Source organism: Salmonella sp. 741265116_PST, assembly GCF_046567715.1.
GTDB lineage: Bacteria > Pseudomonadota > Gammaproteobacteria > Enterobacterales > Enterobacteriaceae > Salmonella > Salmonella enterica.
In genome coordinates, this window is record NZ_JBKFPH010000002.1 from 115,344 (window position 1) to 229,095 (window position 113,752).

General features: G+C 51.0%; 118 protein-coding genes and 2 tRNA genes (2 of these 120 only partly in view). 59 read left to right on the forward strand and 61 right to left on the reverse strand.

Going from position 1 to position 113,752, the window contains the following annotated elements; translation table 11 throughout:
• The 3 genes in view from ttrA to ttrB are tightly spaced (each overlapping or abutting the next) and all read right to left on the reverse strand, a layout consistent with a single transcriptional unit that may run on beyond the window.
• A protein-coding gene (ttrA, locus tag ACLD11_RS01880) for a tetrathionate reductase subunit TtrA (protein ID WP_411014468.1) crosses the window boundary here: on the reverse strand, positions 1–1,283 show its start. The gene continues 1,780 nt to the left of window position 1, outside the view; only the first 1,283 of its 3,063 coding nucleotides appear in the window; the start codon lies at positions 1,281–1,283; the stop codon falls past the left edge of the window.
• On the reverse strand, positions 1,276–2,298 hold the full coding sequence (gene ttrC / locus ACLD11_RS01885) for a tetrathionate reductase subunit TtrC (RefSeq protein WP_000149766.1): 1,023 nt from the start codon (positions 2,296–2,298) through the stop codon (positions 1,276–1,278). The genes ttrA and ttrC overlap by 8 nt, the downstream gene beginning before the upstream one ends.
• On the reverse strand, positions 2,299–3,033 hold the full coding sequence (gene ttrB / locus ACLD11_RS01890; RefSeq protein WP_411011193.1) for a tetrathionate reductase subunit TtrB: 735 nt from the start codon (positions 3,031–3,033) through the stop codon (positions 2,299–2,301).
• Positions 3,034–3,214: 181 nt separating this feature from the next.
• On the opposite strand from ttrB, the gene ttrS reads away from it, so the two are divergent.
• The 3 genes from ttrS to fumD all read left to right on the forward strand — a co-directional run bounded on the left by ttrS (position 3,215) and on the right by fumD (position 5,898).
• Positions 3,215–4,993 (forward strand): tetrathionate respiration histidine kinase TtrS, encoded by a 1,779-nt coding sequence (gene ttrS, locus ACLD11_RS01895; protein WP_411011194.1) that lies wholly within the window; start codon positions 3,215–3,217, stop codon positions 4,991–4,993.
• The gene (gene ttrR, locus ACLD11_RS01900; protein ID WP_411011195.1) at positions 4,968–5,588 is read left to right on the forward strand and encodes a tetrathionate respiration response regulator TtrR; all 621 of its coding nucleotides are present in this window, start codon (positions 4,968–4,970) and stop codon (positions 5,586–5,588) included. The genes ttrS and ttrR overlap by 26 nt, the downstream gene beginning before the upstream one ends.
• A 97-nt stretch (positions 5,589–5,685) precedes the next feature.
• Entirely contained in the window at positions 5,686–5,898 is a 213-nt protein-coding gene (gene fumD / locus ACLD11_RS01905) for a fumarate hydratase FumD (RefSeq protein WP_000165779.1), read from the forward strand.
• Between the two features lie 95 nt (positions 5,899–5,993).
• Here fumD and mlrB read toward each other — a convergent pair whose 3' ends face one another.
• The 4 genes from mlrB to ACLD11_RS01925 form a co-directional block, all read right to left on the reverse strand.
• Positions 5,994–6,953, reverse strand: coding sequence for a transcriptional regulator MlrB (gene mlrB, locus ACLD11_RS01910; RefSeq protein WP_411014469.1), 960 nt, complete (start codon positions 6,951–6,953; stop codon positions 5,994–5,996).
• A gap of 171 nt (positions 6,954–7,124) precedes the next feature.
• Positions 7,125–7,853 carry a MerR family transcriptional regulator gene (locus ACLD11_RS01915; protein WP_411011197.1) on the reverse strand — a complete coding sequence of 243 codons (729 nt, stop codon included), beginning with the start codon at positions 7,851–7,853 and terminating at the stop codon, positions 7,125–7,127.
• Between the two features lie 325 nt (positions 7,854–8,178).
• Positions 8,179–8,817, reverse strand: coding sequence for a two component system response regulator (locus tag ACLD11_RS01920; RefSeq protein ID WP_411011198.1), 639 nt, complete (start codon positions 8,815–8,817; stop codon positions 8,179–8,181).
• Between the two features lie 30 nt (positions 8,818–8,847).
• Entirely contained in the window at positions 8,848–11,610 is a 2,763-nt protein-coding gene (locus tag ACLD11_RS01925; protein WP_183059079.1) for a two component system sensor kinase, read from the reverse strand.
• Positions 11,611–12,010: 400 nt separating this feature from the next.
• Here ACLD11_RS01925 and spiC point away from each other — a divergent pair, with 400 nt between their 5' ends.
• The 30 genes from spiC to ssaU all read left to right on the forward strand — a co-directional run bounded on the left by spiC (position 12,011) and on the right by ssaU (position 33,438).
• Positions 12,011–12,412, forward strand: a complete 402-nt coding sequence (gene spiC, locus ACLD11_RS01930; RefSeq protein ID WP_411011200.1) for an SPI-2 type III secretion system protein SpiC — start codon at positions 12,011–12,013, stop codon at positions 12,410–12,412.
• Between the two features lies 1 nt (position 12,413).
• The gene (gene spiA / locus ACLD11_RS01935; protein WP_411011201.1) at positions 12,414–13,907 is read left to right on the forward strand and encodes an SPI-2 type III secretion system protein SpiA; all 1,494 of its coding nucleotides are present in this window, start codon (positions 12,414–12,416) and stop codon (positions 13,905–13,907) included.
• Positions 13,888–15,099, forward strand: coding sequence for a SctD family type III secretion system inner membrane ring subunit SsaD (gene ssaD / locus ACLD11_RS01940; protein WP_058331538.1), 1,212 nt, complete (start codon positions 13,888–13,890; stop codon positions 15,097–15,099). The genes spiA and ssaD overlap by 20 nt, the downstream gene beginning before the upstream one ends.
• Before the next feature lie 7 nt (positions 15,100–15,106).
• Complete coding sequence (gene ssaE, locus ACLD11_RS01945) at positions 15,107–15,349, forward strand: YscE family type III secretion system co-chaperone SsaE (protein WP_411011202.1); 243 nt, start codon at positions 15,107–15,109, stop codon at positions 15,347–15,349.
• 197 nt (positions 15,350–15,546) lie between these two features.
• A complete protein-coding gene (sseA, locus tag ACLD11_RS01950; protein ID WP_058331536.1) occupies positions 15,547–15,873 on the forward strand; it encodes an SPI-2 type III secretion system chaperone SseA in 327 nt (108 codons plus the stop codon).
• 6 nt (positions 15,874–15,879) lie between these two features.
• A complete protein-coding gene (sseB, locus tag ACLD11_RS01955; protein ID WP_411011203.1) occupies positions 15,880–16,470 on the forward strand; it encodes an SPI-2 type III secretion system translocon protein SseB in 591 nt (196 codons plus the stop codon).
• Entirely contained in the window at positions 16,467–16,940 is a 474-nt protein-coding gene (gene sscA / locus ACLD11_RS01960; protein WP_000711019.1) for a SycD/LcrH family type III secretion system chaperone SscA, read from the forward strand. Before sseB ends, sscA begins: the two co-directional genes overlap by 4 nt.
• A gap of 2 nt (positions 16,941–16,942) precedes the next feature.
• Positions 16,943–18,400, forward strand: coding sequence for a type III secretion system translocon protein (locus ACLD11_RS01965; RefSeq protein ID WP_411014470.1), 1,458 nt, complete (start codon positions 16,943–16,945; stop codon positions 18,398–18,400).
• Positions 18,401–18,415: 15 nt separating this feature from the next.
• Positions 18,416–19,003: an SPI-2 type III secretion system translocon protein SseD gene (gene sseD, locus ACLD11_RS01970; protein ID WP_411014471.1), complete on the forward strand. Its 588-nt coding sequence runs from the start codon at positions 18,416–18,418 to the stop codon at positions 19,001–19,003.
• Between the two features lie 2 nt (positions 19,004–19,005).
• On the forward strand, positions 19,006–19,422 hold the full coding sequence (sseE, locus tag ACLD11_RS01975; protein ID WP_411011205.1) for an LcrR family type III secretion system chaperone SseE: 417 nt from the start codon (positions 19,006–19,008) through the stop codon (positions 19,420–19,422).
• A 51-nt stretch (positions 19,423–19,473) separates the two neighbouring features.
• On the forward strand, positions 19,474–19,908 hold the full coding sequence (gene sscB / locus ACLD11_RS01980) for a SycD/LcrH family type III secretion system chaperone SscB (protein WP_058331531.1): 435 nt from the start codon (positions 19,474–19,476) through the stop codon (positions 19,906–19,908).
• Positions 19,909–19,923: 15 nt separating this feature from the next.
• Positions 19,924–20,706, forward strand: a complete 783-nt coding sequence (sseF, locus tag ACLD11_RS01985; RefSeq protein WP_411011206.1) for a type III secretion systems effector SseF — start codon at positions 19,924–19,926, stop codon at positions 20,704–20,706.
• Positions 20,703–21,392, forward strand: a complete 690-nt coding sequence (sseG, locus tag ACLD11_RS01990) for a pathogenicity island 2 effector protein SseG (protein ID WP_411011207.1) — start codon at positions 20,703–20,705, stop codon at positions 21,390–21,392. Before sseF ends, sseG begins: the two co-directional genes overlap by 4 nt.
• Positions 21,393–21,485: 93 nt before the next feature.
• Positions 21,486–21,701, forward strand: coding sequence for a type III secretion system needle filament protein SsaG (gene ssaG, locus ACLD11_RS01995; protein ID WP_000350226.1), 216 nt, complete (start codon positions 21,486–21,488; stop codon positions 21,699–21,701).
• Positions 21,679–21,969 (forward strand): EscG/YscG/SsaH family type III secretion system needle protein co-chaperone, encoded by a 291-nt coding sequence (locus ACLD11_RS02000; RefSeq protein ID WP_058331528.1) that lies wholly within the window; start codon positions 21,679–21,681, stop codon positions 21,967–21,969. The genes ssaG and ACLD11_RS02000 overlap by 23 nt, the downstream gene beginning before the upstream one ends.
• Before the next feature lie 11 nt (positions 21,970–21,980).
• The gene (gene sctI, locus ACLD11_RS02005; protein WP_058331551.1) at positions 21,981–22,229 is read left to right on the forward strand and encodes a type III secretion system inner rod subunit SctI; all 249 of its coding nucleotides are present in this window, start codon (positions 21,981–21,983) and stop codon (positions 22,227–22,229) included.
• Positions 22,226–22,975, forward strand: a complete 750-nt coding sequence (ssaJ, locus tag ACLD11_RS02010; protein WP_411011208.1) for an SPI-2 type III secretion system apparatus lipoprotein SsaJ — start codon at positions 22,226–22,228, stop codon at positions 22,973–22,975. Before sctI ends, ssaJ begins: the two co-directional genes overlap by 4 nt.
• Positions 22,976–22,992: 17 nt before the next feature.
• A complete protein-coding gene (locus ACLD11_RS02015; RefSeq protein WP_094947597.1) occupies positions 22,993–23,541 on the forward strand; it encodes a type III secretion system domain-containing protein in 549 nt (182 codons plus the stop codon).
• The gene (ssaK, locus tag ACLD11_RS02020; RefSeq protein ID WP_411014472.1) at positions 23,538–24,212 is read left to right on the forward strand and encodes an SPI-2 type III secretion system apparatus protein SsaK; all 675 of its coding nucleotides are present in this window, start codon (positions 23,538–23,540) and stop codon (positions 24,210–24,212) included. The genes ACLD11_RS02015 and ssaK overlap by 4 nt, the downstream gene beginning before the upstream one ends.
• Entirely contained in the window at positions 24,178–25,194 is a 1,017-nt protein-coding gene (gene ssaL, locus ACLD11_RS02025; RefSeq protein ID WP_411011210.1) for an SPI-2 type III secretion system apparatus protein SsaL, read from the forward strand. Before ssaK ends, ssaL begins: the two co-directional genes overlap by 35 nt.
• A gap of 57 nt (positions 25,195–25,251) precedes the next feature.
• Complete coding sequence (ssaM, locus tag ACLD11_RS02030) at positions 25,252–25,620, forward strand: SPI-2 type III secretion system apparatus protein SsaM (RefSeq protein WP_076726496.1); 369 nt, start codon at positions 25,252–25,254, stop codon at positions 25,618–25,620.
• Positions 25,605–27,650 (forward strand): SPI-2 type III secretion system apparatus protein SsaV, encoded by a 2,046-nt coding sequence (ssaV, locus tag ACLD11_RS02035; protein WP_411014473.1) that lies wholly within the window; start codon positions 25,605–25,607, stop codon positions 27,648–27,650. The genes ssaM and ssaV overlap by 16 nt, the downstream gene beginning before the upstream one ends.
• Positions 27,640–28,941, forward strand: a complete 1,302-nt coding sequence (gene ssaN, locus ACLD11_RS02040; RefSeq protein WP_411011211.1) for a SctN family type III secretion system ATPase SsaN — start codon at positions 27,640–27,642, stop codon at positions 28,939–28,941. Before ssaV ends, ssaN begins: the two co-directional genes overlap by 11 nt.
• Before the next feature lie 2 nt (positions 28,942–28,943).
• Positions 28,944–29,321 carry an SPI-2 type III secretion system apparatus protein SsaO gene (gene ssaO, locus ACLD11_RS02045; RefSeq protein ID WP_411011212.1) on the forward strand — a complete coding sequence of 126 codons (378 nt, stop codon included), beginning with the start codon at positions 28,944–28,946 and terminating at the stop codon, positions 29,319–29,321.
• Positions 29,302–29,676 carry an SPI-2 type III secretion system apparatus protein SsaP gene (ssaP, locus tag ACLD11_RS02050; protein ID WP_094947572.1) on the forward strand — a complete coding sequence of 125 codons (375 nt, stop codon included), beginning with the start codon at positions 29,302–29,304 and terminating at the stop codon, positions 29,674–29,676. Before ssaO ends, ssaP begins: the two co-directional genes overlap by 20 nt.
• Positions 29,657–30,625: an SPI-2 type III secretion system cytoplasmic ring protein SsaQ gene (gene ssaQ / locus ACLD11_RS02055; RefSeq protein ID WP_183059062.1), complete on the forward strand. Its 969-nt coding sequence runs from the start codon at positions 29,657–29,659 to the stop codon at positions 30,623–30,625. The genes ssaP and ssaQ overlap by 20 nt, the downstream gene beginning before the upstream one ends.
• 67 nt (positions 30,626–30,692) lie before the next feature.
• A complete protein-coding gene (ssaR, locus tag ACLD11_RS02060; RefSeq protein WP_183059061.1) occupies positions 30,693–31,340 on the forward strand; it encodes an SPI-2 type III secretion system export apparatus protein SsaR in 648 nt (215 codons plus the stop codon).
• The gene (ssas, locus tag ACLD11_RS02065; protein ID WP_000999982.1) at positions 31,337–31,603 is read left to right on the forward strand and encodes an SPI-2 type III secretion system apparatus protein SsaS; all 267 of its coding nucleotides are present in this window, start codon (positions 31,337–31,339) and stop codon (positions 31,601–31,603) included. Before ssaR ends, ssas begins: the two co-directional genes overlap by 4 nt.
• Positions 31,604–32,383, forward strand: coding sequence for an SPI-2 type III secretion system apparatus protein SsaT (gene ssaT, locus ACLD11_RS02070; RefSeq protein WP_411014474.1), 780 nt, complete (start codon positions 31,604–31,606; stop codon positions 32,381–32,383). It abuts the gene before it with no gap.
• Positions 32,380–33,438: an SPI-2 type III secretion system apparatus protein SsaU gene (gene ssaU, locus ACLD11_RS02075; RefSeq protein ID WP_076726504.1), complete on the forward strand. Its 1,059-nt coding sequence runs from the start codon at positions 32,380–32,382 to the stop codon at positions 33,436–33,438. The genes ssaT and ssaU overlap by 4 nt, the downstream gene beginning before the upstream one ends.
• A gap of 169 nt (positions 33,439–33,607) precedes the next feature.
• On the opposite strand, the gene ACLD11_RS02080 is transcribed toward ssaU, so the two are convergent.
• The 3 genes from ACLD11_RS02080 to mdtK all read right to left on the reverse strand — a co-directional run bounded on the left by ACLD11_RS02080 (position 33,608) and on the right by mdtK (position 35,296).
• Positions 33,608–33,684 (reverse strand) — tRNA-Val (locus tag ACLD11_RS02080).
• A 10-nt stretch (positions 33,685–33,694) separates the two neighbouring features.
• A tRNA-Val gene (locus ACLD11_RS02085) sits at positions 33,695–33,771 on the reverse strand.
• A gap of 151 nt (positions 33,772–33,922) precedes the next feature.
• Entirely contained in the window at positions 33,923–35,296 is a 1,374-nt protein-coding gene (gene mdtK / locus ACLD11_RS02090; protein ID WP_001175077.1) for a multidrug efflux MATE transporter MdtK, read from the reverse strand.
• Positions 35,297–35,512: 216 nt separating this feature from the next.
• Between mdtK and ACLD11_RS02095 the strand changes: the two genes are divergently transcribed.
• Positions 35,513–36,154 (forward strand): riboflavin synthase subunit alpha, encoded by a 642-nt coding sequence (locus ACLD11_RS02095; protein WP_411011216.1) that lies wholly within the window; start codon positions 35,513–35,515, stop codon positions 36,152–36,154.
• 41 nt (positions 36,155–36,195) lie between these two features.
• On the opposite strand, the gene cfa is transcribed toward ACLD11_RS02095, so the two are convergent.
• Together cfa and punC are read right to left on the reverse strand one after the other, a co-directional pair.
• Positions 36,196–37,344 (reverse strand): cyclopropane fatty acyl phospholipid synthase, encoded by a 1,149-nt coding sequence (gene cfa, locus ACLD11_RS02100; protein WP_411011217.1) that lies wholly within the window; start codon positions 37,342–37,344, stop codon positions 36,196–36,198.
• A 289-nt stretch (positions 37,345–37,633) separates the two neighbouring features.
• Positions 37,634–38,839 (reverse strand): purine nucleoside transporter PunC, encoded by a 1,206-nt coding sequence (punC, locus tag ACLD11_RS02105; protein WP_079944234.1) that lies wholly within the window; start codon positions 38,837–38,839, stop codon positions 37,634–37,636.
• A gap of 112 nt (positions 38,840–38,951) precedes the next feature.
• Between punC and punR the strand changes: the two genes are divergently transcribed.
• Positions 38,952–39,884, forward strand: coding sequence for a DNA-binding transcriptional activator PunR (gene punR, locus ACLD11_RS02110; RefSeq protein ID WP_000269523.1), 933 nt, complete (start codon positions 38,952–38,954; stop codon positions 39,882–39,884).
• Here the strand turns inward: punR and purR are convergent.
• A complete protein-coding gene (gene purR / locus ACLD11_RS02115) occupies positions 39,881–40,906 on the reverse strand; it encodes an HTH-type transcriptional repressor PurR (RefSeq protein ID WP_000190992.1) in 1,026 nt (341 codons plus the stop codon). The genes punR and purR overlap by 4 nt on opposite strands.
• A gap of 295 nt (positions 40,907–41,201) precedes the next feature.
• Here purR and ACLD11_RS02120 point away from each other — a divergent pair, with 295 nt between their 5' ends.
• A complete protein-coding gene (locus ACLD11_RS02120) occupies positions 41,202–41,291 on the forward strand; it encodes a YnhF family membrane protein (RefSeq protein WP_000102277.1) in 90 nt (29 codons plus the stop codon).
• Positions 41,292–41,372: 81 nt separating this feature from the next.
• Here the strand turns inward: ACLD11_RS02120 and sodB are convergent, their stop codons facing one another.
• Together sodB and ACLD11_RS02130 are read right to left on the reverse strand one after the other, a co-directional pair.
• Complete coding sequence (sodB, locus tag ACLD11_RS02125; RefSeq protein WP_000007294.1) at positions 41,373–41,954, reverse strand: superoxide dismutase [Fe]; 582 nt, start codon at positions 41,952–41,954, stop codon at positions 41,373–41,375.
• A gap of 126 nt (positions 41,955–42,080) precedes the next feature.
• Positions 42,081–42,905, reverse strand: a complete 825-nt coding sequence (locus tag ACLD11_RS02130; RefSeq protein ID WP_220659768.1) for a C40 family peptidase — start codon at positions 42,903–42,905, stop codon at positions 42,081–42,083.
• 334 nt (positions 42,906–43,239) lie between these two features.
• Between ACLD11_RS02130 and grxD the strand changes: the two genes are divergently transcribed.
• The gene (grxD, locus tag ACLD11_RS02135; protein ID WP_000108176.1) at positions 43,240–43,587 is read left to right on the forward strand and encodes a monothiol glutaredoxin 4; all 348 of its coding nucleotides are present in this window, start codon (positions 43,240–43,242) and stop codon (positions 43,585–43,587) included.
• Between the two features lie 78 nt (positions 43,588–43,665).
• Here grxD and rnt read toward each other — a convergent pair whose 3' ends face one another.
• From rnt to ACLD11_RS02155, 4 genes are all read right to left on the reverse strand, one after another.
• Positions 43,666–44,313, reverse strand: coding sequence for a ribonuclease T (gene rnt, locus ACLD11_RS02140; protein ID WP_001282270.1), 648 nt, complete (start codon positions 44,311–44,313; stop codon positions 43,666–43,668).
• 100 nt (positions 44,314–44,413) lie between these two features.
• On the reverse strand, positions 44,414–44,821 hold the full coding sequence (gene gloA / locus ACLD11_RS02145) for a lactoylglutathione lyase (protein ID WP_001237787.1): 408 nt from the start codon (positions 44,819–44,821) through the stop codon (positions 44,414–44,416).
• A gap of 68 nt (positions 44,822–44,889) precedes the next feature.
• Positions 44,890–45,987 carry an alkene reductase gene (locus ACLD11_RS02150; protein WP_411011218.1) on the reverse strand — a complete coding sequence of 366 codons (1,098 nt, stop codon included), beginning with the start codon at positions 45,985–45,987 and terminating at the stop codon, positions 44,890–44,892.
• 58 nt (positions 45,988–46,045) lie between these two features.
• Positions 46,046–46,645 (reverse strand): TetR/AcrR family transcriptional regulator, encoded by a 600-nt coding sequence (locus ACLD11_RS02155; protein WP_317187105.1) that lies wholly within the window; start codon positions 46,643–46,645, stop codon positions 46,046–46,048.
• A gap of 102 nt (positions 46,646–46,747) precedes the next feature.
• Here ACLD11_RS02155 and ACLD11_RS02160 point away from each other — a divergent pair, with 102 nt between their 5' ends.
• The 3 genes from ACLD11_RS02160 to sodC2 all read left to right on the forward strand — a co-directional run bounded on the left by ACLD11_RS02160 (position 46,748) and on the right by sodC2 (position 48,535).
• Positions 46,748–46,987 (forward strand): DUF1289 domain-containing protein, encoded by a 240-nt coding sequence (locus tag ACLD11_RS02160; RefSeq protein WP_001638075.1) that lies wholly within the window; start codon positions 46,748–46,750, stop codon positions 46,985–46,987.
• 50 nt (positions 46,988–47,037) lie between these two features.
• Positions 47,038–47,934, forward strand: coding sequence for an aldo/keto reductase family oxidoreductase (locus ACLD11_RS02165; RefSeq protein WP_000250721.1), 897 nt, complete (start codon positions 47,038–47,040; stop codon positions 47,932–47,934).
• Between the two features lie 79 nt (positions 47,935–48,013).
• Positions 48,014–48,535: a superoxide dismutase [Cu-Zn] SodC2 gene (gene sodC2 / locus ACLD11_RS02170; RefSeq protein ID WP_183073936.1), complete on the forward strand. Its 522-nt coding sequence runs from the start codon at positions 48,014–48,016 to the stop codon at positions 48,533–48,535.
• On the opposite strand, the gene ACLD11_RS02175 is transcribed toward sodC2, so the two are convergent.
• Genes ACLD11_RS02175 through ACLD11_RS02185 form a run of 3 tightly spaced genes read right to left on the reverse strand, consistent with a single transcriptional unit; the run spans position 48,511 to position 51,649 of the window.
• The gene (locus ACLD11_RS02175) at positions 48,511–50,550 is read right to left on the reverse strand and encodes an FUSC family protein (protein WP_411014475.1); all 2,040 of its coding nucleotides are present in this window, start codon (positions 50,548–50,550) and stop codon (positions 48,511–48,513) included. The two genes, sodC2 and ACLD11_RS02175, sit on opposite strands and share 25 nt — an antisense overlap.
• On the reverse strand, positions 50,550–51,410 hold the full coding sequence (locus ACLD11_RS02180; RefSeq protein ID WP_411014476.1) for an efflux RND transporter periplasmic adaptor subunit: 861 nt from the start codon (positions 51,408–51,410) through the stop codon (positions 50,550–50,552). Before ACLD11_RS02180 ends, ACLD11_RS02175 begins: the two co-directional genes overlap by 1 nt.
• Positions 51,411–51,412: 2 nt before the next feature.
• The gene (locus ACLD11_RS02185) at positions 51,413–51,649 is read right to left on the reverse strand and encodes a DUF1656 domain-containing protein (RefSeq protein ID WP_000649756.1); all 237 of its coding nucleotides are present in this window, start codon (positions 51,647–51,649) and stop codon (positions 51,413–51,415) included.
• Positions 51,650–51,843: 194 nt separating this feature from the next.
• Between ACLD11_RS02185 and slyA the strand changes: the two genes are divergently transcribed.
• Positions 51,844–52,284 carry a transcriptional regulator SlyA gene (slyA, locus tag ACLD11_RS02190; protein ID WP_000764554.1) on the forward strand — a complete coding sequence of 147 codons (441 nt, stop codon included), beginning with the start codon at positions 51,844–51,846 and terminating at the stop codon, positions 52,282–52,284.
• 47 nt (positions 52,285–52,331) lie between these two features.
• On the opposite strand, the gene slyB is transcribed toward slyA, so the two are convergent.
• Positions 52,332–52,799: an outer membrane lipoprotein SlyB gene (gene slyB, locus ACLD11_RS02195; protein WP_000597179.1), complete on the reverse strand. Its 468-nt coding sequence runs from the start codon at positions 52,797–52,799 to the stop codon at positions 52,332–52,334.
• A gap of 271 nt (positions 52,800–53,070) precedes the next feature.
• On the opposite strand from slyB, the gene anmK reads away from it, so the two are divergent.
• From anmK to pdxY, 5 genes are all read left to right on the forward strand, one after another.
• Positions 53,071–54,192 (forward strand): anhydro-N-acetylmuramic acid kinase, encoded by a 1,122-nt coding sequence (gene anmK / locus ACLD11_RS02200; RefSeq protein ID WP_042947353.1) that lies wholly within the window; start codon positions 53,071–53,073, stop codon positions 54,190–54,192.
• Between the two features lie 87 nt (positions 54,193–54,279).
• Complete coding sequence (mliC, locus tag ACLD11_RS02205; RefSeq protein ID WP_001132086.1) at positions 54,280–54,609, forward strand: C-type lysozyme inhibitor; 330 nt, start codon at positions 54,280–54,282, stop codon at positions 54,607–54,609.
• 58 nt (positions 54,610–54,667) lie between these two features.
• Complete coding sequence (pdxH, locus tag ACLD11_RS02210) at positions 54,668–55,324, forward strand: pyridoxamine 5'-phosphate oxidase (protein ID WP_001282334.1); 657 nt, start codon at positions 54,668–54,670, stop codon at positions 55,322–55,324.
• A gap of 126 nt (positions 55,325–55,450) precedes the next feature.
• Positions 55,451–56,725, forward strand: a complete 1,275-nt coding sequence (tyrS, locus tag ACLD11_RS02215; RefSeq protein ID WP_000168626.1) for a tyrosine--tRNA ligase — start codon at positions 55,451–55,453, stop codon at positions 56,723–56,725.
• Between the two features lie 59 nt (positions 56,726–56,784).
• Entirely contained in the window at positions 56,785–57,645 is an 861-nt protein-coding gene (gene pdxY / locus ACLD11_RS02220; protein WP_076726510.1) for a pyridoxal kinase PdxY, read from the forward strand.
• Between the two features lie 58 nt (positions 57,646–57,703).
• Here pdxY and gstA read toward each other — a convergent pair whose 3' ends face one another.
• The 12 genes from gstA to blr form a co-directional block, all read right to left on the reverse strand.
• A complete protein-coding gene (gene gstA / locus ACLD11_RS02225) occupies positions 57,704–58,309 on the reverse strand; it encodes a glutathione transferase GstA (protein ID WP_000765727.1) in 606 nt (201 codons plus the stop codon).
• Between the two features lie 104 nt (positions 58,310–58,413).
• Positions 58,414–59,919 (reverse strand): dipeptide/tripeptide permease DtpA, encoded by a 1,506-nt coding sequence (gene dtpA, locus ACLD11_RS02230; RefSeq protein WP_000100909.1) that lies wholly within the window; start codon positions 59,917–59,919, stop codon positions 58,414–58,416.
• Between the two features lie 601 nt (positions 59,920–60,520).
• The gene (gene nth, locus ACLD11_RS02235) at positions 60,521–61,156 is read right to left on the reverse strand and encodes an endonuclease III (protein ID WP_001030318.1); all 636 of its coding nucleotides are present in this window, start codon (positions 61,154–61,156) and stop codon (positions 60,521–60,523) included.
• Complete coding sequence (locus ACLD11_RS02240) at positions 61,156–61,848, reverse strand: electron transport complex subunit E (RefSeq protein ID WP_001289628.1); 693 nt, start codon at positions 61,846–61,848, stop codon at positions 61,156–61,158. Before ACLD11_RS02240 ends, nth begins: the two co-directional genes overlap by 1 nt.
• A gap of 2 nt (positions 61,849–61,850) precedes the next feature.
• Complete coding sequence (gene rsxG / locus ACLD11_RS02245; RefSeq protein ID WP_411014477.1) at positions 61,851–62,471, reverse strand: electron transport complex subunit RsxG; 621 nt, start codon at positions 62,469–62,471, stop codon at positions 61,851–61,853.
• A gap of 3 nt (positions 62,472–62,474) precedes the next feature.
• Positions 62,475–63,533, reverse strand: a complete 1,059-nt coding sequence (gene rsxD, locus ACLD11_RS02250) for an electron transport complex subunit RsxD (RefSeq protein ID WP_411014478.1) — start codon at positions 63,531–63,533, stop codon at positions 62,475–62,477.
• Positions 63,534–65,555 carry an electron transport complex subunit RsxC gene (gene rsxC / locus ACLD11_RS02255; protein WP_411014479.1) on the reverse strand — a complete coding sequence of 674 codons (2,022 nt, stop codon included), beginning with the start codon at positions 65,553–65,555 and terminating at the stop codon, positions 63,534–63,536.
• Entirely contained in the window at positions 65,548–66,126 is a 579-nt protein-coding gene (gene rsxB, locus ACLD11_RS02260; RefSeq protein ID WP_183059162.1) for an electron transport complex subunit RsxB, read from the reverse strand. Before rsxB ends, rsxC begins: the two co-directional genes overlap by 8 nt.
• Positions 66,126–66,707: an electron transport complex subunit RsxA gene (rsxA, locus tag ACLD11_RS02265; RefSeq protein WP_000133179.1), complete on the reverse strand. Its 582-nt coding sequence runs from the start codon at positions 66,705–66,707 to the stop codon at positions 66,126–66,128. Before rsxA ends, rsxB begins: the two co-directional genes overlap by 1 nt.
• 76 nt (positions 66,708–66,783) lie before the next feature.
• Positions 66,784–67,224 carry a DUF2569 domain-containing protein gene (locus tag ACLD11_RS02270; RefSeq protein ID WP_079944747.1) on the reverse strand — a complete coding sequence of 147 codons (441 nt, stop codon included), beginning with the start codon at positions 67,222–67,224 and terminating at the stop codon, positions 66,784–66,786.
• Between the two features lie 88 nt (positions 67,225–67,312).
• Positions 67,313–67,528, reverse strand: a complete 216-nt coding sequence (gene ydgT / locus ACLD11_RS02275) for a transcription modulator YdgT (protein ID WP_000217946.1) — start codon at positions 67,526–67,528, stop codon at positions 67,313–67,315.
• A 297-nt stretch (positions 67,529–67,825) separates the two neighbouring features.
• Positions 67,826–67,951, reverse strand: a complete 126-nt coding sequence (gene blr / locus ACLD11_RS02280) for a division septum protein Blr (protein WP_001708800.1) — start codon at positions 67,949–67,951, stop codon at positions 67,826–67,828.
• A gap of 207 nt (positions 67,952–68,158) precedes the next feature.
• Between blr and ACLD11_RS02285 the strand changes: the two genes are divergently transcribed.
• Positions 68,159–69,199 (forward strand): oxidoreductase, encoded by a 1,041-nt coding sequence (locus ACLD11_RS02285; protein WP_411011225.1) that lies wholly within the window; start codon positions 68,159–68,161, stop codon positions 69,197–69,199.
• A 74-nt stretch (positions 69,200–69,273) separates the two neighbouring features.
• On the opposite strand, the gene add is transcribed toward ACLD11_RS02285, so the two are convergent.
• From add to malX, 3 genes are all read right to left on the reverse strand, one after another.
• Entirely contained in the window at positions 69,274–70,275 is a 1,002-nt protein-coding gene (gene add / locus ACLD11_RS02290; RefSeq protein WP_000565565.1) for an adenosine deaminase, read from the reverse strand.
• Positions 70,276–70,492: 217 nt separating this feature from the next.
• Positions 70,493–71,665 (reverse strand): MalY/PatB family protein, encoded by a 1,173-nt coding sequence (locus tag ACLD11_RS02295; RefSeq protein ID WP_023220686.1) that lies wholly within the window; start codon positions 71,663–71,665, stop codon positions 70,493–70,495.
• 9 nt (positions 71,666–71,674) lie between these two features.
• Entirely contained in the window at positions 71,675–73,267 is a 1,593-nt protein-coding gene (gene malX / locus ACLD11_RS02300) for a maltose/glucose-specific PTS transporter subunit IIBC (RefSeq protein ID WP_000208903.1), read from the reverse strand.
• A 172-nt stretch (positions 73,268–73,439) separates the two neighbouring features.
• Between malX and ACLD11_RS02305 the strand changes: the two genes are divergently transcribed.
• Positions 73,440–74,468 (forward strand): Mal regulon transcriptional regulator MalI, encoded by a 1,029-nt coding sequence (locus ACLD11_RS02305; protein WP_411014480.1) that lies wholly within the window; start codon positions 73,440–73,442, stop codon positions 74,466–74,468.
• Between the two features lie 57 nt (positions 74,469–74,525).
• Here the strand turns inward: ACLD11_RS02305 and ACLD11_RS02310 are convergent, their stop codons facing one another.
• Together ACLD11_RS02310 and manA are read right to left on the reverse strand one after the other, a co-directional pair.
• Positions 74,526–76,034: a YdgA family protein gene (locus ACLD11_RS02310; RefSeq protein ID WP_017441033.1), complete on the reverse strand. Its 1,509-nt coding sequence runs from the start codon at positions 76,032–76,034 to the stop codon at positions 74,526–74,528.
• Between the two features lie 102 nt (positions 76,035–76,136).
• Positions 76,137–77,312 carry a mannose-6-phosphate isomerase gene (gene manA / locus ACLD11_RS02315; protein WP_001170618.1) on the reverse strand — a complete coding sequence of 392 codons (1,176 nt, stop codon included), beginning with the start codon at positions 77,310–77,312 and terminating at the stop codon, positions 76,137–76,139.
• Between the two features lie 199 nt (positions 77,313–77,511).
• Between manA and fumB the strand changes: the two genes are divergently transcribed.
• Entirely contained in the window at positions 77,512–79,158 is a 1,647-nt protein-coding gene (fumB, locus tag ACLD11_RS02320) for a class I fumarate hydratase (protein ID WP_000066609.1), read from the forward strand.
• A gap of 167 nt (positions 79,159–79,325) precedes the next feature.
• Positions 79,326–80,729 (forward strand): class II fumarate hydratase, encoded by a 1,404-nt coding sequence (gene fumC / locus ACLD11_RS02325; protein ID WP_411014481.1) that lies wholly within the window; start codon positions 79,326–79,328, stop codon positions 80,727–80,729.
• Here fumC and tus read toward each other — a convergent pair.
• The 5 genes from tus to rstA all read right to left on the reverse strand — a co-directional run bounded on the left by tus (position 80,726) and on the right by rstA (position 87,362).
• Positions 80,726–81,655, reverse strand: coding sequence for a DNA replication terminus site-binding protein (gene tus, locus ACLD11_RS02330; RefSeq protein WP_411011229.1), 930 nt, complete (start codon positions 81,653–81,655; stop codon positions 80,726–80,728). The two genes, fumC and tus, sit on opposite strands and share 4 nt — an antisense overlap.
• Before the next feature lie 75 nt (positions 81,656–81,730).
• On the reverse strand, positions 81,731–83,032 hold the full coding sequence (gene rstB / locus ACLD11_RS02335; protein WP_411014482.1) for a two-component system sensor histidine kinase RstB: 1,302 nt from the start codon (positions 83,030–83,032) through the stop codon (positions 81,731–81,733).
• 111 nt (positions 83,033–83,143) lie between these two features.
• On the reverse strand, positions 83,144–84,850 hold the full coding sequence (locus ACLD11_RS02340) for an amidohydrolase (protein WP_411014483.1): 1,707 nt from the start codon (positions 84,848–84,850) through the stop codon (positions 83,144–83,146).
• A gap of 151 nt (positions 84,851–85,001) precedes the next feature.
• Positions 85,002–86,153, reverse strand: a complete 1,152-nt coding sequence (ompS2, locus tag ACLD11_RS02345) for a porin OmpS2 (protein ID WP_411014484.1) — start codon at positions 86,151–86,153, stop codon at positions 85,002–85,004.
• A 477-nt stretch (positions 86,154–86,630) separates the two neighbouring features.
• A complete protein-coding gene (gene rstA, locus ACLD11_RS02350) occupies positions 86,631–87,362 on the reverse strand; it encodes a two-component system response regulator RstA (RefSeq protein ID WP_411014485.1) in 732 nt (243 codons plus the stop codon).
• Positions 87,363–87,488: 126 nt separating this feature from the next.
• On the opposite strand from rstA, the gene ACLD11_RS02355 reads away from it, so the two are divergent.
• Complete coding sequence (locus tag ACLD11_RS02355; RefSeq protein WP_000524877.1) at positions 87,489–87,824, forward strand: GlpM family protein; 336 nt, start codon at positions 87,489–87,491, stop codon at positions 87,822–87,824.
• A 61-nt stretch (positions 87,825–87,885) separates the two neighbouring features.
• Here the strand turns inward: ACLD11_RS02355 and ACLD11_RS02360 are convergent, their stop codons facing one another.
• Both ACLD11_RS02360 and ydgH read right to left on the reverse strand, forming a co-directional pair.
• On the reverse strand, positions 87,886–89,268 hold the full coding sequence (locus ACLD11_RS02360; RefSeq protein ID WP_411014486.1) for an amino acid permease: 1,383 nt from the start codon (positions 89,266–89,268) through the stop codon (positions 87,886–87,888).
• Positions 89,269–89,566: 298 nt separating this feature from the next.
• Positions 89,567–90,511, reverse strand: a complete 945-nt coding sequence (ydgH, locus tag ACLD11_RS02365; RefSeq protein WP_000769292.1) for a DUF1471 family protein YdgH — start codon at positions 90,509–90,511, stop codon at positions 89,567–89,569.
• A 526-nt stretch (positions 90,512–91,037) separates the two neighbouring features.
• Between ydgH and pntA the strand changes: the two genes are divergently transcribed.
• Together pntA and pntB are read left to right on the forward strand one after the other, a co-directional pair.
• The gene (gene pntA, locus ACLD11_RS02370) at positions 91,038–92,567 is read left to right on the forward strand and encodes a Re/Si-specific NAD(P)(+) transhydrogenase subunit alpha (RefSeq protein ID WP_001219355.1); all 1,530 of its coding nucleotides are present in this window, start codon (positions 91,038–91,040) and stop codon (positions 92,565–92,567) included.
• Positions 92,568–92,577: 10 nt separating this feature from the next.
• The gene (gene pntB / locus ACLD11_RS02375) at positions 92,578–93,966 is read left to right on the forward strand and encodes a Re/Si-specific NAD(P)(+) transhydrogenase subunit beta (RefSeq protein WP_000014056.1); all 1,389 of its coding nucleotides are present in this window, start codon (positions 92,578–92,580) and stop codon (positions 93,964–93,966) included.
• Between the two features lie 174 nt (positions 93,967–94,140).
• Here pntB and ACLD11_RS02380 read toward each other — a convergent pair whose 3' ends face one another.
• Positions 94,141–95,175, reverse strand: a complete 1,035-nt coding sequence (locus tag ACLD11_RS02380) for an AI-2E family transporter (protein WP_411014487.1) — start codon at positions 95,173–95,175, stop codon at positions 94,141–94,143.
• Between the two features lie 417 nt (positions 95,176–95,592).
• On the opposite strand from ACLD11_RS02380, the gene mdtJ reads away from it, so the two are divergent.
• Together mdtJ and mdtI are read left to right on the forward strand one after the other, a co-directional pair.
• A complete protein-coding gene (gene mdtJ, locus ACLD11_RS02385) occupies positions 95,593–95,955 on the forward strand; it encodes a multidrug/spermidine efflux SMR transporter subunit MdtJ (protein WP_094964514.1) in 363 nt (120 codons plus the stop codon).
• Entirely contained in the window at positions 95,942–96,271 is a 330-nt protein-coding gene (mdtI, locus tag ACLD11_RS02390) for a multidrug/spermidine efflux SMR transporter subunit MdtI (protein ID WP_001183821.1), read from the forward strand. The genes mdtJ and mdtI overlap by 14 nt, the downstream gene beginning before the upstream one ends.
• A gap of 34 nt (positions 96,272–96,305) precedes the next feature.
• Here mdtI and ACLD11_RS02395 read toward each other — a convergent pair whose 3' ends face one another.
• Positions 96,306–97,127, reverse strand: coding sequence for a trypsin-like serine peptidase (locus ACLD11_RS02395; protein ID WP_000549649.1), 822 nt, complete (start codon positions 97,125–97,127; stop codon positions 96,306–96,308).
• A 268-nt stretch (positions 97,128–97,395) separates the two neighbouring features.
• A complete protein-coding gene (asr, locus tag ACLD11_RS02400; RefSeq protein ID WP_058116173.1) occupies positions 97,396–97,647 on the reverse strand; it encodes an acid resistance repetitive basic protein Asr in 252 nt (83 codons plus the stop codon).
• A 235-nt stretch (positions 97,648–97,882) separates the two neighbouring features.
• Here asr and ACLD11_RS02405 point away from each other — a divergent pair, with 235 nt between their 5' ends.
• Positions 97,883–97,975 (forward strand): KPN_01571 family protein, encoded by a 93-nt coding sequence (locus ACLD11_RS02405; RefSeq protein WP_001068154.1) that lies wholly within the window; start codon positions 97,883–97,885, stop codon positions 97,973–97,975.
• A gap of 66 nt (positions 97,976–98,041) precedes the next feature.
• Here the strand turns inward: ACLD11_RS02405 and ACLD11_RS02410 are convergent, their stop codons facing one another.
• Positions 98,042–99,295: an MFS transporter gene (locus ACLD11_RS02410; protein WP_411011235.1), complete on the reverse strand. Its 1,254-nt coding sequence runs from the start codon at positions 99,293–99,295 to the stop codon at positions 98,042–98,044.
• 119 nt (positions 99,296–99,414) lie between these two features.
• On the opposite strand from ACLD11_RS02410, the gene ACLD11_RS02415 reads away from it, so the two are divergent.
• The 3 genes from ACLD11_RS02415 to bioD all read left to right on the forward strand — a co-directional run bounded on the left by ACLD11_RS02415 (position 99,415) and on the right by bioD (position 102,483).
• Entirely contained in the window at positions 99,415–100,314 is a 900-nt protein-coding gene (locus tag ACLD11_RS02415; protein ID WP_411014488.1) for a LysR family transcriptional regulator, read from the forward strand.
• A 127-nt stretch (positions 100,315–100,441) separates the two neighbouring features.
• Entirely contained in the window at positions 100,442–101,662 is a 1,221-nt protein-coding gene (mlc, locus tag ACLD11_RS02420) for a sugar metabolism global transcriptional regulator Mlc (protein ID WP_183059152.1), read from the forward strand.
• A gap of 125 nt (positions 101,663–101,787) precedes the next feature.
• Complete coding sequence (gene bioD / locus ACLD11_RS02425) at positions 101,788–102,483, forward strand: dethiobiotin synthase (protein ID WP_183059151.1); 696 nt, start codon at positions 101,788–101,790, stop codon at positions 102,481–102,483.
• Here the strand turns inward: bioD and clcB are convergent.
• From clcB to ynfE, 10 genes are all read right to left on the reverse strand, one after another.
• On the reverse strand, positions 102,439–103,728 hold the full coding sequence (gene clcB / locus ACLD11_RS02430; protein WP_411014489.1) for a voltage-gated ClC-type chloride channel ClcB: 1,290 nt from the start codon (positions 103,726–103,728) through the stop codon (positions 102,439–102,441). The genes bioD and clcB overlap by 45 nt on opposite strands.
• Before the next feature lie 135 nt (positions 103,729–103,863).
• Positions 103,864–105,012: an osmoprotectant ABC transporter ATP-binding protein OsmV gene (gene osmV, locus ACLD11_RS02435; RefSeq protein WP_411014490.1), complete on the reverse strand. Its 1,149-nt coding sequence runs from the start codon at positions 105,010–105,012 to the stop codon at positions 103,864–103,866.
• Positions 105,012–105,659: an osmoprotectant ABC transporter permease OsmW gene (gene osmW / locus ACLD11_RS02440; RefSeq protein WP_000379677.1), complete on the reverse strand. Its 648-nt coding sequence runs from the start codon at positions 105,657–105,659 to the stop codon at positions 105,012–105,014. Before osmW ends, osmV begins: the two co-directional genes overlap by 1 nt.
• A 9-nt stretch (positions 105,660–105,668) precedes the next feature.
• The gene (gene osmX / locus ACLD11_RS02445; RefSeq protein WP_001211193.1) at positions 105,669–106,571 is read right to left on the reverse strand and encodes an osmoprotectant ABC transporter substrate-binding protein OsmX; all 903 of its coding nucleotides are present in this window, start codon (positions 106,569–106,571) and stop codon (positions 105,669–105,671) included.
• A gap of 28 nt (positions 106,572–106,599) precedes the next feature.
• Positions 106,600–107,310 carry an osmoprotectant ABC transporter permease OsmY gene (gene osmY / locus ACLD11_RS02450; RefSeq protein ID WP_000557304.1) on the reverse strand — a complete coding sequence of 237 codons (711 nt, stop codon included), beginning with the start codon at positions 107,308–107,310 and terminating at the stop codon, positions 106,600–106,602.
• Between the two features lie 304 nt (positions 107,311–107,614).
• The gene (dmsD, locus tag ACLD11_RS02455; RefSeq protein ID WP_411014491.1) at positions 107,615–108,229 is read right to left on the reverse strand and encodes a Tat proofreading chaperone DmsD; all 615 of its coding nucleotides are present in this window, start codon (positions 108,227–108,229) and stop codon (positions 107,615–107,617) included.
• 42 nt (positions 108,230–108,271) lie between these two features.
• Entirely contained in the window at positions 108,272–109,129 is an 858-nt protein-coding gene (locus ACLD11_RS02460; protein ID WP_000534698.1) for a dimethyl sulfoxide reductase anchor subunit family protein, read from the reverse strand.
• Position 109,130: 1 nt separating this feature from the next.
• Complete coding sequence (gene dmsB / locus ACLD11_RS02465; RefSeq protein WP_000213066.1) at positions 109,131–109,748, reverse strand: dimethylsulfoxide reductase iron-sulfur subunit DmsB; 618 nt, start codon at positions 109,746–109,748, stop codon at positions 109,131–109,133.
• A gap of 10 nt (positions 109,749–109,758) precedes the next feature.
• Entirely contained in the window at positions 109,759–112,194 is a 2,436-nt protein-coding gene (gene ynfF / locus ACLD11_RS02470) for a selenate/tellurate reductase subunit YnfF (RefSeq protein ID WP_411014492.1), read from the reverse strand.
• A gap of 98 nt (positions 112,195–112,292) precedes the next feature.
• Positions 112,293–113,752: the 3' portion of a selenate/tellurate reductase subunit YnfE gene (gene ynfE / locus ACLD11_RS02475; protein WP_411014493.1), read on the reverse strand. 979 nt of this gene lie beyond the right edge of the window; only the last 1,460 of its 2,439 coding nucleotides appear in the window; its start codon lies beyond the right edge, outside the window; its stop codon occupies positions 112,293–112,295.

The following is a 113,752-nucleotide window of genomic DNA, read 5'->3' on the forward strand; positions in this document are numbered from 1 at the left end:
ACCAACTCGCCGTCGGTATTCAGTACGACAGGGGTCTCTTCGCCATCGGGCGTAAGATGGCGTAGCGTCAGGTGTTGTCCGGCAAGCGTCGGCAGTTCATCCGCAATGACCAGGTGCGTGGCGTTGGTCCAACTTTGCTCGCCGGCCTGCTGCATCGCCTGTACGCCGGGAATCGCCAGATAATCAGCATTATAACGTTGATTATCCATGATCCAGCGGATCATCCCCATTGCCAGCGCCGAATCGCTGCCGGGCATGACCGGTTGCCAGCGACCGCGAGGATCGGCAAGCACCGTTGATAAGGGTAGGGCGGGGGCGACCACGACGTATTGAAAATTCTCACGCAGCCGGGCGCTCGCCAACTGACGCGCCTGGCGTTTAAACGGATTACCGGACTGTGCCGGGGAGGTGCCCATAAAGAGCGCAAACTCCACGTTTTCCCAGTCGGGTTTGACATGCGGGTTTTTATCCAGATCGCCCATCAATGCCCCGGAGCCGGCCCGGTAAGCCAGTCCACAGTAGGCGCCATGCGCGCCGAAATTCTTGCTGCCGAAGCTATTTAGCGCAAAACGACGCAGAAACGCATCGCGGCCTTCGTCGCTGGTATTCGTGACCAGTAACTGATTGGTTTTGGACCCGAAACTGGGGTGCTTTGCGTCAATTGGCGTATCCGGCGCATGAATAGCACGCAGTCCGTCCACATGACCTTCGCCAAACAGATCGCCGCCTTCCACGACTTCTTCAATAAGCTGCTCAAAGCTGATGCGCTGCCATTTCCCTTCGCCGCGTTTACCCACGCGTTTCATCGGTTCAAGCAGTCGTAGCGGACTGTACAGGCTTTCCAGCAGCGTGGCGCCGCGCGCGCAGGCGGTTGAGCGGGCGTCAAGACCGCTTTCTCCCGCTAGTTGCTCCATGGCTTCGCTAAAAGGGACGGACGAGTCAATCGGGTGTTCCTGCGACAAGGGGTGATAGGGATTGCCGGCGATGCGTATCACTTTGCCATCGGCATTAACCCGGGCGCGGATACCGCACTGTGTCCAACAGCCGAAGCATTGCGTCATGGCGATGGTTTGTTGTGGATTTTGCTGCCAGTGCGTTTGCGCCTGCGCCTCCGGAATTAACGCATTGCCAAAGATGCGGTCGCGCGTTACCTTGCCGGATGTCCCGTTTAACAGGCCATCAATTGCGCGTTTCGCCACATCACGGTAGCTCAGACCAAAAGTGACCATCCCACCGACGGCGAGACCGACTTTTAGCCACTGACGACGGGTTAAATTAGCCATGTTGTAATCTCCTGGTGAGTCCGTTCAGCGTTTCACGAATAATAATCAGTAGCGCTATCCACAGGCCGAAGGTGCCGAGAATAGCCAGCCAGCCATCCGTTCCGCCTGGTAACGAGTAAGGGTTAAATTGCGCGTTGAACTTGGGTACGGTTTGTACCTGAATCAACAATGTCCAGCGCATCAGCCAACATAGCGCCAGCGCGCTCAGAACCAGCAGGACGCGTCTTAGCTGCGATAACGGATGACGTAGCGCCAGGCTACAGAACAGCAGCGTGAATACCCACAGCGCTAGCCAGCCGACAGCGTAATATTTGGCTGACAGGGCGACGGTAATCCACTGACGGATTGCCGTGCCGGAAAGCGTATCGCCGCTCACCCACATAGCCACAACCAGCCCCAGCGCCGCCAGCGTCCAGAGTTGTCCCCATAGTATTTTTGGCAGCCTTACCGAGTCGCGTCGGGCGGCGACAATCATCAGCGCGAAGAACGCCTGTAAGGCGCTAAGAAACATCGCCACGGGGAAGGCGTAGCTAAACCAGATTGGGCGCGCCAGCACAACGGAGACTTCGCGGCCGGTATAAATCAACAGGCCCACCGCGCAAAGCGCGCTGGCTAACGCCAACCATTTAGTGACGTTGTAACTTTTATTGAATAATCGTTTTATCTGCTGCGCCAGGAACCACAGCGCGAGAAATCCGGTAAACAGCGGCAGGAACAACGCTCCCCAGGGCATCCACGACCAGGGCGTCGGCCAGGCATAGAAATGCCAGACGCGGGCGGTCTGGTGCAGATCCGCCGTCAGCGCCAGCGGTGCGGTAATCGCACAGGTAATGGCAATCAGTAATGCCCGATTTTCTTCTGTTGCGGCGTCTTTTTTCCGCCAGTGAAGATAACAGGCAAATAGTGCGGCGCAGGCGGCAATGCCAATAAAAAAGAAATATTGTACCGCCCACGGCAGCCAGCTAATGTCCTGCGGGTGAGCCAGCACTTCTTCAATGATGAGTGAATGCGTCATTCAGACCTCCTGCCAAAGCGCGGGCTGCGCACGGCCCATTAATGGGGTGACAAAGGCGTCGTCCAGACCCAGGTAGAAAACATGGGGCGACGTGCCGTTTTCCGGCTTTAATACCTTGATAGCGTCGCGATGTTGATGAAGCAGGGTGGCGATGCGGCTATGGGGATCTTTGATATCGCCAATAATACGCGCGCCGCCGACGCAGGACTCTACGCAAGCGGGTAACAGTCCGGCTTCCAGACGATGGACGCAAAACGTGCATTTATCGGCAGTTTGCGTTTCATGATTGATAAATCGGGCGTCGTAAGGACACGCCTGTACACAATAGGCGCAGCCGACGCAGCGTTTGTTATCCACCACCACAATGCCGTCTTCCCGCTGAAAGGTGGCTTGTACCGGGCAGACCGGCACGCAGGGGGGGTTATCGCAATGGTTGCACAGACGCGGCAACAGCACATTCGTGACTTCCTGACTACCTTCACGCTGGACCTGGTATTGGTTTACCGTCGTACGAAACGCGCCCTGCGGCGTTTGGTTTTCAATAGTGCAACTTACGGTACAGGACTGACAGCCGATACAACGCCGCAGGTCGATAAGCATGGCGTAACGGTGTCGGGGAGAACCTTCATGCCGCTCCGGCGAAAAAGGAAATTTCGCTTCAGCCAGCGGAACCAGCGAGGCGCCAGCGGTCAGGACGCCGAGCTGCTGGAGAAATTGCCGTTTACTGTTGTCCATATTGACTCCCGTCCACATTGCCAACAATGAAACATTTGTCACGATGTTGGTTTATGTGTAATGAATAAAAAATGTTGATGATTTACAGTGTAAAAATCGAGGCGGGGTACGCTCTATTGTGGTTAACCACATACCCGGCTTGTTGTTGATCTAAAACAACATAATTGACAGGGATATTGGGGTGAGAGGTAAAACCGTAAGGCGCCTGGCGGTGTTGGCGGCAGTAGGGCTGCTTTGTCATGGCGCGTGGGCAGGGACGTGGAATATCGGTATTTTGGCCATGCGCGGCGAGGCGTCTACGCGTAGTCACTGGCAACCGTTGGCAAAGACATTAAGCCAACAGCTTCCAGGCGAAACCTTTCACATCCAGCCGCTGGATCTGCATCAAATGCAGGAAGCCGTTAACCAGGGAACCGTGCAGTTTGTGATAACCAACCCGGCGCAATTTGTCCAACTGAACAGCCATGCGCCGCTGCGCTGGTTAGCTTCCCTGCGCTCCACGCGCGATGGGAAAGCGGTGAGTAATGTTATTGGCAGCGTGATTTTGACCCGGCGCGATAGCGGCATCACCACGGCGCATGATCTCATCGGTAAGACAGTTGGCGCGATTGATGCTCAGGCATTTGGCGGCTATTTATTAGGCTATAAAGCGCTCAGCGACGCGGGCTTACGCCCGGAGCGCGATTTTCATCTTCGTTTTACCGGATTTCCTGGCGATGCCCTAGTCTATATGCTGCGCGAAAAAGCGGTGCAGGCGGCAATTGTGCCAGTGTGCCTGTTAGAAAATATGGATCAGGAAGGCTTGATTAATAAAAAGGACTTTATCGCGCTGCTTGCCCGACCGACGCCCCTGCCTTGCTTAACCAGTACGCCGTTATATCCTGACTGGTCGTTCGCGGCGCTACCTGCGGTAAGCGATGCGCTGGCGGATCGCGTAACGCGAGCGCTATTCAACGCGCCCGCCGCCGCGTCATTTCACTGGGGCGCGCCAGCGTCGACCAGTCAGGTAGAAGCGTTGCTGCGTGATGTTCGTCAGCACCCTCAGCAGCGTCGACTGTGGCTGGATGTCAAAAGTTGGTTAATCCAGCACCAGCTAATGGTTGGCGGCGTGATTCTGGCGTTCCTGTTGCTCACGCTCAATTATATTTGGGTCATGCTGCTGGTGCGTCGACGCGGAAAACAACTGGAACGTAATAGCGTAGTTCTTCATCAGCATGAGCGGGCGCTGGAAACCGCCCGGCAAATGAGCGTGTTGGGTGAAATGACCTCCGGGTTTGCCCATGAGCTTAATCAGCCGCTTTCCGCGATTCGACATTATGCCCAGGGGTGCCTGATTCGACTGCGCGTTGCAGATGAACAGCATCCCTTGCTGCCGGCGCTGGAGCAGATTGACCAGCAGGCGCAACGCGGTGCGGATACTCTGCGTAACCTGCGTCACTGGGTTAGCCAGGCGCAGGGCAACCCGGTGCTAACCGAAGCGTGGAAGGCCATAGCCATTCGCGAGGCGATTGATCATGTCTGGCAATTGTTGCGTATGGCGCAACAGTTTCCGGCAGTGACTCTGCATACCGAGGTTAGCGCTGCGCTGCGCGTAACGCTGCCGTCAGTGCTGCTGGAGCAGGTACTGGCGAATATCATTCTTAATGCGGCTCAGGCGGGCGCCACCCATTTATGGGTCGTTGCTGAACGCACTGAAAACGGCATCAGTATCGTTTTGCAGGATAACGCCGGGGGAATCGATGAGGCGCTATTACGCCAGGCGTTTCAGCCGTTTATGACCACCCGCAAAGAGGGGATGGGCTTAGGGCTGGCAATTTGCCAGCGGCTGGTGCGGTATGGGCGGGGCGATATCAGCATCAGGAACCAGACCGCGCCGGACGGTCTGTCGGGAACGATGGTCACGATACATTTCTTACATGAGCATGGGGGCAGGGATGGCGACAATTCATCTACTGGATGATGATACGGCGGTCACTAACGCGTGCGCGTTTTTACTGGAAAGTCTGGGATATGACGTAAAATGCTGGGCGCAGGGGACGGATTTTTTGGCGCAGGCCAGTCTGTATCAGGCCGGGGTCGTATTACTGGATATGCGAATGCCGGTACTGGATGGGCAGGGCGTTCATGATGCGTTGCGCCAGTGCGGAAGTACCCTGGCGGTTGTTTTTCTTACCGGGCATGGCGATGTACCGATGGCCGTGGAGCAGATGAAACGCGGCGCCGTCGATTTTCTGCAAAAACCGGTATCGGTAAAACCGCTACAGGCGGCGCTGGAGCGTGCGCTGACGGTTTCATCGGCAGCGGTGGCGCGCCGTGAGATTATACTGTGTTACCAGCAATTGACGCCGAAAGAGCGTGAGCTGGCCAGCCTGGTGGCAAAAGGATTTATGAACCGTGAAATTGCGGAAGCGATGAATATCGCGGTGCGTACCGTAGAGGTTCACCGCGCCAGAGTTATGGAAAAAATGCAGGCCGGTAGCCTGGCGGAGCTGATTAGGCGTTTCGAAAAAATGGTCTCGCCAGAGACCAGAATACGAACAACGTATGAGTCATGAATAATAAATCGCGTTATTTCTTTGATTTGAATCAAATTTTGTTTAATTGAGAAGACTGTTATATTCTGTTGGTTTGAGCTGGCGACGAGTAAAACGTATGACAAAACCGACAAAAGATGACGAACTGTACCGCGAGATGTGCCGGGTGGTGGGCAAGGTCGTGCTGGAAATGCGCGATCTAGGGCAGGAGCCTAAATATATTGTTATTGCGGGCGTGTTAAGAACCGCGCTGGCGAATCAACGCATCCAACGTAGCGCGTTAGAAAAACAGGCGATGGAAACCGTGATTAACGCTCTGGCGCGGTCATAGCCGCTATCAGGGTGGCAATAACGAAATCGCCTTTGAATTGTCGCGATTGTCACCATGGCGGGCGGGTTGCCCGCCGTTAGCGATGCGCAGGGTTATCAGTTGATGGCTAAGCGCAGCCCTAACGTATCAGGGTACGGCTCAAAATAATTCTGGCTGCGTAGATAGTCATCCGGATGTTCCGCCAGATAGTGCTTCAGCAGTGTTAACGGTGCTAGGATAGGTAGTCGGCCCGCCCGGTAGCCGAGAATCACCTCGCGTAATTCCGCGCGTTGCCTGCTGTTCAACGCGCGGTGAAAATAGCCCTGGATATGCATCAGCACATTGGTGTGATTTTTACGTGAAGCGGGATGGCGCAGGATAGCCATCAGTTTTTCTCTGTATCGGACAAAGAAGGCATCCAGATCATCCCACTCATGCAGACGCGCGACGAAAGGGCCAATTTCGCGATAGCCGGCCTGGTGATGGGCGAGAAGCTGAAGTTTGTATCGGCTATGAAACGCGAGCAAACTGTGACGACTCAAGCCCTGCGCGCGTAGCGCATTTAATTCATGTAGCGCGAAGATACGTGCGATGAAGTTCTCGCGTAGTACCGGATCGTGCAGGCGACCATCTTCCTCTATCGGCAGCCAGGGATATTTCTCCATCATCGCGGCGGTAAACAGCCCCGTGCCAGCTTTGCGGCCCCTGTTACCCTTTTCATCATACAGGCGAACGCGCTCCATTCCGCAACTGGGCGATTTTGCACACACAATAAACCCCGCCAGTTCGCCTATTGTTGGCAGAAACCGATCGGCAAAGGCATTCATTCGCTCGGTGACGTCATCGTGCGGGGCATGGCTATAGCGCATCCGAATGTCGCCACAGGTCGTCTGGATAAGACGCAGCGCAGGGCGAGGAACGGGCAGGCCGATCGCCACCTCCGGGCAGATCGGTTTGTAGGCCACCCACGATGCCAGAGAGTTCATGACGAAATCCATACGCTTATGTCCGCCATCAAAGCGTACCGCGGCGCCAGTCAGACATCCGCTAATGCCGACTACGGGTTTGTTATTCATGATTCCCCCTTATTGAAAGTACGACGACTGACGCCAATGGCGCAAAATGTTATCTCACGCTGATTTAAAACTTACACAACTTTGTTTTTTTGTCTAAGTTTTCGCGGGGATTTTTTTGACGTAGTTAAATATCAATAAGATAGCATGAGGGGAAGAAATCTATTTCAGCGCTTATAGTGTGATAACCTCCAGCGAAGCGACAATGTTGCGCCACTGGGCAAGCTGTTTTTTCTGCCCGGCAGTGAGCTTTCCGGTGGTCACCAGGAACCATTTTCTCTGGGCGAACAGCTCGGGTACCAGCACGGTTGGTGGAGAGGGAAGCACATTGAGCCGCAGCTCTTGTCCGGTACGAGTCAACGCTTCCAGCCAGATTTCACAGTGATCCGAGAGATTCCATCCGCTAATAAATGCGTTGTGGCCAGGCGCTTTTCTGTCGGCTTCAAGGCAAAAAGAGGTGTAGGCAATAATGATGCCATCCAGTACTTCGCGCAGCGTCATCACGGCGGGAAGATGCGCTGACACTTTGCTGCGCAACGGACGCAATAAATGGGTCACCAGTTCTGCACGGGGATATTCCCGGCCACAGTCATAAATCAACTGCCGTAGCGCGTCAGTTCGCCCTTCGTGGAGATGTTGAAGCATCGTCTCCTGGATCGTTATCCAGTTATCGCCCAGGCGAATGACCGGACGCGACAGTAAGGGTTTGACCTGGCTTATCGGTACGCCTTTTCTCACCCAGTCGAGGATGTTAAGCGCTTGTCGAATATCGTCATCGCTGTATAAGCGATGTCCGCCATCAGTACGCTGCGGTTTCAATAAACCATAGCGTCGCTGCCATGCCCTTAGCGTGGCGGCATTGATACCGCATAGTCTGGCAAATTCGCCGATAGAATACGACATGGTAAAGCCCGTTAAATAAGGGGATTCTACTATATCATGATTAAATGAAGACTAAGAGCCTATCCCATTAGGCTATTTTATTCGCCATTTTGGGACCAGGCAGTGCTCAAAATCCTCACGTACTACGTGTACGCTCCGGTTTCTGCGCGCTGGCCTGCCCCAAACTGGCTTCAACAATTACACCTACTGGGATAGGCTCTAAGGCAGTGATAAATGGTGCGGCATACCAGGGCATCCGTATGGATTTTGTCGATGATGAGCAATACTACGTGGCGTAAGGCTCATCAAAATATGACCAATGCTTAATACCATCGGATGCCCCTGGTTAATACTCTATTAACCTCATTCTTCGGGCGCAGTTAAGTAACTCTGTCACTTTATGAACCTGTAGCTTTCTCATCATATTCATCCGGTGTGTTTCGACGGTTTTTATACTGATATGTAGCTTTTCGCTGATCCCATGATTGGTATACCCCTCGTCAATAAGCTTAAGAACCTGACGTTCGCGTAAAGTAAGCAGTTGATGATTGGTCGTGTCAGTGTTTAATTCAGCCAGGATAGCTTCCCGATTCAACGTCGGGTCAATGTAACGCTTGTTTACTGCTACCGTTTGTAATGCCGCTAACAGAACTTGCTGACTACTGCTTTTTAAAACATAGCCATTAGCCCCTGCGGCTAAAGTTTTAATGGTCATATACTCTTGTTGGTATGCCGTGTAAACCAGAATATTCATTGCTGGCCAACGCTGATGTAATTGAGGAATGATATCCAGGCCATTGATACCAGGTAAGCTAAGATCAAGGATAATTATGTCAGGCTCGTATGCACAACAGGCATTATAAACCTCAAGACCATTTTTAACATGTTCTACAATTTTAAAATGAGGCCAGGGTAGTAAGGCATTCATAATGCCGTTAATGATGATCTCATGATCGTCTACTAATAAGATCTTATATTCTTTCATTTTGCTGCCCTCGCGAAAATTAAGATAATATTAAGTAATGGTGTGGTTTTTGAAGATCATACGTATTTTCTGGCGTAAGTCGGTTAGTTCCTCCAGCGCGATGATTTTCCCCATTTTTACGCGATTCTCAATGTCTACGACATCGCATACCAATTCAGTCTGCCCTATTTGACCTAAACAGCCTTTTAATGTGTGAATTAACTGATCGATTTTTTTTCCAGCCGATACGGCATTTTCAATATCAGCCAGCAAGAGGTCCAGTGATTGGAAAATCTTGCTATTAATGACCATATCATCTGTCGCCAGTAGCGCTGAACAGCGACTCGGATCCTGCTCCTGTAGCTCTATATTTCGTAAAAGTTGGTATTCTGCGGCAATACTGATATAGCGAGCTAAGGTAGCCAATGTCACTGGTTTGGTAATGTAATGATGAATCCCATTTTTTTTACAACGATGAATATCTTCTGTCGCTACGCTAGCGGATAGCGCCACAAACATGCAGTCAGGATCTAAATTATTCGGCCCATCATGCCATAATTGTACACATTCAATACCATCTATTTCTGGCATTCTAATGTCAATCAGTACTAAATCGAATCGCTGCTGTTGTGATAAAGTCAGAGCCTCGTTACTGCTGGCGGCAATAGTGACATGTTGGCCCAGGCTGACAAGCATTTTGCCGATGATATCCCGATTAATATCGGCATCATCAACCAAAAGAATCTGCAACTGCCAGGGAGGTAACAAATTATTTATTACTGGTATATTTGGTATACACAATATTAACTGTTGTGCCAGGTCGTAGAGTTTTCCGGGGAAGTACAGAAGCTCTGCATTGAGAAGCGCATTTTGCTGGTGGGGTGATTCGCTGCGTATTCCCCAGCAAGCCAGTTGGCGATGCAGGCCGAAAGGCGCTGACAGTGTCCCTTTAATTGGTTGAGGCGGCTGGTATTCTTGTAAGGGTAATACTAGCGAGACACAGGTTCCAACCCCGGGGACACTTGTTAGTGTCAGATTACCGCCCATCATTTTAGCCAGGCTTGACGCAATAGTCAGTCCAATTCCTGTACCTTGCGAATTTGTGTCTGCTTGATAAAAAGCAGTAAAGATTTGAGACTGCTGCTGTATTTCAATCCCTTTACCGCTATCGCTAACCAGAAATATTAATTGTTCCCCATGACGCTTGACCGTCAGACGTATCCCTCCGGTTTCGGTAAATTTTACCGCGTTCCCGAGTAAATTAACCAAAATTTGCCGTAAACGGATACTGTCGGTATGAAAATAGAGAGGGACATGTTGGCCGACAAAAGTACGTAATGACAACTTTTTGCTTTGCGCCGGCCCCTGGATGGTTTGCATTGCCTGGTCCAGTAACGGCAGTAACGCTGTTTCTTCCATATGTAATGTGAAATGACCAGACTCGATGCGTGAAAAATCCAGCAGATTATTAATAATAGCTAACAAAGACAGTGTACAATTCCTGGCGGTATCAGCTAATCCTTGCTGCTCTATGTTTAAAGGGGTGGTTTGTAATAATTCAATCGCACCGAGTACGCCATTCATCGGAGTACGTAACTCATGACTTATTACCGTCAGATGAATGCTTTTACGTTTGTTAGCTTGCTCAGCGCGTTTTTTTGCTTCATTTAGCGCCTGCGTGCGCTCTGCGACTTTGTTTTCCAGATTGTCGTATTGTACTTGTAGAGTATCAAGCAGTTGGTTAAAAGCACAGGCAATACTATCTAATTCATCCAGTCGTTGTGCTGGTAAACGTGTGCTCAGCGGTGCAGTTGCGGTTTTATTAATGACATCGACAAAACGCCATAACGGTTTGGCCAGTGAGCGATGTAGTAACCAACAAAAAGCCGACGTCATCAACACCAATGCTGTTAATGTAAAGGGGATTTGTTGAAGGATAGTTTTTAAGATACGACTATGTAGATTACCGTATGGGTACAGGGTAACCAGACTCCATCCGGGGCCATGCAAGGTTGTGCGTAATATCAGAAATCCGGGAATTTGTTGCCATCCGTCATGCAGCGTTACATTTTCTAGTCGTGTACGTATTTTTTGCGGTGTGTATGAAAACGGCAGTAAGTGGTTGTTTTGATCCAGCCATACATGAATACTATCATCTAATGGTAGGTGGCTCTTGGTAATGAGATCGGGAAGTTTAACCGTCACCCCAAAAAATACGCCTTGCTGATCGGCAACCGCAACGGAAACATGCCATTCTTTGCCGTTTATGTATTCTGGTTCACTCCAGTAAAACCCGGCATGGGTTGGGTATAAAGGAAATCTTTTTCGCGTTATAAGCTGTAGAGTAGAATAATCTGAAGGGTTATCAGTAGATAATACCGAAACCTCATTTTTATGGTTAAGAATAAAACTATCGCGACGAAAGCTTTTTTCATCGATATCAGAGGACTGCAGAAAGAGACGATGCTTCTCTCCGTTTAGCGTCGGCGTGCAATTTGAAGGATCGACAGATAGACGCCGACTCACCTCAGGAAAAGTATCGTTATGATGAATCACAGTCGCTAATGAGCATTGATACATTAAATTTTTAGCGTCACGCTCAGCCTCTCCAAATCGTTGATTGCTTTGTACAATATTCATCTCGGATAGAGCGGATAAGTCCTCTATTATATGCTGCCGTTCCTGAACCATTGATATATAAGCTGCAGTAAGTACAGATAGCAGCCAAATAATTATTATTGTTAATAAGAATAAAAAAATTAGCCTGATTACTAAAGATGTTTGCAGCGTATTCTTGGGATTCAGCAAATTCATAATGCTTTCCTTCTGTTGCCTGTTGCAAAATCTTTGGCACTTGATCACTATCGCAGTATATATAGTTTCACCAGAAGATTAATCGATGGTGTTATCATTAGGAAGATAAATTTCTTCATATATAACCCACTCGATGACTACAATTACTTTTTAATAAGGTGGCGATGTGAAAACATCGTAACAGTTTATTTAATAAATAATTTTTCAAATTGTAATTTTTTGTGTCGATGCTGAAAATGTAATTGTGAATTCATCGAAAAATCCGAATGATAGAATCGCCTGTGACAAGGTATATGTAGACAGCATCCTGATATTGTACAAGAAGAGTATAGTTGAAATAAATGTGAATCAGGCTTTTTACGGATGTGGTTGTGAGCGAATTTGATAGAAACTCTCTTTTATGTCTGAGGAGGGATTCATGCTGGCAGTTTTAAAAGGCATTCCATTAATTCAGGATATCAAGGCCGAAGGTAATAGCCGATCCTGGATAATGACTATTGATGGGCATCCTGCCAGAGGAGAAATTTTCTCAGAAGCATTTTCTATTTCTTTGTTCTTAAATGACCTGGAAAGTTTACCTAAGCCTTGTCTTGCCTATGTGACACTACTGCTTGCAGCGCACCCGGACGTCTATGATTATGCTATACAGCTCACTGCGGATGGAGGATGGTTAAACGGTTATTATACCACAAGTAGTAGCTCTGAGCTTATTGCTATTGAGATAGAAAAACACCTGGCTTTAACTTGCATTTTAAAAAATGTAATACGTAATCACCATAAACTTTATTCTGGTGGGGTATAAAATGGTAGTAGATAAACGTTTGATCTTAATTTTACTATTTATACTCAATGCGGCAAAGAGTGATGAGTTATCATGGAAAGGCAATGACTTCACCCTCTATGCCAGACAAATGCCATTAGCAGAGGTTTTACATCTGCTCTCAGAAAACTATGATACGGCTATTACTATTAGCCCATCGATAACAGCTACATTTAGTGGAAAAATTCCGCCTGGATCACCGATCGATATTTTGAATAACCTGGCAGCACAATATGATTTGCTTACCTGGTTTGATGGCAACATGTTATATGTATATCCAGCATCTTTATTAAAACATCAGGTTATCACTTTCAATATTTTGTCTACTGGACGGTTCATTCATTACTTACGCAGCCAGAATATCCTTTCATCACCGGGATGCGAGGTTAAAGAAATTACCGGTACCAGCGCTGTGGAGGTGAGTGGTGTTCCCAGTTGTCTGACTCGTATTAGTCAATTAGCTTCAGTGCTGGATAATGCGTTAATCAAACGAAAAGACAGTGCGGTTAGTGTGAGTATATTCACGCTTAAGTATGCCACTGCGATGGATACCCAATACCAATATCGCGATCAGGCCGTCGTGGTTCCTGGGGTCGTGAGTGTATTGCGTGAGATGAGTAAAACCAGCGAACCGGCGTCATTGACGAACAATGGTTCACCCGCTACACAGACATTGCCCATGTTTGCTGCCGACCCACGCCAGAATGCAGTGATCGTTCGTGATTATGCGGCCAATATGGCCGGGTATCAGAAACTCATCACAGAATTAGATCAACGCCAGCAGATGATAGAGATTTCGGTAAAAATTATTGATGTTAATGCTGGAGATATTAATCAATTAGGCATCGACTGGGGAACGGCAGTGTCGCTGGGTGGAAAGAAAATTGCGTTCAATACAGGTTTGAATGACGGTGGTGCTAACGGTTTTTCAACGGTAATCAGCGATACCTCAAACTTTATGGTGCGTTTGAATGCACTGGAAAAAAGCTCTCAGGCTTATGTACTTTCCCAACCATCTGTGGTGACTTTAAATAATATCCAGGCGGTACTGGATAAAAATATTACTTTCTATACCAAACTGCAGGGGGAAAAAGTGGCTAAACTTGAATCCATCACTACGGGTTCTTTGTTGCGCGTTACACCTCGGTTGTTAAATGACAATGGCACGCAAAAAATAATGCTTAATCTTAATATTCAGGATGGACAACAAAGTGATACGCAAAGCGAAACAAACCCGCTGCCCGAAGTGCAAAATTCGGAAATTGCTTCGCAAGCCACATTATTGGCCGGACAAAGTCTATTGCTGGGAGGATTTAAACAAGGTAAACAAATCCACTCGCAAAACAAAATCCCATTATTGGGTGATATTCCTGTCATAGGTCATTTGTTTCGCAATGATACGACGCAAGTACATAGTGTAATCAGGCTTTTTTTGATTAAAGCCTCAGTAGTAAATAATGGCATATCTCATGGTTAATCCAAAAAGTTCCTGGAAAATACGTTTTTTAGGTCACGCCTTACAAGGCCGGGAAGTCTGGCTGAATGAAGGGAACCTGTCACTGGGGGAGAAGGGGTGCGATATTTGTATTCCGCTTACTATAAATGAAAAAATTATTCTGAGAGAACAGGCAGATAGTTTGTTTGTTGATGCCGGGAAAGCCAGAGTTAGAGTTAATGGCCGCAGATTTAATCCAAATAAGCCGCTACCATCCAGTGGGGTTTTGCAGGTTGCGGGAGTGGCTATCGCGTTTGGTAAACAGGATTGTGAACTTGCTGGTTATCAAATACCCGTTTCCAGATCAGGGTACTGGTGGTTGACTGGCGTATTCTTGGTTTTCATCGGTGGGATGGGTGTCCTGTTAAGTGTTGGCGGTCAGCCTGAAACGGTAAATGACTTACCTTTGCGGGTTAAGTTTTTATTAGACAAAAGCAACATTCATTATGTGCGGGCGCAATGGAAAGAGGATGGAAGCCTGCAGTTGTCCGGTTATTGCTCGTCACGCGAACAGATGCAAAAGGTGAGAGCGACTCTCGAATCATGGGGGGTCATGTATCGGGATGGTGTAATCTGTGATGACTTATTGATACGAGAAGTGCAGGATGTTTTGATAAAAATGGGTTACCCGCATGCTGAAGTATCCAGCGAAGGGCCGGGGAGCGTGTTAATTCATGATGATATACAGATGGATCAGCAATGGCGTAAGGTTCAACCATTACTTGCAGATATTCCCGGATTATTGCACTGGAAGATTAGTCATTCTCATCAATCTCAGGGGGATGATATTATTGCTGCGATAATAGAGAACGGTTTAGTGGGGCTTGTCAATGTTACGCCAATGCGGCGCTCTTTTGTTATCAGTGGTGTACTGGATGAATCGCATCAACGCATTTTGCAAGAAACATTAGCAGCATTAAAGAAAAAGGACCCTGCTCTTTCTTTAATTTATCAGGATATTGCGCTTTCTCATGATGAAAGCAGGTATCTGCCTGCGCCAGTGGCTGGCTTTGTACAGAGTCGTCATGGTAATTATTTATTACTGACGAACAAAGAGCGTTTACGCGTAGGGGCATTGTTACCCAATGGGGGAGAAATTGTCCATCTGAGTGCCGATGTGGTAACGATTAAACATTATGATACTTTGATTAACTATCCATTAGATTTTAAGTGAGTGGAAAATGACAACTCTGACCCGGTTAGAAGATTTGCTGCTTCATTCGCGTGAAGAGGCCAAAGGAATAATTTTACAATTAAGGGCTGCCCGGCAACAGTTAGAAGAGAACAACGGTAAGTTACAGGATCCGCAGCAATATCAGCAAAACACCTTATTGCTTGAAGCGATCGAACAGGCCGAAAATATTATCAAAACTATTTATTATCGTTACCATAACAGCGCACTTGTAGTGAGTGAGCAAGAGTAAAGTAAAAATATCTTAGAGCCTATCCCACCAGGCGTTATTGGTGCAGCCAGATTGGACACGGACAGCGCGCAAAAACCGGAGCGTACACGTAGTACGTGAGGATTTTGAGCACTGCCCAGGACCAAAATGGCAAGTAAAATAGCCCTAATGGGATAAGCTCTTGGTTAGCACGTTAATTATCTATCGTGTGGAGGTGAATGATGATAAAGAAAAAGGCTGCGGTTAGTGAATATCGTGATTTAGAGCAAAGTTACATGCAGCTAAATCACTGTCTTAAAAAATTTCACCAAATCAGGGCTAAGGTGAGTCAACAGCTTTCTGAAAGGGCAGAGAGCCCAAAAAAGAGCAGAGAGACAGAGAGTATTCTTCATAACCTATTTCCACAAGGCGTTGCCGGGGTTAACCAGGAGGCCGAGAAGGATTTAAAGAAAATAGTAAGTTTGTTTAAACAACTTGAAGTACGATTGCAACAACTTAATGCTCAAGCCCCGGTGGAGATACCGTCAGGAAAAACAAAAAGGTAAAGCATCATGTCTTCAGGAAACATCTTATGGGGAAATCAAAGCCCTATTGTGTTTAAACATAGCTTCGGCGTCGGCAGCACTGATACCGGGAGTCAGGATGACTTATCCCAGCAAAATCCGTTTGCCGAAGGGTATAGTGTTTTGCTTATTCTCCTTATGGTTATTCAGGCTATTGCAAACGATAAATTTATTGAAGTCCAGAGGAACGCTGAACGTGCCAGAAATACCCAGGCAAAGTCAAATGAGATGGATGAGGTGATTGCTAAAGCAGCCAAAGGGGATGCTAAAACCAAAGAGGAGGTGCCTGAGGATGTCATTATATACATGCGTGAACACGGTATTCTCATCGATGGTATGACCATTGAGGATTATATGGCTAAATATGGCGATCATGGGAAGCTGGATAAAGGTGGCCTACAGGCGATCAAAGCGGCTTTGGATAATGACGCCAACCGGAATACGGATCTTATGAGTCAGGGGCAGATAACAATTCAAAAAATGTCTCAGGAGCTTAACGCTGTCCTTACCCAACTGACGGGGCTTATCAGTAAGTGGGGGGAAATTTCCAGTATGATAGCTCAGAAAACGTACTCATGAAAAAAGACCCGACCCTACAACAGGCACATGACACGATGCGATTTTTCCGGCGTGGCGGCTCGCTGCGTATGTTGTTGGATGACGATGTTACACAGCCGCTTAATACTCTGTATCACTATGCCATGCAGCTTATGGAGGTAAAAGAGTTCGCCGGCGCAGCGCGACTTTTTCAATTACTGACGATATATGATGCCTGGTCATTTGACTACTGGTTTCGGTTAGGGGAATGCTGCCAGGCTCAAAAACATTGGGGGGAAGCGATATACGCTTATGGACGCGCGGCACAAATTAAGATTGATGCGCCGCAGGCGCCATGGGCCGCAGCGGAATGCTACCTCGCGTGTGATAACGTTTGTTATGCAATAAAAGCGTTAAAGGCCGTGGTGCGTATTTGCGGCGAGGTCAGTGAACATCAAATCCTTCGATTGCGTGCAGAAAAGATGTTACAGCAACTTTCTGACAGGAGCTAAAAATGAATCGAATTCACAGTAATAGCGATAGCGCCGCAGGAGTAACCGCCTTAACACATCATCACTTAAGCAATGTCAGTTGCGTTTCCTCAGGTTCGCTGGGAAAGCGCCAGCATCGTGTGAATTCTACTTTTGGCGATGGCAACGCCGCGTGTCTGCTATCCGGGAAAATTAGTCTTCAGGAGGCAAGCAATGCGTTGAAGCAACTGCTTGATGCCGTACCCGGAAATGATAAGCGTCCATCATCATTGCCTGACTTTTTGCATATCAATCCCACTGTTTTATCAATGATGATGACGTCATTAATACTCAACGTCTTTGGTAATAACGCTCAATCGTTATGTCAACAGCTTGAGCGGGCAACTGAGGTGCAAAATGCATTGCGTAATAAGCAGGTAAAGGAGTATCAGGAGCAGATCCAGAAAGCGATAGAGCAGGAGGATAAAGCGCGTAAAGCGGGCATTTTTGGCGCTATTTTTGACTGGCTTACTGGCATATTTGAAACCGTGATTGGCGCCTTAAAAGTTGTGGAAGGTTTTCTGTCCGGTAATCCCGCAGAAATGGCTAGCGGCGTAGCTTATATAGCCGCAGGTTGTGCAGGAATGGTTAAAGCCGGAGCCGAAACGGCAATGATGTGCGGTGCTGACCACGATACCTGTCAGGCGATTATTGACGTGGCAAGTAAAATTCAAGTTGGTTGTGAAGTCGTCGCGATGGCACTGGATGTTTTCCAGATTGGTCGTGCTTTTATGGCGACGAGAGGCTTATCTGGCGCAGCTGCAAAAGTGCTTGACTCCGGCTTAGGCGAAGAAATGGTTGAGCGTATGGTTGGTGCAGGGGAAGCAGAAATAGAGGAGTTGGCTGAAAAGTTTGGCGAAGAGGTGAGCGAAAAGTTTTCCAAACAATTTGAGGCGATTGAACGTGAAATGGTTTCGCCGGGCGAGATGGAAGAGGAGTCTGCTGAGTTTTCTCGTAAGGTAGAAAATAATATGACAAAAAATGCGGGAAAAAGTTTTACGAAAGAGGGGGTGAAAGCCATGGCAAAAGAAGCGGCAAAAGAAGCCCTGGAAAAATGTGCGCAAGAAGGGGGAAAGTTTCTGTTAAAAAATTTTCGTAATAAAGTTCTCTGGAATATGTTCAAAAAAATCCTGTATGCCTTACTGAGTGATTGTTCATTTAAAGGCTTACAGGCTATCAGATGTGCAACCGAGGGTGCCAGTCAGATGAATACTGGCATGGTTAACGCAGATAAAGCGAAGCTCGAAAAGAAAATAGAGCAATTAATAACTCAGCAACGGTTTCTGGATTACATAATGCAACAAACGGAAGACCAAAAAAAGATAGAACAAAAACGCTTAGAGGAGCTTTATAAGAGTAGCGGTGCCGCGCTTAGAGATGTATTAGAGACCATTGATCACTATAGTAGCGTTCAGGCGAGAATAGCTGGCTGTCGCGCTTAATCTGAGGATAAAAATATGGAAGCGAGTAACGTAGCACTGGTATTACCAACGCCGTCCTTGTTAACGCCTTCTTCCACTCCATCACCCTCCGGGGAGGGAATGGGTACTGAATCAATGCTTCTGTTATTTGATGATATCTGGACGAAGTTAATGGAGCTTGCCAAAAAGCTGCGCGATATCATGCGCAGCTATAACGAAGTAAAACAACGGCTGGCCTGGGACCTGCAGGTCAATGCTTTACAGACGCAAATGAAAACAATTGATGAAGCGTTTAAAGCATCAATGATTACTGCGTGTGGCGCAATGTTGTCGGGAGTGCTGACGATAGGACTCGGGGCTGTAGGCGGGGAAAGCGGCCTTATAGCGGGTCAAGCCACAGGCCACACTGTCGGGGGAGTCATGGGGCTGGGGGCCGGTGTAGCGCAACGTCAAAGTGATCAAGATAAAGCGATTGTCGAGCTGCAAGAAAATGGGGCCCAATCTTATAATAAATGCCTGACGGATATTATGGAGAAAGCAGCTGAAATTATGCAGCAAATCATGGGGGTGGGGGCGTCACTGGTCACGGTTCTTGCTGAAATACTCCGGGCATTAACGAGGTAAACATGGTGCAAGAAATAGAGCAATGGTTGCGTCGGCATCAGGTGTTTACTGAGCCTGCATATTTAGGGGAGACCGCCATATTACTTGGGCAGCAGTTTATATTATCGCCTTATCTGGTGATCTATCGTATTGAGGCAAAAGAAATGATTATTTGTGAGTTCAGGCGCCTGACGCCCGGGCAACCTCGACCACAGCAATTGTTTCACTTACTGGGACTTTTACGCGGGATATTTGTACATCACCCGCAGTTAACATGTTTAAAGATGTTGATAATCACCGATGTTCTGGATGAAAAAAAAGCCATGCTACGCAGGAAATTATTGCGCATTCTGACAGTAATGGGAGCGACCTTTACACAGTTTGATGGCGATGACTGGACAATTTTATCCGCCGAGCATCTTATCCAGCGACGTTTTTAAATGACCTTCCTGACGTAAATCATTATCACGTGAAAATAACAATCAATAGGTATGATGATGAAAGAAAATCAGAAAAATAAAGTACCCGAAGACATTCTGAAACAGCTATTATCCGTTGATCCGGAAACCGTTTATGCCAGTGGTTACGCCTCATGGCAGGAGGGGGATTATGCGCGCGCCGTAATCGATTTTAGCTGGCTGGTGATGGCCCAGCCATGGAGTTGGCGTGCCCATATTGCATTGGCTGGCACCTGGATGATGCTTAAAGAATACACGACGGCCATTAATTTCTATGGACATGCCTTGATGCTGGATGCCAGCCATCCAGAACCGGTTTACCAAACGGGCGTCTGTCTCAAAATGATGGGGGAACCCGGGTTGGCGAGAGAGGCTTTTCAAACCGCAATCAAGATGAGTTATGCGGATGCCTCATGGAGTGAGATTCGCCAGAATGCGCAAATAATGTTCGACACTCTTATTGCTTAAATAACAGAACGAAATATGAAAATTCATATTCCGTCAGCGGCAAGTAATATCGTCGATGGTAATAGTCCTCCTTCCGGTATACAAGCGAAGGCGGCATCGTTTCCTCCCCCTGAAATTCCAGCCCCTGGCACCCCCGCAGCCCCTGTGCTGCTTACGCCTGAACAAATAAGGCAGCAGAGGGATTATACTATACATTTTATGCAATACACTATTCGTGCGCTGGGTGCGACAGTCGTGTTTGGGTTATCGGTTGCTGCAGCGGTAATTTCTGGCGGGGCAGGATTACCCATTGCTATTCTTGCGGGGGCGGCGCTCGTGATTGCTATTGGGGATGCTTGCTGTGCGTATCATAATTATCAATTGATATGTCAGCAAAAGGAGCCGTTACAAACCGCCAGTGATAGCGTTGCTCTTGTGGTCAGTGCGCTGGCCTTAAAATGTGGGGCAAGTCTTAACTGCGCTAACACCCTTGCTAATTGTCTTTCTTTATTAATACGTTCAGGAATCGCTATTTCTATGTTGGTTTTACCCCTACAGTTTCCACTGCCCGCCGCTGAAAATATAGCGGCCTCTTTGGACATGGGGAGTGTAATTACCTCCGTTAGCCTGACGGCGATAGGTGCGGTACTGGATTATTGCCTTGCCCGCCCCTCTGGCGACGATCAGGAAAATTCTGTTGATGAACTTCATGCCGATCCCAGTGTGTTATTGGCGGAAAAAATGGCAGCGCTCTGTCAATCTGCTACTACACCTGCATTAATGGACAGTTCTGGTCATACATCTCGGGGAGAACCATGAAACCTGTTAGCCCAAATGCTCAGGTAGGGGGGCAACGTCCTGTTTGCGCGCCTGAGGAATCACCTCCATGTCCCTCATTGCCACATCCGGAAACCAATATGGAGAGTGGTAGAATAGGACCTCAACAAGGAAAAGAGCGGTTATTGGCCGGACTTGCGAAACGAGTGATAAAGTGTTTTCCAAAAGAAATTTTTAGTTGGCAAACGGTCATTTTGGGCGGACAGATTTTATGCTGTTCCGCTGGAATAGCATTAACAGTGCTAAGTGGTGGAGGCGCACCGCTCTTAGCCCTGGCGGGAATTGGCCTTGCTATTGCCATCGCGGATGTCGCGTGTCTTATCTACCATCATAAACATCATTTGCCTATGGCTCACGACAGTATAGGCAATGCCGTTTTTTATATTGCTAATTGTTTCGCCAATCAACGCAAAAGTATGGCGATTGCTAAAGCTGTCTCCCTGGGAGGTAGATTAGTCTTAACCGCGACGGTAATGACGCATTCATACTGGAGTGGTAGTTTGGGACTACAGCCTCATTTATTAGAGCGCCTTAATGATATTGCCTACGGGCTAATGAGTTTTACTCGCTTTGGTATAGATGGGATGGCAATGACCGGTATGCAGGTCAGCAGCCCATTTTATCGTTTGCTGGCTCAGGTAACACCAAAACAAAGTGCGCCGGAGTAATCGTTTTCAGGTATATACCGGATGTTCATTGCTTTCTAAATTTTGTTATGTTGCCAGTATCCTTACGATGTATTTATTTTAAGGAAAAGCATTATGGATATTGCACAATTAGTGGATATGCTCTCCCACATGGCGCACCAGGCAGGTCAGGCCATTAATGACAAAATGAATGGTAATGATTTGCTCAACCCAGAATCGATGATTAAAGCGCAATTTGCCTTACAGCAGTATTCTACATTTATTAATTACGAAAGTTCACTGATCAAAATGATCAAGGATATGCTTAGTGGAATCATTGCTAAAATCTGAAGTTATAAGCGACGATGTTCGACGGTTGCTGCTGGAAATTATGTTTGCGGGCGTTAACCATAGCCTTATTTCCCAGGTACATACGATGTTACCAGCGCTAACGGTTATTGTTCCGGATAGAAAATTACAGTTGGTATGTTTGGCATTATTGTTGGCGGGATTAAATGAGCCGCTAAAAGCCGCGAAAATTTTATCGGATATTGATTTACCAGAGGCTATGGCGCTGCGCCTGTTATTTCCTGCGCCCAAAGAGGGGTTTGAAAATTGAATATTTCTGATATGAGCGTAGTGCCTGTAAGCACTCAATCTTATGTAAAGTCATCTGCAGAACCGAGCCAGGAGCAAATTAATCTTTTTAAACAATTGCTGACAGATGGTGCCTCCACCAGTAATGCCAGTGCTTTACTACCGCAGGTTATGTTGGCCAGACAAATGGATTATATGCAGTTAACGGTAGGCGTGGATTATCTTGCCAGGATATCAGGCGCAGCAGCGCAAGCGCTTAATAAGCTGGATAGCATGACATGAAGGTTCATCGTATAGTATTTCTTACTGCCCTCGCGTTCTTTCTTACGGCATGTGATGTGGATCTTTATCGCTCATTGCCAGAATATGAGGCGAATCAAATGCTGGCATTACTTATGCAGCATCATATCGATGCGGAAAAAAAACAGGAAGAGGATGGTGTTACCTTACGTGTCGAGCAGTCGCAGTTTATTAATGCGGTTGAGCTACTTAGACTTAACGGTTATCCGCATCGTCAGTTTACAACGGTGGATAAGATGTTTCCAGCTAATCAGTTAGTGGTATCCCCCCAGGAAGAACAGCAGAAGATTAATTTCTTAAAAGAACAAAGAATTGAAGGAATGCTGAGTCAGATGGAGGGCGTGATTAATGCAAAAGTGACCATTGCGCTACCGACTTATGATGAGGGAAGTAACACTTCTCCTAGCTCAGTTGCCGTATTTATAAAATATTCACCTCAGGTCAATATGGAGGCCTTTCGGGTAAAAATTAAAGATTTAATAGAGATGTCAATCCCTGGGTTGCAATACAGTAAGATTAGTATCTTGATGCAGCCTGCAGAATTTAGAATGGTACCTGACGTACCAGCGAGAAAAACGTTCTGGATTATGGACTTTATCCACGCCAATAAAGGGAAGGTGGTGACGTGGTTGATGAAATACCCTTATCAGTTGATGTTATCGTTGACAGGGTTGTTATTGGGAGTGGGTATCCTGATCGGCTATTTTTGCCTGAGACGCCGTTTTTGAACCGACCTGATCCCGAGGTGTTGCAACTTTATCGTTATTTCTGGCAACCTGCCCGTTACGCTGTACCGGAATGGATGGATAAGCTGGGCTTTCATCTTTCAAACCGCTGGCGTTATGGAGAGCGGCCAGAGTTGGATCGTCTTCTTGACAGATCGTTGAATAGACTAAGGGGAAGTTATGTTATTCCAGCCTGTTTAAATGACAGGCAAAAACGGCAGGTTCGTCTTGCGCCGCGTATATCGGCATTTGCCTTTGGGCTGGGATTATTCAAACTCAGGTGTAGTGACTATTTTATGCTACCAGAGTATCGGCAATTGCTTCTACAGTGGTTTAGCGAGGATGAGATCTGGCAGCTATATGGTTGGTTGGGGCAAAGAGATGGCAAATTACTTCCTCCGCAAGTGATGCAACAAACTGCATTGCAGATCGGTACCGCCATTCTTAATCGTGAAGCGCATGACGATGTGGTTTTACATGCGCTATTAGTATTATTACCCCCTCCGCAGCGTATACTTTGGCCGAAGACTTCTCTTACCGAGATTATCTTCATGGAGCATTTGCTATGAATTTCACTTCACTTCCTCTGACGGAAATTAACCATAAGCTACCCGCTCGAAATATTATTGAGTCACAGTGGATAACATTACAATTAACTTTATTTGCACAAGAGCAACAAGCTAAGAGAGTTTCACATGCTATTGTGAGCTCCGCTCACCGTAAGGCTGAAAAAATCATCCGAGACGCCTATCGTTATCAACGTGAACAGAAAGTTGAGCAGCAACAAGAAATAGCGTGGTTGCGTAAAAATACGCTGGAAAAAATGGAAGTGGAATGGCTGGAACAGCATGTAAAACATTTACAAGAAGATGAAAATCAATTTCGTTCATTGGTCGATCAAGCAGCGCATCATATTAAAAATAGTATAGAACAGGTTCTGTTGGCCTGGTTCGACCAACAGTCGGTAGACAGTGTTATGTGCCATCGTCTGGCACGCCAGGCCACGGCTATGGCGGAAGATGGAGCGCTTTATTTGCGTATTCATCCTGAAAAAGAGGCATTGATGCATGAAACTTTTGGCAAGCGGTTTACGCTGATTGTCGAGTCTGGTTTCTCTCCCGATCAGGTTGAACTTTCCTCAACACGATATGCCGTTGAGTTTTCACTTTCTCGTCATTTCAACGCGTTACTGAAATGGTTATGTAATGGTGAAGATAAAAGAGGTAGCGATGGATATTAAAATTAATGAGATAAAAATGACGCCTCCTACAACATTTACCTCTGGCCAGGTTATAGAGAAACAAGAGGTTATTTCACCTTCAATATTAGCTCTCCAGGAGTTACAGGAAACGACGGGGGCAGCGCTCTATGAGACGATGGAAGAAATAGGAATGGCGCTGAGTGGTAAACTGCGTGAAAATTATAAATTCTCTGATGCGGAGAAACTGGAGCGCAGACAGCAGGCTTTGCTGCGTTTGATAAAACAAATACAGGAGGATAATGGGGCAACGTTGCGTTCGCTTACCGAAGAAAATAGTGATCCTGATTTACAAAATGCGTATAAAATTATCGCTCTCGCAATGGCGCTTACTGCCGACGGGTTGTCAAAAAAGAAAAAACGCGATTTGCAATCGCAACTGGATACGCTCACAGCGGAGGAGGGATGGGAACTTGCCGTTTTTAGTTTACTGGAACTTGGCGAAGTGGATACCGCTACGCTGTCCTCGCTGAAGCGTTTTATGCAACAGGCGATAGACAACGATGAAATGCCCTTATCGCAGTGGTTCAGACGCGTGGCAGAGTGGCCGGATCGCTGTGAACGGGTTCGTATTTTGCTAAGAGCAATAGCCTTTGAACTTAGCATATGCATCGAACCCTCGGAGCAAAGTCGTTTGGCCGCGGCATTAGTACGTTTGCGTCGTTTGCTGTTATTCCTTGGCCTTGAAAAAGAGTGTCAGCGTGAGGAGTGGATTTGCCAGTTGCCGCCTAATACATTACTGCCGCTACTACTCGATATCATTTGTGAGCGCTGGCTTTTCAGTGATTGGTTGCTTGATAGACTTACCGCTATAGTTTCTTCATCGAAGATGTTTAATCGGTTACTCCAACAACTTGATGCGCAGTTTATGCTGATACCCGATAACTGTTTTAACGACGAAGATCAACGTGAACAAATTCTCGAAACGCTTCGTGAAGTAAAGGTAAATCAGGTTTTATTCTGATACCTGGCTTTCAATATTTAGGTAAATTGGTGTTCTGGCTCATCATGAGGCGGCAGGATGGATTGGGATCTCATTACTGAACGTAATATTCAGCTTTTTATTCAATTAGCAGGATTAGCTGAACAGCCTTTAGCAACCAATATGTTCTGGCGGCATGGACAATATGAAACCTATCTAAACTATCATAATGGTCGTATTCACTTATGTCAGATACTCAAGCAAACTTTCTTAGACGAAGATCTGCTTTTTAAAGCGTTGACTAACTGGAAATCTGCAGTGTTCCAGGGTATTCCTCAACGATTATTTTTGTTGCGCGATGGGCTTGCAATGAGTTGTTCTCCTCCTCTGTCCAGTTCCGCCGAGCTCTGGTTACGATTACATCATCGACAAATAAAATTTCTGGAGTCGCAATGCGTTCATGGTTAGGTGGGGGAATCAGGGCGCAACAGTGGCTCAGTGTATGCGCGGGTCGGCAGGATATGGTTCTGGCGACGGTATTATTAATCGCTATTGTGATGATGCTGTTACCTTTGCCGACCTGGATGGTTGATGTCCTGATTACTATCAACCTTATGTTTTCAGTGATCCTGCTCTTAATTGCTATTTATCTTAGTGACCCTCTCGATTTATCGGTATTTCCGTCTTTATTACTTATTACCACATTATATCGTTTGTCACTCACAATCAGCACATCACGGCTGGTACTGTTACAACATAATGCCGGTAATATTGTGGATGCTTTCGGTAGGTTTGTCGTAGGAGGAAATCTCACCGTTGGGTTGGTCGTATTTACCATCATTACTATCGTGCAGTTTATTGTCATTACAAAAGGCATCGAGAGGGTGGCGGAAGTCAGCGCACGTTTCTCGCTTGATGGGATGCCAGGCAAACAAATGAGTATCGATGGCGATTTGCGTGCCGGAGTTATCGATGCAGACCATGCCCGTACATTAAGACAGCACGTCCAGCAGGAAAGCCGCTTTCTCGGTGCGATGGATGGTGCGATGAAATTTGTTAAAGGCGATACGATTGCCGGTATTATTGTTGTTCTGGTGAACATTATCGGCGGTATCATCATCGCTATCGTACAATATGATATGTCGATGAGTGAGGCTGTTCACACTTATAGCGTACTGTCAATCGGAGATGGTTTATGTGGGCAAATTCCATCGCTGCTGATTTCCCTTAGCGCGGGAATTATTGTCACCCGTGTTCCGGGTGAGAAACGCCAGAACCTGGCGACAGAGTTGAGTTCTCAAATTGCCAGACAACCTCAGTCGCTCATATTAACCTCTGTTGTTTTAATGCTCCTCGCTTTAATTCCTGGCTTTCCTTTTATCACTCTCGCTTTCTTTTCAGCGTTGTTAGCATTGCCCATTATCCTCATTCGCCGTAAAAAATCTGTGGTTTCCGCAAATGGCGTCGAAGCGTCGGAAAAAGATAGTATGGTTCCCGGCGCATGTCCTCTAATCTTACGTCTTACCCCAACGTTACATTCTGCCGACCTGATTCGTGATATTGACGCCATGAGATGGTTATTATTTGAGGACACCGGCGTCCCTCTCCCTGAGGTGAATATTGAGGTTTTGCCTGAACCCACCGAAAAATTGACGGTACTGCTATATCAGGAACCCGTATTTAGTTTATCTATTCCCGTCCAGGCAGATTATTTATTGATAGGCGCGGACGCTAGTGTGGTGGGTGACAGCCAGACGTTACCGAACGGGATGGGGCAGATCTGTTGGCTTTCAAAAGACATGGTCCATAAGGCGCAAGGTTTTGGACTGGACGTTTTCGCGGGCAGCCAACGTATCTCTGCCTTACTAAAATGTGTGCTGCTTCGGCATATGGGAGAGTTTATTGGTGTTCAGGAAACGCGTTATCTAATGAATGCGATGGAAAAAAACTACTCTGAGCTGGTGAAAGAGCTTCAGCGCCAGTTGCCCATTAATAAAATCGCTGAAACTTTGCAGCGGCTTGTATCAGAGTGGGTTTCTATTAGAGATTTACGTCTTATTTTCGGTACATTAATTGACTGGGCGCCACGTGAAAAAGATGTCCTGATGTTGACAGAATACGTCCGTATCGCGCTTCGCCGTCATATTCTGCGTCGTCTTAATCCGGAAGGAAAACCGCTGCCGATTTTGCGGATCGGCGAAGGTATTGAGAACCTTATACGTGAATCCATTCGCCAGACGGCAATGGGGACCTATACTGCGCTGTCGTCTCGTCATAAGTCGCAGATTCTGCAACTTATCGAGCAGGCGCTGAAGCAGCCAACCAAATTATTCATTGTCACTTCTGTCGACACCCGACGTTTCTTGCGAAAAATTACAGAAGCCACCTTGTTCGACGTACCGATTTTGTCATGGCAGGAATTAGGAGAGGAGAGCTTTGTACAAGTGGTAGAAAGTATTGACCTTAGCGAAGAGGAGTTGGCGGACAATGAAGAATGAATTGATGCAACGTCTGAGGCTGAAATATCCGCCCCCCGATGGTTACTGGCGATGGGGCCGAATTCAGGATGTCAGCGCAACGTTGTTAAATGCGTGGTTGCCTGGGGTATTTATGGGAGAGTTGTGCTGTATAAAGCCTGGAGAAGTACTTGCTGAAGTTGTGGGGATTAATGGCAGCAAAGCTTTGCTATCTCCTTTTACGAGTACTATCGGACTTCACTGCGGGCAGCAAGTGATAGCCTTAAGGCGACGCCATCAGGTCCCCGTGGGCGAAGCGTTATTAGGGCGAGTCATTGATGGCTTTGGTCGTCCCCTTGATGGCCGCGAACTGCCTGAAATCTGCTGGAAAGACTATGATGCAATGCCTCCTCCCGCAATGGTTCGACAGCCTATCACTCAACCATTAATGACGGGGATTCGCGCTATTGATAGCGTTGCGACCTGTGGTGAAGGGCAACGAGTGGGTATTTTTTCTGCTCCTGGCGTGGGGAAAAGCACGCTTCTGGCGATGCTGTGTAATGCTCCAGGCGCAGACAGTAATGTTCTGGTGTTAATTGGTGAACGTGGACGAGAAGTCCGCGAGTTCATCGATTTTACACTGTCTGAAGAGACCCGAAAACGTTGTGTCATTGTTGTCGCAACCTCTGACAGACCCGCCTTAGAGCGCGTGAGGGCGCTGTTTGTGGCCACCACGATAGCAGAATTTTTTCGCGATAATGGAAAGCGAGTCGTCTTGCTTGCCGACTCACTGACGCGTTATGCCAGGGCCGCACGGGAAATCGCTCTGGCCGCCGGAGAGACCGCAGTTTCTGGAGAATACCCGCCAGGCGTATTTAGTGCATTGCCACGACTTTTAGAACGTACAGGAATGGGGGAAAAAGGCAGTATTACCGCATTTTATACGGTACTGGTGGAAGGCGATGATATGAATGAGCCGTTGGCGGATGAAGTCCGTTCACTGCTTGATGGACATATTGTGCTATCCCGACGGCTTGCAGAGAGGGGGCATTATCCTGCCATTGACGTGCTGGCAACGCTCAGCCGCGTTTTTCCAGTCGTTACCAGCCATGAGCATCGTCAACTGGCGGCTATATTACGGCGGCACCTGGCGCTTTACCAGGAGGTTGAACTGTTAATACGCATTGGGGAATACCAGCGAGGGGTTGATACTGATACCGATAAAGCTATTGATACCTATCCGGATATTTGCACATTTTTGCGACAAAGTAAGGATGAAGTATGCGGACCCGAGCTACTCATAGAAAAATTACACCAAATACTCACCGAGTGATCATGGAAACTTTGCTGGAGATAATCGCGCGGCGTGAAAAGCAATTACGCGGCAAACTTACCGTACTTGATCAGCAGCAACAGGCGATTATTACTGAACAGCAGATTTGCCAGACGCGCGCTTTAGCAGTGACTACCAGACTAAAAGAATTAATGGGCTGGCAAGGTACGTTATCTTGTCATTTATTGTTGGATAAGAAACAACAAATGGCTGGGCTATTCACTCAGGTGCAGAGCTTTTTGACGCAACGGCAGCAGTTAGAGAATCAGTATCAGCAGCTTGTTTTACGGCGAAGCGAATTACAGGAGAACTTTAATGCGCTTATGAAAAAGAAAGAAAAAATTACTATGGTATTAAGCGATGCGTATTACCAAAGTTGAGGGAAGTCTTGGGTTGCCATGCCAGTCTTATCAGGATGATAACGAGGCGGAGGCGGAACGTATGGACTTTGAACAACTCATGTACCAGGCATTACCCATTGGTGAGAATAATCCTCCTGCAGTATTGAATAAGAACGTGGTTTTCACGCAGCGTTATCGTGTTAGTGGCGGTTATCTTGATGGTGTAGAGTGTGAAGTATGTGAATCAGGGGGGCTAATCCAGCTAAAAATCAATGTTCCTCATCATGAAATTTACCGTTCGATGAAAGCGCTAAAGCAGTGGCTGGAGTCTCAGTTGCTGCATATGGGGTATATAATCTCCCTGGAGATATTCTATGTTAAGAATAGCGAATGAAGAGCGTCCGTGGATGGAGATACTTCCAACGGAAGGCGCTACCATTGGTGAGCTGACATTGAGTATGCAGCAATATCCAGTACAGCAAGGGACGTTATTTACCATAAATTATCATAATGAGCTGGGTAGGGTGTGGATTGCAGAACAATGCTGGCAGCGCTGGTGTGAAGGGTTAATTGGCACCGCTAATCGATCGGCTATCGATCCTGAATTGCTATACGGAATAGCTGAATGGGGGCTGGCGCCGTTATTGCAAGCCAGTGATGCCACCCTCTGTCAGAACGAACCGCCGACATCCTGCAGTAATATACCACATCAGCTAGCGTTGCATATTAAATGGATAGTTGAAGAACATGAGTTCCATAGCATTATTTTTACATGGCCAACAGGTTTTTTGCGCAATATAGTCGGAGAGCTTTCTGCTGAGCGTCAACAGATTTATCCTGCCCCTCCTGTAGTAGTCCCTGTATATTTAGGCTGGTGCCAGCTGACATTAATTGAACTTGAGTCTATCGAAATCGGCATGGGCGTTCGGATTCATTGCTTTGGCGACATCAGACTCGGTTTTTTTGCTATTCAACTACCTGGGGGTATCTACGCGAGGGTATTGCTGACAGAGGATAACACGATGAAATTTGAAGAATTAGTCCAGGATATCGAAACGCTACTTGCATCAGGGAGCCCAATGTCAAAGAGTGACGGAACGTCTTCAGTCGAACTTGAGCAGATACCGCAACGGGTGCTCTTTGAGATCGGACGTGCGAGTCTGGAAATTGGACAATTACGACAACTTAAAACGGGGGACGTTTTGCCTGTAGGTGGATGTTTTGCGCCAGAGGTGACGATAAGAATAAATGACCGTATTATTGGGCAAGGTGAGTTGATTGCCTGTGGGAATGAATTTATGGTGCGAATTACACGTTGGTATCTGTCCAAAAATACAGCGTAAACCTGATAAGAAAAATAATATGCGAACAATATAATAGAGCTCCAGGTCGTGTCATGAGAGATACAGTATGTCTTTACCCGATTCGCCTTTGCAACTGATTGGTATATTGTTTCTGCTTTCAATACTGCCTCTCATTATCGTCATGGGAACCTCTTTCCTTAAACTGGCGGTGGTATTTTCGATTTTACGAAATGCTCTGGGTATTCAACAAGTTCCCCCAAATATCGCACTGTATGGCCTCGCGCTTGTACTTTCCTTATTCATTATGGGGCCGACGCTATTAGCTGTAAAAGAGCGCTGGCATCCGGTTCAGGTCGCTGGTGCTCCATTCTGGATGTCTGAGTGGGACAGTAAAGCGTTAGCGCCTTATCGACAGTTTTTGCAAAAAAACTCTGAAGAAAAGGAGGCCAATTATTTTCGGAATTTGATAAAACGAACCTGGCCTGAAGACATAAAACAAAAGATAAAACCTGATTCTTTGCTCATATTAATTCCGGCATTTACGGTGAGTCAGTTAACGCAGGCATTTCGGATTGGATTACTTATTTATCTTCCCTTTCTGGCTATTGACCTGCTTATTTCAAATATACTGCTGGCTATGGGGATGATGATGGTGTCGCCGATGACCATTTCATTACCGTTTAAGCTGCTAATATTTTTACTGGCAGGCGGTTGGGATCTGACACTGGCGCAATTGGTACAGAGCTTTTCATGAATGATTCTGAATTGACGCAATTTGTAACGCAACTTTTATGGATCGTCCTTTTTACGTCTATGCCGGTGGTGCTGGTGGCATCGGTAGTTGGTGTCATCGTAAGCCTTGTTCAGGCCTTGACTCAAATACAGGACCAAACGCTACAGTTCATGATTAAATTATTGGCAATTGCAATAACCTTAATGGTCAGCTACCCATGGCTTAGCGGTATCCTGTTGAATTATACCCGACAGATAATGTTACGAATTGGAGAACATGGTTGAATGACACAACAGTTGAATGAATGGCTTATTGTATTGGCTGTGGCTTTTATTCGTCCATTGGGCCTCTCTTTATTACTCCCCCTATTAAAAAGTGGCAGTTTAGGGTCCGCGCTTTTACGTAATGGCGTGCTAATGTCTCTTACCTTTCCCATATTACCAATCATATATCAGCAGAAGATTATTATGCATATTGGTAAAGATTACAGCTGGTTAGGGTTAGTCACCGGAGAGGTAATTATTGGCTTTTTAATTGGGTTTTGTGCGGCGGTTCCCTTTTGGGCTGTTGATATGGCCGGGTTTCTGCTTGATACTTTACGTGGCGCGACAATGGGTACGATATTCAATTTTACAATGGAAGCTGAAACCTCACTTTTTGGCTTGCTTTTCAGCCAGTTTTTGTGTGTTATTTTTTTTATAAGCGGTGGCATGGAGTTTATATTAAATATTCTGTATGAGTCATACCAATATTTACCTCCAGGGCGTACTTTATTATTTGATCAGCAATTTTTAAAATATATCCAGGCAGAGTGGAGGACGCTTTATCAATTATGTATCAGTTTCTCTCTTCCTGCCATAATATGTATGGTATTAGCCGATCTGGCTTTAGGTCTTTTAAATCGGTCGGCACAACAATTGAATGTTTTTTTCTTCTCAATGCCGCTCAAAAGTATATTGGTTCTACTAACGCTCCTGATCTCATTCCCTTATGCTCTTCATCACTATTTGGTTGAAAGCGATAAATTTTATATTTATCTAAAAGACTGGTTTCCATCTGTATGAGCGAGAAAACAGAACAGCCTACAGAAAAGAAATTACGTGATGGTCGTAAGGAAGGGCAGGTTGTCAAAAGTATTGAAATAACATCATTATTTCAGTTGATTGTGCTTTATTTATATTTTCATTTCTTTACTGAAAAGATGATTTTGATACTGATTGAGTCAATAACTTTCGCATTACAATTAGTAAATAAACCATTTACTTATGCATTAACGCAATTGAGTCATGCTTTAATAGATTCATTGACTTCTGCACTGCTGTTTCTGGGCGCTGGGGTAATAGTTGCTACTGTGGGTAGCGTGTTTCTTCAGGTGGGGGTGGTTATTGCCAGCAAAGCCATTGGTTTTAAAAGCGAGCATATAAATCCGGTAAGTAATTTTAAGCAGATATTCTCTTTACATAGCGTAATAGAATTATGTAAATCCAGCTTAAAAGTTATCATCTTATCTCTTATCTTTGCCTTTTTCTTTTATTATTATGCCAGTACTTTTCGGGCGCTACCGTACTGTGGGTTAGCCTGTGGCCTGCTTGTGGTTTCTTCTTTAATAAAATGGTTATGGGTAGGGGTGATGGCTTTTTATATCGTCGTTGGCATACTGGACTATTCTTTCCAATATTATAAGATTAGAAAAGATCTAAAAATGAGTAAAGATGACGTAAAACAGGAGCATAAAGATCTGGAGGGCGACCCTCAAATGAAAACACGGCGTCGGGAAATGCAGAGTGAAATACAAAGTGGGAGTTTAGCTCAATCTGTTAAACAATCTGTTGCGGTAGTTCGTAATCCAACGCATATTGCGGTTTGTCTTGGCTATCATCCCACCGATATGCCAATACCACGCGTTCTGGAAAAAGGCAGTGATGCTCAAGCTAACTATATCGTTAACATCGCTGAACGCAACTGCATTCCCGTTGTTGAAAATGTTGAGCTGGCTCGCTCATTATTTTTTGAAGTGGAACGCGGAGATAAAATTCCTGAAACGTTATTTGAACCCGTTGCAGCCTTGTTGCGTATGGTGATGAAGATAGATTATGCGCATTCTACCGAAACACCATAAATGCCTTTGGTATGCTTCTTCAAGCCACTGCGAAGGTTAAGAGGGGTAATACAGTATAGAGCAGCGCGTTGATTTGTTTGACGATAAGGGTGAGAGACTGAAAATAATCGCTTTTTAGCCTGGCACAAGCACCAGATAGCGTATTATAAAATTAAACAAGATAATAGATTGGTGCGTCTGAATGGACTCGAACCATCGACCCCCACCATGTCAAGGTGGTGCTCTAACCAACTGAGCTACAGACGCATTAAAATGATGGTGCGTTCAATTGGACTCGAACCAACGACCCCCACCATGTCAAGGTGGTGCTCTAACCAACTGAGCTATGAACGCAACGTTGTAGGTGACAACGGGGACGAATATTAGCGTCACAACCGCAATGAGGCAAGAGGGAAATCGCAATTTTCTTCCTGAAATCACCTGATTGCGGTGGAAATATGCAACATGTCGAGAAAATAGCCGCCATGCGACGGCTATCGTCGTATTATCGCGCAGCGCGTTGCAAAATGATGGCGGACGGCTGACGTTGCAGATAGCGCATCCGTAACATCATTAACACCGCCGCCGAGGTCAGGCCGATGATGAACCCCATCCAGAACCCCGCCGGTCCCATACGATCAACCACCAGATCCGTTAACGCCAGGATATAACCGCTGGGTAAGCCTAACACCCAGTAGGCGGTAAAGGTGATAAAAAAGATGGAACGCGTATCTTTATAACCGCGCAGAATACCGCTGCCGATAACCTGTATAGAGTCGGAAATCTGATAAACCGCAGCGAGCAGCATTAATTGCGCAGCAAGCGCCACGACCTCAGGGTTGTCATTGTAGAGCAAAGCAATATGCTTACGCAGAGTAACGGTAAAGATCGCGGTAACCACAGCCATACAAATGCCGACGCCTAAACCGGTACGCGCTGCGGTTTGCGCATCCAGCGTCGAGCCCTGGCCCAGACGATATCCCACTCGAATCGTTACCGCCGCAGCCAGCGACATCGGCAGTACGAACATCAGCGAGCTAAAGTTAAGCGCAATCTGATGACCCGCGACATCCACAATACCTAATGGCGAAACCAGCAGCGCGACGACCGCAAACAACGTTACTTCAAAGAACAGCGCCAGCGCAATCGGCAACCCCAGTTGAATCAGGCGCTTCATGACGACGCTATCGGGTTTGCCAAAGCCTTTTTCATTACGAATATCACGCATTGAACGCGCGTGTTTAATGTAAGAAAGCATGGCGATAAACATAACCCAATAGACCGCCGCGGTCGCAACGCCGCAGCCGATACCGCCGAGTTCCGGCATACCAAAATGGCCATAGATAAAAATATAGTTCACCGGAATATTCACCAGCAGGCCCAAAAATCCCATCACCATACCCGGTTTGGTTTTGGCCAGACCTTCGCACTGGTTTCGCGCTACCTGAAAGAAAAGGTATCCTGGCGCGCCCCACAGCAGCGCGCGAAGGTAACCCACGGCTTTATCGGCCAGCGCCGGATCAATATTATGCATGGAGCGGATAATGTATCCGGCATTCCACAGGACGATCATCACCAGCACGGAGACAAAGCCCGCCAGCCAGAATCCTTGTCGAACCTGATGCGCGATACGCTCGCGACGGCCGGAGCCATTGAGTTGCGCAATCACCGGCGTCAAGGCCAGCAGTAAGCCGTGACCAAACAAAATGGCGGGAAGCCAGATAGAGGTGCCGATAGCGACGGCAGCCATGTCCGTAGCGCTATAGCCTCCCGCCATGACGGTATCGACGAATCCCATTGCGGTCTGTGCCACTTGCGCAAGGATCACCGGTATCGCTAACGCTAATAACTGACGCGCTTCACTGGTATACTTCTGCACGTATTCACCTTTTATTTTGTTGTTATATGAAAGACTAAAAAGCCGCCGTAGTGGCAGCCAAAAGAAATAGCAGGGGAAATTTCAGTCTATTGTAGCGGGGTATTACTATTTCTCCAGTGAAAAAACAGTTGTTAACGGCGCATTGCTGGCAAGCTGTTTTTCCACCTGCTATTGTGCTGAACAGTTCTGCTTTTATTTATTTCAGGAGTTGAAGATATGTTTACGGGGATCGTACAGGGTACCGCGAAACTGGTATCGATTGATGAAAAACCCAACTTTCGCACCCATGTGGTGACGTTACCGGACTACATGCTGGAGGGGCTGGAGACGGGGGCGTCGGTAGCGCATAACGGATGCTGTTTGACGGTGACTGAAATAAACGGCAATCAGATAAGTTTTGATCTGATGAAAGAAACGTTGCGCATCACCAATCTGGGCACGTTGAGGGTAGGTGATGAGGTCAACGTAGAGCGCGCCGCCAAATTCAGCGATGAAATCGGTGGTCATCTGATGTCGGGGCATATTATTACGACGGCGGAGATCGCGAAAATCCTGACCTCCGAAAATAACCATCAGGTGTGGTTTAAAGTGCAGGATGCGTCCCTGATGAAGTATATCCTGTACAAAGGCTTTATCGGCGTTGACGGCATCAGTTTGACCGTCGGCGAGGTAACGCCAACGCGCTTCTGCGTGCATCTTATTCCGGAAACGCTGGAACGTACTACGCTTGGCAGAAAAAAACTGGGTGAGCGTGTGAATATCGAGATCGATCCGCAAACGCAAGCGGTTGTCGATACCGTAGAACGCGTACTGGCTGCACGAGAAAATGCGGTCAGAAATCAGGCCGACATTAGCTAACGGAAAATAAGATTCCCCCGCATGAAATGCGGGGGAGATGATTAGCGAGGAACGCGCAGACCGTTTTCAACGCCACGCGTGAATACTACCTGCCAAAGCTGGATATCACGCGCGCGAAACGCACCCGCGCAGGCATTGAGATAATAGCTGAACATACGTTTAAAGCGCTCGTTATAATTGCCCGCAATCTCTGGCCAGGCATTGATAAAGCGCTCGTGCCACGCCATCAGAGTCGTGTCATAGTCGGCACCAAAGTTATGCCAGTCTTCCATTACAAAGTGTGATTCGCTGGCCTCGGCGATTTGACGAACAGACGGCAAGCAACCGTTGGGGAAAATATACTTATTGATCCACGGATCGACATTATGATCGGTTTTTTTAGAACCAATAGTATGGAGCAGGAAAAGACCATCCGGTTTTAAATTCCTGTCAACAACTTCAAAATAGGTGTTGTAGTTTTTTGGCCCGACATGTTCGAACATGCCGACGGAGACGATTCGGTCAAACTGATCGTTAAGGTCGCGATAATCTTCCAGGAGAATGGAGACATCCAGACCGTCGCAACGCGTCTGCGCCATTTTTTGTTGTTCAGCGGAGATCGTTACGCCCACCACGCTAACGCCATAATGGGTCGCCATATATTGCGACAGGCCGCCCCAGCCGCAGCCGATATCCAGCACACGCATCCCCGGTTGTAGCTGTAGCTTTTCGCAAATTAATTTCAGCTTGGCTTGCTGTGCCGCTTCCAGCGTATCGGCATCTTTCCAGTAGGCGCAAGAATATTGCATATAGGGATCGAGCATACGGGAAAAAAGGTCATTACCAAGATCGTAATGTTCCTTGCCGACAATCCAGGCGCGTTTTTTACTTTGTAGATTAATCAGACGCGCGCCGAGGATGCGGAGCGTATCTTTAACATGGTGGGGGAGTTGATTTTCAAGACCGGCACGTAAGACTTTGCTGAAGAAAATATCCAGACGCTCGCATTCCCACCAGCCATCCATGTAACTCTCACCTAACCCCAACGATCCTTCCTGAAGGACGCGTTTAAAAAAATCGGGATTCTTAACACGAATGTCAGACGGGGCGGAACCATTAATTGTAATATCCGCGCGACTTAACAATTCGTTGGCGATTCGGTACCAGTTATCATCCGGTACGCTGACTTCTTCTATACACGATGAACTCATAGCTTCTCCATCACTGGACGGTGATCAGAACCTTAAAACAGCGTAGACGCTTTTTTGGCTTTGTGAGAAATCCCACGGGCAATTCCGTGAGCCAGTTATCCGACGTAGAACAGAGGAAGGGAGGAACCCTTGCCGAAAAGGCCATCCATGGTGAATCGGGAACGCTCCGGTTCCCGTTAATGCCTAATAATTATCGTAATATAAACAACCGTGAATCAGTATAGGCCGCAATTTTTGATGATTCAACCGAAAATTGTTAGCGTGCTAATTACCAGCGGTTAACAAGCTTTTAGTGAGACTTGTCGTGGGCGACATTGGCATGAGGAAACCCAGTCTCATCGCACTCTGCATGAGACTGCATTTTATAGCCTAACGCCGCCAGAACAACGGTAGAGAGCATTACGCTGGTGGTGGTCAGCAGCGGCGTGCTGATGAGCCATGAAACCACCAGGCTTGCCAGGAAACATAACCCCAGTTGCAGCGTATTTTGTAGCGCCGCAGCGCGCCCCGTGGCTTGAGGGAAAGGGCGTAACGCTTGCGCGACGACGATAGGGTAGATGGCGCCATTAGCAATCGCCATTACGCAGAAAGGAATCAGGATCTCCACCAGTGAGGCATTATTCAGAAGGCCCGCTCCCCAGGTGGCGATAACGCTCAGCGCGTACAGCCCTAACAGCCACGGAAGCAATTGGTAGCCCTGCCATTTTTGTAGCGCCGCGCGGCAACCATATCCGCCAATCAGAAAAGCGATGGTTTGCGGAACATAGCTCAGGCCAATCACTGCCGGGCTGTAACCCATCGCGCTGAGAATAAACGGCGACCCTGTTAGCCACGCAAAAAAGCTGGCGGAACAGGCGGCATAAATCAGCACATTACCGCGATAGGTTTTAGAGCGTAACAACGTCGCGAAAGTGAGTTTATCCTGTCCCTCGGTACGCGCTTTTACCGATGGTTTTAAGCGCAGCGCCGGCAACATCAGCAACAACGTAATCACGAACAGGGTGGCGAAAATCGCCTGCCATGAGAAATGCGTCAGTATCCAGCTTCCCAGTAAGGGCGCAAGCGCCGGGGATAATCCCACCAGTGGCATGATCGTGGCGAAGATACGGTTAATTTTTTGCGAAGGATAATAATCGGTCACCAGCGCTTGCCAGATTACCGTTGCCGCGCAAACGCCGACGGCCTGCACGAAGCGCAGCGTCAGCAGTGCTGCCGCGCTTTCTACCCACAGCATCCCCAGACTTCCGAGTGCAAAGATAGATAACCCCAGCAGTAAAATCGGTTTACGGCCATAACGATCCGATAGCGGTCCCCAGAGGAGTTGCGCGACGGCAAAGCCAGCTAAAAACAGGCTGAGGCTGGCGCTGACAGCGGCGGCAGGCGTTTGTAAATCCGCCTGTATGGCGGCAAACGCGGGCAGGTACATGTCCGTAGCCAGAAATCCCAGCACGCTAAGGCCGGCTAACCAGACTAAAAAACCTTTTCCAGGTTGCATATTTGTTTCTCTTTCTTATCAGACAGACATTGTCGCAGAGTGTAGGGAGTGAAATTACGGTTGTGAAACGTTAATATTTGTCCAGTGAATTCAAAATTTTTGTAGGCAAATTATGTGGTCGGAATACTCGCTTGAAGTGGTTGACGCCGTGGCGCGCAATGGCAGTTTTAGCGCGGCGGCGCAGGAACTGCACCGTGTGCCTTCAGCAGTCAGTTATACCGTTCGTCAGCTAGAGGAGTGGCTGGCCGTACCGCTTTTTGTACGACGTCACCGTGATGTTGAACTGACGCCTGCTGGCGTCTGGTTTTTAAAAGAAGGGCGTTCTGTTATCAAAAAAATGCAGATCACTCGCCAGCAGTGTCAGCAAATTGCTAATGGCTGGCGTGGGCAGTTAGCTATTGCGGTGGACAATATCGTCAGACCAGAACGTACCCGGCAGATGATCGTCGATTTCTATCGCCATTTTGACGATGTGGAACTGCTGGTTTTTCAGGAGGTGTTTAACGGCGTCTGGGACGCGCTCTCCGACGGGCGTGTCGAACTGGCGATTGGGGCGACGCAGGCGATTCCGGTAGGGGGGCGTTACGCTTTTCGGGATATGGGGACCCTGAGCTGGAGCTGCGTAGTGGCAAGCGATCACCCGCTGGCGTCGATGCCTGGGCCGTTAAGCGATGATACCCTGCGCAACTGGCCGTCGCTGGTCAGGGAAGACACTTCGCGAACCTTACCAAAACGGATTACCTGGCTGCTGGATAACCAAAAAAGGGTCGTCGTACCGGACTGGGAGTCATCGGCAACCTGCCTGTCGGCAGGACTATGCGTGGGAATGGTGCCGACGCATTTTGCCCGCCAGTGGATAGACAGCGGAAAATGGGTGGCGCTGACGTTAGAGAATCCGTTTCCCGATGCGGCCTGTTGCGTGACGTGGCAGCAAAACGAAGCCTCGCCCGCGCTGGCATGGCTGCTGGACTATTTGGGCGATAGCGAAACGTTGAATCGGGAGTGGCTGCGGGAGCCAGAAGAGGCTCCCGACAGCGGGGATTAACGCCGATAGTCGCGGAACGGGCCGTCAGCGACCGAGCGACGCTCAACCAGGCGTGGATGAACTTCAATAGACTGTGACTCTTCACGCTTATTGACGATGCGATCCAATAGCATATTAAATGCGGTTTCACCTAAAGAGTCTTTGGGCTGGTGAATCGTCGTCAGCGCCGGGGTAAAGAAACGGGCGTTACGCACATTGTCATAACCGATCACCGAAACGTCCTGCGGTACGCGAAGCCCCATTTCGTCAGCCGCGCAAAGCGCGCCCATCGCCATAATATCGCCGCCGCAGAAAACGGCGGTAGGGCGATGTGACTGCGATAAAATTTGCTGCATCGCGTGGTAACCGGATTCCGGCTCGAAGTCGCCCTGAACAATCCAGTTGTCCGGCACGTTGATCAGCGCCTCCTCCATGGCTTTCATAAAGCCTGCCAGCCGGCCCGCGCCGGTGTTGCGCTCCAGCGGGCCGGGAATAACGCCGATATCCCGGTGGCCGCGCTCAACCAGATAACGACCCGCCATATAGCCGCCTGCAAAGGCGTTATCAATCACCGTGTCGGTAAAATCGGCCTTCGCCTCACCCCAGTCCATCACCACCATCGGAATATGGCGATACTCTTCCAGCATGGAAAGCAGAGGTTCTGGATACTCAGAACACATCACCAGCAGGCCATCCACGCGCTTTTGCGCCATCATGGACAGGTAGGCGCGCTGTTTTTCCAGGTTATTCCAGGCGTTGCCTAAAATCAGCGTATAGCCTTTCTGGAAACAGTTTTTTTCAACTGCCTCGATAATTTCGGCAAAATAGGCCGCTTCGCTGCTGGTCGCCAGTAAGCCTATCGACTTGGTATGGTTAACCTTCAGGCTACGCGCGACGGCGCTGGGAGAGTAGTGCAGCTCTTTAATTGCCGCCCAGACCGCGTTACGCGTTTCTTCAGCGACAAAACGCGTTTTGTTGATTACGTGTGATACAGTTGTAGTGGAAACGTTTGCTCGTTTCGCTACATCTTTAATTGTTGCCATTACATTTCACTCCAGACCCTCGCTAAGCTCCTGAGAAACGCCAGGTAAACGTTTGCCTACACACACCCTAATCGCAACATCAGGGTTGCGGCACGCCGGAAAAACGACACGGAACGTCAGGAAGGGGTCAATGGCCGTTACGCTAATTCAGTAAGCCTGGAATTTTGTCTGATCTTGAGGAAAAGGGGAAGCGTTAAAAACAGTTATCAATATAAAACATGAGAGATTTTTGTGCGGGAATGTGCAAAAATGCGCTATATCACTTTTTGTGTGGGAATAAAAAGGAGAAAACTTGATGAGTACCGACCTGAAATTTTCGTTGATTACTACGCTGATTGTTCTGGGCGTGATTGTCGCAGGTGGATTAACGGCCGCTCTGCACTGATTTCCTCTCTTCTGAGGGTGGGCGTCTCCTCTATTTTATCCTCTCTAAAACGCAGAAGGCGTACCTTCTGCGTACTCAGACTTATGCGGCGAGATTTTTCGCAACAAATTCCCAGTTAACCAGCGCCCAGAAATGCTCCAGATAGTTTGGACGGGCGTTGCGGTAGTCGATGTAATACGCGTGTTCCCACACATCAACCGTCAGCAACGGCGTCGCATCTGTGGTCAGCGGCGTACCGGCATTTGAGGTAGAAACGATAGCCAGTTTGCCATCAGCGCTTTTTACCAGCCATGTCCATCCGGAACCAAAGTTTTTGATAGCGGCATCGGTGAACTGCGCTTTAAATTCCGCGAAGCTGCCAAAAGATGCCGCAATAGCATCAGCCAGTTTCCCGGTCGGTTCGCCGCCAGCGTTTGGCGCCAGGCAGTTCCAGTAGAAGGTGTGGTTCCACACCTGAGCGGCGTTATTAAAGATACCGCCTTCGGAGGCGCGCACGATCTCTTCCAGCGATTTGCCTTCAAACGCCGTGCCTTTGATCAAATTGTTAAGATTGGTCACGTAAGTCTGATGATGTTTGCCATAGTGATATTCCAGCGTCTCAGCAGAAATATGCGGCGCCAGAGCATCTTTGGCATACGGTAATGCAGGTAATTCGAACGACATTGCTTCTCTCCTTATTATTAATATTGCGCACGCACAATAACCCTGGTGCGCGTAAGGATAGGGTAGCAAATTGAGAGGTGGCGCAAAAGAAGAAGTTATCCTGTCGTTAAACGACAGGATAAAATATTAGCGAATTGTTTTAGGTGTCATCACCCGGCGGGCGCCCACATAATGTCGTTGCCAGTACTCTTCGTTCAGTGAGGTGATCTTAATTTCCTGGCCGCTGCGCGGAGACTGGATAAACTTACCGTTGCCGACATAGACGCCAACGTGATCGGCGGTGCCGCGCCCCTGCGTACGGAAGAACACCAGATCGCCGTTTTTCAACTCGCTACGCTCAATGGGCGCCGCGTCACGCAGGTGATACATCTCATTCGCCGTTCGGGGGATACGGATCTTCACTAAATCTTTATAGGCATAATAAACCAGACCGCTGCAATCAAAACCGGTGCGCGGCGACGCGCCTCCCCAGTGATACGGTTTACCAATCTGATTCATGAGTTTGGACATCGCGGTTTTCGTCGCTTTTTGTACTTTTGCACGATGCGCATCGGCAATAGAGACCGGCAATGTTCTTTTCCCCTTCACGCAGTGCGGCTTACGGCCTTTACGCGTCGTGCATTTTTCCGTTACGTTGAGGGCGGCGATTGTCGTGGGCGCGGTTCTGTTCCGGCGATGCGTCGTATGACGAGATTTTGTGGAGGCGATGGTACGTTTTGGCGTAGAAGCGGAAGAAGAACGGCTGGTTTTTGAGGTTTTTTTTACGTTTTTTTTGCTGGTTTTACTGATCTTTTTGGGCGTTGTGCTTTTCTTTTTATCTGCCGTTTTCGTGACATGAGAAACAGCAGGCGTCGCTTTGGCTTGCCTGGAAGCATGGGCCATTGGCGTAAAAGGGAGAGTAGTAAAAAGTAAAGCACAGAGCGTGATCGAGATTTTGTTTATCCGCGCCACTGAGCAATCCTCTGTTAAAGGCAGGCGATCATGCCTGCGTATGATTTACAAAACCTGATAATTCTAATCTACAAAAGCACAGATTGGTAATTGCTTTTGGTTTCTGAAGCTGTGTTTCGTTAACAGATGTAAAAAAAATAGCAATTAATGCTAAACACGAACGCGTTATCTACAAATCACTGTGCGGTAACCCGCTTAAAAGATATTTTGTATACAACTTATTCCCGCAGACGGTAAAATAATAAGGCATGATGAAAATGTTATTTTCCGTTGCCAGCCTGACCCGTTACAATGACAGGCTTCGGTCGTAAAAGTAGTTTAAGGAAGCGAGACAATGAGCACCACTATCGAAAAAATTCAGCGCCAGATCGCTGAAAACCCGATTCTCCTGTATATGAAAGGTTCACCGAAATTGCCAAGCTGTGGTTTCTCTGCGCAGGCCGTTCAGGCGCTTTCAGCCTGCGGGGAACGTTTTGCCTATGTTGATATCCTGCAAAACCCGGATATTCGTGCTGAATTACCGAAATACGCCAACTGGCCGACATTTCCACAACTGTGGGTGGATGGCGAGCTGGTCGGCGGGTGTGATATTGTGATTGAAATGTATCAGCGTGGCGAGTTGCAGCAGCTTATTAAAGAAACTGCGGCAAAATATAAAACTCAGGAGCCGGACGCAGAGTAATCTGTGAAAGGGGAAAGCGACCTGTAAAGGTCGCTTTTTTTACCGTCATCGTGAGCAAGAGCGGCGTTGTTAGCCTCGTTATTTGTCCGTCGGCAAAGGTAATGGCCAGCCGCCCAGGCGCTTCCAGCGATTGACGATTTCACAAAACAGCACCGCTGTCCGCTCGGTATCATACAAAGCGGAATGGGCCTTTTCGCCGTCAAACTCCATACCTGCCGCCAGGCACGCTTTTGACAACACCGTTTGTCCCAGCGCCAGTCCGCTCAATGCCGCAGTATCAAAGGTGACGAACGGATGAAACGGGTTACGTTTCAGCGAGGCGCGCTCTGCGGCGGCCATCATAAAACTGTGATCAAAAGTGGCGTTATGCGCGACCATAATGGCGCGGCTACAACCACTTTCTTTGATACCTTTACGCACCATTTTGAAAATAGCGTGTAGGGCCTCATATTCACTCACCGCGCCGCGTAGCGGGTTAGAGGGATCGATACCGTTAAACGCGAGCGCTTCCGGCTGTAAGTTGGCTCCAGCGAACGGTTCCACATGGAAATGCAGCGTCATGTCCGGCATCAGCCAGCCTTGTTCATCCATTTTCAGCGTGATGGCGGCGATTTCGAGCAGCGCATCGGTTTTAGCGTTAAATCCTGCAGTTTCAACGTCGATGACGACAGGATAAAAACCACGAAAACGGTCGCACAGACCGGAAAGTTGAGCGTTATCGGACATCTGAGTCTCTTAATACGAAAAAATGCAGCGCGTATTATGGCAAATTTTACGCCGGGATGCAGTAAAACAACGGGCACAGTGACCTGCGCCCGGCAGGGGATCAGTTACCCAGACCGCGGCCTGCGTCTTTAGCTTCAATCAATTCGATTTTATAGCCATCCGGATCTTCAACGAAGGCGATGATGGTCGAACCGCCTTTTACCGGCCCCGCTTCACGGGTCACGTTGCCGCCGTTCTGACGAATACGTTCACAGGCTTCAGCGGCATTGTCAACGCTCAGCGCGATATGCCCGTACGCATTGCCCATGTCGTAGCTCTCAACGCCCCAGTTATAGGTGAGTTCGATGACCGCTTCTTCCGTTTCCGGACCATATCCCACAAAGGCCAGCGAGTATTTGTATTCCGGATTCTCACTGGTACGCAGCAATTTCATGCCCAGAACGTTAGTGTAAAAAGCGATGGAACGCTGCAAATCGCCGACGCGCAGCATAGTATGCAATAAACGCATTTTCGTTGTCCTTAAAATAGTCAAGATATTCAAAGTATAGCGGCGATGTGAGGCCGCTATCAATGAAATTACAGAGTAGGGTAGTCCGTGTAGCCTTCCGCGCCGCCGCCATAAAAACTTTCGGGACGCTGTGGATTGAGTTTCGCTTTACATTGCAGACGCGCCACCAGATCCGGGTTAGCGATGTAATCGCGACCAAACGCCACGGCGTCAATCAGCCCTTTTTCGATCAGATCTTCCGCTTTTTCTGGCGTATAGGCGCCAGCGCCGATGATGGGACCGTGGAAATATGCGCGCACTTTTTCACGGAACGCGTCGCTGTACGGTTCGCCGCCCGCCCAGTCTGGTTCAGACATATGCAGATAAGCAATGCCGCGTTTGCCTAACGCATCAATCAGATAAAGGGCGTCAGCTTCTTCATTCGGGCCGTTATCGACATTCTGGAAAGTGCCGACAGGAGAAAGGCGAATGCCGATACGGTCCGCGCCCCATTCTTTAATGCCAGCATCAACCACCTCCAGCACCAGACGGGCGCGATTCTCTACGCTGCCGCCGTACTGATCGGTACGGTGATTAGAAGACGGTGAGAGGAACTGGTGCAGCAGATAACCGTGCGCGGAGTGCAGCTCGACCAGATCGAAGCCTGCCTCTCGGGCATTGGCGATAGCCTGGCGGAAATCGTTGACGATCCCGGGGATCTCATGAGTATCCAGCGCGCGCGGCGTGGAAGTCTCTACGCGGATGGCCTGGCCGTTTTCATCACGCAAAGAGGTGCGGGTTCCCGCATTGATAGCGGATGGCGCGACGGGCGCTTGTCCGCCTGGTTGCAGGCTGGCGTGTGAAATACGGCCCGTATGCCACAGTTGCACCGCTATATGGCCGCCCTGAGCATGAACTCCCTGAGTGATTTTTTTCCAGGCGGCGATCTGCTCATCGCTGTGTAATCCCGGTGCGCCGGCATAGCCTTTCGCCTGTGCGGAGATTTGTGTGGCTTCGCTGATGATCAATCCGGCGCTGGCGCGTTGACGGTAATATTCCGCCATTAACGGCGTAGGAATGTCGCCCGGTTCAATACTCCGCAAACGCGTCAAAGGCGCCATAAATACGCGATTTGTTGCCGTGATGGCACCCACCTTGAGGGGGGTAAACAGTTTTGCTGATGACATAGTGGCTCCTGATATAAGTAGACCGGTCGTCTTGTAATAAAGGAAATAAAAACGCCTGTTACTGCTCAGGCGTTGCAATAATGGTCTTAACATGCGCCAACGCATTTTCCAGCGGCGCGGCGCTACGGGATATTTTGGCCTGCAAATTGGCGCCCAGCCACAGGGCATAAAGTACCTGCGCCTGTGGCAACGGCTGGCCGGTGAAATGTAAACAGTGGCTATTACGGCCATCCTCCAGCGCGCGTGCAAGCAGTGCCATGATCTCCTGCGCCCCTTTATCCATCGTAGAGCGCATATCCTCCGACAGATCGCAGACCTCCGCTGACAGTTTCACCGTCAGGCAACCGCTGATGGCGCCTTGCTGGCAAAACTGCTTTAACGTTTCCTGATACCAGGCGAGAAGACGATCGCGATGATTACCGGGAGCGGAGGTGAAGTGCGCCGTAAGACGCTGATGATAGCAGGCGTAATGTCGCTCAAGCATGGCGACGCCGAAGGCTTCTTTCGAGCGAAAGTAGTGATAAAACGACCCTTTAGGCACCTGGGCGGTTTTGAGCAACTCGCTAAGCCCCATGCCGGTAAAACCCCGTTGCATACAAAGCTGCTCGCCGGTGGCCAGCAGATGTTCGCGGGTATCGTGTTCGGTTTGCTTATTCATAGCAGGCAGTATAGTAGACCAGTCGGTCTACTGCAAGCAGAGTTGCCATAATGTCAGTTAGCGTCTTCAATAGTCATAAGCGTCAAACGTTGAGGAGGGGATGTGGCCGAGCAGTTGGAGTTTTTTCCTGTAGCAAGCCCATGTCGCGGTATCTGCCAGTCTGATGAGCGTGGCTTTTGTCGGGGTTGTATGCGCAGCCGCGACGAACGGTTTAACTGGCAAAAAATGAGCGATGCTGAGAAACAAAATGTACTGCGGCTTTGTCGCCAGCGTTACTTGCGTAAAATACGCGCAAATAAGCCTCTCCCATCGGAAGATCCTCAACAACCTTCACTCTTTTAAACGCGGAATTGCGTATACTCAACCTCATTATTCTCTATGAGGAATCTGTTATGGTTCAGCGTGTCACCATCGCTCCACAAGGCCCGGAGTTTTCGCGTTTTGTCATGGGTTACTGGCGTTTGATGGACTGGAATATGTCCGCGCGTCAGTTAGTGAGTTTTATCGAAGAGCATCTGGATTTGGGCGTCACTACCGTTGATCATGCGGACATTTATGGCGGATATCAGTGCGAAGCGGCGTTTGGCGAGGCGCTAACGCTGGCGCCGCATTTGCGGGAAAAACTGCAAATCGTTACCAAATGCGGTATTGCGACCACCGCCAGAGCGGAAAATAGGCTCGGTCATTATATTACCGATCGCCGCCATATTATTCTGAGCGCCGAACAGTCATTAAAAAATCTGGCGACAGATTATCTGGATATGTTGTTAATTCACCGTCCCGATCCGTTAATGGATGCGGATGACGTCGCCGAGGCGTTTCAACATCTGCACCAAAGCGGCAAAGTGCGCCATTTTGGCGTTTCTAATTTTACGCCAGCGCAATTTACGTTGCTGCAATCGCGCCTGCCGTTCACCCTGGCGACCAACCAGGTGGAGATCTCGCCGGTTCACCAGCCTTTGTTGCTGGACGGCACATTAGATCAATTACAGCAACTGCGTATTCGTCCGATGGCCTGGTCATGTCTTGGCGGCGGTCGGCTGTTTAATGATGAGGCTTATCAGCCGTTGCGCCAGGAACTTTCCGTTATCGCGCAAGAACTCAACGCCAGTTCTATTGAACAGGTGGTCTATGCCTGGATTTTACGTTTGCCATCGCAGCCGCTGCCGATTATTGGCTCGGGTAAAATCGAACGCGTACGCGCCGCACTAGAAGCGGAAACGCTGTCATTGTCGCGTCAACAGTGGTTCCGAATCCGCAAGGCGGCACTGGGTTATGACGTGCCGTAATCGCCAACTCGTTGACTTTCCGTTCATGTTTTCGCCAGTGGTTTACACTTAACAGGCGACCACATGTAACGGAGGTTTTATGAAGCGATTAAGTTTAGCGATGGTGACGCTGTTGGCCTGTGCGGGTGCGCAGGCCGCCAGCGAGAAAGTAGAGATGAATCTGGTGACGGCGCAAGGCGTAGGACAGTCTATCGGCACCGTCGTCATCGATGAAACCGAAGGCGGCTTAAAATTTACCCCACACCTTAAAGCGTTACCGCCGGGCGAGCATGGTTTTCACATTCATGCCAAAGATAGCTGCCAGCCCGCGATTAAAGACGGCAAAGCGGTTGCCGCAGAAGCCGCTGGTGGTCATCTGGACCCACAAAATACCGGCAAGCATGAAGGACCGGAAGGCCAGGGGCATCTGGGCGATCTCCCGGTGTTAGTCGTTAATAATGATGGTATCGCCACCGAACCGGTTACTGCGCCGCGTCTGAAGTCTCTTGATGAAGTGAAAGATAAAGCGCTCATGATCCATGTGGGCGGCGATAACATGTCCGATCAGCCGAAACCGCTCGGCGGCGGCGGAACGCGTTACGCCTGCGGCGTCATCAAATAACCCGGAGACAGCGTTCCCTGCGCTGGAGCCTGTTCCAACTGCGACAGCGAACAGTGTAAACGCCAGATAATCGCCGCCAGCTCATGCGCGGCGGGTTGATGATGATGTGCGAGCGTGTCGCAGATACGCTGTAGTTCCTGTAGCGTGACGGCAAGCGGGCGTTGCTGCACGCCGCGCTCGCTCATCACATCGCGCAGCAGGGATATACAAATATCCCGCACCCGGGAAAGCGGATCGGAACGCGACTCCCAGGCGCGCAGCTGCCACACCACATGCGAGCAGTTCAGCAGTACCACTCCCCAACGTAATAACCACCGGCGCGCCAGCGCATCCTGGCTATTGCTGAGCTGACTGACGTGATGATAGGTCAGCGATTCAAACTCGCTTTCGCTATGGGAAGGGTGACGGCTAAGCTGATCGACGAAATCCCGGTGTAGCGCGCGGATATGGCGGCGGCTTTTTACGGCATCGGAACCGGGGCGCAAAATCGCAAACGCCAGCCAGGAAATCGCGACGCCGACGATCTTGGCGGTATTATCGTTAAGGAAGTCGGCGAAGTCGTACACCGGCGGGTTGGTCACGGCGATGAATGAGCCCATAAAAACGATAAGCTGCCCCCACAGTCCCGCCAGCTTAGGCATCTGCAGTTTAAGCAGTTGCATCGTGACGAACAGCGGAAAAAGGAAAAGTAAGAATTGCCACAGATCGGTGATTTGCACCATCAGGCCAAATTTCACCACGAAGCTGAATAAGGACAGCAGCACTAAAGTACGCATCAATAAGGTGAGCGACTTAAACGGCGTGGCGACGATGGAGTAGAGAACGCAACTGATCGCCGCCAGGGTTAATGCGCCGGGCCCTGATTCCCATTGCGCGCCAATACTCCAGGCACCAATTACCGTGAGCGTGCAAAAGGTACGTACGCCGCTCCAGATGGCCTCTGCGTTATCCGTATGCCGCGCAAGGCCGGGAGTGCGGCGGATATGGATTTGATCCACCGGCGCGCCGCTTTCGATCAGATATAACTGACGGCTGCTGCGCAGATATAGCTGGCAAAAATAGCGTAATCGCTGCCAGAACGCGAGGTGACGATAATCCTGTTCATCCTGCGGGCGTAGCGGCGCAATAATCCGCGCCACGGTGTAGCTGTCCGCGCGCGGTTTCGCCAGTGCAGCTAAGAGTTGTTCAATGACTTCGCGGCTGTTTTCCGGCGGCGTCGGCCAGTTTAAAAGCATTCTACGCAGACTGGAGATCACGCTGGTTAGCCGTAATTGCTGGTGTAACAATGCATTTAGCAATGCATTCTGGCGGCGAAAACGGTAGTGACTCCAGAAGGCCTGAATACGCAGCAGGTTCATGGTCAGGATTTGCCCAATGACGCCCTCATGCGCGGAGCGGATGGCGTCGGTAGTCTCCGGCTGCCAAAGTAGACTGGCATGTTCCAGCAAGCGCGCATGCATGTTTTTCAACGCGGTGAGCAGGGCAGTGCCATCCGATGTACTGGGCAGGATCATCATCATCATGCCGCCACAGAGGATGCCGACGATAACTTCACATACGCGCGTTTGGGCGATATCCCACAACTGCGTGATTTCTACAATATTAACCATCGGGAACGCGATGATAGCCGCCGTGTAGCCGGACAACTGGAAAGCATAAGCGGCGTTATTGGTAAAATGCGCGCAGGCCCAGGTACAAAAACCGATCCAGGCGGCCATGCTAAACAAGAACAACCAGGGCTCATTCAGCGTATGGCCGGCAATAATCAACGCGGCGGTCGCGCCGAGTAAACTCCCGGCAATACGCCCCAGACTTTTACTGATTACGCCGCCTACGGTCGGAAAGCTCACCACTGCGGCCGAAGTCATCGCCCAGTAGGGCTCATCCAGATTGAGATAATAAGCGAATGTCAGCGCGAGACACATGGCAATGGTATTGCGCAACGCGTAACGCCACTGGCCGGAGGTCGCTTTAAACCAGGGCGTATTTCGCAGTGCCGGCAGGGAGAGTTTCATTACCGCTGTCCAATGGCTACGCTGCAGGTAGTGCCGGAGACGAGCGTGATATTCTGCGGCAAAGCGTCAAATTCGATACGTACCGGTACGCGTTGTGCCAGACGTACCCACGGTACGTTGGGTTTGATATCGGGCACTAAACCGGAGTCACTTTCCACGCTTTGGTCGTAAATAGCGCGCCCGATACTGCCAACGTGACCCTGTAACTTAACATTGCCACTATACAGTGTTATTAATGCAGGCTCACCTTCGCGGATATGGCGTAGTTTGGTTTCTTCGAAATATCCCATTACATAAAATGAATGGCTATCTACCAGGGCGAAAAGCGGCTTACCGGTACTGGCATAATCACCGGTACGTGTGGAAAGGTTGGTCACCCAGCCGGATACCGGCGCTTTTACTTCCGTCTGGCTAAGCTGCCACTGCGCCTGTTTTAACGTTGCCAGTGCGACATCTACGCTGGCCTGCATCGCTTTAACATTCAGATTGGCGCTATCCAGATCTTCAGCAGAGATGTAGTTACGCGATAAATGTCGACGTCGATCGGCTTCATTATTCGCTTTTGCCAGATCGGACTGCGCTTTGGCCAACTGCGCCTGCGCGTTAAGTTCTGCAATATGGAAGGGCGTTTTATCAATGACAAAAAGAACGTCCCCGGCGTTGACGAACTGATTATCTTTGATATTGAGTTGGGTAATGCTGCCAGAAACCTGCGGCGTTACGCTGACCTGTTCCGCGCGGATTTTACCATCGCGTGTCCATGGCGATTGCATATAGTAATTCCATAACCACCACGCGGCCAGAACGGCGACAACGGCGACAATGAGAGTAGAAAAATATTTTATTGTTTTTAACGACATATTTACCACACGATCAGTAAAACGAGGCCCAGACATACGCACAGCGTAAAGAGGGAGAGATCCATTAACAGGGGATGCCAGATTTCATCAGAGTATATCCGGTCACGCAGGAGTCGGTGAATAAACAACCAGATAACGAACCCAAGCGCAAAGGCTTTAAAGAATGGCGGAAAGTAAACAGATGCTCCCAACATGAGATCTTGTAAGGGCAATCCTGTGGCGTTGAGTATACACTTCACAAGCAATGTTCCTTTGAGTCAGACATCGATGCTTTAGTTTTAGCCAAAACCGAAGCTACAGGTGCCTGGTGCGCACTATGTCTGAAAAAATGTCTATTGGTAAGCAAATTTAGCAATACATTTGTTTTGAGAATACAAATACTGCACACTATTCTAAAATCAGCATAATAACTTAGCAAGCTAATTATAAGGAGATGAAATTGGAATCGCCACTAGGTTCTGATCTGGCACGGTTGGTGCGCATTTGGCGTGCTCTGATTGACCATCGCCTCAAGCCTCTGGAATTGACGCAGACACATTGGGTCACGTTGCACAATATTCATCAATTGCCGCCTGACCAGTCGCAGATTCAATTGGCTAAAGCGATAGGCATTGAGCAGCCATCGCTGGTACGCACGTTGGATCAACTTGAAGATAAGGGGCTAATTTCGCGGCAAACCTGCGCCAGCGATCGTCGCGCTAAGCGGATTAAACTGACCGAAAAAGCGGAGCCGCTGATCGCTGAGATGGAAGAGGTCATTCATAAAACGCGCGGTGAAATTTTGGCTGGGATTTCTTCAGAGGAGATTGAGCTTCTGATTAAACTTGTCGCTAAACTTGAACACAACATTATGGAATTGCACTCTCACGATTGAGGTGCAGGGGCATACGTGTGGCCATGTGACCACACGTAAAGCCTGGTTTAGCGTGGAGAGACAGTAACCTGGCTGCCGTTGCTGGCCAGCACGACACGCTGACCTGCCGAGAAACGCGTATTTCCTTGTTTCTGCACAACCATAATGGTGTTGCCATCGTCTTTACGAATTTCCAGTTCCACACCTTGGGTTTTATTCATTGCGCTCTGGACGCCCTGGCCCGCTACGCCACCAGCCACCGCGCCTGCCGCGGTCGCCAGTGAACGACCCGTACCGCCGCCGATAGTGTTGCCGAGGAATCCGCCCAACACCGCGCCGCCGATAGCGCCAATCACGTTAGAATCATCACCGCCCTGAATTTGAACCGGACGAACGTTAACGATAGTACCGTACGTTACATTCTGAACTTGTTTAGCCTCGGATGCGGTATAAACATCACCCGAAAGGCTATCATTGTTAACACACCCAGCTAAGGATAACCCCATCAGTGAAACGGCCAGTACACGTTTAATCATTTACCCATCTCCTGTTCTTCACGAAACGCTATTTCAGCATCCCTATAGCTAAATTATATGGCATTTATGCAGTTAAGGTCATATCTTCTGCCGAAAGAATGTAAAAATCATAATCAGAAGTTAATTAACTAATCTTAAACGAAGTGGGAAGCAAGAAAAGATAGGTTATTGATATCCGTGGACGGCACGGCAAAAACGTGACGCGGGCGTCGCATTGCAAAATACGTTATGCCGAGTGTTAAGGCTTAACCCAGCTTAATAAGGAAGAGGTATGAAATCGGGTCGTTTTATTGGCGTTATGTCCGGGACCAGCCTTGATGGCGTGGATGTTGTACTGGCGGCAATTGATGAAACAATGGTAGCGCAACAGGCAAGTCTCACCTGGCCCATTCCCGTTCATCTGAAAAAAGGCATTCTCGATATTTGCCAGGGACAGCCGCTTACGCTCTCGCAACTCGGCCAGCTGGATACCCAGTTAGGCCGGCTTTTTGCACAGGCGGTTAATGCGCTGTTAGCGCAACAACGTTTGCAGCCGCGGGATATCGTCGCCATTGGTTGTCATGGGCAAACGGTCTGGCATGAGCCGACCGGCGAGGCCCCGCATACGCTGCAAATTGGCGATAATAATCACATCGTCGCCCATACGGGGATTACAGTGGTCGGCGATTTTCGGCGGCGGGATATTGCGCTGGGCGGACAAGGCGCGCCGCTGGTGCCCGCTTTCCATCACGCGCTGTTGGGACATCCGACGGAAAAACGTATGGTCCTGAATATCGGCGGCATCGCCAATTTATCTCTGCTTTTCCCCGGACAGGCGGTGCGCGGGTACGACACGGGGCCGGGTAATATGTTGATGGATGCGTGGATTTGGCGACAATGCGCGCAGCCCTACGACAAAGATGCGGCATGGGCGAAAGAAGGTCAGGTTATTCTTCCCTTGCTGCAAAAGATGTTGCGCGATCCGTACTTTGCTGCGTCGGCGCCCAAAAGTACAGGACGCGAATATTTCAACTATGGCTGGTTAGAACGTCATCTTACGGCTTTCCCTGGTGCAGACGCGCGCGATGTACAGGCCACGCTGGCTGAGCTGACGGCGGTCTCCATCGCCCAACAGGTGCTGCTCAATGGCGGCTGCGAGCGGCTGATGGTCTGTGGCGGCGGAGGCCGGAATCCGTTAGTGATGGCCCGTCTGGCGGCGCTGTTGCCCGGTATCGAGGTTTCGACCACCGATAAGGCGGGGATCAGCGGCGATGATATGGAAGCGCTGGCCTTTGCATGGCTTGCCTGGCGAACGCTCGCGGGCCTGCCGGGAAATTTACCTTCCGTGACGGGGGCTACAGAAGCCAGTGTTTTAGGCGCTATTTACCCGGCTAACCCAATAACTCAGAGTTAACTGAATTTTTCCCGGACCCTATATCGGTAAACTAGCAAGGTCAGGAAGGGGCGTTTGCCCTTCCAGAAGCAGGAGAGCTTTCGGGATATGCCTATGAAAAAGATCGCAATAATGTGTTTACCTGTGCTGCTGACCGGCTGTAGCGTTTATCAACAATTTGTTGAACGTATGCAAACGGATACGCTGGAATACCAGTGTGATGAGAAGCCGCTTACCGTTAAAGTCAATAACCCGCGTGAAGAGGTCAGTTTTGTTTATGACAATAAGCTGCTGACCCTGAAGCAAGGAATCTCGGCCTCGGGCGCGCGTTATACCGACGGGATTTATGTTTTCTGGTCGCAAGGCGAGAGCGCCACGGTCTATAAACGAGACAGAATTGTGCTTAATAACTGTCAGTTACAAAATCCGAAGCGTTGAGATTTTCAGTATGGGGGCGCACAATAGCGCCACCCACTGATTATTTCTGATCAACGCCATGTCTGATAACGACCAATTGCAGCAGATCGCGCATCTGCGCCGTGAATACACGAAAGGCGGCTTGCGTCGCCGCGATTTACCCGCTGAACCGTTAACCTTATTTGAGCGCTGGCTTGGGCAAGCGTGCGACGCCAGACTGGCCGATCCGACGGCAATGGTCGTGGCGACCGTAGATGACAAGGGGCAACCGTACCAGCGTATTGTATTGCTCAAGCATTATGATGAAAAAGGCCTGGTCTTTTATACCAACCTGGGAAGCCGCAAGGCGCATCAGATTGAGCACAATCCGCGTATCAGTCTGTTATTTCCCTGGCATATGCTTGAACGCCAGGTGATGGTGACAGGCAAAGCCGAGCGTCTCTCCACACTTGAGGTGGTGAGGTATTTCCACAGCCGTCCGCGCGACAGCCAGATCGGCGCATGGGTCTCTAAACAATCCAGCCGCATTTCCGCGCGCGGTATCCTCGAAAGCAAATTCCTGGAGCTTAAGCAGAAATTTCAACAGGGCGAAGTGCCGTTACCCAGCTTCTGGGGTGGTTTTCGCGTGAGTATCGAACAGATGGAGTTCTGGCAGGGCGGCGAACATCGTCTGCACGATCGCTTTTTATACCAACGCGACGACGGCGCATGGAAAATCGACCGTCTTGCGCCCTAAAGATGCAAAAATCTTGTTTTAAGCACTGGTGCGGATGAATCCGCCGTTTTATGCTATGTCTCTTTCGCGTCTGGCGAAAAGTCGTGTACCGGCAAAGGTGCAGTCGTTTTATACATGGAGATTTTGATGGCAAGCAGTAACTTGATTAAACAATTGCAAGAGCGGGGGCTGGTAGCCCAGGTGACGGACGAAGACGCGTTGGCAGAGCGACTGGCGCAAGGCCCGATCGCGCTCTATTGCGGCTTCGATCCTACCGCTGACAGCTTGCATTTGGGGCATCTGGTTCCATTGTTATGCCTGAAACGCTTCCAGCAGGCAGGGCACAAACCTGTTGCGCTGGTAGGCGGCGCGACCGGTCTGATTGGCGACCCGAGCTTCAAAGCCGCCGAGCGTAAACTGAACACTGAAGAGACCGTTCAGGAGTGGGTGGCGAAAATTCGTAAACAGGTTGCCCCATTCCTGGACTTTGATTGCGGCGAAAACTCCGCCATCGCGGCCAATAACTATGACTGGTTCGGCAGCATGAATGTGCTGACTTTCCTGCGCGATATCGGTAAACATTTTTCCGTTAATCAGATGATCAACAAAGAAGCGGTGAAGCAGCGTCTGAACCGTGACGATCAGGGTATCTCTTTCACGGAGTTCTCTTATAACCTGCTACAGGGGTACGACTTCGCTTGTCTGAATAAACTGCACGGCGTTGCCTTACAGATTGGCGGTTCTGACCAGTGGGGGAACATCACTTCCGGTATCGACCTGACCCGTCGCCTGCACCAGAATCAGGTATTTGGTTTGACCGTTCCGCTGATCACCAAAGCTGACGGCACGAAATTCGGTAAAACCGAAGGCGGCGCTGTCTGGCTGGATCCGAAGAAAACCAGTCCGTACAAATTCTACCAGTTCTGGATTAACACCGCAGATGCCGATGTTTATCGCTTCCTGAAATTCTTCACTTTTATGGACATTGAAGAGATCAATGCCCTGGAAGAAGAAGATAAAAACAGCGGTAAAGCGCCGCGCGCGCAGTATGTGCTGGCCGAGCAGGTGACGCGCCTGGTTCATGGTGAAGAGGGGCTGGTCGCGGCGAAACGGATCACTGAATGCCTGTTCAGCGGTTCACTGAGCGCGCTGAGCGAAGCTGACTTTGAGCAGTTGGCGCAGGACGGCGTACCGATGGTTGAAATGGAAAAAGGCGCCGACCTGATGCAGGCGTTGGTAGACGCCGAACTCCAGCCGTCGCGTGGTCAGGCGCGTAAGACTATCGCCTCCAACGCTGTCACTATCAATGGTGAGAAACAATCCGATCCTGAATACATCTTTAACGATGAGGACCGTCTGTTTGGCCGCTATACCTTATTACGTCGCGGCAAAAAGAACTATTGTCTGATTTGCTGGAAATAAGGCATTAAGTAACAGGGAGTGAGAAATCACTCCCTTATTTTTGATGTTCAGGTAAAAAAATGAAGAATATCCTCGCTATCCAGTCCCATGTTGTTTTCGGACATGCGGGCAACAGCGCCGCCGAATTTCCCATGCGCCGTCTTGGCGCGAATGTTTGGCCGCTGAATACCGTTCAGTTTTCTAACCACACGCAATATGGTAAATGGACCGGCTGTGTCATGCCGCCCAGCCATCTGACTGAGATTGTCCAGGGGATTGCGGACATTGGCCAGTTAGCGCACTGCGACGCCGTACTTAGCGGTTACCTGGGATCTGCCGAGCAGGGAGAACACATTCTCGGTATTGTGCGCCAGGTTAAAGCGGCAAATCCGCAGGCAAAATATTTCTGCGATCCCGTGATGGGGCATCCGGAAAAGGGCTGTATCGTGGCGCCTGGCGTCGCAGAGTTCCATGTGCGTTATGCGCTACCCGCCAGCGATATGATCGCGCCTAACCTGATTGAACTGGAAATTCTCAGCAAACATAGCGTGAATAATGTGAATGACGCCGTGCAGGCGGCGCGAGAACTGATTGCTCAGGGGCCAGAAATTGTACTGGTAAAACATCTCGCCCGCGCCGGTTACAGTTCAGAACGCTTTGAAATGCTGCTGGTGACAGCGCAGGAAGCCTGGCATATTAGCCGTCCGCTGGTGGATTTCGGTTCACGTCAGCCGGTTGGCGTTGGCGATGTCACCAGTGGTTTATTGCTGGTCAAACTTTTGCAGGGCGCGACGTTGCAGCAGGCGCTGGAGCACGTTACGGCGGCAGTCTATGAGATTATGATCGCCACCAAAACGATGCAGGAGTACGAACTGCAGGTCGTGGCGGCCCAGGACAGGATCGCTAACCCTGAACATTACTTCAGCGCAACGCGGCTGTAAGTATTGCTGCTAAAAAGAGGCCGGATGGCGGTACAGCGAGCTATCCGGCAACATGACATTAATTCAGTCCTTCCGCTTTAAGCGCTGCCGCAACGGTCGGTCTTTTTGCGACACGCTGCATATAACTTTCAATATGCGTTAACCCGTCCATATTCAGTTTTACGCCATAGGCCCAACGCAATACGGTAAACAGATAAGCGTCTGCGATGGTAAAACGCTGGCCGCAAATCCACTGGTCGTCTGAAAGCGACTCATCCACATACTGCAATTTCTTTTCCAGACCGGCGCGAACGGCGGGTTTAAGAGTTTCCGGCGTGTCAGGGCGGAACAGCGGGGTAAAGCCTTTATGCAGTTCCGTTGCAATATAGTTGAGCCATTCCAGCGTATGATAGCGAGCAAGACTACTTACCGGCGCCAGAAGCTGGCGGTCGGGAACGCTGTCGGCGAGATACTGCATAATGGCGACGCCTTCAGTCAACAGTGTGCCGTCATCCAGCAGCAGAGCCGGAACCTGTCCTTTAGGGTTGACTGCCAGGTAATCATCACCATTTTCCAGGCGTTTTTTTGCGAGATCGACGCCATCAAGCGTAAAGTCTTTGCCAATTTCGCGCAGGGTAATGTGGGAAGCAAGAGAGCAGGCACCCGGTTTGTAGAACAGTTTCATCGGTAACTCCTTTTTGCTGAGGTTTAAAGTATGGTAGTGCGGGGACGAGCAAAAAAAAAGCCGCTAACGCACAGTTAGCGGCCTGAATGTTGTTTCCCGGAAAATTAAACTGTAGCGGCTTTAGAGCCTTTTTCAGCGTTATCATCGTCCTGGGTCATACGGTTCAGCTTAGGCGCTGTCAGCAGCATCAGGATGGCGATAACGGCGGTTGCTATGCCAATCTGCATAAATACGCGACCATAGACTTCCAGGGACATCAGTGGGTCAGTCACGTCGCTCGGCACAGCCATCAGGTTGGCGACATAACCGCCGATGATGTTAGCGCCTGCCGTTGTCAGGAACCAGCTACCCATGATGAAGCCCATCAGACGCTGCGGAACCAACTGTGCGACCATTGCCAGTCCCAGACCGGAGATCATCAGCTCACCGATACTTTGCAGGCCGTAGCTTGCGATCAGCCAGTTTACGGATACGATGCCGGCATCGTTCGCAAATTTGGCGCCCAGCGGCAGAATCAGGAACGCGCCGGAACACAGCACCATACCAATGGCGAATTTCATCGGCATCGGCAGCGTATCGCCCATCCTGTTATAGATAGCGGCCAGAATCGGGCTGCCGATAATGATCCAGAATGGGTTCAGCGCCTGATACTGTTCCGGTTCGAACGCGATACCGAGAATAGAGTGCTCGACGTTACGAATGGCAAAGAAGTTCAGTGACGTCGGCATCTGGCTGTACAGTACGAAGAAGATAATCGCCTGCAGCATCAAAATAAAGGCGACGATCATTTTACGGCGAGCCGCGCCGTGCATGGAAAACGCTTCTTTACCGAAGATAATGACGATGCCAAGAGCGATTACGCCCAGCACCATACGCGCGATGTCCTGGTTGTGCAGCAGCCAGGTGGCGACCGCAATCAGAACGACAATACCCACGATTGTCAGCAGCAGATTACGGAAGTTGATCGGTTCAAAGTCGGGTTTGGAGCCGTAGCTTTTCACCCAGCGCTGGCAGAAAGCAAAGTTAACGACGGTTATCAGCATACCGACGACGCTAAGCGCAAACGCGGTGCTCCAGCCATAACGCGCCGCCAGCCACGGCGTCGCCAGCATAGAGAAGAAGGAGCCGATGTTGACGGACATATAATACATCGTAAATGCGCCGTCGAGACGCGGATCGTCCTTCGCGTAACAGGTAGACAGCAGGGAAGACGGGTTAGCTTTAAACAGACCGTTACCCACAGCGATAGCCGCCATGCCCATATAGACGATGCCAGCGTCATGACCAGACCATGCGACCAGCGCATAACCGATAGCCAGCACCACGGCACCCAGCATAATAACGCGTTTGGTGCCCAGAATTTTATCACCTAACCAACCGCCAATGGCGACCAGGCCGTACACCAGCGCACTGAAGGAAGAGAAAAGGGTGATGGAATCCGCTTCTGACATACCCAGTTGTTTTACCAGGTAGACGGCCATAATGCCTTGCAGGCCGTAATAACCAAAACGCTCCCATAACTCTATCGAGAAGATGAGATAGAACGCCTTCGGTTGTTTGAAAGCGTTCAAACTGACGCTTTCAGTTGGTTTTTTGTTTGCAGTAGACACTTTTACCTCTTTTTTACGCCCCGTATTAACAGGGATTGTCTGGCGCGTGATGAGTCAGACTCATCCGTCCGATTGTTATATTGGAGGGGAAACGGCAGGTAATGTTCACTATCTTTCCTCTCCAGACAAGAGCTTTGTAATAATCTGTTACATATAACTCTTCTGGTTGAATCGTCCGATGTCAGAAATGTTATCCAGCGTTAAATTTCTTCATTTGAAGAATGGCAGATTTTTACACTGCAAAAAGGCCATTGGTTTGGGTGAAAGGCGATATCTTCTGCTATTTAAGGTTAAAAGCAGTGATATAGGCCATTATCTGAAAAAATGGCAGAGTAATGTTTTGTAGTGAAAACGGGGCGTCAGTCTATCCGGTTGTAAATGTAACCTTAGGTGTCATTAAATTTTACATGAAGTTATCAAAGTGATCCTGATCACGGATAGATAGAATTTTTTGCGATTAAAAAAATGATTAACCTGACGTGGAGGGAAAACGAAAGCACATTACATCAGAAAAAGGACAGAGACTGGAATGATTGATGGCTAAAATAGATCCAGGCCGCAGGTGGGAGCGCGCTGGCGTGACGGACGCGCTCCGGGCATATCAAATATCGACTTTTTCTTTGTATTCGCAAAGGTCTTCAATGAGGCAGGACCCGCAGCGGGGTTTTCGGGCGATACAGGTATAGCGGCCATGCAAAATTAACCAGTGATGGCAGTCCACTTTGAACTCATTCGGCACCACTTTCAGTAATTTCTCTTCTACCTGCTCGACATTTTTACCCGGTGCGAACTGTGTTCGGTTGCATACACGAAATATATGCGTATCAACGGCGATGGTCGGCCAGCCGAAGGCGGTATTTAGCACCACGTTAGCGGTTTTACGCCCCACGCCGGGAAGCGCTTCCAGCGCCGCCCGATCCTCCGGCACTTCGCCATTATGCTTGTCCAGTAAAATACGGCAGGTCTTAATCACGTTTTCCGCTTTACTGTTAAATAAACCGATGGTTTTGATATAGGATTTCACGCCTTCTACGCCCAGTTCCAGCATCGCGGCTGGCGTATTGGCGACCGGGTAAAGCTTGGCGGTAGCCTTGTTCACGCTGACGTCGGTTGCCTGCGCGGAAAGCAACACGGCAATCAGCAACTCAAACGGCGACGTGAAATTGAGTTCCGTTGTGGGGTGCGGATTGTTGTCGCGCAGGCGCGTCAGAATTTCCAGCCTTTTTGCTTTGTTCATCAGACTTTCCCTGTTTCACCTGCCGGAACAGCGGAAGGCGCGGTTTCGGCGCGGCGTTTCTTCATTTTTTCATCAATAAGATATTTTACCGCCAGCATGAGCCCCAGACCGATAAACGCGCCTGGCGGCAGCATCGCCAGCAGGAAAGGCGAGTCGGTGTGAAATATCTCGACCCGTAATACTTTTGCCCAGCCTCCCAGCAGGCTATCCGCGCCATCGAAAAGCGTACCATTCCCGAGGATCTCGCGCAGTGAGCCCAGTACGAACATCGCGCCTGTCGCGCCCATGCCGATGGAAAAACCGTCCAACGCGGAAAGCCACGGTCCTTTTTTCGCGGCAAACGCTTCGGCGCGACCAACAACAATGCAGTTCGTTACAATCAGCGGAATAAAAATCCCTAAAGACTGATACAAACCGAACGCATACGCATTGATCAGCATCTGTACTGCGCTTACCACCGAGGCAATGATCATAACGTAAATCGGGATACGGATTTCTGCCGGCGTCCAGCGACGTAGTGCGGACACCGTAAGGTTGGTCAGCGTTAATACCAGCGTTGTGGCCAGACCCAGCCCCAGAGCGTTGGTTGCCGTAGACGTCACCGCCAGTAAAGGGCACAGGCCAAGTAGCTGCACCAGAGCAGAGTTATTTTTCCATAACCCCTGAACAACAATGTCTTTTATTTCGCTCATGGCTATTCTCCACAGGCGGTTAAATGGGGGAGCTGAGAGGGCAGTGATTCGGCGTACAGCCCGGCGCGTTTAACCGCATTCACTATGGCGCGCGGCGTTATTGTCGCTCCGGTAAATTGATCAAAATCACCGCCATCTTTTTTCACCGCCCAGTGCGTATCATTTTCACCGCTGATGGTTTTACCGCTAAAGTGGGTAATCCAGTCAGACAAACGGCGCTCAATTTTATCCCCTAACCCTGGCGTCTCATGATGTTCCGTCACACGCGTCCCCAGGACGGTACCGTTGAAATCTGCGCCAACAATAAGCTGGATAGCGCCGGAATAGCCATCTGGGGCGGTGGCCTCAATGATGGCCGCTACGGGTTTATCATCCTTGCGAGCGATAAAAACACGGTGTGTGCCTTTGCCGAGGGCGGGCGCATCGACCAGATAACAGCTCTCTTGCAGATTATTATTGTAACGATCTGGCGGCAATACCTGATCGAACAGGGCATGCTGTTGTTGCAGCGCTTGTTCGTGGATGGTTGATTTTGTCATCTGATTAATCACCGCGGTCAATCCCGTAGAGCCTGCGGCAAAAAGCGCCAGCGTAATACCGTGTTTACGAATCGTTTTCAGCATGGTTTATCCTTTGCGATGTCCATAGACGCGGGGGCGCGTGTAGTAGTCGATCAGAGGAACCGTGATATTTGCCAACAGGACAGCAAAAGCAACGCCGTCCGGATAGCCACCGAAGCTACGAATCAGCCACACTAATACCCCAGCCAGCGCGCCGAAAATTAAACGTCCACGGTTGGTCGTGGAGGCGGTAACCGGATCCGTTAAGATAAAAAATGCGCCCAGCATGGTGGCGCCTGACAGCAGATGAAGCTGCGGCGAGGCCAGCGTAGCGGGCGAGAAAAGCCAACCTAACGCGGCGCATAGCGCCAGCGTCAGCAGAAAACTGACCGGGATATGCCAGCGGATGGCTTTTTGCCACAGCAGGAATACGCCGCCGACAAGCCAGGCGAGGTTAACCCACTGCCAGCCCACGCCAGCCAGCGCGCCGCTGTATATCGGGTACTGCATGATTTGCTCAACGGAGTGCCCGGCGCGCAAGGACGTTTTAAACGTATCCAGCGGCGTCGCCTGGCTGATACCGTCAATACCGATACGTAGCAGCGTCATATCGCCGCCGCTGGCGGTATGCCCGGTAAAAATCATCCGCAACGTGTCCAGCATATCGGGCGTTGTTGCGGCTATTTCATAAGGCGGCAACCAGCTTGTCATTTGCACCGGAAAGGAGATTAATAGCACCACGTAGCCGATCATGGCCGGATTAAAGGGGTTTTGTCCCAGCCCGCCATATAACTGTTTAGCGATAATAATGGCGAATCCGGTTCCCAGCACGACCATCCACCAGGGCACAAGCGGAGGGATGCTGACCGCCAGCAAAAGCCCCGTCAATAACGCGGAATAATCCTGCAGGTGACTGGCGACCGATTGTTTGCGCAGCCTGAGGACAATGGCTTCTGCGACGAGCGCCGTGATAGCAGCCAGAACGATCTGGAAAAGCGTTCCCCAACCAAAAAACCACGTCTGCGCGGCAATCCCCGGCAGAGCGGCGACTAATACCAGCAACATGATTCGCGATGTCTGGCGCTGGTTATGGGTATAAGGCGAGCTTGCGATTCTGAATACCATTTAATCCTCGTTAACAACCTGCTGCTGTGCTGCTTTTTTTGCCTGAACGCGGGCGATCGCCGCAGCAACCGCGGCTTTGCGCGGGTCGACCGGTTCGGCTGGTTCGCTTCCGGCCTGCTGCTCCTGCTTACGGGCTTTGGCGCGGGCGATAGCCGCTTCCACCGCGGCTTTGCGCGGATCGACCGGTTCGGCAGGTTCGCTTCCGGCCTGCTGCTCCTGCTTGCGGGCTTTGGCGCGGGCGATAGCCGCCTCCACCGCGGCTTTACGCGGATCGACCGGTTCGGCAGGTTCGCTTCTGGCCTGCTGCTCCTGCTTGCGGGCTTTGGCGCGAGCGATGGCCGCCTCCACTGCGGCTTTACGCGGGTCGTCGCCGGGTATCGCGCTGTCAGCCATCGGATGAGCGGCTTGTTTAGCGCGCGCTTGCGCTTTACGCGCTTCACGGGCCGCGATAACGGCGCTATTGTCTGGCAGACTACCCGCCTGAATAACCACCGGTTGCGTGGCCTGCGCCTGTTTCTCTTTTACCCGCGCCAGTGCAGCGGCAATGGCATCCTGATCTTTTGCCGCTGGTTGTATCGCTGCGCTCTTATGACGTGCAAGGCGGGCGGCTTTTTCGCGCTCCAGTCTTGCCTGACGAGCCTCAAAACGCGCTTTGGCTTCGGCGGCGCGTTTTTCTTCAAGCCTGAGCGCATTAATCTCCGCTTTTTCCTGACGGAAATATTGGACGAGCGGAATATTACTCGGGCAGACCCAGGCGCAGGCGCCGCATTCTATACAATCAGCAATATGGTGAGCGGTAGCCTTGTCATGCTGCTGCCCTTTGCTGAACCAATAAAGCTGCTGCGGTAAAAGGTCGGCAGGGCAGGCGTCAGCGCATGCGCTGCAACGAATACAGCTTTTCTCTTCCTGAGGCGCGCCCATTTCAGTCACGGATGGCGCCAGCAGGCAGTTGGTGATTTTTACGACCGGTACGTCAAGCCAGGGAAGGGTGAATCCCATCAACGGGCCGCCCATGATGACCATCTGGTCAGCAGAAGGGCAGAACCCGGCATCGTTAAGCAAATGACGAACGGGAGTGCCGAGCCGCGCCCAGACGTTACCCGGACGGCTTACCGCTTCACCCGTTAAGGTGACAACGCGTTCTGTGATCGGTTCGCCGTCAACCACGGCGCGTTTAACGGCATAAGCCGTACCGACGTTTTGCATCAGCACGCCAATATCAGAGGAGCGCCCGCCGTGGGGAACCTGTTTTCCCGTCAGTATTTGGGTGAGCTGTTTTGCGCCGCCGGAAGGGTATTTGGTTGGGATCACACGTAACGAAATGTCGTGAGCGTCAGCCAGTACGGCGCGCAGCATGGAAATAGCCTGCGGTTTGTTATCTTCAATGCCGATTAATACCTCACGCGGTTGCAGAATATGCGCCAGGATGCGAATACCTTCCACAATCTGCGCGGCGCAGTCCTGCATCAGACGATCGTCCGCCGTAATGTAAGGTTCGCACTCTGCGGCATTGATAATAAGCGTGGTGATTTTATCGCCGCCGCCCTGCAATTTAACGCCGGTGGGAAAGCCTGCGCCGCCAAGCCCGGCAACGCCATACTGATGAATGCGTTCAATGAGCGCTTCACGGCTGTGGGCGCGGTAATCAGACCAGCCCTCGCGTTCAATCCAGCGGTCCTCGCCGTCGGCATCAATGATGACGCTTAACTCCGCCAGCGCCGAAGGATGCGCCGTCGAGTGGGGGGCAATAGCGATAACCGTCCCGGAGGTGGGCGCGTGTACCGGCAGCATTCGCCCACGTCCACGGGTAAGCGCCTGGCCGCGTAGCACGCGATCGCCGACGCTAACGCACAGCTCGCCCTCAGCGCCAATGTGCTGTTTTAAGGGGATAACGAAGCACGGCGCTAAAGGCACCTGGCGCAGCGGCGTGCCGTTTGACTGGGTCTTCATTTCGGGCGGATGAATACCACCGTCGAAATCCCAGATTTTATCTTTTCTGAAAGCGGAAAATAGTTTAAGCATGTTGTTCCACGGGAATGATGCGAACGGGAATGGTGTTCAAATCCCATTTCCAACTGTCGGGCGTCTCATTCACCGGACGTAATTCGATGCAGTGCGTCGGACACGGATCGACGCACAGATTACAGCCAGTACAGAGATCGCTCATGACCGTGTGCATGGCGCGCGTTGCGCCAACGATGGCGTCAACCGGGCAGGCCTGAATGCATTTTGTGCAGCCAATGCAGTTATTTTCATCAATAACTGCCAGCATACGTACTGGCGCGACCTGCTGTTCTTCACCATCGCATGGTTGCGGCTCTACGTTTAGCAGCTCTGCCATTTTCAGCATGACGGCTTCGCCGCCGGGCGCGCAACGATTGATTTTCTCGCCCTGGAGGCCCACGGCTTCGGCGTAGGGGCGGCAGCCGGGATAGCCGCACTGACCACACTGACTCTGCGGCAAAATCGCATCGATTTTTTCAACAACCGGATCATCTTCAACCGCGAATCGGCGGGAGGCATAACCCAGAATGGCGCCGAACACCAGACCCAGAAGGGTCAGGGCGCCAACGGCAATCCAGATAGTATTCATTACAACTTCACCAAACCACTAAAGCCCATAAAGGCCAAAGACATTAATCCTGCGGTAATCAATGCTATCGCGTTACCACGAAAAGGGGCGGGCACATCCGCCACGGCAAGGCGTTCGCGGATGGCGGCAAACAGAACCATCACTAATGAAAAGCCGACGGCGGCGGAAAATCCGTACAGCGCCGACTGAAGAAAGTGATGACCGAGATTAATATTCAGTAACGCTACGCCCAGAACCGCACAGTTAGTGGTAATCAGTGGTAAGAAGATGCCTAACAAGCGGTATAACGCCGGGCTGGTTTTCCGCACAACCATTTCGGTAAATTGCACGACCACAGCAATGACGAGGATAAAGGCCAGCGTCCGCAGATAAATCAGATCCAGCGGAATAAGTATCCAGGTGTCGATAAGCCAGGCGCATATCGACGCCAGCGTCATGACAAAGGTCGTCGCGAGGCCCATCCCCATGGCGGTTTCCAGTTTTTTGGATACGCCCATAAAGGGACAAAGGCCCAGGAATTTGACCAGTACAAAGTTATTGACCAGTACAGTTCCGACAAAGAGCAGCAGGTAATCAGTCATGTTTCGGCCTGAAATAAAAAAGCCGCCTATTATCTGTCAAACTACCACAGGCGACAACAGGTTAACTGTAGGGTTATTACGGATTAACAAACGTTGTTTTGACGCGCGCTGAACGTTTGAGATAAGGCACAATGAGCGCCGTCGCCAACAGTGGGAAGAGTAACTGACGCACGGCAAAGGCATCTGAGACGGGCGAAAAGGCAAATGCTTTAACCGCCAGTAACACCGACACCAGCAGCCAGATAATGTAATGCTTCGGCACGCAGCGTCTGCGCTTGAAGAATGCGATCGTCAACCACAGGGTATAGTACCACATGGCGATAGCGGTAATAAATGAAATGCCCCATAGCAGTAAATTACCGGTTTCCTGTCCGCTAAGCGTCTTGAACGTTTGCGGTGTGGCAAGCGCCATAACGTAGAGTAATAACGCCAGCGAGGTGCTCAACAACGCGACTAACAGCCAGGCTAACGGGCCAAGAAGCCAGCCTCCAATTCGTTGTGGCGGTGTTGTAGTCATATCTTCTCCGGGGTTACGCGCATTAACGGTCATGCCGCTCATTTTGGGGCAAATATTATAAGGTTTTTGATGTTAAACGCTACTTTCTTTATTGCACATAGCGCCAGACGGATTGCGGAACCTGACCTACATCAAACAGGCGTCCTCCGGAAACCAGTTCGGCACGGCGGTGATCTGCAGCGCGATACATATTAACAATGTCCATGTCATCAGTAAGGGTATAGTTAAGGTGGTCGAACAGTTTTTCCAGACTTTCGAGCGAACTAATTTTGCGGAATTTTAATAGATAATCCTGAACAGTCATATAAAGTTGATCCATATTAAATATAATGCCAACGGAGTAGTCACTGATAAAAAATAAACAAAACCGCACCAGTGAGAGGTCAGGGGTGCAGGTAAAAAGGGAATATTCTTACCGGTAAAGAGTCAGGCGCCACATGGCGCCTGGGGCGAAAGGTTAACGCGCTTTCCTACAACAGGCAATAAACGTCAGACCAGATAGGACATATTTCGTTTTTTTTGCCGGTTTTTGACTTTTCTTTGCACCCCCCGGGGCGCCGCTTACCGTACCACGCGAAAATGCCTTTACATTATCTGACGCTTACTTCTTCTGGACGGAAGCCGTGGGCTCTGGTGGTTGGTAATTGTCAATATGGTTGGCAATACCTAAAAGAATGACTGAGATAACGAGAACTATCCACCCAGTTAATTCAATAAGACGATTCATTATTGACGACATTTGCTTTGATTTATCCATAAACACAGGGGGTAAATGTTACTTTCCTGGCGAGCGGTCGGCAAGAGGGAGGGAAACGATTTCAGCCTCTGTTCTGTAACAAGTTAATCATTTGATGCTACGTTGATGGTCAGGACGCTATTGCGGCTAATCGCACGATGGTGTGGAATAGCGATATCTAAAACCGGAGGCAGTGAGATGAATGACAAAATCCGCGTTGGGTTAATCGGTTATGGCTACGCCAGTAAAACCTTTCATGCGCCCTTAATTATGGGAACGCCAGGGCTAGAGCTTGCGACGGTATCCAGCAGCGATGAAACAAAAGTGAAAGCAGACTGGCCGGCGGTCTCCGTGGTCTCTGAGCCCCGACACTTATTTAACGATCCGCATATCGACCTGATCGTGATCCCGACGCCCAACGATACCCATTTCCCGCTGGCGAAAGCTGCGCTGGAAGCCGGTAAGCATGTGGTGGTTGATAAACCCTTTACCGTGACACTGTCACAGGCGCGAGAATTGGATGCGCTTGCGCGGAGTACTGGCCGGGTACTTTCCGTCTTCCACAACCGACGCTGGGACAGCGATTTTTTGACGCTGAAGGCCTTGCTGGCGGATGGCGTGCTCGGCGAGGTGTCCTTGTTTGAATCCCACTTTGATCGCTTCCGTCCCCAGGTGCGCGACCGCTGGCGCGAGCAAGGCGGGCCGGGAAGTGGTATCTGGTACGATCTGGCGCCGCACTTGTTGGATCAGGCCATTCAACTTTTTGGCCTGCCGGTCAGCATGACGGTGGATTTAGCGCAGCTGCGTCCGGGCGCGCAATCTACAGATTATTTCCACGCGATTTTATCCTACCCCCAGCGCCGCGTGATTTTGCACGGTACGATGCTGGCCGCGGCGGAATCCGCGCGATACATCGTTCATGGTTCGCGCGGTAGCTATGTTAAATATGGCCTCGATCCCCAGGAAGAACGGTTAAAAAACGGCGAGCGTTTACCGCAGGAAGACTGGGGATACGACATGCGTGACGGCGTATTGACCCTGGTTGAGGGAGAGACGCGCAAAGAAGAGAACTGGCTTACGTTGCCGGGTAACTATCCGGCATATTATGCCGCCATCCGCGATGCGTTAAACGGTAACGGTGAAAATCCCGTGCCGGCAAGCCAGGCGATTCAAATTATGGAGTTGATTGAACTGGGCATGGAATCGGCAAAACATCGCGCGACGCTGTGTCTTGCCTGAGATGTCGCATTTCTCCGCCTGTGATAGCATTAAACCGCAGGCGGAGAGAGGGCGTTAGCATCAATAAAGCAATTTTACGCCGCGGCCACTTTTTCGCGCAGCGCACGTTTTTCGCCATCGCTCAGAAAGGCGATTTCCAGACCGTTAATCTGCGCCTGGCGAATCTGTTCGCGGCTCAATCCTGCCGCTGGCGCGGCGACGTGATATTCATGGATAATATCTACGCCCTGAACAGCCGGATCGTCCGTATTAAGACTGGCGAGAACGCCATGCTCAAGGAAGGTTTTGAGCGGATGGTCTGCCAGCGATGCGACGGTACTGGTCTGAATATTCGAGGTCAGACAGGATTCAATACCGATACGCTGCTGTGCAAGAAAATCCATTAACGCGCGATCTTCGACAGCTTTTACGCCATGTCCGATACGTTCGGCCCCCAGTTCGCGAATCGCCTGCCAGATACTTTCCGGCCCTGCGGCTTCGCCAGCGTGAACGGTAATATGCCAGCCCGCATCGCGCGCCCGATTAAAGTGCGACAAAAACAGACTGCCGGGAAAGCCCAGCTCATCACCGGCTAAATCCAGCGCGGTGATTTTCTCTCTGTGCGCCAGCAGCGCATCAAGCTCCTGTAAACATGCCGCCTCGCCGAAGGTACGGCTCATAATGCCAATGAGTCGCGCCTCGACGCCAAACGTGTTACAGCCGTCGCGTACGCCGTCGATAACGGCTTCAACCACGCCTGCGATCGGTAACTGATGCGCCATCGCCATATAGCCGGGCGAAAAGCGAAGCTCGACGTAATGCAGGCCGTTACGTGCGGCATCTTCAATATTTTCAAAGGCCACACGGCGGCAGGCGTCAAGCGATGCCAGGACTTTTACCCCCCAATCGAGCTTCGTGAGAAAGCTCACTAAATCGGGTTCGGTTGAGGTGACCTGGACATGCGGAATCAACGTTTCCAGCGTTTGGGCGGGAAGGGCGATGTTGAACTGCCGACCAAGATCCAGAATTGTTTGGGCGCGAATGTTGCCATCAAGGTGGCGGTGGATGTCAGTCAAAGGAAGCGTAATATCAATCATGGGCGCACTCAATTTTTAATAAAAGTGCGCACCATTATACTACAGATTGATAATCCTCTGGAAATTTTGCAAAAACGGAGTCATTACGTTGCAACTTCGCGAGAGCGCGGGAGAAATTTTGTATCATTCTCTTTAACGCGCCCCCAGTCAGCTCACGGGGGTTGTCTCTGTTATCGCATCTTAGGATAAAGGGTCAGCCCACCGCTTGTAGACAGTATCAGCGAACGGTGCGGATAGCGTTAATCAATCCGTTGACGCCTTTTTCAAGTTTCAGGCGAGGGCATCCGGCATTCAGACGCACAAATCCCCGGCCTTCGGCGCCATAGGTATCGCCGGGCATAATGGCGACTTTCTCCTGATGAATGAGCGTGTGCTGTAATTTTTGATCGTCAATGCCGAGTGAACGGAGATCAATCCAGGCCAGATAGGTCGATGGCGGCGCTTGCCAGTTCAACGTCGGAAAGGCGCCATTCAGCGCCTGCTCAATATAGCGCATATTAGCCGCCAGCGAGGCGCGTAACGCATCCAGCCACGGCGCGCCGTGCTGATACGCGGCAATATGCGCCGTGAGCGAGAGCACCGCTGGCGAAGAGAGGCCGTCGCGCCCTTTTAAGGCGGCCAGGTAGCGTTCACGGCTTTCACTATTTTCAATGATTCCATAAGCGCCGGTTAATGCCGGAATATTGAAGCTTTTCGAGCCGGAGGAGAGCAGCGCCCAGTCTCCGCGCGCGACATTGCTCCAGGGAATATGCGGCTGGTTTCCCCATACCATATCCATGTGAATTTCATCGGAAATCACCCGTACGCCATGGCGCTCGCACAGCGTTGACATCGTTTCCAGCTCGTCACGCGTCCACACTTTACCGGTGGGATTTTGCGGACTGCACAGCAGCAGGATTTTGCTTTCCGGACGCGCCAGCGCCGCCTCCAGTTTGGCCATATCGCAATACCAGGCGTTGCCTTCTTTCTCCAGTGGGACGGGAGTGACGATGCGATGGTTGCCTTCAATCGCCTTATAAAAAGCATCGTAAGCGGGGGTATGAACTACCACGCCATCGCCTTCGTTGGACCACTGGCGGATAAGCTCGGACGCCATATAGATAACGGAGGGGCCGTATACGAGGGAGTGGGCATCTATCGTGGTCTGATGGCGTGTCGCAAACCAGTGGGTAATCGCCCCTAAAAACGCCTCATTTTTCCAACGGCTATAGCCCAGCACACCGTGGGAAAGGCGCTGGTTTAGCGCCTCCAGGATACACGGCGCGGTGGCAAAATCCATATCCGAGATCGTAAAGGGGAGCAGATCGGCCTCGCCAAAACGATCGGCGACATAATCCCACTGCGTACACCATGTCCCGCGACGGTCAACTTCCTGTGAAAAATCGAACATATCTCTTCCTTATGCCTGAACGGTATTCATCAGACCAACCATTTCATCTTTTACCGACTGAACCTGCGGGCCGATAACCACCTGCAAATTATGCTGATTGAGCTGTACGACGCCTATCGCACGATTGTCCTTCAATGCCTGGACATCGACAAGCGACATATCTTTCACGGACAGACGTAGACGGGTGATGCAGTTGTCCAGACTCACGATGTTTTCCGTGCCGCCTAATGCCGCCAGGATAGCAGGCACGTTGTAGCCGGATTTTCCTGGCGCGCCAGCGATCGCTTTTTCAATGCTGGTGGCGATCTCCGCTTCGCGCCCCGGTGTTTTGAGGTTAAAGCGTGTAATGGCGAAGCGGAAAATGAGGTAGTAAACCGCAAACCAAATCGCCGCCACTACCGGCACCAGATACCATTTTGTTGACAGACCATGCAGGATGCCAAACACCACAAAGTCAATAATATTGCCATCCGTATTGCCGATAGTGACGCCGAGAATAGCCATGATGGTAAAGCCCAGTCCGGTCAGCAGAGCATGAATAACGTACAGCACTGGCGCCACGAACAGGAACAGGAATTCCAGCGGCTCCGTTGTACCGCCGACAACGCAGGCGATTAAACCGGAAATCAATAATCCTTTAATTTTAGGGCGGTTTTCTGGACGGGCACAGTGGTACATTGCCAGCGCGGCGCCCGGCAACCCACCGAGAAACGCCGGCATTTTGCCTTGCGATAAGAAGCGAGTGGCGCTTTCAGAGAAGCCGTGCGTCGTTGGGCAACTGAGTTGGGCCTGGAAAATAGTCAATGCGCCGCTCACGGTATGCCCGCATACCTCTTGCGTACCGCCCGCCTCGGTGAAGCGAATCAGCGCTACCAGAATATGGTGCAGACCAAAAGGCAACAGCAGACGCTCGCCGGTGCCGAAAATCATCGGTCCAAAGTCGCCGGCGCTATTGATGATATGACCCAGTCCACTAATTCCCATCGCAAAAACCGGCCAGACGAGCGGGATAACCAGGCCGACAAGCCCCATCACAACGGCGGAAACGATAGGTACAAAACGCGTACCGCCGAAAAAGGCCAGCGCATCCGGCAAACGAATGGTATGAAACCGTTCATGCAGCATCCAGACAATAATACCAGCGATAACGGCGCCGAGGATGCCGGTGTCGATAGAGGGGATGCCCAGAATATTTTGTACGTTATTGGCTTTCAGCACCGCCGCATCGGTGGTCGGCAGAATGCCTTTTGCCGTGAGCCAGAAGTTGACTGCGAGATTCATGACCGCATAACCGACAAACCCGGCAAATGCGGCGACGCCTTTGTTTTCCCGCGCCAGACCGAGCGGAATCGCGATACAAAACATCACCGGCAGGAAGCTAAAGGCAAAAGAACCTACTTTACTCATCCAGGTGAAGATAGCCTGTAGCAAGGGATTACCCAGCACGGGGAGCAGGGTGATAACGTCGTGGCTACTGAGCGAGCTGCCGATACCGAGCATAATGCCGCAGAACGAGAGTAAGGCGACGGGCAACATAAACGTTTTGCCCAGTTGCTGGAAAAATTCCCATAGCGTTATTTTTGGCGTGGTTTTCGTCGTCATCTAACGACTCCTTGTTAATAAAGGCCGGTGTCAGGTTATGATGGCGAAAAGATAAAACGTTTTATCAAATTTTAGTGCGGCATTAATCACATTACTGACCGATAATAACGCGTATAAAGATAACGGATAGGTAAAACGTTTTATCTGTCAGATTCTGGAGCGATTTGTTGATATGGCTATCGCCAAAAAAATCACTATCCACGATGTTGCGCTGGCGGCTGGTGTGTCGGTGAGCACCGTTTCCTTAGTGCTGAGCGGCAAGGGGCGAATATCGGCCGCGACCGGCGAGCGCGTGAACGCGGCAATTGAACAACTGGGTTTTGTGCGTAACCGCCAGGCGTCCGCGCTGCGTGGCGGGCAAAGCGGCGTTATCGGTTTGATCGTGCGTGATTTATCGGCACCCTTTTATGCCGAATTGACCGCCGGGTTAACGGAAGCGCTGGAAGCGCAAGGCCGTATGGTTTTTCTCCTGCACGGGGGGAAAGATGGCGAACAGCTAAATCAGCGTTTTACCATGCTGCTTAATCAGGGCGTGGATGGCATGGTGATCGCCGGTGCGGCGGGCAGTAGCGAAGCGCTGAGAGCGCAGGCCGACGCACAAGGAATTCCGGTCGTGTTTGCGTCACGCGCCAGCTATCTTGATGATGCGGATACCGTTCGGCCTGACAACATGCAGGCGGCGCAGCTCCTGACGGAGTACCTTATTCGTCAGGGCCATCAGCGCATCGCCTGGCTGGGAGGACAAAGCGCATCTTTAACCCGCGCGGAGCGCGTGGGCGGCTATTGCGCGACGTTGTTAAAATACGGTCTACCGTTTCACAGCGAGTGGGTCGTGGAATGCGCTTCCAGTCAGAAACAGGCAGCAGAAAGCATTACCGCGCTGTTGCGATACAATCCGACCATTAGCGCTGTCGTTTGTTACAACGAAACCATTGCGATGGGGGCGTGGTTTGGCCTACTGAGAGCCGGACGACAGAGTGGCGAGAGCGGTGTCGATCGTTATTTCGAGCAGCAGGTGTCGCTGGCGGCGTTTGCTGATGTGGCGGAGAACGCCCTCGACGACCTGCCGATTATCTGGGCCAGTACGCCGGCGCGAGAAATAGGCTATACCCTGGCCGAACGAATATTGCAGCGTATTGCTCACGAGGAGCACCATGTGCGGAGTCAAACGATAGCCGCTCGCCTGGTAACGCAAAAGTAGAGGCTGCGCGTCGTTCGGCGCAGACCGGGTGCAGCGTCGCGACACCCGGCAAGGCGATTATTGTTGAGGCAGCGCCGGAACGTCCGGAACGGAAAGCGCCGGCATCCCAAACAGGCCGACAAAGTCTTCCAACGGCATTTTTTGTCCGTTGAGCGTGATCTGGCCATTGGCGTACTGCAAACTGGAGGCGATAGTATTATCCTTCAGCGTTGTCAGTCGGAACATCTGACCCATTGCGGACAGCCCCTGCACCTGTTGTTTTGCCAGTTTTTCCGCATCATCCTGCTGATAGCCTTCCAGCTTTGCTATCTGCGTCATAAACTCGACCGCCATGTCCATCGGAATTGCCAGTTTCGCATCCAGCGATTTCACGGAGCGGTCGACTTCCTGCGCCAGCGTTTGCGGTTGTGCCGTTGTGGTTGCCGGATCTTTGAGGAACAGCGACAGATTCAGCGTGGTTTCCCCTTTGGCGTTTTTCCAGCTAAGCGGCGCCAGGGTCAGTACCGGATCGCCTTTTAACAGCACGGGGAGAGCGCTAAAGAACGCTTCAGTGACTTTTTGCTGATAAAGCTCAGGATTCTGCGCCACGTCCGGCTGATTCAACAGCGCCTGCGTTTGCGCATGATATTGCTGACTAAACTGGTGCCAGGCTTCGCCGTCGATTTGACCGACTTTCAGCGTTAATTTACCGCTGCCCAAATCCTGATTCTGCACTTTCAGGCTGTTAAGCGAGTAATCTAACTGGCTGTTAATGGTTTTTCCGTCGTTGACGAGATCGGACTTGCCGGCAATTTCCATCCCTTCCAGCACCGCCATCTCTTTACCCTCAATGGCGATGGACAGTTTATCCAGCGTTAACTTTTGGTCGCCTACACGCTCGCCAAAGCTTGCCAGCTTACTGGTACCGTCTGTTTTCAAATTATTAAAGGTGAGTTGGACCTTCTGATTATATTCGTTAACGGCATCGACCAGGCCGCTCTGCGCTTCGCCTGACAGCGAAACCACATTACCGTCTTTATCGGCGTTAAGCTGGAACTCGCCGCCGCTAAAGGCGACCTTTTCACCGGCATTCTCGTAGTTTAACGGCTTGAGAGAGATATCGGAGCGGGTATCGCCGCCATAACCAATGCGGGTATTGATAACAAAGGGCGTATCGCCTTTCGCGATATCAAAGAGGGGTTTTGCCGCATCGTTATTCACCAGGGTGGTTTTTACCGACGCCATAGAAGGGATCAGATTGAGCGTTTTAAGCTGGGCGAGCGGGAAGGGGCCATGTGAAACGGACTCGTCCAGCACAATGCTTTGCCCGGGCTTCAACCAGGTATTGTCTGCGCCGGCAACCGGTTTGACAACCAGTTGCAGATGGCTACTGAACACGCCACGCTGGTAGTTTTGATAACTTAATTCGACACCGGCCTCCGGCGCAGTACGCTTGAGCTGTTCATTGGCCTGAGTCACCATTTCTGAAAGATGGTTCTCCAGCTTTTTCCCCGTATACCAGGCGCCGCCTGTCCAGACGATGCCAAGTGCAATCACTACACCTGCAGCTACCAGTGTTTTTTTCATATCAATTGTCCATAAAAATGAAACCAGGCGGATTAAACCGCCTGGAGGAGTTTTACGTCTGTTATAAGCTTAGCAAGAGTTGTTAAAAAATTCAGTACGTTGCTACAGCTTGTTATAAACACGCGCTAAACGGCCCGTGCCGCTGGCGTTAACCGGAGACTCATCCGCGCCGATAAAGGCCGATTCACCCGGCTTCAGTACCAGACGCTGTTCATCTTTACGTAACACCGCCTCACCCTCAACGCAGAACAGAATCGCGGCGCTGTGTTGGCCGATACTCGTCTCCTGAAGCGCCAGGTCGTGCAGTGAAAAAGCAAAATCGTCAACCGGAATTGGGAAGTCCAGCTCCGCGCCGCTTTTCACCGGGGCAGTCAGCAACTCGCCGGCAGGTTTAGGCTCAAACTTCACGTTCGCGACCAGTTCAGGAATGTCGATATATTTTGGCGTAAGGCCAGCGCGCAGAACGTTATCGGAGTTTGCCATGACTTCCAGCGCAACGCCCTGCAGATAAGCATGAGGCGTTTCGGCAAACAGGAACATCGCCTCGCCGGGATTCAGTTTGACCACATTCAGCAATAAAGGAGAGAAAAGCCCGCTGTCGTCAGGATAATACTCTGAAATCACGCGGATCGTTTGCCACGGTTCGCCTTGCTGGCTGTTAAGCGCCGCTTTGAGCACGGCTAACGCGCGGGATTTTTCTTCGCCTTGCATATTCAACAGGCTGGCGAAAAGCTGGCTCAGACGTTCAGCATTCGGCGCCTGCAAAAAGTGGGCGATAGCGGAATGCGCGCCGGCGATAGGTTGCAGTAAAGAGACAATGTCAGAAAATTCGCGGAACGCGTTCATCGCCAGGAAAGGCGTCAGGGCAAAAACCAGCTCTGGTTTATGGTTAGGATCTTTATAGTTCCGCTCTGCGGCATCCATGGGGATACCCGCCGCATTTTCTTTCGCGAAACCGATTTCGGAATTGCGCTTATTCGGGTGCACCTGAATAGAGAGCGGCTGCGCGGCGCACAGTACTTTAAACAGAAACGGCAGTTCGCCGAAACGGTTGGCTACCGCTTCGCCCAGCATGGCGGTTTTATTCTTTTCGATGGCGTCACGCAGGGAGACGGTTTCGCCGTTGGCGGTGGTGATTCGCGAGCTGCTTTTGGGATGCGCGCCCATCCAGAGTTCAGCCATTGGCTGCTGCTGCGGATTGGCGATGCCATAAAGTTCCGTTAACGCAGTTTTACTTCCCCAGGCATAGTTTTGCACTGAGTTAATGAGTTTTTGCATTATCAAGCCCTGTTTCAATGTGGAGATCAATGGGAGGTATTAAACCAAGAAACCCGCATGAAGTAACCTCCGCGCGTAAAAAGTCGTACTTGTCTCAGTTTTTGTTAAAAAATTGTGTAGGATAGTGTTACTCGCTTTGAGTCGGGCAATGGAACACCTGCCCAGAGAATAACCATACCGAGCGGTAAGTGAGAGCACAATGTCAAACAAACCCTTCTTTTATCAAGACCCTTTTCCCCTCAAAAAGGACGATACCGAGTACTACTTGTTGACCAGCGAACATGTTTCCGTCGCCGAATTCGAAGGACAAGAGATCCTGAAAGTCGCGCCGGAAGCGCTAACGTTGTTGGCGCGTCAGGCCTTCCACGATGCGTCTTTTATGTTACGTCCCGCGCATCAGCAGCAGGTGGCGGATATTCTGCGCGATCCGCAGGCCAGTGAAAACGACAAATATGTCGCGCTGCAATTCCTGCGAAACTCCGATATCGCGGCCAAGGGCGTGTTGCCCACCTGCCAGGATACCGGTACGGCCATTATTGTTGGCAAAAAAGGCCAACGCGTCTGGACTGGCGGAGGTGATGAAGCGGCGCTGGCTCGCGGCGTATATAACACCTATATCGAAGATAACCTGCGCTATTCGCAAAACGCGGCGCTGGATATGTACAAAGAGGTCAATACCGGTACTAACCTGCCGGCGCAGATCGATCTCTACAGCGTCGATGGCGATGAATATAAATTCCTCTGTATCGCTAAAGGCGGCGGATCGGCGAATAAAACCTACCTCTATCAGGAGACAAAAGCGCTACTGACGCCGGGTAAGCTCAAAAATTATCTCGTCGATAAGATGCGTACGCTGGGCACCGCCGCCTGTCCGCCGTATCACATTGCGTTTGTCATTGGCGGCACCTCGGCGGAAGCGAACCTGAAGACCGTTAAGCTGGCCTCGGCAAAATACTATGATGCGCTACCAACCGAAGGCAATGAACACGGGCAGGCCTTCCGCGATATTGAGCTGGAAAAAGAATTGTTGCTTGAGGCGCAAAATCTTGGCTTAGGCGCGCAGTTCGGCGGCAAATATTTCGCTCACGATATTCGTGTCATCCGATTGCCGCGCCACGGGGCATCGTGTCCGGTAGGTATGGGCGTGTCCTGCTCCGCGGATCGAAACATTAAAGCGAAGATCAACCGGGAAGGGATCTGGATCGAGAAGCTGGAGCGCAATCCCGGTAAATATATTCCTGAGGCGCTGCGCCAGGCGGGAGAGGGCGAGGCGGTGCGCGTTGATCTTAACCGTCCCATGAGCGAGATACTGCAACAACTGTCGCAGTATCCGGTATCAACACGCCTGTCGCTGAACGGCACGATTATTGTGGGCCGCGACATCGCGCACGCTAAACTGAAAGAACGGATGGACAGAGGCGAAGGTTTGCCGCAGTACATCAAAGATCATCCTATCTATTATGCGGGGCCGGCAAAAACGCCGGAAGGGTACGCCTCCGGGTCGCTTGGGCCGACTACCGCAGGACGGATGGACTCTTATGTTGATCAGCTCCAGTCGCAGGGCGGCAGTATGATCATGCTGGCGAAAGGCAACCGCAGCCAGCAGGTGACCGATGCCTGTAAGAAACATGGCGGCTTCTACCTGGGCAGTATCGGCGGCCCGGCAGCCGTTCTGGCGCAGGGCAGTATCAAGCGCCTGGAGTGCGTGGAATATCCTGAACTGGGTATGGAGGCTATCTGGAAAATTGAAGTGGAGGATTTTCCGGCCTTTATTCTGGTGGATGATAAAGGTAACGATTTCTTCCAGCAGATTCAGTCATCGCAGTGCGCGCGCTGCGTTAAGTAATGTCGCCGCCCTGCGGGGCGGTAACATGATTCGCTATTTTGCCGGAGAACGGCGCAAGCGCCTTATCCGGTCTACACCGTTGTGTTGTTATCGTTAATACTCATAAGACCGCAAACATGTGAGCAATGTCGACACATGATCTCATCAACTTGAGTAAGGAGCAGGTAATGGTAACGGTACGCCGCGAGAAAGATTCAATGGGCGCGATTGACGTCCCGGCAGATAAACTGTGGGGGGCGCAGACTCAACGTTCGCTGGAGCATTTTCGGATTTCCACGGAGAAAATGCCCGTCTCGCTCATTCACGCTCTGGCGTTGACCAAGCGTGCCGCTGCGAAGGTCAACCAGGACTTAGGGTTGTTGGCGGCGGAAAAAGCCAGCGCGATTATCCAGGCGGCTGATGAAGTGCTGGCGGGAAAACATGCTGATGAGTTTCCGCTGGCGATTTGGCAGACCGGGTCCGGTACGCAAAGCAACATGAATATGAATGAGGTGTTAGCGAACCGCGCCAGTGAAATTTTGGGCGGCGTTCGCGGTATGGAACGCAAGGTGCATCCCAATGATGACGTCAATAAGAGTCAAAGCTCAAACGATGTGTTCCCAACCGCCATGCACGTGGCGGCGTTACTGGCGTTACGCGAACACCTCATCCCGCAATTATCTGCATTAACGGATACGCTTCGCGATAAATCCCACGCTTTCGCCGATATTGTCAAAATTGGCCGTACTCACCTGCAGGACGCGACGCCGCTCACCTTAGGCCAGGAGATTTCCGGTTGGGTAGCCATGCTGGAACATAACCTCAGGCACATTGAGCACAGTTTACCGCACGTCGCGGAACTGGCGCTCGGCGGAACCGCAGTAGGGACAGGGCTTAATACCCACCCGGAATATGCCCGGCGCGTGGCCGAGGAACTGGCGACGATTACCGCGGCACCGTTTGTTACCGCCCCGAATAAATTCGAAGCGCTGGCGACCTGTGACGCGTTGGTACAGGCGCATGGCGCATTAAAAGGGCTGGCGGCCTCGCTGATGAAAATCGCCAACGATGTTCGCTGGCTGGCGTCCGGTCCGCGCTGCGGCATTGGCGAGATTGCTATCCCGGAGAATGAGCCAGGCAGTTCCATTATGCCTGGTAAAGTGAACCCGACCCAGTGTGAAGCGGTAACGATGCTATGTTGCCAGGTGATGGGTAACGATGTGGCCATCAATATGGGGGGCGCATCGGGCAACTTTGAGCTCAACGTCTATCGTCCGATGGTTATTCATAATTTTCTGCAAACGGTGCGCCTGCTGGCCGATGGCATGGCGAGTTTCAATCAACACTGTGCGTCAGGAATCGAGCCAAACCGCGAGCGTATTACGCAGTTGCTGAATGAGTCGCTGATGCTGGTCACTGCGCTCAATACGCACATCGGTTACGATAAAGCGGCGGAGATTGCGAAGAAGGCGCATAAAGAAGGGCTGACCCTCAAAGCCTCAGCCGTGGCATTAGGATACCTTAGCGACGAGGAGTTCGACGCCTGGGTACGTCCGGAGTTAATGGTTGGCAGTATGACGCCGGGACGTTAATCCGCCACATACAGGTGCAGTCGCGGAATAATCAGTCGCAGTGGCTGCGCCTGTGGTTTAAAACGGTGCTGAATATTATCGGCGTCATAGTTTTCCAGCCCGCCAATATCCGGCACGCCAGCGCCGCTGTCCGTGTTGATTAACGCGATAATCGGCGTGGGGCAGGCGTGTTGCACCTGTTTCTGCTGGCCTTTATACCAGATGCGGGCGATCGGCTGTACTTTAACCGGACGCTTAATCTTGAGTCGGGCCTGCTGCGGTAAGGCAGCGATATCCTGATATTCCCGTTCCAGCTTGAATTGCCATTGTTCGCGCGTCCACGGCGGGACGCTGCGCGGCGACGCGAGGCTTTTTTTCAACTGGCTCAGAACCTCATCCCGGCTTAAATTTTTAATAATATGTTTATTTGCCCAGCCGAAACGTATGGTAGCGGGGTTATTGATAAGCGTCAGCGTGCGGTAAGCGTTCAGCGTAATTAAGCCGGGTAGATGCCGATGCACCCACTCAAAACGTGCCGCTGAGGGAAGACCGGACTCTACCGTAACCATCTGCTCGAAGGTGGTTTTCAACTGGTTAATGCGCTGTATCTGATTTTCCAGATCTAACTGTGTCGCATTATCCACTTGATAGCATAAGACGCCAGGCAGGCGGACGGCGGCTTTACTGCTGCGGTTTTCGGACTGCTGTTGAATAAACAAATGGCGATAGTGACGTAGCGCCAGCGCTTCGGCCTCTTTCCCCAGATGTTGCGTTACCTCGATAGTATCCAGCGGCGCATGTTCCGCCTCTTTGGTCACCTGCGGCAGTGAAAAAACACGGGCGATAAGTAGCGAATGCTGCTGTAGATTATCCGTCAGCGCCGCCAGGTGTTGTTCTATCTGGCGAAAAGTGCCATTCAGGCGTTCAACGAGATCGTAGCGGGACATGGTATTACTCACTTTAGTTACAACATACTATCTGTATAGCATAGTTCCCGCCGCTCAACCAGCGTGCAAAATACGTCAGGCAGCGGTCATGTCGGGCATCGCGTGCCAGATCGGCCAGCGAAAGCTAAATTTTGCGCCGCCCAGTTCGCTCTCGTCACAGACGACGCTACCGCCCATCGCCAGGGCGATAGAGTGTACGATGGCGAGTCCAAGCCCGCAGCCGCCTGTCGCCCGGTCTCTACTGGGGTCGAGTCTGACAAAAGGTTCAAATACGCGCTCTCGCGCATCCGCTTCAATGCCGGGGCCATCATCTTCGACTATCAGCGTTGCCTGACTACCGTCGAGTAACAGACTGACCTGAACGGTGGTATGACTGTAGCGCAACGCATTATTCAGCAGGTTATCCAGCACTCGCGACATTAACCGCATATCAAGCGCGCCATAATCGCCGATTACAGATGTGAGAAGGTTTACGGCGCGTTCCGGGTTCACGCTCTGCACATCCTGCAAATGCGCGAGCAACCAGGCGGGGAGGTCGGGTTCGGTCAACATCAGTTCATTTTGCGGCCGGTCAAGGCGCGCATAGGTGAGCAGTTCTTCAATTAGCGCTTCCAGTTGACCAATATCGCGATTGAGCGCCTGTGATTCCGGCGGTGTCAGATTTTCACTCATTTCAAGCCGATAGCGTAAACGTACCAGCGGCGTGCGAAGCTCGTGGGCGATACCGTCAATCAGCTGTTTTTTACTGGCGATCAGAGCATTAATGTTATCTGCCATCTGGTTGAACGCGACACCCAGACGTTCGAAACTGGAGCCATTATCGAAGTGCAGGCGTTCAGTCAAGTGACCCTCGCCAAAGCGCTGCGCGGCGGATTCGAGCCTGAGCATTTCTTGCCAGTGCGGGCGCATCCAGATAAACACAGGAAAGGCGAGAGAAAAGGCAATGAGCGCCATTAAGGCGATATCCAGCAGTCGCATTTGATGCAGGAAATAGAGATAGGGAACCGGGCCGACCGCCAGAACGTAATGGCTGCGCGGGATACGCTGAATAAAGGTGTATTGATCATCAAGCGCGACGATATCGCCTTCACGCAGCCGCTGCGTGGTGGCGGCATCAAGCTTATAGTGATTTAACGGTTCAACGCGTAAATCGAAAGAGAGGTTCAGGTCCATCTCTTTTAACGTTTTCCCCCATTCACGCGGCGGAATTTCCCGCAGTTCGCTGCGCATCAGATAGAGCGAACTTTTCATCAGATCGTCGAGCGATTGCCTGCCCGCGCGTTCGGCGGTGAATTTGTACACCAGTCCGACCAATAACGTCATGACCAGAAAACAGACGAACAGCAAAAGGTAAAACTGCACAAACAGCTTTTTCATCAACGCCCACCGGATCTCAATACATTAGCTCTATCGCGGCGCTGGCGGAAAAGATTTCCCGTCAGCGCCGCTGGTGGGTTATAAAAGCAGGCTTTGCGTCAACTGACAACCTCATTGTCCGGCGTTAAGGTCCGGACTTTCGTGAACAATGCGTCCATCGACAAGCGTCAAAACAGCGCGAATGGTATTAATTCTGTCTTCCGGCATCGTCATAAATGGCTGATTGAGTACCGCCAGATCGGCCTGTTTTCCGACGCTAAGCTGGCCCCGGTGTTGTTCGGCAAAGGCGAGCCAGGCGGCATGACGTGTATATAACGCTAGCGCTTCCAGACGCGTGAGCCGCTCGCTGGCGGGTTTACGCACGGAACCGCCTGACGCTATACCGGTGATATGATATTCGATAGCGTGCCAGACACCGGCAATGCCAATACGCGTCGAATCGGTGCCGCCAGCGACGACAAGCCCTTTATCCAGCGCCAGTCGAACCGGCGGCGAATTGTCCGTCGCGCCGGGTGGATTGGCGTCACGGATGGCAAGCCCCTCAAAGTAAGGCCCCATTTGCACCGTGTATGCCAGGCCGAGCTTACGCATTCGCTCAAGCGTCTGTGGCGAACCGGTATTCAGATGCGCAATAGACCAGCGGAGAGGGCGCAGATCGTACTGCTGCGCTACCTGCTCAAAAATCGTCAATATCGCGTCGGCGCTGTCATCGGTATAGGCGTGGATCTCAAGCGGTATTCCCCGTTTTGCCGCAAACGTCGCGACCTGGCGAAGCGCGGTTTTGTCCTGCTCTGAGGAAGAAAATCCTGGGGCCATCCGCACGCCGTCATTCATTCCGGCCACCAGGCTTTCTCCCAGGCCAAGAAAAGCCAGTTGTCCGTCATCGGCACGCGCCGGGCGAAAGGCCATCAGGTTGCTGAACCACTGTGCTTCATGACCTTTCGCTTCCGGCTGTACCGGAATGCGATACCCCACGCGCAGCGGTAAATCCCCCTGGTTTCGCATTGCAAATAAAGGCTCATAAGCGGCGGCAGGCCCGGCAGAGGGGTCAATGATGCCGGTCACGCCGCGAGCGTTCATATCAGCGAAAAATTGCCGCAGACCACCCTCGCGATCGGCGTTACTACTTATGCTGGCAAAAAGCTGATTGAACGCTGCGATGCCACCAAATAATTTCCCCGTGGCGCTACCTTTTGCGTCGCGCTCTACGCGGATTCCCGCTAAATCAGGAGGAGGGGTGTTGTTAAGGCCAAGTACGTCTATACCGCGCTGATTCACTAACGCATAGTCGTAAAGATACTGAATATAAGCCGGATGATCGGGAAGGGCGTGGCTCAGTTCGGCTACCGTCGGCGCCCGGTTTTCTGCAAATTGCGCCGGTATCCACGATCCCACTACGGCTACCCATTGATCGTGGGGACGACGGTTAGCGTCGGCGCGTAATTTATCCAGCGCGTCTTTAAGCGAAGGGCTGTCGTACCAGTAGGTTTCGAATGTCCAGGTTTGTCCGCCGCGAATGGCGTGAATGTGGGTATCGGTCAGGCCGGGTATCACGGTTTTACCCTGTAAATCGATGGTACGGGTATGGTCGCCGCGCCATTCATTTGTCGCCGTATCATCGCCAATCGCCACAATCCGCGAGCCGAAAATCGCCAGCGCGCTGGCCTGCGGCTGGGCATCATTCAGAGTGATGATATTACCATTATGCAAAATAATATCCGCTGCCGGGCGGGCGGCGGTGGCTGCGCCTGTGGCCGTGAGCAGAAAGAGAAGCGCGGTTCTGGAAATCAGAGACGGGACGAGACTGATCATTAGCATGTTCCTTTTGTCAGGCGATAAGCAAACCATAGAGAGCGAACAAGAATTGTTCAATCTGTGCCCAGGGAACAGTGCGTTCTGTTTTTAGAACGGTGATGATAAAAAAGAAAAGCCCGCCGAAACGGCGGGCTTGAGAAGAATTAATGAATAATTAGAACTGGTAAACCATACCCAGCGCGACGATATCATCAGTGCTGATACCGGCATCTTTATAGAACTGGTCGTCATCATCCAGCAGGTTGATTTTATAATCAACATAGGTGGAGAAGTTTTTGTTGAAATAGTAGGTAGCACCTACATCAGCATATTTAACCAGGTCTTTATCATCGCCATTAACGTTGTTATAGGTCAGATCTTTACCTTTAGACATCAGGAAAGAAACCGCCGGGCGCAGACCGAAATCAAATTGATATTGGGCTGTAACTTCGAAGTTTTGCGTTTTGTTTGCTACGCCGCCAGCATAACCTGCGTCCGTTTTACCATAAGGCGTCATATTACGGGTTTCAGAATACATAGTCGCTAAATAGATGTTGTTGGCATCATATTTCAAGCCAGCTGTCCAGGCATCCGCTTTGTCGCCGCCAGCAATCGTGCCGTCAGCATTGACTTGCTCATTAGTACGATCGGAAGTGGTATACGCAGCGCCTGCGCTGAAGCCCATGCCAATATCATAGGTAGTAGAAATACCGAAGCCATCACCGTTATCGTAACGAATATCGTCGCCATTATTACGGTTATTGGTACCGATATTTACATCGTCAGCGCTTTGGCTTTCATTTTTACCCTGATATTGCAACGCGAAGTTCAGACCGTCTACCAGACCGAAGAAATCAGTGTTACGGTAGGTGGCCACGCCGTTAGCACGACCGGTCATGTAGTTGTCAGCGTAAGTATAGGAGTCGCCGCCGAACTCAGGCAGCATATCGGTCCAGCCTTCCACGTCGTACAGGACGCCGTAGTTACGACCATAGTCGAATGAGCCGTAGTCGCCGAATTTCAGGCCGGCGAATGCCAGACGAGTCCAGGAATTAGCGCCTTCGCCTTCGGTAGTGTTAGCCTGAACGTTATATTCCCACTGGCCGTAACCGGTCAGTTGGTCGTTAATCTGTGTTTCGCCTTTAAAGCCGAAACGCATATAGGTCTGATCGCCATCTTTAGAAGAGTCATCAGAGAAATAGTGCAGGCCGTCTACTTTCCCGTAAAGGTCCAGTTTGTTGCCGTCTTTGTTATAAATTTCAGCGGCGTGTGCCGCGCCAGCAGCCAGCAGAGCCGGGATGACAAGTGCCAATACTTTTCTTTTCATTTTTTATCCTTAAAAACTTAACTTATTTGCAAAAGATTGAACTTCTACAGATTCGTTGAATCAAAGGCATCCTAATCTGAATAATATTATTTCAGCAAATGCTAACTTTTCTTATATGTTATTAATTAATACAAAAGTTACTATCGGAAACGCATATGTTTATGGTGAATGTATTTGTTATTATATATTCATGATTATGATTTGTTTGATTTCACAATTTGCGAAAAAAGACGGCAATATAGCGCCGGGCAGACATTCTGTTATCAATTTTGTGAACTGGCTTCGAGTTTTTTAATTTAATTTTTTGGGGCGAAAAAGACGTAATGATGAACCGCAACGCAGAGAAAACGGTAATAAAGGGGCCGTTCCGACTAATAAAAATAGCATTGATGTATACAATGTCTGTTTTTTGAACAGTGGCGGTGATCAGCATCGCCACTGTGACTTGATAAAGGCAGGTAAAATCTGTCGGCTAACTTATCCCGTCGTTTCGTCCCAGGCATGAGGGGCAAAAAGATAGCCTTTATTGCGAATGGTCTTTATACGATAGGGCTCAGCAGCGCTATCCAGCAGTTTCTTACGCAAGCGGGAAATCGCCACATCCACGCTGCGATCCAGACCATCATAATTGACGCCGCGCAGCGTTTTTAGCAACGCGTCGCGATCCATAATTTGTCCGGCGTGTGTCGCCAGTTCCCAGAGCAATTCAAAATCGGCGGTGGAGAGCGATATGAAATCGCCGTTGAGCTGGACCGCCCGGTTAAGGGGATCGATGGTTAACGCACCAAAACGCAGCGCTTTATGCGGCGTAAGCGCGCTCTCCTGAAGACTTTTTGCCTGTTGCGTTTGTTCGCTTTGCCGCAGGTGTAAGCGCAGACGCGCCAGCAAAACGGCCGGAGGCGTGGTTTTGAGGATGTAGTCGCAGGCGCCCATCTCCAGCGCCAGAATATGATTCATATCACTGTCCAGCGAGGTGAGCAGGACAATCGGGCCTTGCCAGCGGTGGCGTAAATCGCGGCATATCGTCATGCCATCTTTACCTGGAAGCATAATATCCAGTAAAACCAGATCGGGCTGAGTGGTGAGGATAAGATCCTCCGCCCGGTCACCACGCGGCTCAGCAATGACATCAATATCATGTTTCGCCAGATAAGCGGCAATGAGAGAACCCACTTCAGCGTCGTCTTCAACAAATACAATGCGGTTCATATTATAAATGGAGAATAGAAAACGCCAACATACACCGCCTCTGTTTTCCCTTCCATAAATCTTTTCTAAACGAGAGCGGTTCCGTTATGCTACACGCTGTTGTTATTAGCGTGTTAAGGCAAGGTAATGGGACTCGTGATTAAAGCTGCCCTGGGGGCGCTGGTCGTCGTATTGATTGGTCTGCTGTCAAAAACGAAAAATTATTATATCGCCGGATTAATTCCTCTGTTTCCAACGTTTGCGCTTATCGCGCACTATATCGTGGCCAGCGAGCGGGGCATCGACGCGATGCGTACCACCATCGTCTTTAGCATGTGGTCGATCATTCCTTATTTCATTTATCTTGCAACGCTATGGTATTTCAGCGGCGTGATGCGCCTGCCCGTTGCGCTTGGCGGTGCGGTGGTCTGCTGGGGGCTAAGCGCGTGGCTGCTGATTTTTTGCTGGATTAAATGGCATTAATATTGGCAAAGACCGTGGTTTCCCCATCGTAATACATACGGATATTACGATGGGGAGGTTGTTAACCCACCAGCATCCACGTAGCCGGAACCGCCGCGACCAGCAATAAACCGATCAGCACGACTTCCTGACGATTTAATACGTTGTCATGCTTGTGCGTTCGACGCGCATACAGGAAAACCAGTAATCCAGGCGCGTACAGTACGACGGACAGCAGCAGGTGCATGGGACCCGACGCATATAATAACCATAAGCCATAAATACAGGCTCCGATACCGACTGCCCGATGGAGGGGACGTGTTGCAATCTTCAGCAGAAATGCGCCGACCAGAAAGTAGGGCACCAGAATCATTTCTGACGCAATCGTCAATAGCGTGTTGTAGTCTGAACCGGTCAGCCAGATCAGTACCAGACAGATTTGCACACAGATATTGGTGAGCCATAACGACGCAGAAGGCGCGCCTTGCGCATTTTGTCGCGCGAAGATGCCCGGGAAGGATTTATAGGCTGCCGCCAGAAACGGCACCTCCGCCGCCATGATAGTCCAGCTTAGATAAGCCCCGCAGACAGACACAATCAGTCCCGCTGCAATAATAATTTCTCCCCACGGCCCCATCATTTTCACCATCAGACCGGCCATCGACGGGTTGCGCATCTCCGCCAGTTCCGGACGCGCAAGAACGCCAAGAGAAAGCAGCGTGACCAGGAGATATATTCCCAGCGCTGCGAGTACCGCCAGTAGCGTGGCGCGGCCTACATCGCGTTTATTTTTCGCTCGGGCCGAGACGACGACGGCGCCTTCAACGCCAATAAACACCCACAGCGTAATAAGCATGGTGTTCTTGACCTGTTCCCATACGGGAATACCGAGTTCAACACCGGTGAAGTCCAGTGTGAAGGTATCCAGTTTGAACATCATGATAGCCAGCACAATAAACGCGCCGAGCGGCAACAGTTTCGCCAGAGTCGCGACCAGATTGATGCTGGCTGCCGTTTGTACGCCGCGCAGGATGAGGAAATGGACAATCCAGAGCAGGACTGAAGCGCCGACAATAGCCTGCCAGGTATTACCGTCGCCAAACAGACGCAGGGCAGGCGTATCGGTAAAGAAACTCAGCGCTGAAAAAACGATAACCAAATAGGATACGTTGGCGATGACCGCGCACAGCCAATAGCCCCAGGCAGAACAAAAGCCAATCAGTTCGCCGAAGCCTTCGCGGGCGTAAGTAAAGATACCGCCGTCAAGCTCGGAGCGAATGCGCGTAAGGATTAACATGGCGAATGCCAGTAAGAGTATCCCCACGCCGGTAATGGACCAGCCAATTAACAACGCAGCCGGACTGGCAACGGCGGCCATATTCTGGGGCAGGCTGAAAACACCTGCGCCAAGCATTGAGCTTAAAACCAGCGCGGTCAGCGCGCTCAGTCCCAGTTTTTTTTCCATTGGTATCCAGCTATAAAAATGAAATTGGAAGAATAATTATTATGGCAAAACGCATAAAAATGGTGAAAGCCACTAAGGCGCGGGATTTTACGGAGAGAAGGGACCGCATGCAACGGCCTGGATAAGATTTATCGCCAAAAAAGCGAAAAGTGAGATTCATCGCGATATTTGACGGAACTGGCATCCCGCGAGAAAGTGCCGGATGGCGGCTTATCAGTCCTGCCGTTGAACGATCGTGTAGGCCTGATAAGGCAGGTATGCCGCCATCCGGCGAGAAAGCCTGATGGCGACGCGCGCCTTATTTATAGAGGTCGGCGCTGATGGTGATGTTATTGCCGCGCTCCTGCCACTGACGCGTAATATGATAATACTTAGCGCCTTTCTTCGCCGCGCGTTTGGCGACCTGGTAGGAGATTTCTGTCATATTACCGTAGTTGCCGGTGAACTTAACGCTGTCGAAAGGCACCATCATCGCAGCCGTCGCTTTATTCAGCTCCTCAACTTTTGTGCCATCCGGAAGTGTGACAGTGTAACGCCCGCCTTTGGTGGATTGCGTTTCGAAGAAACGGCCTACTTCGGCGCTCGGCGAGGCTGACGTGGCGACGCCTGGAATTTCGACTTTCTTCGCAGCTTCGCCGCCCTGAGCCAGCGCGGCGCGGCCAGCTTCAGAGTCTGCCGGAATAGCGTCCGGGCTCTGGACGATGCGTTTTTTCGCATCTTGTTTATAGATAAATGCAGTGATGCGCTGGTTTCCGCCCTGATTCGCATCCACCTGACGAACAATATAGAAAGCGTATGCGTCTTTCTGTTTCGCCGCTTTCGTAATGGCATCGTTAACTTCCGGCTGGCTACGGTAGAAGCCCTGAACGGTGACGGTGTCATACGGTTCTAATTGTACGGCCTGGTCTTTCGGTAATTCCACGATGCCATTAATGACACGATTTTTGGGCGCGTCGGCTTTCGGCGCGTCGGCTTTATACACGTCCGCCACAACACGCCAGTTACCACTGTTGCCGAACTCCGAGGTGTCGACAACATAGAAGGAGGCTGCGCCTTCTTTATCTGCGCGGCGGGACACGGCGGAGACCGCATCGCCAATAGCATTAAAACGACCGGTAATAACGATGCGGTCATAAGGTTTTAGTGCAGCCGCTTGCTCCGGCGTCAGTTCTGTTGCTGCATGGACAGAAAAAGCAGCCGCAGAAAGCAGTGCCGACGCCAGGAGAGTGTTCTTAAGCTTCATAAAAATAATCCTTCGCCTTGCGCAAACCAGGTACTGGTATTGTTATTGACTAGAAACGTGGCTGATTATTGCATTTAAACCGTATGGATGTCTGCGGGATTTTTCACGCATCGTGTCATGTCCCCTATCTTTGATGATAACATTTGCCGATATGTCGAAAAAAACGGCGGCTGGGCGGCTAAGCTAATGAAGCGCATAAATTTAATAAGTTAATTTAATGTTAATTTCTTGATCGCGTCAGGGGTTTAATGATGTTTTGCTGTCAAATTTGAGCGAATTATCAGCCCTCGCAGGCCATTTTCAAGGCATTATGGCTGCTTAGCGGCTGAATCGTTCATGTTTTGCAAATTTGATAAAAAATTCTGTTTTTTGGCGCTAGATCACAGGCGTTATTTTCAGTAGGTTATAGAGAGTTTGTAACGGTTTTATTCTGCTGGGGTAACATTTACCTCAAACGCGGGCAGGCGTACGCTTCTCGCGCTTACTGACAAACCATCATCAAAAATACCGATGGAAGGGAACATTTATGCGAATTGGCATACCAAAAGAGCGGTTACCCAATGAAACCCGTGTCGCTGCGACGCCGAAAACGGTAGAGCAGCTACTGAAGCTGGGGTTTAGCGTCGCTATCGAAAGCGGGGCGGGTCAACTGGCAAGTTTTGACGACAAAGCGTTTGCGCAGGCTGGCGCGGATATTGTAGACGGCAATGCTATCTGGCAGTCGGAAATTATTCTCAAGGTTAATGCGCCTGAAGAAGATGAAATCGCTTTACTGAACCCCGGGACTACGCTGGTCAGTTTTATCTGGCCTGCGCAAAATCCTGGGTTAATGGAGAAACTTGCCGAACGTAAGGTCACGGTGATGGCGATGGACTCCGTGCCGCGTATTTCCCGCGCGCAGTCGCTCGACGCGTTAAGCTCAATGGCGAATATCGCGGGTTATCGCGCCATTGTAGAGGCCGCGCATGAATTTGGACGCTTCTTTACCGGGCAAATCACCGCCGCCGGGAAAGTGCCGCCGGCGAAGGTGATGGTGATTGGCGCGGGCGTAGCCGGTCTTGCGGCTATCGGCGCGGCAAACAGCCTGGGGGCGATTGTCCGCGCGTTTGACACTCGTCCTGAAGTCAAAGAGCAGGTCCAGAGTATGGGGGCTGAGTTCCTCGAACTGGATTTTAAAGAGGAAGCCGGTAGCGGCGATGGTTACGCCAAAGTGATGTCCGAGGCGTTTATCAAAGCGGAAATGGCGCTCTTTGCCGCCCAGGCCAAAGAGGTCGATATCATTGTTACCACCGCGTTGATTCCGGGCAAACCTGCGCCGAAGCTGATTACCCGCGATATGGTCGATTCTATGAAGGCCGGCAGCGTGATTGTCGACCTGGCCGCGCAGAATGGCGGTAACTGCGAATATACCGTCGCCAATCAGGTTGTGACGACGGACAATGGCGTGAAAGTGATTGGCTACACCGATCTGCCGGGGCGTTTGCCGACGCAGTCATCCCAGCTTTATGGCACCAACCTGGTTAACCTGCTGAAGCTGCTGTGCAAAGAGAAAGACGGCAATATTGACGTGGATTTTGACGATGTCGTGATCCGTGGCGTGACGGTGATTCGCGACGGCGACATTACCTGGCCTGCGCCGCCAATCCAGGTTTCCGCGCAGCCACAGGCCGCGCCTAAAGCAGCACCTGCGCCAAAAGAGCCGGAAAAGCCCACTTCACCCTGGCGGAAATATGCGTTAATGGCGCTGGCGATCATTCTTTTTGGCTGGCTGGCCGATGTCGCGCCAAAAGAGTTCCTCGGCCATTTTACCGTGTTTGCGCTCGCCTGCGTGGTTGGTTATTACGTGGTGTGGAACGTGTCTCATGCGCTTCATACGCCATTAATGTCGGTGACCAACGCAATTTCAGGGATTATTGTTGTCGGGGCATTATTGCAAATTGGTCAGGGCGGCTGGGTCAGCTTCCTGAGCTTTATCGCGGTGCTTATCGCCAGCATTAATATTTTCGGTGGCTTCACCGTGACTCAGCGTATGCTGAAAATGTTCCGGAAAAACTAAGGGGTAACACATGTCTGGAGGATTAGTTACAGCTGCATACATTGTTGCCGCGATCCTGTTTATTTTCAGTCTTGCCGGGCTTTCAAAGCATGAAACGTCCCGCCAGGGGAATAACTTCGGTATTGCCGGGATGGCGATCGCGTTGCTGGCGACCATTTTCGGGCCGGATACCGGCAACGTGGCATGGATTCTGGTCGCCATGATTATTGGCGGCGCGATTGGCATCCGCATGGCGAAAAAAGTTGAGATGACCGAGATGCCGGAGCTGGTCGCGATTCTGCACAGTTTCGTGGGCCTGGCTGCGGTACTGGTTGGCTTTAACAGCTATCTGTACCATGACGCCAGTCTGGCGCCGGTGCTGGTGAATATCCATCTGACCGAAGTCTTCCTCGGTATCTTTATTGGCGCAGTCACTTTCACCGGATCGATCGTAGCGTTTGGTAAACTGCGCGGCAAAATCTCTTCTAAGCCGTTGATGTTGCCTAACCGTCACAAAATGAACCTGGCGGCGCTGGTTGTTTCTTTCCTGTTGCTGCTGGTTTTTGTCCGCACCGAAAGCGTGGGTCTACAGGTTCTGGCGCTGCTGCTGATGACCATTATCGCGCTGGCGTTTGGTTGGCATCTGGTCGCTTCTATCGGCGGGGCGGACATGCCGGTGGTTGTTTCAATGCTGAACTCCTATTCCGGTTGGGCTGCCGCGGCGGCTGGCTTCATGTTGAGCAACGATTTGCTGATTGTGACCGGCGCGCTGGTCGGTTCGTCAGGCGCGATCCTGTCTTACATTATGTGTAAAGCGATGAACCGCTCTTTCATCAGCGTTATTGCTGGTGGGTTCGGTACTGACGGCTCCTCAACGGGCGACGATCAGGAAGCCGGCGAACATCGCGAAATCACGGCAGAAGAGACCGCTGAGATGCTGAAAAACTCCCACTCCGTCATTATTACGCCGGGGTACGGGATGGCGGTGGCGCAGGCGCAGTATCCGGTGGCGGAAATCACCGAAAAACTGCGTGCACGCGGTATCAACGTGCGTTTCGGCATTCATCCGGTGGCGGGTCGCCTGCCCGGTCATATGAACGTGCTGTTGGCGGAGGCGAAAGTGCCTTATGACATCGTGTTGGAGATGGACGAGATCAATGATGATTTCGCCGATACCGATACCGTGCTGGTAATTGGCGCGAACGATACGGTGAACCCGGCGGCGCAAGACGATCCCCGCAGCCCGATCGCCGGTATGCCGGTTCTCGAAGTGTGGAAAGCACAGAATGTCGTGGTCTTTAAACGTTCAATGAATACCGGTTATGCTGGTGTGCAGAACCCGCTGTTCTTTAAAGAGAATACGCAAATGCTGTTTGGCGATGCCAAAGCCAGCGTGGATGCAATTCTGAAAGCGCTTTAATCTTTTAAACGTGCGGCGGCCTCTTCGGAGGCCGTTTTTATACACTTCATCCTTTAAGCTGCCTCTTTGTTGGCTGCGCTCAGAAACTCCGGTCACATCGTTATCTATGCTCCCGGGGATTTCTTCCCTTGCCGCCGCGATGCATCTTGAATGATTTTGTGTATATATTGTGTTTTATCTTTTGTTTAAATCGCTAAGCAGAACGGCGATACTCTGCCCGCCGGTGGTCTGTTCGAGGGCGATTTTGACAATGATGGTTAACGGAACGGAGAGCAACATGCCCACTGGACCTAATAGCCAGCCCCAGAAAATTAACGACAAAAATACCACTAAGGTTGAAAGGCCTAAACCACGTCCCATGATACGTGGCTCAAGGATATTGCCGAAGACCAGATTAAGCAGCAGATAGCCTGCCAGCACCAGCAGCGCATCATAAAACCCGTTAAATACCAGCACCTGAATAATGGGTGGCAGGGCAGCGAGCACCGATCCAATATTAGGAATATAGTTCAGCGCGAAGGCCAGTAGACCCCAGACAAAGGCGAAGCGGACATCCAGCGCGGCCAGCATTCCCCATGCGACCAGCCCCGTCACGATACTGATCGCTGTTTTTAACACCAGATAATGGGAAACGCTATCAAGCGCGCGTTGAATTGCCGCCATGCCCTCCACCGGACGGCTCATCATCTGCTGCAGTTTTTCAGGCAATTGTGGAACCTCCAGCAGCATAAATACCACGGTCAATAACAATAAAAAGATGGACGACATGGCATTGGACAGTTGGGTGAGCAGATTCGTTACCAGAGTCATGGCGGCGTTTGGATCGATATATTTCGCCAGCTCATCAACCGACACGCCAATGCCTGCTCGCTGTAACCACGGTTCAATACGTTGCAACGGTATCACCAATGAGGAGCGATATTGCGGTAGGGTACGAGCCAGTTCATTTAATGATGTCCCCAAATAGGCCAGTAGCAGTACCATTAACATAACAATAATCACAATGAGCAATGATACGGCGATAACGCGCGGAATTCGGCATCGGGTCATCCGTTGCACAACGGGATTGAGAACGACTGCAATAAATAACGCCAAAATAAAGGGAACAATGATATCTGCGGCGAAGCGGATACCGCTCAGAATAACTACCAGCATTCCCAGCATAATGACGATTTTTAGACCATTGAGCGTGATGATCGGTTTTGCCATATCAGTCCCTGTTTTCTGTTGCCGACTCGAATAATAATGTGATGTCGGTCGACCTGTTCTGGTTAAAATCAAACACTTCAGGTAAAGAAGTGAAAATATTTTGAGTTAATTCCTGGCTTATGATACAAATCAGGCGTGTTCAACTACCGAGGACAATTATCATCCGCGATGACGAGAAGCAACACTGCGGATAATTGTAATATTATGGACAATATGTTCAGTGCTTTTTTCTCCACGCAAACGCATCTTCACTCTACCTCCTTTTTCCTGCTTATCGGCGAGCAGCACTGGCGTAACGCGCTTTAGTCTCTCACTTCTGCCTGAGCTGGCGCAACGCGCTGTGCTAACTGATTTTATTTTTTAGTTTGCTGCGTGCAGCAGACTCGAAAGAGTATATTCTCATGCAGGAGAAGTGTCATGTTTTACTGGATCTTATTAGCTCTGGCTATCGCGACTGAAATTACCGGCACGCTCTCAATGAAATGGGCTAGCGTGGGTAATGGCAATGCGGGTTTTATTTTAATGCTGGTGATGATCACGCTGTCATATATATTTCTTTCTTTTGCGGTAAAAAAGATTGCCCTGGGTGTGGCGTATGCCTTATGGGAAGGGATCGGCATTTTATTTATTACCATTTTTAGCGTGCTGCTATTTGATGAAGCATTATCAACCATGAAGATTGCCGGCTTGCTGACGCTGGTCGCCGGCATCGTATTGATCAAATCAGGGACGCGTAAACCCGGCAAACCGGTGAAGGGGGCGACTCGTGCAACAATTTGAATGGATACACGGCGCCTGGCTTGGGCTGGCAATAATGCTGGAAATCGCGGCTAACGTACTGTTGAAGTTTTCGGACGGTTTTCGCCGTAAATGTTATGGCATTTTATCGCTTGCCGCTGTTCTGGCCGCCTTCAGCGCGCTTTCCCAGGCGGTAAAAGGGATAGACCTGTCGGTGGCGTATGCGCTATGGGGCGGTTTTGGTATTGCCGCCACGCTGGCGGCGGGCTGGGTGCTCTTCGGCCAGCGCTTAAACCCCAAAGGCTGGGTTGGCGTGATATTGCTGCTCGCCGGAATGGTCATGATCAAATTTGCCTGAGACGATCGCTGCCGCTCAGGCAGCGATTCGCGTATTAGTCCTGCGCCAGGGCTTTCAGCTTATCGCGAAAGCCGGTGACGGATATAGCGCGGTTATCGGCGCGCCAGCGATCTTTAGCCGCAGGAGCGGAGCTTTGTACGCCAATAAGCTGCCATCCGCTATCCGTGTGCAATAAGAGCGGCGAGCCGCTGTCGCCTGGTAACGTGTCGCACTGGTGTGAGAGTACGGCATTCTGCGCCCAGCCGGTCACGACGCAATCCTGATGGGAATAGAGCGCATTCAGATGATCTTCCGGATAACCGGACTGCGTGACTTTTCGGTCTGCGGCTTTCAACGCCGCAGTGAGCGCCGCTTTATCGCCGGTAAATAAAGGCACTGGCGTGATACCGGAAGGTGGGTAGCGCAATATTACCAGACCAAAATCCCAGCTTGCCGCGGCAGGTGGCACAATCCAGCCATCGCCATCCGCTTTCAGGCGTCGGCCCAGCGACGGTTCAACGCGGCCTTCAATGCCGTGGATTTCATAGCGCCATACTCCTTTTCGCGCCACAAAACGCAGCGCAACCGCTTTGTCCGGTTTTCCTTTCGGTGGCGTTAGCAGGCAGTGACCTGCTGTCAGGGCGATATGCGGGGAGATAAGCGTTGCCGTACACAAATTACCGCTGGCGGTCTCTAGTTGCCCGATGGCATCCCACGGCGATTGGGTAGGATCGGCGACGGGCACCCGATCGTCATGGTTAAAAAAAAGCGTTTTGACGTCGCTGGCATCCGTAGCGTCTGTTTCAGCCCCCCTGGCTTTCGCCATAACCGGTAAAAAACAAACTATGCCCAGTAATACAGCAATGGTTTTATGCATATCACACTCTGGTGGGTAATTATGATTATTAACAGCAAACCCTCAGTATTACTATAGACGTGGCGGTAAGAAAGTGGGAGTAAAATCAGATAACTACACTCAGGAAAGATAGAAATGCGTGGCAATAACGGCGCATAAAATAAGCACGATAAGAATGAGCTCAAAGCGGTAGCGAGACACTTTTTTGCCCTCCCGGAAGGCGGCGCTAAACCAGAACAATTTAGCGCCGTAAAAACGGGCGCGGGGGCGCGCCGCAGCATGTTACGACTTACGCAGCCGGCTGCGAAGTTGTTTTTGACACAGATTTGGCTGGGGCTTTTTTGCCATCTTTTTTCTGGTGTTTTTTAGCCGCCTGCGCTTTTTGCTCAACGGTTTTTTTATGCTGTTTTTTGTGGTGCTGGGTGTTCTGGGTTGTTTTGGCAGGCGCTGCGGTTTTCGCAGGCGTTGCAGTCTCAGCCGCGAATGCTGCGGAAGAGAGACCCATTGCAGCGGCAACAACCAGAGCTAATACTTTTTTCATTTTGATACCCTCGATTTGGTTTTCATTCAACCCCACTGCGGGGCCGGTGAAATGACTATATCGCTGTTATCAAAAGGCTTCCGTGAGTGATTGGTTTCGGCATGTAACGCTATGTACAATCCCCCGGTAACGCGATGTCAGCCCCCACCATAATAGGTAGCTTTACGTTACCGGCCGTTATTTTTGGTCGCAGAGTCGGTAATATCCGCCCTCCAGAATAACAGGCACACCGTATATGAATCCGATAATCTGGGTGGTATTTACGCTTCTGGCGCTGGATGCAATCAGAGAAGTTATGGGCGTATCAAGCCTGACAGGTCTATGGTGAACAGTGAGTCGTGGCGTGAAACCAGCCCGGCGATAGCGCACGTTGCTATCGCCGGATTATTTCTTTTCAGGCGTGAAGACGATGATGTAACCGCGTCCCGACCAGGATGGCCAGCACCAGCATTAGCGCGATAAAACCACCTACGCCGTTCCAGCCATAACTATGCCAGAATACGCCGCCTAGCGTCCCGGCGATACTGGACCCCAGATAATAGCTGAAAAGATAAAGTGACGAGGCCTGTCCCTTCGCCCGGCGCGCACGCGGGCCAATCCAACTACTGGCCACGGAGTGCGCGGCGAAAAAGCCGGCGGAAAAAAGCAGCATCCCGGCAAAAATCAGCCAAAGCGAGGTAAAAAGCGTCAGTAAAAGCCCGCACAGCATTACTGCGGTAGAGAACAGCATCACCGGCCCCCGGCCATAGCGTGAGGTCATTGCGCCAGCTTTCGGCGAACTCCATGTGCCGGTGAGATAGGCTACGGATAACAGTCCGACCACGGCCTGGCTTAATTCCCAGGGGGAGAGCATCAGGCGATAACCAATGTAGTTAAACAGGGTGACGAACGCGCCCATCAGTAAAAAGCCTTCCGCAAACAGCAGAGGTAGCCCCCGATCGCGCCAGTGGAGACGGAAATTAATAAACAGCGTTTTAGGCCGTAGCGACGTGGGACGGAAATGTTGCGAGGCGGGTAAAATCTTCCAGAACATCAGCGCTGACGCCAGCGCAAAGCATCCGATGGCCGCCAGCGCGATGCGCCAGTTAAAAAAGTCGGTCATGACGCCGCTTAATAAACGCCCGCTCATCCCGCCGATGGAATTACCGCTAATATAGAGTCCCATAGAGAAAGCGACAAAGCTGGGATGGATTTCTTCACTCAGGTAGGTCATTCCCACCGCGGCGACGCCGCTTAACGACAGACCGATCAGCGCGCGCATAATCAGAATACCATGCCAGCTGGTCATCATGGTTGATAACAATGTGCAGCAGGAGGCTAATAACAACGCGGTGACCATCACCGGTTTACGGCCTATCGCATCAGAAAGCGGGCCGGTAAAAAGTAAGCCGATAGCCAGCATGGCGGTAGAAATAGAAAGTGAAACGCTGCTGCTGGCGGGGGAGACGCCAAACTCCTGGGAAAGTACCGGTAGTATAGGCTGAACGCAATAAAGGAGCGCGAAAGTCGCCAGGCCCGCGGAAAAAAGGGCCAGCGTGACGCGCATAAAAGATGCTGTACCGCGTTTAATAAATTGAACCGGCTGAGAATGGCGTTGTTCATCGATATCGCTCGCCGTGGCGTCATCGAGAATAGTTGTACGACTCACGTGAAATCCTTGCTTTACATCTCCGTCAACAGGAGACGGGTATAACCGACATGTAAAGCATAGAAAAAGCAAAATATTCTGTCTAATATATTAATTGTCTCAAATAAGACGTTAAAAATATGAATATCGAATTACGTCATTTACGTTACTTTGTGGCGGTAGCAGAAGAGCTGCATTTTGGTCGCGCCGCCGCGCGCCTCAATATCTCGCAGCCGCCGCTCAGTCAGCAGATACAAATTCTGGAGCAGCAGGTCGGCGCGCGATTACTGGCGCGGACCAACCGCAGCGTAGCGTTAACCGCCGCCGGGCGACAGTTTCTGGTGGATAGCCGACACATCCTGAGTCTGGTAAACGACGCCGCCGCTCGCGCCGAGCGGTTGCACGAGGGCGAAGCGGGTGAAATCCGTATTGGCTTTACGTCTTCAGCGCCTTTTATTCGGGCGGTATCGCATACCTTTTCGCTTTTCCGCCAGTCCTATCCGGGGGTGCATATGCAAACGCGTGAAATGAATACGCGTGAGCAAATCGCGCCGCTCAACGAAGGCGTACTGGATATTGGCTTGCTGCGGAATACGCCGCTGCCCGACACACTTAATCGCGAGGTGATTTTGCATGAGCCGCTTATGGCCATGATCCCGCGCGAACATCGGCTGGCGCAAAAGCCGGTCGTCAGTCTGACAGAACTGGCGGAAGAACCTTTCGTCTTTTTCGATCCGCATGTCGGGACGGGCCTCTACGACGATATTCTCGGCCTGATGCGGCGCTATAACCTGTCGCCGACCATCACGCAGGAGGTTGGCGAGGCAATGACCATTATCGGTCTGGTGGCGGCGGGACTGGGCGTCTCGATTCTGCCGGCATCCTTTAAGCGTGTACAGATGAGTGAGATGCGCTGGGTTCCCCTGACAGAAGAGGACGCCGTATCTGAAATGTGGCTGGTATGGCCAAAGCATCATGAACAGAGTCATGCCGTACAGCGGTTTTGCCAACTGCTATTACTGGCTGCCCGACGGGATTAATTACGCTTAAAAAGGGTGAAAATGTGCAGTTAATCACACGGCTAAGCAAAAAGTTGACGGCGAGTATTGAAGTGTTTCACCATAGCACACAGATTATTTCGGAGCGCGAAAATAAAGGGAGTGAGCGGTGGTTGCTGATAGTCAGCCTGGGCATATCGATCAAATTAAGCAGACCAATGCTGGCGCAGTGTATCGCCTGATTGATCAGCTCGGACCGGTATCGCGAATTGACCTGTCTCGTCTGGCGCAATTGGCGCCTGCCAGTATTACGAAAATTGTTCGCGAAATGCTGGAAGCGCATTTGGTTCAGGAACTTGAAATTAAAGAGGCGGGCAGTCGTGGACGTCCCGCCGTCGGGTTGATGGTGGAAACGGAAGCCTGGCACTATTTATCTATTCGTATTAGCCGTGGCGAAATTTTCCTTGCGCTGCGCGATCTTAGCAGCAAACTGGTGGTAGAAGAGTGTCTGCCGCTGCCGTTAACCGAAGCCACGCCGTTGCTTGAGCGAATTATTACGCACGTTGATCGGTTTTTTACCCGCCATCAGCAGAAACTGGAGCGTCTGACCTCCATTGCCATTACGTTACCGGGCATTATCGATACCGAAAACGGCGTTGTGCATCGGATGCCGTATTATGAAGATGTCAAAGAGATGCCTTTGGGAGATGCGCTGGAGCGGCACACCGGCGTACCGGTTTACATTCAGCATGATATTAGCGCATGGACGATGGCAGAGGCGCTTTTTGGTGCCTCACGCGGCGCGCGCGACGTTATCCAGGTGGTGATTGATCATACTGTGGGGGCGGGCGTTATCACCGACGGTCATTTGCTTCATGCGGGCAGTAGCAGTCTGGTGGAGATTGGGCATACCCAGGTCGATCCTTATGGTAAGCGCTGTTATTGCGGTAATCATGGCTGTCTGGAGACCATAGCCAGCGTCGATAGCGTGCTGGAACTTACGCAGCTTCGGCTTAATCAGTCGATGAGTTCAATGTTGCACGGCCAGCCGTTAACGGTAGATTCACTGTGTCAGGCGGCGATACAGGGAGATCTATTAGCAAAAGATATTATTAGCGGCGTTGGCGCGCATGTCGGACGCATTCTGGCTATCATGGTGAATTTATTTAATCCGCAAAAAATTCTTATTGGTTCGCCGCTAAGTAAAGCGGCTGATATCCTTTTTCCGGCCATTGCTGACAGTATCCGTCAACAGGCGCTGCCCGCCTACAGTAGGAACACGGTAGTGGAAAGCACGCAGTTTACCAACCAGGGCACGATGGCCGGGGCGGCGTTGGTAAAAGACGCGATGTATAACGGCTCTTTGTTGATTCGTCTATTACAGGGTTAACATTTTTTAACTGTTGTACAAAAATTTGCGCTAACTCAAGCTGATTGCCCTTGCCATATCTTAGACTTTCTCCACTGTATTATTTTCCTGGTTTATATTTTCGAAGCATAACGGTGGAGTTAGTGATGCTGAAGCGTTTCTTTATTACAGGTACAGACACTTCTGTTGGGAAGACGGTGGTTTCCCGCGCATTACTACAAGCGTTAGCGTCGGGTGGTAAGAGCGTTGTAGGGTATAAACCTGTCGCTAAAGGGAGCAAAGAGACTGCAGAAGGGATGCGCAACAAAGACGCTCTGGTATTGCAAAGCGTCTCTTCGCTGGAATTGCCGTATGAGGCGATTAATCCGATCGCGTTAAGCGAAGAAGAAAGCAGCGTCGCGCATAGCTGTCCTATAAATTACACCTTGCTGTCCAACGGTCTGGCAAGCCTGAGCGATAAAGTGGACCACGTTGTCGTGGAGGGCACTGGCGGCTGGCGTAGTTTGATGAATGATTTACGTCCATTGTCCGAATGGGTGGTACAGGAACAATTACCGGTATTGATGGTGGTAGGGATTCAGGAGGGGTGCATTAATCATGCGCTACTGACTGCGCAAGCTGTCGCTAACGATGGACTGCCATTAATTGGCTGGGTAGCGAATCGTATCAATCCTGGCCTGGCGCATTATGCTGAAATCATTGATGTGCTTGGGAAAAAACTGCCAGCGCCGCTGATTGGCGAGCTACCGTACCTGCCGCGTGCCGAGCAGCGCGAGCTGGGGCAGTATATTCGTTTGTCAATGCTCGGCAGCGTGCTGGCGGTAGATAGAATCATGGCGTAACGTTCGCGAGAGCACTGACGCGACTACACAGGCAATCAGCAGACCGGGGAGTAACTGATACTCGCCGGTCATTTCACAAATCATCAGGGTGGACATTATCGGCGCATGGGTTGTCGCCGCCAGTAGCGTCGCCATACCCGCCAGCCCCAATAAAATCGCTATTTCATCCGAGCCTGGCAGCCAGAATCCCCATATCCGACCCAGCAACATTCCAATTGATAATCCGATAAATAATGTTGGCGTAAAGACGCCGCCCGGCGCGCCAGACCCGCTGCTGGCGAGTACCGCCAGGATTTTGCACACAAAAATTCCGCCAATCAGCGAGAATAGCGGTGGGGAGAGCAAAAATGATTGTACGACGCTATAGCCGTTTCCCCATACCGTGGGCGTGAGTAACGACAGTAATCCGACAATAAGCCCCCCCAACGCCAGTTGCCAGGGCGGGGACAGTTTTAAGCGTAAGAAACTTTTATGGCTGGCCGTCATCAGCCACATCAGCAACGGGCCGCACAGGCCGGCGACCAGACCGGTACTGACTATCATGACGTACTCCCGCGCGTGGAGATCAACGGTCAGATGCACGGTATAGAGTAGTGAATCGCTACCGTTTAATACATGGGTGGTTAGCAGGGCGACGACGGCGGAAACGACAACCGGGCCGAGGGAAGCCAGCATTAAGGTACCGAACAGGATTTCCGCGATAAACAGGCTGCCCGCCAGCGGCGCATGGTAAGCGCCCGCCATGCCCGCAGCGGCGCCGCTGGCGATCCATAATTTCCATTCCTCACGCGGCGTGAAGCGTCGGGCAAAGCTGGATGCCGCCAGCGCGGCGAGGAGAATCATTGCGCCTTCGCGACCAATTGCGCTGCCGCTGACCACGACCAGCAGCGAGGCCAGCGATTTCACCAGACTAGCGCCAACGTCAAATTGCCCGTCGGTTTGCAATGCTTCCATATAGTCAGTGGGCGCATGGGGGCGCTGTTGGTTCATTTTTTGCCACCCCCACAGCAACAGACCAGCGGCCAGGCCGCCAAGCGCTGGCGTAATCAGCCGTCGCCAGGGCGAAAGCCCCTCAGCCGCATTCACCAGACTGCCGGTGTCATTACTCAGGAAAATCCACTCCAGCAATTGCATCGCATGACGGAAGGCGGCGACAGCCAGCGCCGCGAGAATACCGATGAGCGTAGCGATCAGCAGGCGACGAAACATCGCGCGCAGATCCGGGTAAGCGTGTAAATGATGCATAAGCGGGTAAACAGGGAGTTTCAGGATAGCTTATTCTGCGGGGAAATGGCGTCAGACGCAAAAGCACTATGTGCGATATAATATTGCATACAATAATGATATTGCCGGATAGCGAGAGGCCATCCGGCGGCAGCGTTAGCTGCTTTCGTGAATATTTAGCGCCCGACGCGTGCGGCCTGAGCTGAGATAGTCGGCGATGTAATCCTGAGAGATTTCACCGTTATAGCGTCCGTCTTCATCAACGATCGGCATCCAGCTAGTATTACTTTCGTACAATCTGGACAGCACAATACGCAGGTTATCTTCCGCTTTGCCCGTAATACGGAAAGGATGGGTGATATCGGCGCAGGTTCCACTGGCGTTCCGCGCTTCCCGTCGCTTCACAAATCCCAGTGGCTTACCGTCGTTGTCAATGACGGTAATGGCGCGAATATCGTGATCATCCATAATGCCGAACGCCTCGCTTAACGGCGTGGAAGGCCGCGCGGTAATGGTTGGCTGTTGGTCGGTAACATCGCCTGCGGAGACCAGTAGCAAACGCTTTAACGTTCTGTCCTGACCGACAAACGACCCGACAAACTCGTTAGCCGGTTTGGCCAGCAGTTCATCAGGACTGGCGCACTGTACAATTCGTCCCTGACGGAACACGGCGATACGGTCGCCGAGCTTTAGCGCTTCGTCGATATCATGGCTGACCAGCATCACGGTCTTTTTTAGCTTACGCTGCATATCCAGAAACTGGTTCTGGATCACTTCGCGGTTAATGGGGTCCACCGCGCCGAAGGGCTCATCCATCAGCAGTACCGGCGGATCGGCGGCCAGAGCGCGGATCACGCCAATACGCTGTTGCTGTCCCCCGGACATCTCCTTTGGATAGCGATGCAGAAATTTTCTGGCATCCAGCGCCACCATGTCCATCAACTCTTCGGCGCGTTGCTTGCAGTGTGCTTTGTCCCAACCCAACATGCGCGGCACAACGGTAATATTTTCTTCAATCGTCATATTAGGAAACAGGCCGATCTGTTGGATAACATACCCAATATTGCGGCGTAGCGTTACCGTATCCATATCGTTGGTATTCTCGCCGTTGATAAGAATATTACCGCTGCTGGGCGCGATCAGCCGGTTGATCATCTTTAACGTGGTGGTTTTGCCGCAGCCGGAGGGACCGAGTAAGACGCACATTTCGCCTTCCGGCACGTTCAGGTTGACGTTGTCGACGGCTTTTAGCGGCTGACCCTTTTTCTGTACAAATTGTTTGGTGAGATTTTCCAGTTTTATCATTATCGTATCCCCTTAGGTGTCAGTACGACTTGCAGACGATGCAACAGCCAGTCAAGCACAATCGCCAGTAGACAGATCATCAGCGCGCCGGCAATTAACATGCGAATATCGCTGCCGCTAATGCCGTTTAACAGTAGCAGCCCCAGACCGCCAGCGCCGATCACCGCGGCAATCGCCATCACGCCGATATTCATCACTACCGCGGTGCGGATACCCCCGAAAATAACCGGTAGGGCCATTGGGATTTCGACCCAGCGCAGCCGTTGCCAGAAAGTCATACCGATGCCGCGTCCCGCTTCACGCAGACCGGGCGGCAAACTATCAAGCGCAGTATGGGTATTACGGACAATCGGCAGTAAAGAGTAGAGAAAAACAGCCGTCACGGCGGGCAGAACGCCAATACCATGCCCGATTAGCGAAAAGAGCGGGATCATTAACCCAAACAGCGCGATAGACGGAATGGTAAGAAGTAGCGTAGCTGCGCCCAATACCGGCGTTGCCAGCCATTTGTGGCGTACAATCAAAACGCCTAACGGTACGCCGATGATAATCGCCAGACCGACGGCCAGCGCGACCAGCCAGAGATGCTGAAAGGTAAGGCTGGCGAGATAGCCTGCGTTATCCAGCATATAATGTATCGTATCCATAGGCGCTCCTTACAGCAGACCTTTGTCCTGCAAAAATTGATGGGCTACCTGTTGCGGCGTGCGATGCTCGATATCGACTTGGGCGTTTAGGGTCGATATCACATCGTTATTGAGCAGGCCGGAAAGGGTGTTTAAGGCGTCATCAAGGCCAGGATTGGCTTCCAGCACCTCTTTACGCACCACAGGCGTGACAGCGTAACTTGGGAAGAAGCCTTTATCGTCTTCCAGCACTTTCAGATCAAACCCTTTCACCCGTCCGTCGGTGGTATAGACCAGCCCGGCGTCAACCAGCCCATCCCGAACGGCGTTATAGACCAGCCCTGGGTCCATCTGTCGTATTTGCGGGCGATCGAGCTGCATCTGGTAGGCTTGCTGAAGGGGCTTCATCCCGTCGCTGCGCCCGGCAAATTCCAGATCGAGGCCGAGCATCCAGTTGTGGTCAGGATCGTTCTGCCGGACCTGTTCGATTTTTGCCACCATTTGCGAGATGGTGGTGATATTTTCCGACTCGGCGCGTTTGCGCTGCATCGCGAACGCGTAAGTATTGTTCATGTCAGCCGGTTTGAGCCATACCAGGCCCAGCTTCGCATCCAGGCGTTTTACCGTGTCGTAGGTTTCCTGTGGACTCATGCGCTTATCGATACGGTTGAAAATAATCAGCGATGTACCGGTGTATTCCCAGGTAATATCAATTTGTTTATTCACCATCGCATTGCGTGAAATCACCGCGGCGATATTGGTTTGCGGCTGAACCTGAAAGCCTTTCTTCTGCAAATACTGAACGGTCATAGCGGAAAGAATATGCTGCTCGGTAAAGCTTTTGGTGGCGAGAACCAGCGGCGCGGCCTGCGTCTGGCTACTGAACAACAGCGTTGCGGCAAGCCATCCTAACAGGTGTTTTTTGAATCTCATTTAACGCTCCTTATTGTTATTTATGCGTTCAGACGGTATGAGGGCTAAGGCGTCGCCCAAACCAGGCAAGCAGAGTGTCAAGAATCAGCGCGAATAACGCCGTGGCCGTTGCGCCGAGGATCAACGTCGGAAAATCGTTGAGATAAATTCCCGGGAAAATCAGCTCGCCGTAGCTGCTGGCGCCAATCAGAAAGGCCAGCGGCGCGGTGCCGACATTGATGGCGGTCGCGATGCGAATACCGGACAGCATCACTGGCCACGCATTAGGTAGCTCTACCTGGCGAAGTCGCTGCCATTTTGTCATCCCAATCCCGTTCGCCGCTTCAATCAGTGAGGCGGGAACGGAACAGAGGCCCGCATAGGTATTGCGGACGATAGGCAGAAGGGAGGCCAGAAATAGCGCGACAATGGCGGGCGTATCGCCGATCCCGATAATCACCATCGCTAAGGCCAGGACGGCCAGCGGCGGCAAGGTATTACCAACATTAAAGATTTGCATGACATATTCAGCAAATCCCTTTGCCGCAGGACGGCTGAGTAAAATCCCACTCGGGATACCGACCAGTAAAGCAAAAAACATGGACGTAAAGACCAGCATCAAATGCCGTTGTCCGAGATACAGCAGATCGACCTGACGCGCTTTCAGCGTCTCCAGACCGATTCCCCAGATAAACAGCGCCAGTAACAGCAGAATGACGATAGTGAACCCAAGTACGCGTTTTAGGGTGAGGGTGTGCATTGCGGTGTGTCTCCCTGTTTGCATGTGTTATGGCGACGTTAAGAGTCGCGTGTTGTTATGCCATGTTTCGGCAGGGTGCTTTGAGCTATAGCAACAGGTCGGGAAGGATTCCAGCGGAGCGTGATGTTTAACACTGTTAAACATCTATTAACAATTATGTTTTGCCCTTATGCGGCTTAGCGTGAACATTCACGATAAAGAATTATCTTAAAAATAGAAGCGTTGTGTGACGTTGTCACTTTTGGTAGATAAAAATAGGCCGCAATGGGAGAAAAGGCAGGTAAAATCCTGCCTTTTGTGAGGATTAACGGAATAACGGTTTTACAGCGACGGGAATAATGAGTTGAGCTTGCCATTGCGCCAGCGTCAGACGCGCCAGTTGCCCCAACGCCTGATAAAACGGATGCCCGGCATGATCGATAAATACGTCCAGAAAGCGGGACGACCACGGAAACAGATGCCAAGCCAGGAGTTGTTCGCATTCATGATGACGATCATTCTCGGCAAGCCAGGCCGCCAGCAGCAACAGCGACCCAAAATGATCTTCTGGCTCGTTTTGCTGCATTTCAAATTGAATTCCGTTTTCGCGCATCCACTGACGTAGCGCCAGCGTAGAATCGCCAAATAATACGCTCTCACGATCCAGCCAGACGGAACCCCACGGCGGAGACGGCAGAGCGTAAGGGCCGATAAACAGACGCTGCCAGGCCTGTGGCAACGACTCTTTGCTATGGGTCTTAAACATAGCCGCCACAGGCGCAAGCGCCTCGGCATCAAGCGGCCACTGCGCCTGCCAGTCGTCGGTTAATAGCGCCTGGACCAGAGGAGCGGTTTCGTGGCTTTCCGGCGAATAATAAAACAACGCGCCAAGAACACGCGCCGTTACTGAAAAATCATCACGTTGTAAAAAAGTGGTCATTCAAACAATCCCGAAAGGTGCGGGTCGCCCCGCACGCATAAATTAACCTGCGACGGCCATACCTACGGTCATATGCAGGCCATAAAAAAGTCCGCGGCCAATAATTTCGCCTGCCAGCACCAGCACGACACCGAGCAGCAAACCAACGGTATGCGGTTCGCGGCGACGGATTAGCGGACATAGCCAGCAGCCTAATCCGGCAGCAAGCAAGACAATGCGCCAGACCTGTAGCATACCGTAATCCGGTGCGAGATGGCTGGCCTGTTGCACGGAACTGTGAATGGTTGAGAGAGACAGTCCTTGTAGTACGATGACCGCCACGCACACCACCAACGCCAGGCCGCTAATACTGGCAAACGTCACGCTGCAAAATGGGACGCGCGCGATGCGTAGCAGTAGCGCCGCAAACACCGGGCCGCACAGGAATGCCGTGAGGAAAAAGGCCAGCGTGGTGTAGCCATTATACCAGGTTGGCACGGTATCTATCTGATAAACGAGCGTCATTGCCCAGATGAATGCAACGCCGAGCGCCATACTGACCAGCAGCCACACTTTACCCAGCGCTGGGGGCATTTTACCGAGTACCGCCACCAGCCACCAGATGCCGCCTACGGCAAAGAACACCGATCCTGCGGCGATTTCATTACTCAGTGCGGAAGCGCCTACGCGGTTAAGCGAGTTAAACGCGCGCATCGGCGAGCCGAGATGCATAATCGACGCGAGGAATCCCAGTCCCATCACCAGCCACAGAAAAAACATGCTGCGCACGATGCGCTGACGGGCGATGGTATCGTCTTTTGCCGTCAGCCAGCCCAGTCCGCTAACGATTAACGCGCCGACCACGCACTGACCAAAGACCGTGAAGATCATCAACGGCCATTCATGCCATCCACTTCCCATCTTATACCTCCTTCGGATTGGCCAGATAACCGGTAGTGTCCCCGGTCGGGCGGCTGTTGGCGTTGGGTTTAATCACAATATTCGGCTTCGTGAAATGCGCGCGCGGCAACGGCGCGACGGCAGCCAGATCACCGTGTTTTTTACGCAGTTCGTCTATCGGGCCAAAATCCAGCGCCCGCAGCGGGCAGGATTCCACGCAAATCGGTTTCTTGCCTTCCGCCACCCGGTCATAACAGCCGTCGCACTTAGTCATATGACCTTTGGCCGCGTTGTACTGCGGCGCGCCGTACGGGCAGGCCATGTGGCAGTAGCGGCAGCCGATACAGACCTCTTCGTTCACCACCACAAAACCGTCATCGCGCTTGTGCATCGCGCCGCTCGGGCAGACTTTGGTACAGGCCGGGTCTTCGCAGTGGTTGCATGAAATGGAGAGATAATAGGCAAAGACGTTCTGGTGCCAGACACCGTTATCTTCCTGCCAGTCACCGCCTGCATACTCATAAATGCGGCGGAAGCTGACATCCGGGGTCAAATCTTTGTAGTCCTTGCAGGCCAGTTCGCAGGTTTTGCAACCGGTGCAACGACTGGAATCAATAAAAAATCCATACTGGGTTGTCATCGGTTACTCCTTACGCCTTTTCAACCTGAACAAGATTACTGTGTGACGGATTACCTTTCGCCAGTGGGGAAGGCCGGTGCGACGTCAGAATGTTAATGGAGCCGCCGCGATCGACTTTGTCGCCAAACATGTCGGCATTTAACCAGGCGCCCTGGCCGATAGCGGTGACGCCAGGCAATATGCGCGGCGTGACTTTTGCCAGAATGAGCATCTCTCCATTCTGGTTAAAGACCCGCACGGTGTCGCCATGCTGAATGCCGCGCGCTTGCGCATCAATCGGGTTGATCCAGATCTCCTGCGGACACGCCTGTTGCAGGACGTCGATATTGCCGTAGCTGGAGTGGGTACGCGCTTTATAGTGGAAGCCGGTTAGCTGTAGCGGGTAGCGCTGACGAAGCGGATCGTCCCAACCGTCAAAGCCTGGCGTATAGGCGGGTAAAGGATGGATAATCTCATCTTTCTTCAGCTCCCACGTGTTGGCGAGGGTTGCCAGACGCTCGGAATAGATTTCGATTTTACCGGACGGCGTTTTCAGTGGGTTGGCGGCAGGGTCTTCGCGGAATGAGCGGAAAGCGACGTAGTGCTCCTCCGGGCATTTTTTCTTGAAAATCCCTGTCTGTTTCATCTCTTCGTAATCCGGCATTTCCGGGTTACGCGCTTTGGTTTTTGCGTGCAGGTATTTGACCCACTCATGCTGCGTGCGGCCTTCTGTGAAGGTCTGGTATACGTCCGGACCAAGCCGTTTAGCCACTTCACTGAGCGTCCAGTAAATGGGCTTTCTTTCAAATTTCGGCGAGGTGGCGGGCTGACCAAGAATGACATAGCCCATATTGCCTGCGGATTCGTGGGAAATCAGATCTTCCTGCTCGGTCGGCATTAAATCAGGCAGCAGAATGTCGCAATATTTTGCCGACGCGGTCATAAAGTGCTCGATGCCGACGATCATTTCACATTTACTATCGTCCTGAAGCACCTCGTGGGTGTGGGCGATATCGCCATGCTGATTGATCAGCGTATTACTGGCGTAGCACCACAAAAATTTGATCGGCACGTCGAGCTTGTCTTTTCCCCGCACGCCGTCGCGTGTGGCGGTCATTTCCGCGCCATGATCGATAGCGTCGGTCCAGGTAAAGACCGAAATCTGGGTTTTTACCGGGTTCTCAAGCATAGAAAACCATTCGACGCCCAGATCCCAGGTGCCTTCGCGCACGCCGGAATTACCGCCATTTATGCCGACGTTACCGGTGAGTACAGACAACATGGCGATTGCGCGTGCGGTCTGCTCCCCGTTAGAGTGGCGTTGCGGTCCCCAGCCCTGGCAAATGTAAGCCGGTTTCGCCGAGCCGATTTCCCGCGCCAGTTGAATGATTTTTTCCGCCGGAATACTGGTAATCTGCGCGGCCCATTGCGGCGTTTTGGCGATACCGTCGTCGCCCTGACCCAAAATATAGGCTTTATAGTGCGCGTTACGCGGGGCCGAGGCGGGCAGAGTGGTTTCGTCGTAGCCGATGCAGTATTTATCCAAAAACGGTTTATCAATAAGATCTTCGGTAATCAGCACCCAGCCGATTGCCGCCGCCAGCGCGCCATCGGTACCTGGGCGAATCGGCAGCCACTCGTCTTCGCGGCCGGCGGCAGTGTCGTTATAACGCGGGTCAATCACGATCATCCGGGCGTTGGAGCGTTCGCGCGCCTGTTCGACATAGTATGTCACGCCGCCGCCGCTCATACGTGTTTCCGCGGGGTTATTGCCAAACATCACCACCAGTTTTGTATTGGCGATATCATCCGGACTATTGCCGTCGTTGCCGCCAAACATATAGCTCATGGCCGCGCTGATTTGGGCGGTGCTGTAGCTACCGTAACGGCTGAGATAGCCGCCGCAGGCGTTCATCAGGCGATACGGTACGTTAGAATTGGTAATATTGCCGCCGTCCACGCCGGTACCGTAAAGGACATGTACCGCTTCGTTGCCGTAATCCTTGAGGATACGTTTCAGGTTATCGCCGATGGTATCCAACGCTTCATCCCAACTGATACGTTCGAATTTGCCTTCTCCTCGTTTACCAACGCGTTTCATCGGATATTTCAGGCGATCTGGATGATTCATCCGGCGACGAATAGAGCGACCACGCAGGCAGGCACGTACCTGATGGTTGCCATATTCATCGTTGCCCGTGGTATCCGACTCAACCCAATATACGGTGTCATCTTTTACGTGCAGGCGCAGCAGGCAGCGGCTGCCGCAGTTAACGGTACATGAACTCCAGACCGCTTTTTCTGCCACATTGCCAGATGCGAAGTCTGCTGCGGCGTGGGCGATGCGGGAGAACGGAAGGGTGAAAGCGCTACTGGCAAGCGCAAGGCTACCGATAGCGGAGGTTTTCACCAGGCTTCGTCGGCTGATACTGGCCGCCATTAATGCCTCAGGGTTGGTGATTTTCATAACAGCTCACTATGCTCATCCAAAAAAGAGTTTTAAATGTCGTTGTGTTCGCAAAACGGGGAGCTCCGGGCGCGTAAAAACGTCCCGGAGCAGGCGGCTTAGATTTTTTCGATTTCCACCAGATTTGTATGTTGAGGATTCCCTTTTGCCAGGGGGGAAGGACGCAGCGTCGTGAGCGTATTGATGCAGGCGCCGTGGTCAATTTTATCGCCAGCCATATCCGCATTATGCCATGCGCCCTGACCCATCGCGCTGACGCCCGGCAGAATACGCGGCGTGACTTTGGCGGGTAGACGCACCTCTCCACGATCGTTAAAGACGCGAACCCTATCGCCATTCGCGATACCGCGTTTTTGCGCATCAAGCGGATTTATCCACACCTCCTGGCGACAGGCGGCCTGCAGAACATCAATATTGCCGTAGCTTGAATGGGTACGGGATTTATAGTGAAAGCCAAACAGCTGTAGCGGGAAGGTGCTCCGTTTCGGATCGTCCCATCCTTCAAAAGTAGGGGTATAAATCGGCAGTGGGCTTATCACGTCGCCTTCCGCCAGCTCCCAGGTACTGGCGATGTGAGCGAGTTTGCTTGAGTAGATTTCGATTTTACCGGACGGCGTTTTTAACGGATTGGCCTGCGGATCTTCACGAAATTTTTTATAGGCGACAAAATGGCCGTTGGGATCTTTACGTTTATAGATGCCCATTTTTTTTAGATCGTCATACGCGGGCAATGCCGGATCTCTTGCCTGCATTTTGGCGTACAGATATTGCAGCCATTGCGCCTGTGTACGGCCTTCGGTAAACCGCTGATACACATCGTCGCCGAGGCGTCTGGCGATTTCGCTGAGTACCCAGTAGATGGGCTTGCGCTCGAACTTAGGCGTCGTCGCCGGTTGGATAAAAATCAGATATCCCATATTGCCGGCGTAATCATTGGGGATGATATCCTCCTGTTCGACGGTCATGAGATCCGGCAGTAAAATATCGGCGTACTTCGCGGAAGAGGTCATAAAATTGTCGATGACCACAATCATTTCGCATTTCGTTTCATCCTGAAGAATTTCATGGGTTTTATTAATATCCGAATGCTGATTAATCAGGGTGTTGCCAGCGTAGTTCCATAGAAATTTGATCGGGACATCCAGCTTATCTTTGCCACGTACGCCGTCGCGCAGGGCGGTCATTTCCGGGCCGCGCGCAATGGCGTCCGTCCAGCTAAAGCAGGAGATGGCGGTTTTAACGGGATTCTCCAGGACCGGCAGACGTTCAATGGTAATGGTGTAAGTGGATTCGCGTGCGCCGCTATTACCGCCATGAATGCCGACGTTGCCGGTCAGAATCGGTAACATGGCGATGGCGCGAGCGGTTTGTTCGCCGTTCGCCTGACGCTGCGGGCCCCAACCCTGACAGATGTAGGCCGGCTTGACGCTACCTATCTCGCGCGCCAGTTTGATAATCCGATCGGCGGGGATGCCGGTAATATGCGATGCCCACTGCGGCGTTTTGGCGATACCGTCCTCGCCCTGGCCCAAAATATAAGCCTTATAATGGCCATTGG

Bases quoted from the DNA above. Each gene is read 5' to 3' on its own strand.
- ttrC (WP_000149766.1), bottom strand. From the start codon at position 2,298: ATGACGCATTCACTCATCATTGAAGAAGTGCTGGCTCACCCGCAGGAC.
- ttrB (WP_411011193.1), bottom strand. From the start codon at position 3,033: ATGGACAACAGTAAACGGCAATTTCTCCAGCAGCTCGGCGTCCTGACC.
- ttrR (WP_411011195.1), top strand. From the start codon at position 4,968: ATGGCGACAATTCATCTACTGGATGATGATACGGCGGTCACTAACGCG.
- fumD (WP_000165779.1), top strand. From the start codon at position 5,686: ATGACAAAACCGACAAAAGATGACGAACTGTACCGCGAGATGTGCCGG.
- mlrB (WP_411014469.1), bottom strand. From the start codon at position 6,953: ATGAATAACAAACCCGTAGTCGGCATTAGCGGATGTCTGACTGGCGCC.
- ACLD11_RS01915 (WP_411011197.1), bottom strand. From the start codon at position 7,853: ATGTCGTATTCTATCGGCGAATTTGCCAGACTATGCGGTATCAATGCC.
- ACLD11_RS01920 (WP_411011198.1), bottom strand. From the start codon at position 8,817: ATGAAAGAATATAAGATCTTATTAGTAGACGATCATGAGATCATCATT.
- ACLD11_RS01925 (WP_183059079.1), bottom strand. From the start codon at position 11,610: ATGAATTTGCTGAATCCCAAGAATACGCTGCAAACATCTTTAGTAATC.
- spiC (WP_411011200.1), top strand. From the start codon at position 12,011: ATGTCTGAGGAGGGATTCATGCTGGCAGTTTTAAAAGGCATTCCATTA.
- spiA (WP_411011201.1), top strand. From the start codon at position 12,414: ATGGTAGTAGATAAACGTTTGATCTTAATTTTACTATTTATACTCAAT.
- ssaD (WP_058331538.1), top strand. From the start codon at position 13,888: ATGGCATATCTCATGGTTAATCCAAAAAGTTCCTGGAAAATACGTTTT.
- ssaE (WP_411011202.1), top strand. From the start codon at position 15,107: ATGACAACTCTGACCCGGTTAGAAGATTTGCTGCTTCATTCGCGTGAA.
- sseA (WP_058331536.1), top strand. From the start codon at position 15,547: ATGATGATAAAGAAAAAGGCTGCGGTTAGTGAATATCGTGATTTAGAG.
- sseB (WP_411011203.1), top strand. From the start codon at position 15,880: ATGTCTTCAGGAAACATCTTATGGGGAAATCAAAGCCCTATTGTGTTT.
- sscA (WP_000711019.1), top strand. From the start codon at position 16,467: ATGAAAAAAGACCCGACCCTACAACAGGCACATGACACGATGCGATTT.
- ACLD11_RS01965 (WP_411014470.1), top strand. From the start codon at position 16,943: ATGAATCGAATTCACAGTAATAGCGATAGCGCCGCAGGAGTAACCGCC.
- sseD (WP_411014471.1), top strand. From the start codon at position 18,416: ATGGAAGCGAGTAACGTAGCACTGGTATTACCAACGCCGTCCTTGTTA.
- sseE (WP_411011205.1), top strand. From the start codon at position 19,006: ATGGTGCAAGAAATAGAGCAATGGTTGCGTCGGCATCAGGTGTTTACT.
- sscB (WP_058331531.1), top strand. From the start codon at position 19,474: ATGATGATGAAAGAAAATCAGAAAAATAAAGTACCCGAAGACATTCTG.
- sseF (WP_411011206.1), top strand. From the start codon at position 19,924: ATGAAAATTCATATTCCGTCAGCGGCAAGTAATATCGTCGATGGTAAT.
- sseG (WP_411011207.1), top strand. From the start codon at position 20,703: ATGAAACCTGTTAGCCCAAATGCTCAGGTAGGGGGGCAACGTCCTGTT.
- ssaG (WP_000350226.1), top strand. From the start codon at position 21,486: ATGGATATTGCACAATTAGTGGATATGCTCTCCCACATGGCGCACCAG.
- sctI (WP_058331551.1), top strand. From the start codon at position 21,981: ATGAGCGTAGTGCCTGTAAGCACTCAATCTTATGTAAAGTCATCTGCA.
- ssaJ (WP_411011208.1), top strand. From the start codon at position 22,226: ATGAAGGTTCATCGTATAGTATTTCTTACTGCCCTCGCGTTCTTTCTT.
- ssaK (WP_411014472.1), top strand. From the start codon at position 23,538: ATGAATTTCACTTCACTTCCTCTGACGGAAATTAACCATAAGCTACCC.
- ssaL (WP_411011210.1), top strand. From the start codon at position 24,178: ATGGTGAAGATAAAAGAGGTAGCGATGGATATTAAAATTAATGAGATA.
- ssaM (WP_076726496.1), top strand. From the start codon at position 25,252: ATGGATTGGGATCTCATTACTGAACGTAATATTCAGCTTTTTATTCAA.
- ssaV (WP_411014473.1), top strand. From the start codon at position 25,605: ATGCGTTCATGGTTAGGTGGGGGAATCAGGGCGCAACAGTGGCTCAGT.
- ssaN (WP_411011211.1), top strand. From the start codon at position 27,640: ATGAAGAATGAATTGATGCAACGTCTGAGGCTGAAATATCCGCCCCCC.
- ssaO (WP_411011212.1), top strand. From the start codon at position 28,944: ATGGAAACTTTGCTGGAGATAATCGCGCGGCGTGAAAAGCAATTACGC.
- ssaP (WP_094947572.1), top strand. From the start codon at position 29,302: ATGCGTATTACCAAAGTTGAGGGAAGTCTTGGGTTGCCATGCCAGTCT.
- ssaQ (WP_183059062.1), top strand. From the start codon at position 29,657: ATGTTAAGAATAGCGAATGAAGAGCGTCCGTGGATGGAGATACTTCCA.
- ssaR (WP_183059061.1), top strand. From the start codon at position 30,693: ATGTCTTTACCCGATTCGCCTTTGCAACTGATTGGTATATTGTTTCTG.
- ssas (WP_000999982.1), top strand. From the start codon at position 31,337: ATGAATGATTCTGAATTGACGCAATTTGTAACGCAACTTTTATGGATC.
- ssaT (WP_411014474.1), top strand. From the start codon at position 31,604: ATGACACAACAGTTGAATGAATGGCTTATTGTATTGGCTGTGGCTTTT.
- ssaU (WP_076726504.1), top strand. From the start codon at position 32,380: ATGAGCGAGAAAACAGAACAGCCTACAGAAAAGAAATTACGTGATGGT.
- ACLD11_RS02095 (WP_411011216.1), top strand. From the start codon at position 35,513: ATGTTTACGGGGATCGTACAGGGTACCGCGAAACTGGTATCGATTGAT.
- cfa (WP_411011217.1), bottom strand. From the start codon at position 37,344: ATGAGTTCATCGTGTATAGAAGAAGTCAGCGTACCGGATGATAACTGG.
- punC (WP_079944234.1), bottom strand. From the start codon at position 38,839: ATGCAACCTGGAAAAGGTTTTTTAGTCTGGTTAGCCGGCCTTAGCGTG.
- punR (WP_000269523.1), top strand. From the start codon at position 38,952: ATGTGGTCGGAATACTCGCTTGAAGTGGTTGACGCCGTGGCGCGCAAT.
- purR (WP_000190992.1), bottom strand. From the start codon at position 40,906: ATGGCAACAATTAAAGATGTAGCGAAACGAGCAAACGTTTCCACTACA.
- ACLD11_RS02120 (WP_000102277.1), top strand. From the start codon at position 41,202: ATGAGTACCGACCTGAAATTTTCGTTGATTACTACGCTGATTGTTCTG.
- sodB (WP_000007294.1), bottom strand. From the start codon at position 41,954: ATGTCGTTCGAATTACCTGCATTACCGTATGCCAAAGATGCTCTGGCG.
- grxD (WP_000108176.1), top strand. From the start codon at position 43,240: ATGAGCACCACTATCGAAAAAATTCAGCGCCAGATCGCTGAAAACCCG.
- rnt (WP_001282270.1), bottom strand. From the start codon at position 44,313: ATGTCCGATAACGCTCAACTTTCCGGTCTGTGCGACCGTTTTCGTGGT.
- gloA (WP_001237787.1), bottom strand. From the start codon at position 44,821: ATGCGTTTATTGCATACTATGCTGCGCGTCGGCGATTTGCAGCGTTCC.
- ACLD11_RS02150 (WP_411011218.1), bottom strand. From the start codon at position 45,987: ATGTCATCAGCAAAACTGTTTACCCCCCTCAAGGTGGGTGCCATCACG.
- ACLD11_RS02155 (WP_317187105.1), bottom strand. From the start codon at position 46,645: ATGAATAAGCAAACCGAACACGATACCCGCGAACATCTGCTGGCCACC.
- ACLD11_RS02165 (WP_000250721.1), top strand. From the start codon at position 47,038: ATGGTTCAGCGTGTCACCATCGCTCCACAAGGCCCGGAGTTTTCGCGT.
- sodC2 (WP_183073936.1), top strand. From the start codon at position 48,014: ATGAAGCGATTAAGTTTAGCGATGGTGACGCTGTTGGCCTGTGCGGGT.
- ACLD11_RS02175 (WP_411014475.1), bottom strand. From the start codon at position 50,550: ATGAAACTCTCCCTGCCGGCACTGCGAAATACGCCCTGGTTTAAAGCG.
- ACLD11_RS02180 (WP_411014476.1), bottom strand. From the start codon at position 51,410: ATGTCGTTAAAAACAATAAAATATTTTTCTACTCTCATTGTCGCCGTT.
- slyA (WP_000764554.1), top strand. From the start codon at position 51,844: ATGAAATTGGAATCGCCACTAGGTTCTGATCTGGCACGGTTGGTGCGC.
- slyB (WP_000597179.1), bottom strand. From the start codon at position 52,799: ATGATTAAACGTGTACTGGCCGTTTCACTGATGGGGTTATCCTTAGCT.
- anmK (WP_042947353.1), top strand. From the start codon at position 53,071: ATGAAATCGGGTCGTTTTATTGGCGTTATGTCCGGGACCAGCCTTGAT.
- mliC (WP_001132086.1), top strand. From the start codon at position 54,280: ATGCCTATGAAAAAGATCGCAATAATGTGTTTACCTGTGCTGCTGACC.
- pdxH (WP_001282334.1), top strand. From the start codon at position 54,668: ATGTCTGATAACGACCAATTGCAGCAGATCGCGCATCTGCGCCGTGAA.
- tyrS (WP_000168626.1), top strand. From the start codon at position 55,451: ATGGCAAGCAGTAACTTGATTAAACAATTGCAAGAGCGGGGGCTGGTA.
- pdxY (WP_076726510.1), top strand. From the start codon at position 56,785: ATGAAGAATATCCTCGCTATCCAGTCCCATGTTGTTTTCGGACATGCG.
- gstA (WP_000765727.1), bottom strand. From the start codon at position 58,309: ATGAAACTGTTCTACAAACCGGGTGCCTGCTCTCTTGCTTCCCACATT.
- nth (WP_001030318.1), bottom strand. From the start codon at position 61,156: ATGAACAAAGCAAAAAGGCTGGAAATTCTGACGCGCCTGCGCGACAAC.
- ACLD11_RS02240 (WP_001289628.1), bottom strand. From the start codon at position 61,848: ATGAGCGAAATAAAAGACATTGTTGTTCAGGGGTTATGGAAAAATAAC.
- rsxG (WP_411014477.1), bottom strand. From the start codon at position 62,471: ATGCTGAAAACGATTCGTAAACACGGTATTACGCTGGCGCTTTTTGCC.
- rsxD (WP_411014478.1), bottom strand. From the start codon at position 63,533: ATGGTATTCAGAATCGCAAGCTCGCCTTATACCCATAACCAGCGCCAG.
- rsxC (WP_411014479.1), bottom strand. From the start codon at position 65,555: ATGCTTAAACTATTTTCCGCTTTCAGAAAAGATAAAATCTGGGATTTC.
- rsxB (WP_183059162.1), bottom strand. From the start codon at position 66,126: ATGAATACTATCTGGATTGCCGTTGGCGCCCTGACCCTTCTGGGTCTG.
- rsxA (WP_000133179.1), bottom strand. From the start codon at position 66,707: ATGACTGATTACCTGCTGCTCTTTGTCGGAACTGTACTGGTCAATAAC.
- ACLD11_RS02270 (WP_079944747.1), bottom strand. From the start codon at position 67,224: ATGACTACAACACCGCCACAACGAATTGGAGGCTGGCTTCTTGGCCCG.
- ydgT (WP_000217946.1), bottom strand. From the start codon at position 67,528: ATGACTGTTCAGGATTATCTATTAAAATTCCGCAAAATTAGTTCGCTC.
- blr (WP_001708800.1), bottom strand. From the start codon at position 67,951: ATGAATCGTCTTATTGAATTAACTGGGTGGATAGTTCTCGTTATCTCA.
- ACLD11_RS02285 (WP_411011225.1), top strand. From the start codon at position 68,159: ATGAATGACAAAATCCGCGTTGGGTTAATCGGTTATGGCTACGCCAGT.
- add (WP_000565565.1), bottom strand. From the start codon at position 70,275: ATGATTGATATTACGCTTCCTTTGACTGACATCCACCGCCACCTTGAT.
- ACLD11_RS02295 (WP_023220686.1), bottom strand. From the start codon at position 71,665: ATGTTCGATTTTTCACAGGAAGTTGACCGTCGCGGGACATGGTGTACG.
- malX (WP_000208903.1), bottom strand. From the start codon at position 73,267: ATGACGACGAAAACCACGCCAAAAATAACGCTATGGGAATTTTTCCAG.
- ACLD11_RS02305 (WP_411014480.1), top strand. From the start codon at position 73,440: ATGGCTATCGCCAAAAAAATCACTATCCACGATGTTGCGCTGGCGGCT.
- ACLD11_RS02310 (WP_017441033.1), bottom strand. From the start codon at position 76,034: ATGAAAAAAACACTGGTAGCTGCAGGTGTAGTGATTGCACTTGGCATC.
- manA (WP_001170618.1), bottom strand. From the start codon at position 77,312: ATGCAAAAACTCATTAACTCAGTGCAAAACTATGCCTGGGGAAGTAAA.
- fumB (WP_000066609.1), top strand. From the start codon at position 77,512: ATGTCAAACAAACCCTTCTTTTATCAAGACCCTTTTCCCCTCAAAAAG.
- fumC (WP_411014481.1), top strand. From the start codon at position 79,326: ATGGTAACGGTACGCCGCGAGAAAGATTCAATGGGCGCGATTGACGTC.
- tus (WP_411011229.1), bottom strand. From the start codon at position 81,655: ATGTCCCGCTACGATCTCGTTGAACGCCTGAATGGCACTTTTCGCCAG.
- rstB (WP_411014482.1), bottom strand. From the start codon at position 83,032: ATGAAAAAGCTGTTTGTGCAGTTTTACCTTTTGCTGTTCGTCTGTTTT.
- ACLD11_RS02340 (WP_411014483.1), bottom strand. From the start codon at position 84,850: ATGCTAATGATCAGTCTCGTCCCGTCTCTGATTTCCAGAACCGCGCTT.
- ompS2 (WP_411014484.1), bottom strand. From the start codon at position 86,153: ATGAAAAGAAAAGTATTGGCACTTGTCATCCCGGCTCTGCTGGCTGCT.
- rstA (WP_411014485.1), bottom strand. From the start codon at position 87,362: ATGAACCGCATTGTATTTGTTGAAGACGACGCTGAAGTGGGTTCTCTC.
- ACLD11_RS02355 (WP_000524877.1), top strand. From the start codon at position 87,489: ATGGGACTCGTGATTAAAGCTGCCCTGGGGGCGCTGGTCGTCGTATTG.
- ACLD11_RS02360 (WP_411014486.1), bottom strand. From the start codon at position 89,268: ATGGAAAAAAAACTGGGACTGAGCGCGCTGACCGCGCTGGTTTTAAGC.
- ydgH (WP_000769292.1), bottom strand. From the start codon at position 90,511: ATGAAGCTTAAGAACACTCTCCTGGCGTCGGCACTGCTTTCTGCGGCT.
- pntA (WP_001219355.1), top strand. From the start codon at position 91,038: ATGCGAATTGGCATACCAAAAGAGCGGTTACCCAATGAAACCCGTGTC.
- pntB (WP_000014056.1), top strand. From the start codon at position 92,578: ATGTCTGGAGGATTAGTTACAGCTGCATACATTGTTGCCGCGATCCTG.
- ACLD11_RS02380 (WP_411014487.1), bottom strand. From the start codon at position 95,175: ATGGCAAAACCGATCATCACGCTCAATGGTCTAAAAATCGTCATTATG.
- mdtJ (WP_094964514.1), top strand. From the start codon at position 95,593: ATGTTTTACTGGATCTTATTAGCTCTGGCTATCGCGACTGAAATTACC.
- ACLD11_RS02395 (WP_000549649.1), bottom strand. From the start codon at position 97,127: ATGCATAAAACCATTGCTGTATTACTGGGCATAGTTTGTTTTTTACCG.
- asr (WP_058116173.1), bottom strand. From the start codon at position 97,647: ATGAAAAAAGTATTAGCTCTGGTTGTTGCCGCTGCAATGGGTCTCTCT.
- ACLD11_RS02405 (WP_001068154.1), top strand. From the start codon at position 97,883: ATGAATCCGATAATCTGGGTGGTATTTACGCTTCTGGCGCTGGATGCA.
- ACLD11_RS02415 (WP_411014488.1), top strand. From the start codon at position 99,415: ATGAATATCGAATTACGTCATTTACGTTACTTTGTGGCGGTAGCAGAA.
- bioD (WP_183059151.1), top strand. From the start codon at position 101,788: ATGCTGAAGCGTTTCTTTATTACAGGTACAGACACTTCTGTTGGGAAG.
- clcB (WP_411014489.1), bottom strand. From the start codon at position 103,728: ATGCATCATTTACACGCTTACCCGGATCTGCGCGCGATGTTTCGTCGC.
- osmV (WP_411014490.1), bottom strand. From the start codon at position 105,012: ATGATAAAACTGGAAAATCTCACCAAACAATTTGTACAGAAAAAGGGT.
- osmW (WP_000379677.1), bottom strand. From the start codon at position 105,659: ATGGATACGATACATTATATGCTGGATAACGCAGGCTATCTCGCCAGC.
- osmX (WP_001211193.1), bottom strand. From the start codon at position 106,571: ATGAGATTCAAAAAACACCTGTTAGGATGGCTTGCCGCAACGCTGTTG.
- osmY (WP_000557304.1), bottom strand. From the start codon at position 107,310: ATGCACACCCTCACCCTAAAACGCGTACTTGGGTTCACTATCGTCATT.
- dmsD (WP_411014491.1), bottom strand. From the start codon at position 108,229: ATGACCACTTTTTTACAACGTGATGATTTTTCAGTAACGGCGCGTGTT.
- ACLD11_RS02460 (WP_000534698.1), bottom strand. From the start codon at position 109,129: ATGGGAAGTGGATGGCATGAATGGCCGTTGATGATCTTCACGGTCTTT.
- dmsB (WP_000213066.1), bottom strand. From the start codon at position 109,748: ATGACAACCCAGTATGGATTTTTTATTGATTCCAGTCGTTGCACCGGT.
- ynfF (WP_411014492.1), bottom strand. From the start codon at position 112,194: ATGAAAATCACCAACCCTGAGGCATTAATGGCGGCCAGTATCAGCCGA.